The organism is Methanoculleus sp. UBA430 (assembly GCF_002506585.1).
Lineage (GTDB): Archaea > Halobacteriota > Methanomicrobia > Methanomicrobiales > Methanoculleaceae > Methanoculleus.
In genome coordinates this window covers 330,931-438,100 of record NZ_DAXW01000003.1, presented here as the reverse complement: position 1 = coordinate 438,100, position 107,170 = coordinate 330,931, and the positions used below count along the sequence as shown (strand labels likewise).

125 protein-coding genes, 1 tRNA gene, 1 other RNA gene and 2 pseudogenes are annotated in these 107,170 nt (G+C 64.7%); 74 read left to right on the top strand and 55 right to left on the bottom strand.

Annotated features, from left to right (window positions below):
* The first annotated feature begins 212 nt into the window (after positions 1-212).
* The 16 genes and pseudogenes from BRA49_RS04025 to BRA49_RS03955 all read left to right on the top strand — a co-directional run bounded on the left by BRA49_RS04025 (position 213) and on the right by BRA49_RS03955 (position 11,283).
* Positions 213-587, top strand: a complete 375-nt coding sequence (locus BRA49_RS04025; protein WP_292383688.1) for a hypothetical protein — start codon at positions 213-215, stop codon at positions 585-587.
* 202 nt (positions 588-789) lie between these two features.
* Positions 790-951, top strand: a complete 162-nt coding sequence (locus BRA49_RS04020; protein ID WP_292383686.1) for a hypothetical protein — start codon at positions 790-792, stop codon at positions 949-951.
* A gap of 36 nt (positions 952-987) precedes the next feature.
* Positions 988-1,527: a GNAT family N-acetyltransferase gene (locus BRA49_RS04015; protein WP_292383684.1), complete on the top strand. Its 540-nt coding sequence runs from the start codon at positions 988-990 to the stop codon at positions 1,525-1,527.
* Between the two features lie 164 nt (positions 1,528-1,691).
* A complete protein-coding gene (locus tag BRA49_RS04010; protein WP_292383682.1) occupies positions 1,692-1,865 on the top strand; it encodes a type II toxin-antitoxin system Phd/YefM family antitoxin in 174 nt (57 codons plus the stop codon).
* A 236-nt stretch (positions 1,866-2,101) separates the two neighbouring features.
* Positions 2,102-2,221: pseudogene (locus BRA49_RS13595) on the top strand (type II toxin-antitoxin system RelE family toxin); the annotation flags it as partial.
* A 170-nt stretch (positions 2,222-2,391) separates the two neighbouring features.
* On the top strand, positions 2,392-2,625 hold the full coding sequence (locus BRA49_RS04005) for an antitoxin family protein (RefSeq protein WP_292383681.1): 234 nt from the start codon (positions 2,392-2,394) through the stop codon (positions 2,623-2,625).
* A complete protein-coding gene (locus BRA49_RS04000) occupies positions 2,618-3,040 on the top strand; it encodes a type II toxin-antitoxin system VapC family toxin (protein WP_292383679.1) in 423 nt (140 codons plus the stop codon). The genes BRA49_RS04005 and BRA49_RS04000 overlap by 8 nt, the downstream gene beginning before the upstream one ends.
* 171 nt (positions 3,041-3,211) lie before the next feature.
* On the top strand, positions 3,212-3,472 hold the full coding sequence (locus tag BRA49_RS03995) for a hypothetical protein (protein WP_292383677.1): 261 nt from the start codon (positions 3,212-3,214) through the stop codon (positions 3,470-3,472).
* A gap of 381 nt (positions 3,473-3,853) precedes the next feature.
* On the top strand, positions 3,854-5,020 hold the full coding sequence (locus tag BRA49_RS03990; protein WP_292383675.1) for a Fic family protein: 1,167 nt from the start codon (positions 3,854-3,856) through the stop codon (positions 5,018-5,020).
* 361 nt (positions 5,021-5,381) lie between these two features.
* On the top strand, positions 5,382-5,648 hold the full coding sequence (locus tag BRA49_RS03985) for a hypothetical protein (RefSeq protein WP_292383673.1): 267 nt from the start codon (positions 5,382-5,384) through the stop codon (positions 5,646-5,648).
* Positions 5,645-7,222: a hypothetical protein gene (locus BRA49_RS03980; RefSeq protein WP_292383672.1), complete on the top strand. Its 1,578-nt coding sequence runs from the start codon at positions 5,645-5,647 to the stop codon at positions 7,220-7,222. The genes BRA49_RS03985 and BRA49_RS03980 overlap by 4 nt, the downstream gene beginning before the upstream one ends.
* Positions 7,215-8,000: a DUF4350 domain-containing protein gene (locus BRA49_RS03975; protein WP_292383671.1), complete on the top strand. Its 786-nt coding sequence runs from the start codon at positions 7,215-7,217 to the stop codon at positions 7,998-8,000. The genes BRA49_RS03980 and BRA49_RS03975 overlap by 8 nt, the downstream gene beginning before the upstream one ends.
* The gene (locus tag BRA49_RS03970) at positions 7,993-8,964 is read left to right on the top strand and encodes an AAA family ATPase (RefSeq protein ID WP_292383669.1); all 972 of its coding nucleotides are present in this window, start codon (positions 7,993-7,995) and stop codon (positions 8,962-8,964) included. Before BRA49_RS03975 ends, BRA49_RS03970 begins: the two co-directional genes overlap by 8 nt.
* 2 nt (positions 8,965-8,966) lie before the next feature.
* A complete protein-coding gene (locus BRA49_RS03965) occupies positions 8,967-10,211 on the top strand; it encodes a DUF58 domain-containing protein (protein WP_292383667.1) in 1,245 nt (414 codons plus the stop codon).
* Positions 10,211-10,498 carry a hypothetical protein gene (locus tag BRA49_RS03960; RefSeq protein WP_292383665.1) on the top strand — a complete coding sequence of 96 codons (288 nt, stop codon included), beginning with the start codon at positions 10,211-10,213 and terminating at the stop codon, positions 10,496-10,498. The genes BRA49_RS03965 and BRA49_RS03960 overlap by 1 nt, the downstream gene beginning before the upstream one ends.
* Positions 10,495-11,283 carry a hypothetical protein gene (locus BRA49_RS03955; protein ID WP_292383663.1) on the top strand — a complete coding sequence of 263 codons (789 nt, stop codon included), beginning with the start codon at positions 10,495-10,497 and terminating at the stop codon, positions 11,281-11,283. The genes BRA49_RS03960 and BRA49_RS03955 overlap by 4 nt, the downstream gene beginning before the upstream one ends.
* Here BRA49_RS03955 and BRA49_RS03950 read toward each other — a convergent pair.
* The 5 genes from BRA49_RS03950 to BRA49_RS03930 form a co-directional block, all read right to left on the bottom strand.
* A complete protein-coding gene (locus BRA49_RS03950) occupies positions 11,231-12,205 on the bottom strand; it encodes a DUF1616 domain-containing protein (protein ID WP_292383662.1) in 975 nt (324 codons plus the stop codon). The genes BRA49_RS03955 and BRA49_RS03950 overlap by 53 nt on opposite strands.
* A 12-nt stretch (positions 12,206-12,217) precedes the next feature.
* The gene (locus BRA49_RS03945) at positions 12,218-13,363 is read right to left on the bottom strand and encodes a hypothetical protein (RefSeq protein ID WP_292383660.1); all 1,146 of its coding nucleotides are present in this window, start codon (positions 13,361-13,363) and stop codon (positions 12,218-12,220) included.
* 86 nt (positions 13,364-13,449) lie between these two features.
* Positions 13,450-14,385: a prenyltransferase gene (locus tag BRA49_RS03940; protein ID WP_292383658.1), complete on the bottom strand. Its 936-nt coding sequence runs from the start codon at positions 14,383-14,385 to the stop codon at positions 13,450-13,452.
* Positions 14,386-14,411: 26 nt separating this feature from the next.
* Positions 14,412-15,056, bottom strand: a complete 645-nt coding sequence (locus BRA49_RS03935; protein ID WP_292383656.1) for a hypothetical protein — start codon at positions 15,054-15,056, stop codon at positions 14,412-14,414.
* A gap of 54 nt (positions 15,057-15,110) precedes the next feature.
* Positions 15,111-15,392: a DUF1294 domain-containing protein gene (locus tag BRA49_RS03930; protein WP_292383654.1), complete on the bottom strand. Its 282-nt coding sequence runs from the start codon at positions 15,390-15,392 to the stop codon at positions 15,111-15,113.
* A 116-nt stretch (positions 15,393-15,508) separates the two neighbouring features.
* Between BRA49_RS03930 and BRA49_RS03925 the strand changes: the two genes are divergently transcribed.
* Complete coding sequence (locus tag BRA49_RS03925) at positions 15,509-16,450, top strand: UbiA family prenyltransferase (RefSeq protein WP_292383653.1); 942 nt, start codon at positions 15,509-15,511, stop codon at positions 16,448-16,450.
* A 7-nt stretch (positions 16,451-16,457) separates the two neighbouring features.
* Here the strand turns inward: BRA49_RS03925 and BRA49_RS03920 are convergent, their stop codons facing one another.
* Positions 16,458-16,775 (bottom strand): cupredoxin domain-containing protein, encoded by a 318-nt coding sequence (locus tag BRA49_RS03920; RefSeq protein WP_292383650.1) that lies wholly within the window; start codon positions 16,773-16,775, stop codon positions 16,458-16,460.
* A 148-nt stretch (positions 16,776-16,923) separates the two neighbouring features.
* Here BRA49_RS03920 and BRA49_RS03915 point away from each other — a divergent pair, with 148 nt between their 5' ends.
* On the top strand, positions 16,924-17,820 hold the full coding sequence (locus BRA49_RS03915; RefSeq protein ID WP_292383648.1) for a 4Fe-4S binding protein: 897 nt from the start codon (positions 16,924-16,926) through the stop codon (positions 17,818-17,820).
* Here BRA49_RS03915 and BRA49_RS03910 read toward each other — a convergent pair.
* The gene (locus BRA49_RS03910) at positions 17,768-18,001 is read right to left on the bottom strand and encodes a hypothetical protein (protein ID WP_292383647.1); all 234 of its coding nucleotides are present in this window, start codon (positions 17,999-18,001) and stop codon (positions 17,768-17,770) included. The two genes, BRA49_RS03915 and BRA49_RS03910, sit on opposite strands and share 53 nt — an antisense overlap.
* A gap of 134 nt (positions 18,002-18,135) precedes the next feature.
* Here BRA49_RS03910 and BRA49_RS03905 point away from each other — a divergent pair, with 134 nt between their 5' ends.
* The 3 genes and pseudogenes from BRA49_RS03905 to BRA49_RS03900 all read left to right on the top strand — a co-directional run bounded on the left by BRA49_RS03905 (position 18,136) and on the right by BRA49_RS03900 (position 19,227).
* Positions 18,136-18,462, top strand: a complete 327-nt coding sequence (locus BRA49_RS03905; RefSeq protein WP_292383645.1) for a nucleotidyltransferase family protein — start codon at positions 18,136-18,138, stop codon at positions 18,460-18,462.
* Positions 18,401-18,803: pseudogene (locus BRA49_RS13590) on the top strand (DUF86 domain-containing protein). The gene BRA49_RS03905 and the pseudogene BRA49_RS13590 overlap by 62 nt, the downstream one beginning before the upstream one ends.
* A gap of 226 nt (positions 18,804-19,029) precedes the next feature.
* Positions 19,030-19,227, top strand: a complete 198-nt coding sequence (locus BRA49_RS03900) for a CxxC-x17-CxxC domain-containing protein (protein ID WP_292383643.1) — start codon at positions 19,030-19,032, stop codon at positions 19,225-19,227.
* A gap of 145 nt (positions 19,228-19,372) precedes the next feature.
* On the opposite strand, the gene BRA49_RS03895 is transcribed toward BRA49_RS03900, so the two are convergent.
* From BRA49_RS03895 to BRA49_RS03880, 4 genes are all read right to left on the bottom strand, one after another.
* Positions 19,373-20,242: an ATP-binding protein gene (locus tag BRA49_RS03895; protein WP_292383640.1), complete on the bottom strand. Its 870-nt coding sequence runs from the start codon at positions 20,240-20,242 to the stop codon at positions 19,373-19,375.
* Entirely contained in the window at positions 20,239-21,072 is an 834-nt protein-coding gene (locus BRA49_RS03890) for an ATP-binding protein (protein ID WP_292383638.1), read from the bottom strand. Before BRA49_RS03890 ends, BRA49_RS03895 begins: the two co-directional genes overlap by 4 nt.
* Before the next feature lie 13 nt (positions 21,073-21,085).
* The gene (locus BRA49_RS03885; protein ID WP_292383637.1) at positions 21,086-21,427 is read right to left on the bottom strand and encodes a NifB/NifX family molybdenum-iron cluster-binding protein; all 342 of its coding nucleotides are present in this window, start codon (positions 21,425-21,427) and stop codon (positions 21,086-21,088) included.
* A gap of 64 nt (positions 21,428-21,491) precedes the next feature.
* Complete coding sequence (locus tag BRA49_RS03880) at positions 21,492-21,851, bottom strand: NifB/NifX family molybdenum-iron cluster-binding protein (RefSeq protein WP_292383636.1); 360 nt, start codon at positions 21,849-21,851, stop codon at positions 21,492-21,494.
* A 182-nt stretch (positions 21,852-22,033) separates the two neighbouring features.
* Here BRA49_RS03880 and BRA49_RS03875 point away from each other — a divergent pair, with 182 nt between their 5' ends.
* The 6 genes from BRA49_RS03875 (at position 22,034) to BRA49_RS03850 (ending at position 28,559) form a co-directional block, all read left to right on the top strand.
* Positions 22,034-24,430, top strand: coding sequence for a Lon protease family protein (locus BRA49_RS03875; RefSeq protein ID WP_292383634.1), 2,397 nt, complete (start codon positions 22,034-22,036; stop codon positions 24,428-24,430).
* A 5-nt stretch (positions 24,431-24,435) separates the two neighbouring features.
* Positions 24,436-25,608, top strand: a complete 1,173-nt coding sequence (gene nifS, locus BRA49_RS03870) for a cysteine desulfurase NifS (RefSeq protein WP_292383632.1) — start codon at positions 24,436-24,438, stop codon at positions 25,606-25,608.
* Positions 25,609-26,955, top strand: coding sequence for a phosphomannomutase/phosphoglucomutase (locus tag BRA49_RS03865; RefSeq protein ID WP_292383631.1), 1,347 nt, complete (start codon positions 25,609-25,611; stop codon positions 26,953-26,955).
* A 422-nt stretch (positions 26,956-27,377) separates the two neighbouring features.
* Positions 27,378-27,668: an ATP cone domain-containing protein gene (locus BRA49_RS03860; RefSeq protein WP_292383629.1), complete on the top strand. Its 291-nt coding sequence runs from the start codon at positions 27,378-27,380 to the stop codon at positions 27,666-27,668.
* A 238-nt stretch (positions 27,669-27,906) separates the two neighbouring features.
* Positions 27,907-27,981: transfer RNA gene (locus tag BRA49_RS03855), tRNA-Ile, on the top strand.
* 419 nt (positions 27,982-28,400) lie between these two features.
* Positions 28,401-28,559 (top strand): hypothetical protein, encoded by a 159-nt coding sequence (locus tag BRA49_RS03850; protein ID WP_292383627.1) that lies wholly within the window; start codon positions 28,401-28,403, stop codon positions 28,557-28,559.
* Positions 28,560-28,878: 319 nt separating this feature from the next.
* On the opposite strand, the gene BRA49_RS03845 is transcribed toward BRA49_RS03850, so the two are convergent.
* On the bottom strand, positions 28,879-29,109 hold the full coding sequence (locus BRA49_RS03845) for a hypothetical protein (RefSeq protein ID WP_292383625.1): 231 nt from the start codon (positions 29,107-29,109) through the stop codon (positions 28,879-28,881).
* 582 nt (positions 29,110-29,691) lie between these two features.
* Between BRA49_RS03845 and BRA49_RS03840 the strand changes: the two genes are divergently transcribed.
* From BRA49_RS03840 to BRA49_RS03830, 3 genes are all read left to right on the top strand, one after another.
* The gene (locus BRA49_RS03840) at positions 29,692-29,913 is read left to right on the top strand and encodes a nucleotidyltransferase family protein (RefSeq protein WP_349680897.1); all 222 of its coding nucleotides are present in this window, start codon (positions 29,692-29,694) and stop codon (positions 29,911-29,913) included.
* An 88-nt stretch (positions 29,914-30,001) separates the two neighbouring features.
* Positions 30,002-30,232 carry a DUF86 domain-containing protein gene (locus BRA49_RS03835; RefSeq protein WP_292383623.1) on the top strand — a complete coding sequence of 77 codons (231 nt, stop codon included), beginning with the start codon at positions 30,002-30,004 and terminating at the stop codon, positions 30,230-30,232.
* Complete coding sequence (locus tag BRA49_RS03830; RefSeq protein WP_292383621.1) at positions 30,229-30,360, top strand: hypothetical protein; 132 nt, start codon at positions 30,229-30,231, stop codon at positions 30,358-30,360. The genes BRA49_RS03835 and BRA49_RS03830 overlap by 4 nt, the downstream gene beginning before the upstream one ends.
* A gap of 166 nt (positions 30,361-30,526) precedes the next feature.
* Here BRA49_RS03830 and BRA49_RS03825 read toward each other — a convergent pair whose 3' ends face one another.
* The 7 genes from BRA49_RS03825 to BRA49_RS03795 all read right to left on the bottom strand — a co-directional run bounded on the left by BRA49_RS03825 (position 30,527) and on the right by BRA49_RS03795 (position 35,378).
* Positions 30,527-30,895 carry a DUF134 domain-containing protein gene (locus BRA49_RS03825; RefSeq protein ID WP_292383619.1) on the bottom strand — a complete coding sequence of 123 codons (369 nt, stop codon included), beginning with the start codon at positions 30,893-30,895 and terminating at the stop codon, positions 30,527-30,529.
* 65 nt (positions 30,896-30,960) lie between these two features.
* Positions 30,961-31,152 carry a DUF5320 domain-containing protein gene (locus BRA49_RS03820; protein ID WP_292383618.1) on the bottom strand — a complete coding sequence of 64 codons (192 nt, stop codon included), beginning with the start codon at positions 31,150-31,152 and terminating at the stop codon, positions 30,961-30,963.
* 71 nt (positions 31,153-31,223) lie between these two features.
* Positions 31,224-31,367, bottom strand: a complete 144-nt coding sequence (locus tag BRA49_RS03815; RefSeq protein WP_292383616.1) for a hypothetical protein — start codon at positions 31,365-31,367, stop codon at positions 31,224-31,226.
* A 77-nt stretch (positions 31,368-31,444) separates the two neighbouring features.
* Positions 31,445-31,786 (bottom strand): DUF86 domain-containing protein, encoded by a 342-nt coding sequence (locus BRA49_RS03810; protein ID WP_292383614.1) that lies wholly within the window; start codon positions 31,784-31,786, stop codon positions 31,445-31,447.
* Positions 31,779-32,063 (bottom strand): nucleotidyltransferase family protein, encoded by a 285-nt coding sequence (locus BRA49_RS03805; RefSeq protein ID WP_292383612.1) that lies wholly within the window; start codon positions 32,061-32,063, stop codon positions 31,779-31,781. The genes BRA49_RS03810 and BRA49_RS03805 overlap by 8 nt, the downstream gene beginning before the upstream one ends.
* A gap of 79 nt (positions 32,064-32,142) precedes the next feature.
* A complete protein-coding gene (locus BRA49_RS03800) occupies positions 32,143-32,799 on the bottom strand; it encodes a hypothetical protein (protein ID WP_292383611.1) in 657 nt (218 codons plus the stop codon).
* Between the two features lie 5 nt (positions 32,800-32,804).
* A complete protein-coding gene (locus tag BRA49_RS03795) occupies positions 32,805-35,378 on the bottom strand; it encodes a hypothetical protein (RefSeq protein ID WP_292383610.1) in 2,574 nt (857 codons plus the stop codon).
* Positions 35,379-35,813: 435 nt separating this feature from the next.
* Between BRA49_RS03795 and BRA49_RS03790 the strand changes: the two genes are divergently transcribed.
* The 6 genes from BRA49_RS03790 (at position 35,814) to BRA49_RS03765 (ending at position 41,171) form a co-directional block, all read left to right on the top strand.
* On the top strand, positions 35,814-37,439 hold the full coding sequence (locus BRA49_RS03790) for a SulP family inorganic anion transporter (RefSeq protein ID WP_292383608.1): 1,626 nt from the start codon (positions 35,814-35,816) through the stop codon (positions 37,437-37,439).
* A gap of 53 nt (positions 37,440-37,492) precedes the next feature.
* Positions 37,493-38,527 carry an AI-2E family transporter gene (locus BRA49_RS03785; RefSeq protein ID WP_292383607.1) on the top strand — a complete coding sequence of 345 codons (1,035 nt, stop codon included), beginning with the start codon at positions 37,493-37,495 and terminating at the stop codon, positions 38,525-38,527.
* 56 nt (positions 38,528-38,583) lie between these two features.
* Entirely contained in the window at positions 38,584-39,096 is a 513-nt protein-coding gene (locus tag BRA49_RS03780) for a DUF1269 domain-containing protein (protein ID WP_292383605.1), read from the top strand.
* Between the two features lie 74 nt (positions 39,097-39,170).
* Positions 39,171-39,797, top strand: a complete 627-nt coding sequence (locus BRA49_RS03775) for a hypothetical protein (protein ID WP_292383603.1) — start codon at positions 39,171-39,173, stop codon at positions 39,795-39,797.
* Between the two features lie 43 nt (positions 39,798-39,840).
* Complete coding sequence (locus BRA49_RS03770) at positions 39,841-40,242, top strand: STAS/SEC14 domain-containing protein (protein WP_292383602.1); 402 nt, start codon at positions 39,841-39,843, stop codon at positions 40,240-40,242.
* Positions 40,243-40,301: 59 nt separating this feature from the next.
* Positions 40,302-41,171 carry a PHP domain-containing protein gene (locus BRA49_RS03765; protein WP_292383601.1) on the top strand — a complete coding sequence of 290 codons (870 nt, stop codon included), beginning with the start codon at positions 40,302-40,304 and terminating at the stop codon, positions 41,169-41,171.
* Between the two features lie 6 nt (positions 41,172-41,177).
* Here the strand turns inward: BRA49_RS03765 and cls are convergent, their stop codons facing one another.
* On the bottom strand, positions 41,178-42,611 hold the full coding sequence (cls, locus tag BRA49_RS03760) for a cardiolipin synthase (protein ID WP_292383599.1): 1,434 nt from the start codon (positions 42,609-42,611) through the stop codon (positions 41,178-41,180).
* 291 nt (positions 42,612-42,902) lie between these two features.
* Here cls and BRA49_RS03755 point away from each other — a divergent pair, with 291 nt between their 5' ends.
* The 4 genes from BRA49_RS03755 (at position 42,903) to BRA49_RS03740 (ending at position 45,644) form a co-directional block, all read left to right on the top strand.
* Positions 42,903-43,295, top strand: a complete 393-nt coding sequence (locus BRA49_RS03755) for an STAS/SEC14 domain-containing protein (protein ID WP_292383597.1) — start codon at positions 42,903-42,905, stop codon at positions 43,293-43,295.
* A 35-nt stretch (positions 43,296-43,330) separates the two neighbouring features.
* Positions 43,331-44,356, top strand: a complete 1,026-nt coding sequence (locus tag BRA49_RS03750; RefSeq protein ID WP_292383595.1) for a hypothetical protein — start codon at positions 43,331-43,333, stop codon at positions 44,354-44,356.
* 12 nt (positions 44,357-44,368) lie between these two features.
* Positions 44,369-44,679, top strand: an RNA gene (ffs, locus tag BRA49_RS03745) — signal recognition particle sRNA.
* Between the two features lie 11 nt (positions 44,680-44,690).
* Complete coding sequence (locus tag BRA49_RS03740) at positions 44,691-45,644, top strand: malate dehydrogenase (protein WP_292383593.1); 954 nt, start codon at positions 44,691-44,693, stop codon at positions 45,642-45,644.
* Positions 45,645-45,673: 29 nt separating this feature from the next.
* Here the strand turns inward: BRA49_RS03740 and BRA49_RS03735 are convergent, their stop codons facing one another.
* The 3 genes from BRA49_RS03735 to BRA49_RS03725 are packed head-to-tail and all read right to left on the bottom strand — an operon-like array spanning position 45,674 to position 46,743.
* Positions 45,674-45,928 (bottom strand): elongation factor 1-beta, encoded by a 255-nt coding sequence (locus BRA49_RS03735; protein ID WP_292383591.1) that lies wholly within the window; start codon positions 45,926-45,928, stop codon positions 45,674-45,676.
* Positions 45,929-45,930: 2 nt separating this feature from the next.
* On the bottom strand, positions 45,931-46,098 hold the full coding sequence (locus tag BRA49_RS03730; RefSeq protein WP_394339100.1) for a zinc finger domain-containing protein: 168 nt from the start codon (positions 46,096-46,098) through the stop codon (positions 45,931-45,933).
* A 42-nt stretch (positions 46,099-46,140) separates the two neighbouring features.
* Positions 46,141-46,743, bottom strand: coding sequence for a uridylate kinase (locus tag BRA49_RS03725; RefSeq protein WP_292383589.1), 603 nt, complete (start codon positions 46,741-46,743; stop codon positions 46,141-46,143).
* Between the two features lie 40 nt (positions 46,744-46,783).
* Here BRA49_RS03725 and BRA49_RS03720 point away from each other — a divergent pair, with 40 nt between their 5' ends.
* Complete coding sequence (locus BRA49_RS03720) at positions 46,784-48,460, top strand: phospholipase D-like domain-containing protein (RefSeq protein ID WP_292383587.1); 1,677 nt, start codon at positions 46,784-46,786, stop codon at positions 48,458-48,460.
* Positions 48,461-48,466: 6 nt separating this feature from the next.
* Here the strand turns inward: BRA49_RS03720 and BRA49_RS03715 are convergent, their stop codons facing one another.
* Both BRA49_RS03715 and BRA49_RS03710 read right to left on the bottom strand, forming a co-directional pair.
* Positions 48,467-48,784, bottom strand: coding sequence for a transcriptional regulator (locus BRA49_RS03715; RefSeq protein WP_292383585.1), 318 nt, complete (start codon positions 48,782-48,784; stop codon positions 48,467-48,469).
* Complete coding sequence (locus BRA49_RS03710; protein WP_292383583.1) at positions 48,781-49,014, bottom strand: winged helix-turn-helix domain-containing protein; 234 nt, start codon at positions 49,012-49,014, stop codon at positions 48,781-48,783. The genes BRA49_RS03715 and BRA49_RS03710 overlap by 4 nt, the downstream gene beginning before the upstream one ends.
* A 70-nt stretch (positions 49,015-49,084) precedes the next feature.
* Between BRA49_RS03710 and BRA49_RS03705 the strand changes: the two genes are divergently transcribed.
* On the top strand, positions 49,085-49,450 hold the full coding sequence (locus tag BRA49_RS03705; protein WP_292383582.1) for a hypothetical protein: 366 nt from the start codon (positions 49,085-49,087) through the stop codon (positions 49,448-49,450).
* Position 49,451: 1 nt separating this feature from the next.
* Here BRA49_RS03705 and BRA49_RS03700 read toward each other — a convergent pair whose 3' ends face one another.
* Positions 49,452-49,670 (bottom strand): hypothetical protein, encoded by a 219-nt coding sequence (locus BRA49_RS03700; protein WP_292383580.1) that lies wholly within the window; start codon positions 49,668-49,670, stop codon positions 49,452-49,454.
* Between the two features lie 120 nt (positions 49,671-49,790).
* Between BRA49_RS03700 and codB the strand changes: the two genes are divergently transcribed.
* Positions 49,791-51,047, top strand: a complete 1,257-nt coding sequence (codB, locus tag BRA49_RS03695; protein ID WP_292383578.1) for a cytosine permease — start codon at positions 49,791-49,793, stop codon at positions 51,045-51,047.
* Here codB and BRA49_RS03690 read toward each other — a convergent pair.
* The 5 genes from BRA49_RS03690 to BRA49_RS03670 all read right to left on the bottom strand — a co-directional run bounded on the left by BRA49_RS03690 (position 51,040) and on the right by BRA49_RS03670 (position 56,679).
* Entirely contained in the window at positions 51,040-51,552 is a 513-nt protein-coding gene (locus BRA49_RS03690; RefSeq protein ID WP_292383577.1) for a ferredoxin-thioredoxin reductase catalytic domain-containing protein, read from the bottom strand. The two genes, codB and BRA49_RS03690, sit on opposite strands and share 8 nt — an antisense overlap.
* A complete protein-coding gene (locus BRA49_RS03685) occupies positions 51,545-51,829 on the bottom strand; it encodes a glutaredoxin family protein (protein ID WP_348532055.1) in 285 nt (94 codons plus the stop codon). The genes BRA49_RS03690 and BRA49_RS03685 overlap by 8 nt, the downstream gene beginning before the upstream one ends.
* Before the next feature lie 62 nt (positions 51,830-51,891).
* Positions 51,892-53,529 carry an MBL fold metallo-hydrolase gene (locus tag BRA49_RS03680; RefSeq protein WP_292383574.1) on the bottom strand — a complete coding sequence of 546 codons (1,638 nt, stop codon included), beginning with the start codon at positions 53,527-53,529 and terminating at the stop codon, positions 51,892-51,894.
* Positions 53,530-53,773: 244 nt separating this feature from the next.
* Positions 53,774-55,129, bottom strand: coding sequence for a coenzyme F390 synthetase (gene ftsA, locus BRA49_RS03675; RefSeq protein ID WP_292383573.1), 1,356 nt, complete (start codon positions 55,127-55,129; stop codon positions 53,774-53,776).
* 41 nt (positions 55,130-55,170) lie between these two features.
* Positions 55,171-56,679, bottom strand: coding sequence for an SLC13 family permease (locus BRA49_RS03670; RefSeq protein ID WP_292383571.1), 1,509 nt, complete (start codon positions 56,677-56,679; stop codon positions 55,171-55,173).
* A 250-nt stretch (positions 56,680-56,929) separates the two neighbouring features.
* On the opposite strand from BRA49_RS03670, the gene BRA49_RS03665 reads away from it, so the two are divergent.
* Positions 56,930-57,946: a DUF3821 domain-containing protein gene (locus BRA49_RS03665; RefSeq protein ID WP_292383569.1), complete on the top strand. Its 1,017-nt coding sequence runs from the start codon at positions 56,930-56,932 to the stop codon at positions 57,944-57,946.
* A gap of 5 nt (positions 57,947-57,951) precedes the next feature.
* Here BRA49_RS03665 and BRA49_RS03660 read toward each other — a convergent pair whose 3' ends face one another.
* The 6 genes from BRA49_RS03660 to BRA49_RS03635 all read right to left on the bottom strand — a co-directional run bounded on the left by BRA49_RS03660 (position 57,952) and on the right by BRA49_RS03635 (position 64,159).
* Complete coding sequence (locus tag BRA49_RS03660) at positions 57,952-58,254, bottom strand: HEAT repeat domain-containing protein (protein ID WP_292383567.1); 303 nt, start codon at positions 58,252-58,254, stop codon at positions 57,952-57,954.
* The gene (locus BRA49_RS03655; protein ID WP_292383565.1) at positions 58,251-58,613 is read right to left on the bottom strand and encodes an STAS domain-containing protein; all 363 of its coding nucleotides are present in this window, start codon (positions 58,611-58,613) and stop codon (positions 58,251-58,253) included. Before BRA49_RS03655 ends, BRA49_RS03660 begins: the two co-directional genes overlap by 4 nt.
* 70 nt (positions 58,614-58,683) lie before the next feature.
* Entirely contained in the window at positions 58,684-59,859 is a 1,176-nt protein-coding gene (locus BRA49_RS03650) for a DUF333 domain-containing protein (RefSeq protein WP_292383563.1), read from the bottom strand.
* A 154-nt stretch (positions 59,860-60,013) separates the two neighbouring features.
* Positions 60,014-61,831, bottom strand: a complete 1,818-nt coding sequence (locus tag BRA49_RS03645) for a DUF2207 domain-containing protein (protein ID WP_292383561.1) — start codon at positions 61,829-61,831, stop codon at positions 60,014-60,016.
* A gap of 12 nt (positions 61,832-61,843) precedes the next feature.
* Complete coding sequence (locus BRA49_RS03640; protein ID WP_292383560.1) at positions 61,844-62,410, bottom strand: LemA family protein; 567 nt, start codon at positions 62,408-62,410, stop codon at positions 61,844-61,846.
* A gap of 72 nt (positions 62,411-62,482) precedes the next feature.
* A complete protein-coding gene (locus tag BRA49_RS03635; protein ID WP_292383558.1) occupies positions 62,483-64,159 on the bottom strand; it encodes a PAS domain S-box protein in 1,677 nt (558 codons plus the stop codon).
* A 494-nt stretch (positions 64,160-64,653) separates the two neighbouring features.
* On the opposite strand from BRA49_RS03635, the gene BRA49_RS03630 reads away from it, so the two are divergent.
* From BRA49_RS03630 to BRA49_RS03620, 3 genes are read left to right on the top strand one after another with little or no spacing between them, the layout of a single operon-like run.
* On the top strand, positions 64,654-65,010 hold the full coding sequence (locus BRA49_RS03630) for an STAS domain-containing protein (RefSeq protein WP_292383555.1): 357 nt from the start codon (positions 64,654-64,656) through the stop codon (positions 65,008-65,010).
* A 24-nt stretch (positions 65,011-65,034) separates the two neighbouring features.
* Positions 65,035-66,402 carry a PP2C family protein-serine/threonine phosphatase gene (locus BRA49_RS03625; RefSeq protein WP_292383552.1) on the top strand — a complete coding sequence of 456 codons (1,368 nt, stop codon included), beginning with the start codon at positions 65,035-65,037 and terminating at the stop codon, positions 66,400-66,402.
* A complete protein-coding gene (locus BRA49_RS03620; RefSeq protein ID WP_292383550.1) occupies positions 66,402-66,812 on the top strand; it encodes an ATP-binding protein in 411 nt (136 codons plus the stop codon). Before BRA49_RS03625 ends, BRA49_RS03620 begins: the two co-directional genes overlap by 1 nt.
* Here the strand turns inward: BRA49_RS03620 and BRA49_RS03615 are convergent.
* Positions 66,804-67,643 (bottom strand): nucleoside 2-deoxyribosyltransferase, encoded by an 840-nt coding sequence (locus BRA49_RS03615; protein ID WP_292383547.1) that lies wholly within the window; start codon positions 67,641-67,643, stop codon positions 66,804-66,806. The genes BRA49_RS03620 and BRA49_RS03615 overlap by 9 nt on opposite strands.
* A 35-nt stretch (positions 67,644-67,678) precedes the next feature.
* Here BRA49_RS03615 and BRA49_RS03610 point away from each other — a divergent pair, with 35 nt between their 5' ends.
* From BRA49_RS03610 to larC, 3 genes are all read left to right on the top strand, one after another.
* Positions 67,679-68,170 (top strand): DUF367 family protein, encoded by a 492-nt coding sequence (locus BRA49_RS03610; protein ID WP_292383544.1) that lies wholly within the window; start codon positions 67,679-67,681, stop codon positions 68,168-68,170.
* A 151-nt stretch (positions 68,171-68,321) separates the two neighbouring features.
* Positions 68,322-70,163 carry a hypothetical protein gene (locus BRA49_RS03605; RefSeq protein WP_292383541.1) on the top strand — a complete coding sequence of 614 codons (1,842 nt, stop codon included), beginning with the start codon at positions 68,322-68,324 and terminating at the stop codon, positions 70,161-70,163.
* 16 nt (positions 70,164-70,179) lie between these two features.
* Complete coding sequence (larC, locus tag BRA49_RS03600; RefSeq protein ID WP_292383539.1) at positions 70,180-71,469, top strand: nickel pincer cofactor biosynthesis protein LarC; 1,290 nt, start codon at positions 70,180-70,182, stop codon at positions 71,467-71,469.
* Positions 71,470-71,736: 267 nt separating this feature from the next.
* On the opposite strand, the gene BRA49_RS03595 is transcribed toward larC, so the two are convergent.
* Positions 71,737-72,429 carry a DUF72 domain-containing protein gene (locus BRA49_RS03595; protein ID WP_292383535.1) on the bottom strand — a complete coding sequence of 231 codons (693 nt, stop codon included), beginning with the start codon at positions 72,427-72,429 and terminating at the stop codon, positions 71,737-71,739.
* Positions 72,430-72,608: 179 nt separating this feature from the next.
* Here BRA49_RS03595 and BRA49_RS03590 point away from each other — a divergent pair, with 179 nt between their 5' ends.
* Positions 72,609-74,261, top strand: coding sequence for a cache domain-containing protein (locus BRA49_RS03590; RefSeq protein WP_292383532.1), 1,653 nt, complete (start codon positions 72,609-72,611; stop codon positions 74,259-74,261).
* A 14-nt stretch (positions 74,262-74,275) separates the two neighbouring features.
* Here BRA49_RS03590 and BRA49_RS03585 read toward each other — a convergent pair whose 3' ends face one another.
* Positions 74,276-75,013 carry an SAM-dependent methyltransferase gene (locus tag BRA49_RS03585; protein ID WP_292383530.1) on the bottom strand — a complete coding sequence of 246 codons (738 nt, stop codon included), beginning with the start codon at positions 75,011-75,013 and terminating at the stop codon, positions 74,276-74,278.
* Between the two features lie 195 nt (positions 75,014-75,208).
* Between BRA49_RS03585 and BRA49_RS03580 the strand changes: the two genes are divergently transcribed.
* The 3 genes from BRA49_RS03580 (at position 75,209) to BRA49_RS03570 (ending at position 78,625) form a co-directional block, all read left to right on the top strand.
* Positions 75,209-77,092 (top strand): PAS domain-containing protein, encoded by a 1,884-nt coding sequence (locus tag BRA49_RS03580; RefSeq protein ID WP_292383528.1) that lies wholly within the window; start codon positions 75,209-75,211, stop codon positions 77,090-77,092.
* A gap of 304 nt (positions 77,093-77,396) precedes the next feature.
* Positions 77,397-77,897, top strand: a complete 501-nt coding sequence (locus BRA49_RS03575; RefSeq protein WP_292383525.1) for a HEAT repeat domain-containing protein — start codon at positions 77,397-77,399, stop codon at positions 77,895-77,897.
* Between the two features lie 89 nt (positions 77,898-77,986).
* Entirely contained in the window at positions 77,987-78,625 is a 639-nt protein-coding gene (locus tag BRA49_RS03570) for a hypothetical protein (RefSeq protein WP_292383523.1), read from the top strand.
* Here the strand turns inward: BRA49_RS03570 and BRA49_RS03565 are convergent.
* The 5 genes from BRA49_RS03565 to BRA49_RS03545 form a co-directional block, all read right to left on the bottom strand.
* Entirely contained in the window at positions 78,622-79,200 is a 579-nt protein-coding gene (locus BRA49_RS03565) for a hypothetical protein (protein WP_292383522.1), read from the bottom strand. The two genes, BRA49_RS03570 and BRA49_RS03565, sit on opposite strands and share 4 nt — an antisense overlap.
* A gap of 5 nt (positions 79,201-79,205) precedes the next feature.
* Complete coding sequence (locus BRA49_RS03560) at positions 79,206-80,165, bottom strand: hypothetical protein (protein WP_292383520.1); 960 nt, start codon at positions 80,163-80,165, stop codon at positions 79,206-79,208.
* A 115-nt stretch (positions 80,166-80,280) separates the two neighbouring features.
* A complete protein-coding gene (locus BRA49_RS03555; RefSeq protein WP_292383519.1) occupies positions 80,281-80,808 on the bottom strand; it encodes a GNAT family N-acetyltransferase in 528 nt (175 codons plus the stop codon).
* 44 nt (positions 80,809-80,852) lie between these two features.
* A complete protein-coding gene (gene glgP / locus BRA49_RS03550; protein ID WP_292383748.1) occupies positions 80,853-83,045 on the bottom strand; it encodes an alpha-glucan family phosphorylase in 2,193 nt (730 codons plus the stop codon).
* A gap of 54 nt (positions 83,046-83,099) precedes the next feature.
* Complete coding sequence (locus BRA49_RS03545; RefSeq protein WP_292383516.1) at positions 83,100-83,312, bottom strand: 2TM domain-containing protein; 213 nt, start codon at positions 83,310-83,312, stop codon at positions 83,100-83,102.
* A gap of 220 nt (positions 83,313-83,532) precedes the next feature.
* Here BRA49_RS03545 and BRA49_RS03540 point away from each other — a divergent pair, with 220 nt between their 5' ends.
* The 3 genes from BRA49_RS03540 to BRA49_RS03530 all read left to right on the top strand — a co-directional run bounded on the left by BRA49_RS03540 (position 83,533) and on the right by BRA49_RS03530 (position 86,014).
* The gene (locus tag BRA49_RS03540) at positions 83,533-84,249 is read left to right on the top strand and encodes an ABC transporter ATP-binding protein (protein WP_292383746.1); all 717 of its coding nucleotides are present in this window, start codon (positions 83,533-83,535) and stop codon (positions 84,247-84,249) included.
* Positions 84,236-85,642: a hypothetical protein gene (locus tag BRA49_RS03535; RefSeq protein ID WP_292383514.1), complete on the top strand. Its 1,407-nt coding sequence runs from the start codon at positions 84,236-84,238 to the stop codon at positions 85,640-85,642. The genes BRA49_RS03540 and BRA49_RS03535 overlap by 14 nt, the downstream gene beginning before the upstream one ends.
* Positions 85,643-85,786: 144 nt before the next feature.
* Positions 85,787-86,014 carry a hypothetical protein gene (locus tag BRA49_RS03530; RefSeq protein WP_292383512.1) on the top strand — a complete coding sequence of 76 codons (228 nt, stop codon included), beginning with the start codon at positions 85,787-85,789 and terminating at the stop codon, positions 86,012-86,014.
* On the opposite strand, the gene BRA49_RS03525 is transcribed toward BRA49_RS03530, so the two are convergent.
* From BRA49_RS03525 to BRA49_RS03505, 5 genes are all read right to left on the bottom strand, one after another.
* Entirely contained in the window at positions 86,004-86,372 is a 369-nt protein-coding gene (locus BRA49_RS03525) for a YigZ family protein (protein ID WP_292383510.1), read from the bottom strand. The two genes, BRA49_RS03530 and BRA49_RS03525, sit on opposite strands and share 11 nt — an antisense overlap.
* A complete protein-coding gene (locus BRA49_RS03520; RefSeq protein ID WP_292383507.1) occupies positions 86,369-86,878 on the bottom strand; it encodes a dual specificity protein phosphatase family protein in 510 nt (169 codons plus the stop codon). Before BRA49_RS03520 ends, BRA49_RS03525 begins: the two co-directional genes overlap by 4 nt.
* Positions 86,879-86,885: 7 nt before the next feature.
* Positions 86,886-87,812 carry an ROK family protein gene (locus tag BRA49_RS03515; RefSeq protein ID WP_292383504.1) on the bottom strand — a complete coding sequence of 309 codons (927 nt, stop codon included), beginning with the start codon at positions 87,810-87,812 and terminating at the stop codon, positions 86,886-86,888.
* A gap of 122 nt (positions 87,813-87,934) precedes the next feature.
* Entirely contained in the window at positions 87,935-88,174 is a 240-nt protein-coding gene (locus BRA49_RS03510) for a KTSC domain-containing protein (RefSeq protein WP_292383501.1), read from the bottom strand.
* A gap of 65 nt (positions 88,175-88,239) precedes the next feature.
* The gene (locus BRA49_RS03505) at positions 88,240-88,452 is read right to left on the bottom strand and encodes a KTSC domain-containing protein (protein WP_292383498.1); all 213 of its coding nucleotides are present in this window, start codon (positions 88,450-88,452) and stop codon (positions 88,240-88,242) included.
* Positions 88,453-89,034: 582 nt separating this feature from the next.
* On the opposite strand from BRA49_RS03505, the gene BRA49_RS03500 reads away from it, so the two are divergent.
* On the top strand, positions 89,035-89,316 hold the full coding sequence (locus tag BRA49_RS03500) for a DUF5661 family protein (protein ID WP_292383495.1): 282 nt from the start codon (positions 89,035-89,037) through the stop codon (positions 89,314-89,316).
* Positions 89,317-89,398: 82 nt separating this feature from the next.
* On the top strand, positions 89,399-89,608 hold the full coding sequence (locus BRA49_RS03495; RefSeq protein WP_292383492.1) for a hypothetical protein: 210 nt from the start codon (positions 89,399-89,401) through the stop codon (positions 89,606-89,608).
* A 191-nt stretch (positions 89,609-89,799) separates the two neighbouring features.
* Here BRA49_RS03495 and BRA49_RS03490 read toward each other — a convergent pair whose 3' ends face one another.
* Both BRA49_RS03490 and BRA49_RS03485 read right to left on the bottom strand, forming a co-directional pair.
* On the bottom strand, positions 89,800-90,387 hold the full coding sequence (locus BRA49_RS03490) for a GNAT family N-acetyltransferase (protein WP_292383490.1): 588 nt from the start codon (positions 90,385-90,387) through the stop codon (positions 89,800-89,802).
* Positions 90,384-90,953: a GNAT family N-acetyltransferase gene (locus BRA49_RS03485; RefSeq protein WP_292383487.1), complete on the bottom strand. Its 570-nt coding sequence runs from the start codon at positions 90,951-90,953 to the stop codon at positions 90,384-90,386. The genes BRA49_RS03490 and BRA49_RS03485 overlap by 4 nt, the downstream gene beginning before the upstream one ends.
* A 268-nt stretch (positions 90,954-91,221) precedes the next feature.
* Here BRA49_RS03485 and BRA49_RS03480 point away from each other — a divergent pair, with 268 nt between their 5' ends.
* The 6 genes from BRA49_RS03480 to cgi121 all read left to right on the top strand — a co-directional run bounded on the left by BRA49_RS03480 (position 91,222) and on the right by cgi121 (position 97,349).
* Positions 91,222-92,247, top strand: coding sequence for a type II glyceraldehyde-3-phosphate dehydrogenase (locus tag BRA49_RS03480; RefSeq protein ID WP_292383484.1), 1,026 nt, complete (start codon positions 91,222-91,224; stop codon positions 92,245-92,247).
* A 54-nt stretch (positions 92,248-92,301) separates the two neighbouring features.
* The gene (locus BRA49_RS03475; protein ID WP_292383481.1) at positions 92,302-93,249 is read left to right on the top strand and encodes a tyrosine--tRNA ligase; all 948 of its coding nucleotides are present in this window, start codon (positions 92,302-92,304) and stop codon (positions 93,247-93,249) included.
* Between the two features lie 7 nt (positions 93,250-93,256).
* The gene (locus tag BRA49_RS03470; RefSeq protein WP_292383478.1) at positions 93,257-94,033 is read left to right on the top strand and encodes a serine protein kinase RIO; all 777 of its coding nucleotides are present in this window, start codon (positions 93,257-93,259) and stop codon (positions 94,031-94,033) included.
* Between the two features lie 24 nt (positions 94,034-94,057).
* Positions 94,058-94,600, top strand: coding sequence for a KH domain-containing protein (locus BRA49_RS03465; RefSeq protein WP_292383476.1), 543 nt, complete (start codon positions 94,058-94,060; stop codon positions 94,598-94,600).
* A gap of 83 nt (positions 94,601-94,683) precedes the next feature.
* On the top strand, positions 94,684-96,822 hold the full coding sequence (locus BRA49_RS03460) for an ATP-dependent DNA helicase (protein WP_292383473.1): 2,139 nt from the start codon (positions 94,684-94,686) through the stop codon (positions 96,820-96,822).
* Positions 96,823-96,830: 8 nt separating this feature from the next.
* Complete coding sequence (gene cgi121 / locus BRA49_RS03455) at positions 96,831-97,349, top strand: KEOPS complex subunit Cgi121 (RefSeq protein WP_292383471.1); 519 nt, start codon at positions 96,831-96,833, stop codon at positions 97,347-97,349.
* Here the strand turns inward: cgi121 and BRA49_RS03450 are convergent.
* Together BRA49_RS03450 and BRA49_RS03445 are read right to left on the bottom strand one after the other, a co-directional pair.
* On the bottom strand, positions 97,340-97,837 hold the full coding sequence (locus tag BRA49_RS03450) for a MogA/MoaB family molybdenum cofactor biosynthesis protein (protein ID WP_292383469.1): 498 nt from the start codon (positions 97,835-97,837) through the stop codon (positions 97,340-97,342). The two genes, cgi121 and BRA49_RS03450, sit on opposite strands and share 10 nt — an antisense overlap.
* 472 nt (positions 97,838-98,309) lie before the next feature.
* A complete protein-coding gene (locus BRA49_RS03445; protein WP_292383466.1) occupies positions 98,310-98,621 on the bottom strand; it encodes a hypothetical protein in 312 nt (103 codons plus the stop codon).
* Positions 98,622-98,807: 186 nt separating this feature from the next.
* Between BRA49_RS03445 and BRA49_RS03440 the strand changes: the two genes are divergently transcribed.
* The 9 genes from BRA49_RS03440 (at position 98,808) to pdxT (ending at position 106,530) form a co-directional block, all read left to right on the top strand.
* Positions 98,808-100,091, top strand: coding sequence for an ORC1-type DNA replication protein (locus BRA49_RS03440; protein ID WP_292383463.1), 1,284 nt, complete (start codon positions 98,808-98,810; stop codon positions 100,089-100,091).
* Between the two features lie 4 nt (positions 100,092-100,095).
* A complete protein-coding gene (locus BRA49_RS03435; protein ID WP_292383460.1) occupies positions 100,096-100,587 on the top strand; it encodes an Lrp/AsnC family transcriptional regulator in 492 nt (163 codons plus the stop codon).
* A 10-nt stretch (positions 100,588-100,597) separates the two neighbouring features.
* Positions 100,598-101,758 carry an aminotransferase class I/II-fold pyridoxal phosphate-dependent enzyme gene (locus BRA49_RS03430; protein WP_292383459.1) on the top strand — a complete coding sequence of 387 codons (1,161 nt, stop codon included), beginning with the start codon at positions 100,598-100,600 and terminating at the stop codon, positions 101,756-101,758.
* Between the two features lie 674 nt (positions 101,759-102,432).
* Positions 102,433-103,443: an adenylosuccinate synthetase gene (locus BRA49_RS03425; protein WP_292383457.1), complete on the top strand. Its 1,011-nt coding sequence runs from the start codon at positions 102,433-102,435 to the stop codon at positions 103,441-103,443.
* A complete protein-coding gene (locus tag BRA49_RS03420) occupies positions 103,440-103,625 on the top strand; it encodes a methytransferase partner Trm112 (protein WP_292383455.1) in 186 nt (61 codons plus the stop codon). The genes BRA49_RS03425 and BRA49_RS03420 overlap by 4 nt, the downstream gene beginning before the upstream one ends.
* A gap of 8 nt (positions 103,626-103,633) precedes the next feature.
* Positions 103,634-104,161 carry a DUF7524 family protein gene (locus tag BRA49_RS03415; RefSeq protein ID WP_292383453.1) on the top strand — a complete coding sequence of 176 codons (528 nt, stop codon included), beginning with the start codon at positions 103,634-103,636 and terminating at the stop codon, positions 104,159-104,161.
* Positions 104,140-105,060 (top strand): adenosylcobinamide-phosphate synthase CbiB, encoded by a 921-nt coding sequence (gene cbiB, locus BRA49_RS03410; protein WP_292383451.1) that lies wholly within the window; start codon positions 104,140-104,142, stop codon positions 105,058-105,060. The genes BRA49_RS03415 and cbiB overlap by 22 nt, the downstream gene beginning before the upstream one ends.
* A gap of 5 nt (positions 105,061-105,065) precedes the next feature.
* A complete protein-coding gene (gene pdxS, locus BRA49_RS03405) occupies positions 105,066-105,962 on the top strand; it encodes a pyridoxal 5'-phosphate synthase lyase subunit PdxS (protein WP_292383450.1) in 897 nt (298 codons plus the stop codon).
* Positions 105,952-106,530: a pyridoxal 5'-phosphate synthase glutaminase subunit PdxT gene (gene pdxT / locus BRA49_RS03400; RefSeq protein ID WP_292383448.1), complete on the top strand. Its 579-nt coding sequence runs from the start codon at positions 105,952-105,954 to the stop codon at positions 106,528-106,530. The genes pdxS and pdxT overlap by 11 nt, the downstream gene beginning before the upstream one ends.
* 10 nt (positions 106,531-106,540) lie before the next feature.
* On the opposite strand, the gene BRA49_RS03395 is transcribed toward pdxT, so the two are convergent.
* On the bottom strand, positions 106,541-106,936 hold the full coding sequence (locus tag BRA49_RS03395) for an ArsR/SmtB family transcription factor (RefSeq protein WP_292383446.1): 396 nt from the start codon (positions 106,934-106,936) through the stop codon (positions 106,541-106,543).
* Between the last annotated feature and the right edge of the window lie 234 nt (positions 106,937-107,170).

The window sequence follows — 107,170 nt, the reverse complement described above, 5'->3', positions numbered from 1 at the left end:
AGTTACATTTTTTAAACTAACTGCCTTAATGGTTTGTAGGGGACTATGATAGTAACGTATGATACCTCCGGACAATCGCAGTAGAGAGGAGGAATACACTACATTTTTTAAAGACGGTTCAGATTGGTATTTTCGGTTACTTCTCTCAATCCCGCATAGATGACCTGGCGAGAGTCAAAGAATCTTTGACAAAGCGTGGATTGAACGTAAAAATGTCGATAAACCTGCATGAAGCGTTTCCAAGACGACCAGATGAGACCTATGCAGGATACTCCCTTCGGATCAGCGAAACGCTATACAATTCAAGTAAAATATATATTTTCGTTCTTATTCCGCCCGCCGAAAGAGAAACAAGACTGCTCGATTCCGTCGGGATGGAATACGGCTGGTGCTATCGAGATAGAAAACCACATGTTGCGACGTTCATAAGAAAAGGAACCAATCTGGCAACATTACCTCAAGGGGCACTTGATAGTATGAGGCCTACATGGACCGTAGATAGCTACAACAAAATTGACGATATCTTTGCTACTGCAATAGCATACTGCGAATCCGCTATTCGGGAGATGTTCTCCAGAGTCAATTGAGCCTGTTGCTTCGCCGTATGCTCTCCGTGACAACAATGAACCTCTCCGGGCGGTCGCTTTCCGCCTTCCTGGATGAGGAACCCGATCTCTATACCGCGAGAGATGCCAGGGCCGCGTGCCGGCGAACGGGGTACTAAGGTATATCTACACAGAGGGCGAAATTACACCGTAACGCACCAAAGCCTGCGAGGATGGTGATAACATGGCCCAGAAGATTGAATTAGGCCTCTACCTGGAAGGCGACGACGCCCGCCGCTTTGAGGAGTACATGGCGGATCCCGACCGGTACGACACCCCGGAAGGGCGGGAGATGACCCGGTGGGTACGTGCTCACGGAGAGGAACTGGTAAAATCCATCCGCTGACACCTCTCGGCTCCGACCTATTTTTAAGCGATTGAGATGCCCTCCAGAAACCTCCCGGCAACCCCGGACGCCAAACTACCAAAGATACCCCTATCGGACATATCTTTCGAGCACCTCGCCTCAGATCACGACCTCCTGTCTTTTTCCTGCAGGCAACAGGAACTGAACGACTACCTGACCGCCGACGCGCTGAAAAATCAGGATGCTCATGTTGCTGTTACCTATCTCGCCATCTACGACGGAACGTGTGTAGGCTATTTTTCAATCTTAAACGACAGTATCATCAAGAAGGACATCGATCCTGAGGACGATAAAGAGTGGTATACCCACTCTTATTATCCTGCAATCAAGATCGCCCCTACACACCAGGATTACGAAGGAAGAGACATTGGGCGAGCCATGTTAACCGCGATACGGTCGATAGCGACGGAAGTATCGAGACACTCAGGATGTTGCGTTCTCACCGTCGATGCCAAACCCGATGCCGAATCATTTTACGAGAGGTTTGGATTTCACAGAGCTTTGAAAACCAGGAAGAAGAACACCATACCAATGTATCGCTGCAACATATTCTGAGATCCCGGGTAGGATCACGTCATGAGGGTTTCACGGCATAGAGAGGCCTTAGCATCCCCTGTATTGCAGGTAAGTCGTTTCCTCAGGCCCCCTCACCCCGGCGGCGGAGCGGACGAAGATTGATAGTTCCTGCACCCCATACAGAGGTAAGGAGGTCACAGCAGTTGAGTGCAGAGCGCTATGTCGTCGATGAACACGGCAACCGGGTCGCAGTCATTCTCCCCCTGCAGGAGTACGAGCAAATGCAGGAAGACCTTCACGACCTCGCCGTTGTAGCGGAGCGGCGCGACGAGCCGGCCATAGAGTTCAGCGAGTCCAGGAAGCGGTACAAGCGGTAATGGCGGGATGCGCGATCCGCATCAAGGCAAGCGTCAAGAGAGATATCGTGGCATTGCCGCACGATATAGTTGCGATGGACCGCAGCACCGGAGTTCGAGCACAGAAGGTGCGAGCGACGACTGTCGGAACGACAGGAGTTCGAGAAGCCGTCAGGCTTCGAAGCCGCGCATTCTCCAGAGTATAGAGGCTCTCTCCGAGACGCCCCTGCCGTTGTGCGCAAGTTAAGCGGCGGCAAGAGCATCTCTACCGGATCCGCGTGGGGGACTATCGGATCATATACGCCGTACACCACGCGGAGCAGGAGGTTATCATCCTCTACATCCGCCATCGTCGCAGTGCCTACCGTGGATTGTGATCTCAAGAACTCGTGGGCCCGGAGGGGAGACCGGGGCGATGATGAACCTCTCCGGGCGGTCGTTCTCCGCCTTCCTGAACGACGAGCCTCTATACCATAGGGGACATGAGAATCATTAATAGTTCCCAAAGACCATGATCACCAAGAGGGGTACAGGAGGCGGTCTTTGAATGGCAAAAACACTGAAAGTCCTGTTTGACGGCTCGGTCTTCCGGCCGTCCGGTCCCGTCGACCTCGAGGCGGGGAAGAAATACACCATTACGGTACAGCTCGCCCCGGAGGAGCCTGACAAGGATCCCGCTTTCGACATCGCGTCGCTTGCCGTAGATACCCATATCTCCGACCTTGCAGAGGAGCACGACCACTATCTGTACGGATCGCCAAAACGGGTTGCTCATGAGTAATGACAGGTGTTTTGTCGATTCGGCTTGCTGGATCGCTCTCCTGAACAAACACGACAATCTCCATAAAACCGCCGAAACCATTTACAAAGACCGAATGGAGGCAGGATCCGAGTTCGTCACCACGTCCTCCGTACTCGTCGAGACATCCAACGCTCTCTGTCATCCCGCATTCAAACCGTCCGTCATCGCATTTCGCCGCCGCCTTGAATCGTCACCCCGGGTAGAGATTGTCTTTGTCAATCCCGACCTATGGGTGAAAGGATGGAGTATCTACGAGACACGGCTGGATAAAGCCTGGAGTCTTACTGATTGCATCTCCCTTGCAGTCATGAAGGAACAGGGGCTCTCCGATGCCCTGACCGGTGACCGGCATTTTGTCCAGGCCGGCTACCGAGCTCTGTTCGTCGACGACTGAGGATGGCCGGATAGAAGCAGTCGAACGGGGGAGCCGGCGCACGTATACCTTCAGCGACAAAAGGGGCGCGAATATGCAGGAAACGGAGAGAGATCTCGACAGCGCCTATATTACCCGGACAAGCATCGCAGGAAACCTGACGCCGTCCTACGATAAGGAGAATGCCGAGGAGTGCATCGAACACGCGGACTCGATCTGCAGTGCCGCGAGACAAGCGCTCTCTTTGTGATCGAGCAGGTCCGGGACCTTGCCCGGGGCGCGCCGACACGTCTCCGCCGTCATCCTGCAAAGGCTGTTCTCCCCGGCGACTTCCACGAGGGAAGCGATGTCGTCGGGGACGTTCGCAAGCGGTTCCACGAGGCCGGGCGGCTCGATCTCCCGGTCGAACCGATCTGCTGCACCGGGGAAGAGTTCGCCGGTCCGGAGCCCTAACCCGTTCATCCGGGAGGGCGTCCGGGTGTAAGCAGGAACACACAAGCTTCCCGATACGTTGCACTGCTGAGCCTCTCGATTTGCGGTCTCCGCGGTGCACCCCGGTGACCGTGAGAGTGCCTCCGGCGCCAGTCGACGACCGGCTCAGCGTACCACCGTCCCTCGATCGCTTCCCTGACGTTCTCCAGCCTCTCCTTGACCGTCTCGCCCGGGATGCAGCGTCCCGAAAGCGCCGGACCCCACCGTCCCGGGTGTCGCGACGACGAGACCCGGTCAACCTGCACGCCCCGTTCTAAATTAAGCAAACTTAACATAGAAGGCGATCCACCACTCTAAGTAAACAAAAGTTAACTTAGAAAACACTCATCTCACAGGTGCACCATGCAAGAGAGTCGATCCGGGAATTTTGTTCACCAAAAAGGTGGCTACAACGCATTTATACCAAAGAGCCTCCCACCCGACCCGCCGATCGTGTACGATGAAACACTACAGTACCTCCTCTCGGAGGCCGACCGGGCGCTTGCAAGGCTCGACGGCATAGCGGTGACGCTCCCCAACCCCGACCTGTTCATCGCCATGTACATGAAGAAAGAGGCGCTGCTGAGCTCACAGATCGAGGGGACAGAGGCCTCGCTCAAAGGGGTCCTGGAGTTCGAGGCGAACCTCAAACCGACGGAGAACATCAACGATCTCCGTGAGGTCGTCAACTACCTGCGGGCCATGGACAGCGGGCTGGAACAACTCAAAAATGCTCCGATATCCCTGGATCTCATCAGGGACATCCACTGCATCCTGATCAAAGGGACGCGGGGTTCGGATCGGGAGCCGGGCAACTTCCGGACCGTCCAGAATTACATAGCTCGATCGGGGGCAACCTCGATCCGGGAAGCCGTCTTCGTGCCGCCACCCCCAGAACGCATTGAAGCCCTGATGCAGGACCTCGAAGCCTTCATCCTCGAAAAAGGCTCTATACCGCCGCTCATCAAGATCGCTCTCATTCACGCCCAGTTCGAGACCATTCACCCGTTCCTGGACGGAAACGGCCGTATGGGGCGGCTGCTCATAACGTTTTACCTCTGCGGGAAAGGGATCCTTGCAAAACCGCTCCTGTACCTGAGCATTTATCTCAAAAGACACCGGGAGGAGTACTACCGGATCTTGAACGAGATCCGGACAGATGGAGCATGGGAGGCATGGCTCCGGTTTTTCCTGCAGGGAATCATCGAGGTCTCAAACGAGTCGATCGCGTCGGCACGGGAGATCATCCGCCTGAAAGATAGTGTCATCGATACGCTCCTCCAGCACGACATCGGTGGGGCGAACGCCGTAAAACTGGTGTACGCACTCTTCGATGAACCGATCATCACCACGCGGGAAGCAGCGGAGGTGCTCGGGGTGAGCGGGCCTACGGCATACCAGTTGATCGGGAAACTGGAGGAGATCGGCATCTTAAAGGAGATCACCGGGAGGCAGCGGTTCAAAAAGTACATGTTCACGGATTACGTCTCGATCATCGAGCAGGGGACTCGACCGCGCCCTGGAAGTTGAGATCCCACCAGAGTGCCGGATCTTTCGGGAGGGATACGCCTGCCCGATAGCGATGCCGGCCGGATTCCATACTGGTGAGCGCGATGCTGATACGGAGCCGGCAGATAGCCTCCTGCTCCCGGGAATCTTCACGAGTAAGCTCCCACTAAGTAAAGAAAACTTAACGTAGACGGGGGAAGCCCACTCTACGTAAACAAAGCTTAACGTAGAGGAACCCCGGCGGGTGGCCCGGGCATCCCGTGGGGACCCTCCGGATCAAGACCACCGCCCCACGAAACCGCCCGATTCCCCCCACCCCTCCGGAAGGGGAATACCACAGTTTCAATAGAATTATCACCCGTAGAGCCGAAAAATGATCAGGATGGCGGGTGCGAAGAAATACCATGCGGCGGCCGTGCTCGCAGCCTGGCTCATCATCGTCGCCTTCTTCATGGTCCTGAACCGCACGCTCGACCTCGAGGTCTTCTTCGTCCTCGCCCTGATCGGCCTCCTCGTCGTCGCGGTCCTGATCGACGGGGCCTTCTCCCGCCCCCGCTACATGCGGTATGTCGGCTACCTCATCGCGGCCGGAGTCGCCCTCTTCGCCTACATCGTCGCCCAAAAAATCCTGGAGATCCTTGCCGCATGAACGCCCGGGCCTCGCACGCTATCCTCGCGGCGGCAGCCGTCCTGGTCCTCCTCCTCCTCGCCGGGGAAGCAGTCGATCCCGTCCTCTACACGGCCGAGAACACCTCGACCGCCGCCCACGCCGACCCCGCGACCGTCAAAGAACGATCCCCCGGGAACGCCGCGGCGCTCGTTCCCCTGATGGACGACCTCCTGGGCCAGACCGGGACCCTCGCTCTCACGATCAAGCTCAAGGACTACGAGAGCGCCGAGCGCGACCTCGCCCGCTACAGCGACCTCTCGGCGCAATTTGACAAACTCGTCGTCACGCTCGACGTCTCCGGGACCGACGTCGGCGAGTTCCAGCAGAACAACCGGCAGAACCAGGAGGCCCTCGCGACCCTCTTGAACGACACCCGGCGGTTCGAAGACCTCAAGCGCCTTGAGATCGAGGTCCAGGACGGCGAGCAGCGCATGGCGATCGCCTACGAGGGCGAGGCCCTCCGGCAGAAGATGCGGGAGGGCTTCGCTTCCTATGCGAAGCGAGAGACCGCGACGACCCGGATCGCCGAGCACTACGGCGCGAACGCCACCCCCTACCAGGAGAGTGTCGAGGACTTTGCGGAGGTCGCGGATGCCGCGGACGACCGGCCGACCGGCGGCGGCACCGTAAGATCCCCCCTCGGTATCGCGGTCACCCCCGATACGGGGCGCTACGGCGAGACCCTCAGGATCGCCGGCCGCTACGCCGGCGGCACCCCGGGGACCGCCGTCGAGGTCTACGTCGACAGCCGGGTCGCCGCGACCGTCGCCCTCGATGCAGACGGCACCTACGCCTACCCCTACCGGGTCGGCCGGGTCCTCGCCGGACCGCACCTTGCCTACGCCACCGCGGGCGGGGTCTACTCCGGGGTCGCGACCTTCGAGGTCTTCCCCAAAAACACCACCATCACCCTCGCCGCCGCGGAGGTGAACGCGACCGCCGTCGCCTGCACCGGGAACCTCACGGCGGAAGACCGGCCGGTCACGGGTGCCCCGGTCCTGCTCCGGGTCGATGATGGTACCCTCGTCGCCGGAGAGACCGACGGAAACGGCACCTACCGAACCGAGATCGTCCTCCCCGCCGGGGAGCACACCCTCCGGGCGGAGTTCCACGCCGCAGGCTACCCGCTCAACGCCTCCGGGAGCGAGGCAGCGACCGTCTTGATCCGGGGCGAAGGGCTCTCGCCCCTCCCGTTCATCGCGGCAATCGCCGCCGCCCTCGGGACCGGGTGGTACCTCCGGCGGCGCCGGCCGGAGGAGAGCCCTCCCGCGGCCGCAGAACCCCCAGCGGAGCCGGAGATCATCGAGACCGAACCAGAGGTGACCGCCGCGGGCCTTCCCCCGCGGGAGGCGGCGACCGTCCTCTTCCGGGCCCTCCGTGCCCGGCTCGGTCTTCCCGAGACGAAGACCCCGCGGGACTGCGCCCTCCTCGCCCCCGACCATGCCGGGTTCTTCGAGCGCTACGAGCGGATCCGGTACGCCGGCGAGATCCCGACGGAGGAGGAACTCACGAGCATGGAGAAAGTTGCCCTCGGAGGTGATCCGGATGCGTGAGACCTGGACGGTCCTCCTCATCCTCCTCCTCGCCGGTGCTGCCGCCTACGCCCACGCGACGACCACCACCGAGGAGTTCAGCCGCTACAACGTCGGCTGGAACGGCACCTCGGCGCTCACCGTTGACGAGGACCCCGGGGCGACCCTCCTCATCCTCGCGCCCGAGAAACCGTTCACCCCCGAAGAGGTCGGCTACCTGCGGATGTTCCTCGACGACGGCGGCTCACTCCTCGTCGCCGACGAGGAAGGCAACGCCAACCAGCTCCTCGCCGACCTCGGGAGCACGATCCGCGTCCGGCCCGGGAACCTCTCGAGCCTCGACCGCGGCCACACCGACCCCGGGCTCTTCAGGGGCTACGTCGTCGGGAACAGCACCCTCTTTGCCGGCATCGAGACCCTCCTCACGAACCGCCCCGCGGCAATCGAGGGGGGCGAGCCCCTCGTCGAGACCTCGGTCCTCACCTGGGACGACGGCGACGGTGACGGCCGGGTCAGCGGCGACGAGACCTTTGCGAGAAGAGTCGTCTGCGCACGGGAGGGGAACCTCACCGTCCTCGGCGACCCGAGCCTCTTCGTCAACGCCATGCTCGCCGAGAACCCGGCGTTCATCGAGAACCTTCAGCCGGTCCGGATCGACGTCCACAGCAGGACCGGCACTGCTAACCCGATCATCAACACCAGAGTATGGATACAGCAGACGCCGCTCGCCGCGGCTGCCCTGGCCGCCCTGGCCGTCCTGCCGGTGGCCTGGCACTTTGGGAGGAAGAGAGATGACTGACGACCAGACCAGACAGATCAAAGAGATTACAACCGCCTACGAAGAGATCCGGACGACTGCCCAGCAGGTGGTCGTCGGGAACCTCCACCTCATCGAGGGGATCTTCATCACCATGATCAGCGGCGGCCACCTCCTCATCGAGGGGGTGCCGGGAACCGCGAAGACCACGATCTGCAAGATCATCGCACGACTGATAGATTACGAGTTCCGGCGGGTCCAGGGTGCCGTGGACATCCAGCCCGCCGACATCATCGGGGTCCGGATCTACGACCGGAACAGGAACGAGTTCATCCTCCAGAAAGGGCCGATCTTCACCAACTTCCTGATGATCGACGAGATAAACCGCTTAACGCCCAAGACCCAGAGTGCGCTTCTTGAGGCGATGAGCGAGCGACAGGCGACGATCGACGGGACGACCTACCCGCTCCCCGACCCCTACTTCGCCATCGCCACCCAGAACCCCCACGAGGCCGAAGGGACCTTCCCGCTCATCGAGGCGCAGTGCGACCGGTTCATGTTCAGCACCACCCTCAACCATCTCGACAGCGAGAACGAGCTCGAGGTCCTCCGCCGGGAGCGTGCCGGGGAGCTGGACTGGGAGATCTACCAGAACCAGGTCGCCTCCATCCTCAGCCCCGCGGACGTCCAGGCCATGGCCGCGGCCGCCCGGGAGGTCCGGGTCGACGAGACGGTCATGGCCTACATGCGCGACCTCGTCCTCGCCACGCGAAATCACGGCGACGTCCGGCTCGGCGCAAGCTCCCGTGCCTCGATCGCCCTCCTCCGCGGCTCGAGGGTCAAGGCGGCCCTGAACGGCCGTGACTACGTCATCCCCGACGACGTCCGGGCCCTTGCCCTCCCGGCGTTGCGCCACCGCATCCTCCTCACCCGGGAGGCGACGATCACCGGGATCACGGCGGAAGGGGTCATCGCCGAGATCGTCGAGAGCGTCGGGGTGTCCTAGGGATGATCCGGCCGACCCGGACGAGCGGGGGCATCGCCGCTCTCGCCCTCGCCCTCACCGTCACGGCGCTCCTCATTGCAAACCCCGCCGCGGCGCTCGCCGCCGGGACCCTCGCCCTCTTCCTCCTCTGGCGGGGATGGCGGTTCGAGCGCGACCTCGCGGCCGCGGCAGCCTCGCTTGCGGTGACCCGCGAGGTCGACCGGACGATCCTCCGGCAGGGGACGGCAACAGCCGTCCGGGTGAAGGCCGACCTCGCCGTCCCGGCCGGCCTCGCAGTCCGGGTCCGCGACCTCCCGCCGGCCGTCGCGGTCGGCGACGCCCCGCTCTCCCCACCCGGGAAGACCGCGACCTACACCATCCGGCTCATGGCCCCGGGGGAGACCGCGTTTGCCGGCGTCGTCCTCTCGGCAAGCGACGCCTTCTTCTCCCGCGACCTCGTCTGCCGCCGCTCTAACGCCCCGCAGATCCGGGTCTTCCCCGCGGGGACCGCGGAGAACGGGAGGGGAACGGGTGCCACCGGGAGCGACGCCGAGGTCGACCGGCGGGCCGCGCTTGAAGGGCAGGGCATCCGGGGGTTCCGGCCCTACCAGACCGGCGACGACCCCGGCCGGATCGACTGGAAGGTCACGGCCCGGCGCGACGCCTACTACGTCCGGGAGCAGGCCGGGCTCGAGGGGGGCTCGCCCCTCATCGCCGTCGACCTCCCGGCCCGGGCCGGGGACCCGGAGACCAACGCCCGGTTCTCGATGGCCGTCTGCGGCGCCGTCGAAGGGGCGATCAACGCCCGCGACGGCTGTTCGCTCCTCGTCGTCGCCGGCGGCGAGGTCGTCCGGTTCCTCCCCCGGACCATGGACATCCGGGAGGCCGTCGCGGCCCTCGGCGGGCTTGCACCCCTCGAACCCCGGACCCCCCTCTACCGCGCGCCGGGGCCCGCCGTCCTCGCAGGACGGGCCAGGGTGAACGGGCGGGGATCCGGCCCGGAGGAGAAGACCTACCTCACGAGGTTTGCCTCCGTCATCGCCGCGTTTGCGAAACAGAGCCCCGTGCATTTTTCGGCAGCGGTACGGGCGGCGCTCGGCCGGGCGGATGCCTCGGAAGTCCGGATCTACTCCCTTCTTGCACCGGGCGATAGAAGCCACCTCGTCCAGCTCGCCCGCGAGGCGAAGGTCCGGGGGATGCGGATCGTTCTCCGGGCCCCCGCCGGCGCCGGGACCATCCCCGGCATCGACACCGTGGAGGTGCTCTGATGGAGTTCGACCGAACGTTCCTCCTCCTCTGCGGGGCCGAGGTCCTCGTCGTCGCGGTCGGCAACCTCGCGGCGGCCCTCATCCTCCAGGTGATCGTCCTCGGTGCGTTCCTCGACGAGCGGCGGGGCTACCCGGTCTTCGCTGCCGGTGCGGTCCTCTTCGCCGCGGTTCTCCACGTCACCGGGATCACCGTCCTCCTCGGCCTCGCGGTCGCCCTCGGCTGCGGCTACCTCGCCCTCACCGCCTACGACTACCGGCTCACGCTCCGGGCAGGAGAGCGAGCATGACCAACAACCCCTACCGGGGAGCCTTCCTCCTCATCGTCGCCGCGGCAGGCCTCCTCGCCCTCGCGGCCGCGACCGGGAGGGGGGATATCACCACCGCGACCCTCGTCCTCGCGGGCGCCGGGTGCTTCATCGCCGGGGTCTTCCTCCTCGCGCTCCACAAGGGCGAGCCGCTCGATCCCGAGATCGCCGCCCTCCTCCCCGCCCAGGGGACGATCACCATCGCCACCCTCTGCGCCGACCTCGGGGTCCAGGGCGACGCCTGGTTCGTCCCGACCGATGGGACGGTCATCGAGGTCATCCCGGTCGCGGGCACCCTCCCGGCGATCACCGGCGACGACTACTCCTACATCACCGCCGAAGGCGCAGCCGCCGTCAGGATAGCGCCCACCTGCGCCCCGCTCCTCGCACACCTGCGCGCAAAGCACGCCCTCGAGGTCCCCGAAGAGGACGAGGCCCTCCTTGCCTGCATCGTCGAGGTCTGCGACGACCTCCTCGAGGTCGCCGGAAAGACCGGGGCTACGAGAGACGGGGGAAACATCGTCGTCACCCTCGCCGATTACCGGCTCATCCCCGGCTGCCGGGCGGTCCGGGCGGCCTCGCCGAAGTGCTGTACCATGGTCGGCTGCCCGGTCTGCAGCCTGCTTGCCGCGCTCGCGGCGCTCGGGACAGGGGAGCCGGTAACGATCGAGCACGTCGGCGTCGACGAAAAAAGAAAGATCCTCAGGGTAATTCTCAGGCCGGCCGGACCCGCACCCAGAGATGCAGGTCCCGGTAACTCGCGTTGATCCGCTCCTGCCCCTGGACATCCGGGCCGGGAACCGTCTCGTTGAAGAGCAAGAACTCGATCCGGTTGTAGTCCGGCGAGGGGACGGAGAAGTTCCAGGCCATCTCTTCTGTCCCGTTGTGGGGGACCGTCACCATAAACCCGTCGAGCGGCTCGGCGGCATGGATCGTCGACGTATTCGTCGTGGAATCAAAGGTCTGGTTGAGGGCCAGTGCCTCGACCGTGTAAGGGATCTCCCGGTACTCGTGGTTCCCGACGCCGACGATGAGCGACTGCGTCGAGCCGGCCGCAAAATCGATCGGGTAGTCCGCGGCCTTCCCCCCGGGCCCGAGGATGTAGAACTCGGTGAAACGCTCCCCCTCTTTTGGCACCGCGATGACGTAGGCGGTCGTGGAGATGGCCGCGACGATCGAGACCACGAGAAGAGCCGAGAGCCCACGGTCGAGCCGGGAGGCGCCGGGATCATAGAACTCCGTCCACGCTGCACCGAGCATCTCCCGGGCCGGAACGGTGAACCGGTCGCCGGCCGGGAGGAGGAGGCGCCGGTACCAGGCGACCAGGGTCATGGCGAGGGTGAAGAGCGTGAGCGATGCCAGGATCGGGTCGAGCCGGATCCCCCAGGGGGTGTAGTTCAGCGCGAGCCCGATGAGGGGGACGACGGCGATCGAGAGCCCAAACGAGAGGGCGACCCGCTCGATCCCGTCGAGGTCGCCTTTCGCCGGGAAGAGCGCGGCGATCAGGGCGTAGCCAGGGACGAAGAGGACCATCGCCACCCCCAAGAGGATCCGCAGAATGCTCTCGTTCAATACCGGGACGTAGACACAGAGCAAAGTCGCGGCCGTGACGGCGGCGACCGCGACGAGGTCGCCGGGGACGTCCCCGGCAGCCTCGAGGATCAGGGGTTGTTGGTCATCAGTCGTCATGGGTTGATCGTGTCAGCCTCTTCTCTTCCAATCAAGCATCAAGATTGCGAAAGCGATGACCGGAAGGAGGGGGGCGACCGGCGCGGCGGCAGGCGTCGTCGTCACGGAGACGGTCGTGGAAGTCGCGGCAGGCGTGGAGGTCGTCACGGTCGTAGCCGTCGGTTCAGGCGCCGATGCGGCGACGAGGAGGACGTAAGACCCTCCCCGGGCGACCGAGGCCGATATCCGGTCGCCCTCGACCTTCGAGGGGACCGGGGTCCAGGCGCCGTTCTCGTAACGCGCAAGGGTCGCCGTCGTCTCGGCCGACGGGAGGCGGAGCGAGAGGGTCGCCGTTGGGTCGAACGCCCGGTTCGCGGGGGTCACGGCGTAGGCGCGCCCGGCCGTGGCCCAGCCGGTGGGGAGAGTGCCCTGGACTGCACGAATGAGAACCTCAGCACCCGCGACATCGGTCCCGGTGAGGCTGGCTTTCCCGTCGGCCGAGGTCACCGTCGCGCGGGTGGCGGCGGTGGAGGTGGCCGTGGGGCCGGTCGATCCGCCGCCGTTGCCGCCGCCGTTCTGTGTGGTGGTAGCGGTCGGCATCGAGGTTGGAGTGGGAGCCGGTCGCCCATCGACATTGACGACGACCGTTGCGGTACCCTGCGAGGCACCCTCGACGGTAAAGGAGACCGTCCCATCATTGGATCCCTGCTTCGTGCCGAGCACAGTTAAGTCAGCAATAATGCTATCTGCCGCGGCATCTCCACGGAGAGTGACAACATTGATGGTTCCGCTAGGAATGCGATCACGGGGTTGACTGAACAAGATTTCATCGGTCTCACCAGTGGCGTTCTTGCGCGCGATATAGGAGCCCCCATCTGGGAGGGCTACCTCAAGTTCAGTACGATTCGTACCCTTCGTGTAGGCGTTTACCTCAGCGGATGTGAGATTGAAGGGGAGTGAGATCTCCCTCGCCGTAAAGGTAAACACCTCACCCGGTGTTACGCCGAATTCGCCGCGGATTCTGAGCGAGAAGACAGAGCCATCCGGCAGGTCTTTTATGTTCACAGTGACAGTGTCTCCGGACTGGATTGTTTCAGGATTGATGCTGACCGTCGTCGCCGCGGTCGCGGCCGGGATCAGCAGAACAAGCAGGAGTAGTAGTCCACCAAGTCTCTTCACGAATAAAATCTCCTTATCTCTTGAATAGGTTGTACATGACTCTCTAGAAATAAAAACGTTGATGAGAGGTGCCGAAATCAGCGGTATTACAGGCCAGAAAGGAATCCGGCGGCCGCCGCGAGGAGATAGAGGAGGAGGAGCCCCTGGAAAGCGAAGTAGCCCTGGATGTTCGCGACGGCGTGAGGGAGGGCGGATGCCCGGTCGGGAGACCGGTGCAGGAACCCCCGGAGAGCGAGCAGGAGCGGGACGAGCGAGATCAGCGCCACCGGAAAGAAGTTCACGGGGTAGAAGATCTCGGTGAGGGCAAAGACGGCGAGCGCCGCGGTCGCAAGGGCTGCCGCGAGGGTGATGAGCGCAAAGCCGAAGACCCGCCCCCGCCGCACAACGAGGGTCCGTTTCCCCCCCAGGATGTCGCCCTCCATATCCGGGATCTCGACGCTCACGATGAAGACGAGGCCGTAGAGGAAGAGCGGGAGAGCAAACGCAAAGAACGAGAGGTCGAGCATCCCCGCCGCGACGAAGTAGCCCGCGCCCGGCATCAGGAGGCCGAAGGTGATCATGTTCGTGACCTCGCCGAGGTTGCGGTAGGCGAGACGGAGTGGGGGCGCGGTGTAGAACCAGCCGAGCAGGTTCCCCGCGATGCCGAAGGCGAGGAAGACGGCCGGGTAGTCGTAGATGACCACAAAGGCGTAGCCGATCAGGACCGAGACCGCCATCAGGACGACAGCCGCGACGAGCGCGGCGGGTCTGAGGGACGGGTGGGCGCGGAGGACGCCGCTCCCCCCCGAGATCGCCGTCGTCTCGACGAACCGGTCCGCGTCGGCATCGAAGTAGTCGTTGCTGTAGTGGACGGAGAGATGGGCCGCGGCCATCGCCGCGTAGCCGAGGAGGAACTCGCCCGGGGTGAACCGCGCGCCGAGGAGGAAGGCGAGGAGCGCCCCGGCGGTGAACGGGACAAAGCCCGAAAGAAGGAACGGAAACCGGCCGAGCCGGATGAACTCGACGGCAGTGCGCGCATCCATGGCGATGGTCTCGCGGCGCCGGAGTATTATAGTTTTCTGGCCGGCACGAGCAGCGGCGCCACGGCCCGGAGCGCACCGGTGCCGCCGTCGACGTAGAGGAGGCCGAGGACGGCCCGGGCGAGGGTCTCCTTCTCCTGCGCGGGACCGCCGCCGGCCGGAGAGCCGGTCCGGCACGCAGACAGCCCCCACCGGTCCGCGAGCGCGGCAAATTCCGCCGCCGGGGCCTGTTCGCCGGAGAGGACCTTCACCTGCAGCGTGACGTCGCCGACGATCGCCGCGGCATGAGCGCCATCGGGGAAGGCGGCGAGGAGTGTGAGGTCGTCCGCCGGGATCGGGAGCGCCGCATCGGGGAAACCGGCCCGGATCGTGAGAAAGAGCCGCGCCGTGGAGGGGTGGAGCAAGATCCGAACGAGACCGTCCGGGTCGCGGAAGGAGTACCCGGTATCCTGCTCGATGCGGGGGAGGATCTCCCGCACCACGCGGTCGGCCTGCGACGCCAGGCGCCCGATCTCGCGGCTCCATCCTCGTATCCGCCGGAGCCGCCGCGTCGTGAAGGAGGACCGCCGGTGGGCGGGACGGTACTCCGCCCGGTACCCGCGCACGAGGCCGCGATGGAGCGCCGCGAGGGTCTCTCCCACCGGGCGGCGGAGAGGGCCGTAGCCGTATGCCATACGGAGTAGGGTGGGAGAGAAAGATATCTTTACCTTTCGGACAATGTTAACCGGTCATATCATCCCCAGGACGAGCGCGGCAAAGAGGAGGAGGTGCAGGCAGACGAAGACGGGGACGAGCCGGAACTTCCCCTTCTGCGTCTTATGCCGGAAGCGCCGCATCGCGGCCAGCGCCCCGAACGGCCCGATCAGCGCGAAGGCGAGGAGGCTCCGCTCAGGGGTCCGCCATGCCGCCCGTTCCGCGGACTTTTTGTCGTGGCGGTAGGCGGCGAACGCGAAGATGTTCAGCAGGGCATAGATGAGCAGAAGACTGACCGGTATAAGGACATCCGTCATGGCGAACTCCCGCCGCCCCGGTTCCGGGGCGGCAGCCAGGTACTCTACGCTCTCAACCTTTTTATGCGACCTGCAACGCTTTTTGAACCAGGACGTGGTATCCCCTACGTACCATCATGAGAGAGACCCTCACGGCGCTCGCCGACCTGACCCGCATCCACTTCTTCTTTGTCTGGCCGCTGCTCTTCTGTTCGGGCCTCGCGCTGGCGTTTGAGAACTACGGCGGACTATCGTGGGAACTCGTCGGCCGGGCGGCGCTCATCGGGCTCTTTGGGTTCGAGGCCGGGCTCGTCTTAAACGACTACGTCGACCGGGAGTACGACAGAAAGGACGTCGACGAGTCGCTCACCCGCTACTGGCGGCCGTTCAAGGCGCGGCCGATCCCGGCGGGACAGATCTCCCCGCAGGCCGCCTTCGCGATCTTCCTCGTCCTCGCCGGGACTGCGGCAGCGCTCGCCGCGACCCTGCCCGCGCCGCACAACCTCTACGTCCTCGGGATCATGGGCTACTCCTACCTGGTCGAGTACTTCTACCAGAAGAAGAAGCGGCGCCAGACCCTCCCCGTCGCCCAGGTCGTCGGGCGGACGGACTTCGCGCTCTTCCCGGTCGCCGGCTACCTCGTCATCGGCAGCCCTGATCTCACCGCCCTCCTCTACTTCCTCTTCTTCTACCCCTGGACGCTCGCGCACCTCGGGGCGAACGACATCGCCGATATCGAGAACGACCGCGCCCGGGGGATGGCGACGGTCCCGATTCTGACCTTCGGTCTGACCGGGTCGGCTCCGGAGGACCCGACTCCGGTCCTCTACGGGATGAGGGGCGCAGCCCTCTGGGTCCTCGGCTTCTCGGCAGTTCACGCCGTGATGGCGCTCGTCTTCGGCCTCACCCTCGGCCCGGTCGCCCTCGCCGGGTTCGGCGTGGGGCTCCTCCTCCTCGGGGCTGCAAACGCCTTCATCCTCCAAACGAAGAGCCCGGCCGCGGCGATGCGGGCGCTCCCGCTCATCCACGCGACCGTGATCGTCTACGCGGCGGCGATCATCGCGGCCGCCGTGCTCTAGGGGACTCTTACGTTACGACGAACGCCCCGTGCATCGAGGGATGGACGTCGCACCGGAAGAAGTAGTTCCCCGGGGTCTCCGGCGCCGTGAAGGTGTAGGTGATCTCTGCAGGCCCCGTGACAACCTCACCGATGAAGATCGCCTCGCTCGCCGAAGCATCCGTGTAGACCGCGACGTTGTGCGGAGTGCCGTCGTCCCGGTTGTCGAACTCAATCGTCACCTCCGCACCCGCCCTGACCGTGATCGTCTCCGTACTGAAGGAAAAACCCTCGGCCATGACCGCCACGGCCATCTTCTCCGCAGCGCGGGCCGCCTCAGCGGTCACGCCCGCACCCCCATGACTGCACCTGCTCGTATCATGCGCCCAGCCTGTCGGGCAGGAACCATAAAGGTTACCCGGCCCGCGCATACTTGCGCCCACCCCCGGGCAGGGGCGGTTTTACCATGATGCCGGTCATATCCAGATCCAGGATATGGCTGAACAGACAAAGAGACGGCCCGGAGTCATCCGCCTCCGGGAGAAAGGAAAAGTCGCCGTGCGGGGGAAGGTCCCGGCCGGCGTGATGACCGCGGCGCAGATGGCGGCGGTGGCCCGGATCGCGGAGGAGTTCGGGGACGGCACGGTCGGGCTGACCACCCGGCTCAACGTCGAGATCCCCGGCATCGACCGGCGGGGTGCCGGTACGGTCGCGGAAAGGCTCCGGGAGGCCGGGATCGAGGCGGGGAGCACCGGGGCCACCTTGCGATCGGTCGTCGCCTGCAAGGGCACGGTCTGCCGGCACGGGTGCTGCGACACGCAGGGGCTCGCCCGGGCGATCGAGGAGCGCTACGGGGGGCGCGACCTCCCCTGGAAGCTCAAGATCGCCGTTACGGGGTGCGTGAACAACTGCGCGAGAGTCCAGTCAAACGACATCGGGATGATGGGCCGGCGGCTCCCGGCCTACGGCGCCGGCGAGTGCAACGGCTGCGGGGCGTGCGAGACGGTCTGCCGGGAAGGGGCGGTCCGGGTTGTCGACGGCGAGGCCTGCCATGCGGAAGAGAACTGCGTCGGCTGCGGCGACTGCATCACCGTCTGCCCCATGGAGGCGATCGGCGTCGCGGCGGAGGGGGTGCGCCTCTATCTCGGCGGGAGGTCGGGCCGGGTCCTCCGGGTCGGCGTCGAGGCCGACGGGTTGATATCCGAAGAAGAGGTCACCGGCGTCGTCGGGCGGTTGCTCGACTGCTACCGGGAGAACGCGCTGCCGGGCGAGCGGCTCGGCGAGATGATGAACCGGGTGGGGACGGAAGAGGTCTTTGCGGCCGCCGGGCTCCGGCCGCTCACTGTTGCGGCACCTCCGCACGCCTGCCGTCCCAGTCCCCGCACTCCGTGACGATCCGCCACATCTCCCGGACCCCCTCCTCTTCCAGCCGCAGGATCCGGGCCGTCCCGCCGAGGCTCTCCTCGACCTCGAAGAACTCCCGTGCCTTCTGCTCGTTGAACGGGCCGTAGCGCTCGATGCCGTCGTGGTCGCCGAGGACCTCGACCCGGTACTTCAGACGGGATACGTTCATCATCATTCACCGGATGTGAAATCGCCTGCAGATCTATAAACCTTGGGGGCACCCTGGCGGGAGGAGTCGGGTCCGGGCGGAGCAAAGATTGAACGCCCCCTTAACCTTATTACCTCTCAAAGAAGGTTATAACAATGCCACAGAGGCCGGAGGACATCCCCCCGCACTGGACCGTGCGGTCGATCATCGATACGCTCAAAAGAGCGAAGCCGTACCTTCGGGAACGGTATCGCGTCCGCGAGATCGGGGTCTTCGGCTCGTATGTGCAGAGCAAGCAGGGCATGGGGAGCGACCTCGACATTCTGGTCGAGCTCGATGAGCCGCTCGGCTGGGACGTCGTAGACCTCAAAGAGGATCTGGAGAGGATCCTCGGTCTCCCTGTAGATCTCGTGGTGAAAGGTGGGATTGCCCGGCGGCCGCGGCTCATGCAGGCCGTCGACGCGGAAGCGGTATACGTCTAAACGCGACGAATCTCTGTTGATTGGAGATATCCTGGAGGCTATCGGGCGCATCGAGGAGTATACTGCAGGATACTCAAAGGAGGGCTTCTTCCGGGACAGAAAGACCATCGATGCTGTGATCCGTAACCTCGAGATCATCGGAGAGGCGTGCGGACAGGTTCCCGAACCGGTTCGGGCGGAGTATCCCCTGATCCCTTGGAAGAGGATTGTAGAGAAATATCGTCATCCATCATTATTTCGGCGTCGATCTCGAGACCGTCTGGTTCATCATTACGCAACAACTCCCGGAACTTCACTCGCTCCTTGCGGCAACGCCCGACCGAAAACGCCTCGAAGATTAACCGCGCATACCCCTTTCCGGCTCCCACACCACCCGGAAGCGCCCGTAGGGATAGGGAGCAATCCAGCAACCCTTCCGGACCTTCTCCGGTCCCGAACTCTGCCTCATGCGGGCAAGCCGGGAGGTCGCCCCGGATAGGATCCCGATCACCCTCACTCTCCTTCCGGGCCGGTGAAGTACATTATATACTATACACCCGTATCTCTACAGGCAGTGTTCTTATCTGCATGAGCAATCCAATGGATTATAACAGAGGCAACAGAAATTTCGGTGGTCCTTCGAGGAGCTTCGGCGGTCCCCGTGAAATGACGAAGACCGTTTGTTCAGACTGTGGGAAGGAGTGCGAAGTCCCCTTCAAGCCGACCGAGGGTAGACCCGTCTACTGCCGGGACTGTCTCCCCAAGCACAGAAAACCCCGGTTCTAAACCAATATATTCTTCTTTTTCAGGAAACGTTTGAGCGTGGATCTTCGGTCTCGACCGAAGAGTCACGAGACCTTTGCCGGATCTCCGGCAACACCCTGCCCGGAGCGGAGCGGCCCGGGGCATCGCAACACCCCGGGCGGCGGGCTCACGGAAGCCCGAGTTCAGAGAAGAGGTTGTCGCGGAGTGCCCGGAGCGCCCCGGCCGCCGGCGACTCGGTCCGGGTCACGGGCCGGCCGCTCCGCACCGCCCCGACGACCGCCGGGTCGAAGGGGATCTTCCCGGCCACCGTGATGCCTTCCCGATCGCAGTAGTCCTCGATCCGCCGGCAGATATCCTCCGCGAGGTCGAACCGGTTGATGGCGACAACGATCCGGACCTCAAACCGCCGGCAGACCGTCACGAGCCGTTCGAGGTCGTGGAGCGCCGAGACTCCCGGCTCCGTGACGACCAGAACCGCGTCCATGCCGCCGACCGTCGCGATCAGCGGGCACCCGATCCCCGGCGGGCCGTCGGCGAGGAGGAGGTCCTTGCCGGCCGACCGGGCGAGCGCCCGTTTCTTCACCTCGTTGACGAGCAGCCCCGAGTTCCCGGAGCCGGGGAAGAGCCGGGCGTGGGCGAGGTCCCCGAGCGCCGTCGCGGAGACGTAGATCTCCCCGCAGAGGCGCGGCTCCATCGAGACCGCCCCCATCGGGCAGACGTAGGTGCAGACGCCGCAGCCCTCGCAGTGCAGGGCCTCCACCGTCCAGGCATCGTCCCGGCGGACGATCGCCCCGAACCGGCAGCGGTCGGCGCAGATCCCGCAGTCGCGGCAGCGTGCGAGATCGATCCGGGCCGCTGCAAGCCCCCGGAACTCCTCCGTGCTGACCCGGCGGGGGTCGAGGAGGAGGGAGAGGTTTGCGGCGTCCACGTCGCAGTCGGCGAGGACCTGCGGCACACCGCTCACGTCCGCGAGCGCCGCCGCCACCATCGTCTTCCCGGTGCCGCCCTTGCCGCTGACGACGGCGAGCCGGATCACGGGCTCACCTTCCTAACGAGCCCGGCGAACCGCTCCTCCCAGCCGGGAAGGTCGCGGCAGATGAGCCCGCCCCGGTTCTGGACGGCCGCGATCTCCCGCGAGAACGGGATGGTCATCAGGACGGGCAGATCGTGCTCCCGGCAGAATGCCACGGTCGGAGCGTCCTCACCGTCGCTCCGGTTGATCACGACGCCGGCGGGAATGCCGAGTTTCTCCACCACCTCCGCCGCGAGCGAGAGGTCGTGCAGCCCGAACGGGGTCGACTCCGTCACCAGGACGCAGGCGTCGCTCCCCTCGAGGGTCTCGATCACCGGGCAGGCGATCCCCGGCGCGGCGTCGTAGACGGCAAGCGGGTGTCCTTCGCCGAGCATCTTTGCCGCCCGGATGACCGCCGGGGCCTGGACCTCCCCCTCGTTCAAGACCCCGCTCACCAGCGTGAGGCGGGGGAGGGGGCGGGAGCAGGCGACCCGGCCGACGGTGCGCGGGACCTCCCGGACCGCACCCTGTGGGCAGACGAGGACGCAGCCCCCGCAGGAATGGCAGAGTTCCGGGAAGACGAGGACGCTGTCTTTCAGGACCGAGAGCGCCCCGAACCGGCAGAACTTCCCGCACTCGCCGCAGAAGGTGCAGCGGGCGGGGTCGATCGCCGGAACCGGTGTCGTCACCGGCACGTCCACGGCCGCGGCCGGGAAGAAGAGGTGGAGGTTCGGCTCCTCGACATCGCAGTCGACGAGCACGACATCGCGGGAGCGGGAGAGCACGTAAGCGAGGTTTGCCGCCACGGTGCTCTTCCCGGTCCCCCCTTTGCCGCTTGCAATCGCTATCTTCATGCCAGGTCCCGCTTCAGGAGAGGGAGAGCGGCGTTAAGGTCCCGGCGGTGTACCCGGCGAGGGCGTCGGCCACGCTGCCGCTCCCGCGGTAGGCGTATGCCTTGATCCCGCCCGCTTCGAGGGCTTTTCCGGCGTTCCCGCCGACCTGGCCGGTGACGAGGACCGTCGCGCCGTGCTCCGAGAGCATCTGGACCGCCCGCGGCCCGACCCCGCCTGCGGCGTCGACGAGGGGGTTCTGGACCGATTCCGATGCTCCCGTCTCCGTGTCGACGAAGACGAAGTAGGGCGCCCGGCCGAACCGCTCTTCAACCGGGGCATCCGTGCCCGCGGCGCGGGCTGTGATGCAGACAATCATATTCTTTCACTCCGCTCTGAAATATTACTCATATGTGCATAATCCTTTGGATGGTGTACCCACCTTAGTGGTGCCCGCTGCACTCCCCGCCGTCCTCATGGTGGCAGGAGCTCTCCCCCGGCGAGAGGCGGCCGGCGATATAGTCTTGCGCGACGTAATCGACGTTTCCGCTGATGCCGAGGAGCACCTCGATACCGTTCTGGTGGAAGATCTCGACGGCCCGCGGCCCCATCCCGCCGGCGATGATCAGGTCGACCCCGTGCTCCGCGAGGAAGACCGGGAGCCTTCCGGGTTCGTGGCCGGGGCTCGGGAGGTCGTCTCTCCGGTAGATGATTGAATCCTCCACGTCAAATATCGCATACTCCCCGCAGTGCCCGAAGTGTTCGGATACCTTGTTTCCGTCCTGTGCAATTGCAATTCTCATGATCTCACCCGTCCCCGCGGCCCCGTGCAAGTAGTGAGCCGCATATAAACATACTACACATAAGCGCGAAAGTAAGTAAAACCACCTATCGTACCATCCGGTAGCGGGAGTGAAATTCCGGGAACCTTTTTTAAGGCATGCGACATCCAGCGGTGTAAGTTTGTAGAAACTTGGTGAGATTGATGATGCAACCTCTGGATATTGAAGACTACCGGCACGTTTACGAGCCGGGAAACGTGGAATGCACCAGCACCGAGGAGATGCGGCCGCTCGAAGAGATCATCGGCCAGGAGCGGGCGCTCCGGGCGCTCCGGTTCGGCCTGGAGATCCGGGAGCCCGGGTTCAACGTCTACACCGCCGGAGCGCAAGGGACCGGACGGATGCGGGCCGTCCGGAGCTTCCTCGACGAGCTCGCGAAGGCCAAACCCCGGGCGAGCGACTGGGCCTACGTCCATAACTTCCAGAACCAGTACGAGCCCAACGCCATCGCCCTCCCGGCAGGACGGGGGCCCCGGTTCAGGGAGGATATGAAGCGGTTCGTCGAGGAGGCCCGCCGGGCGCTCCCACGAGCGTTTGAGAGCGAAGAGTATGCCAAACGCCGGGACGAGACCCTCCAGTCGCTCCAGGGCAACAGGACCGACCTCATCGCCCGGATCAACCAGAAAGCCCAGGAGGCGGGGTTCGTCATCCAGATGAGCCCCATCGGTCTGCTGACCATCCCGGTCATCAACGGCCAGCCGGTGCCCGAGGAGGAGTTCATCAACCTCCCCGACGAACTGCGGGCGGAGGTCCAGCGGCGGCGGGAGGCCCTGAACGCCGAACTCCGGAGCACGCTCCGGCAGGTGCAGGATATCGAGCGCCAGGGGGCCGAGGCGGTCAAGGACGTGAACCACGACATCGCCCTCTACGCGATCGGCAACCTCGTCGCCGAACTCAAGGAGAAGTATGCCGACGTCGCGGAAGTGCCCGAATACATCGACGCCGTCCAGAACGACATCCTCGAGAACCTCCAGGCCTTCCTCGGCGTCCCCGAACAGCCGGGCGCCCCGCCCCAGTTCCAGGCCTTCATCCGGGAGATGCCGTTTAGGAAGTACGAGGTGAACGTCGTCGTCGACAATGCCGGGACCGAAGGCGCGCCGGTGATCTTCGAGCAGAACCCGACGTTCCAGAACCTCCTCGGCAAGATAGAGAAAGAGGTCCAGTTCGGGATCTTCACGACCGACTTCACGATGATCCGGCCGGGCTCGCTGCACGCAGCCAACGGCGGCTACCTTGTCATGAACGTCGAAGACCTCCTGCGCGCTCCGCTCTCCTGGGACGGGCTCAAAACAGCCTTAAAGACCGGGGAGGCCGTCATCGAGGAGCCGGGAGAGCGGATGGGGTTCATCACGGCAAAGACGATCAAGCCCGAACCCATCCCCCTCGACATCAAGGTGGCCCTCGTCGGGACCCCGATGATCTACCAGGCCCTCTACCAGATGGACCCCGACTTCAAGGAGCTCTTCAAGGTCAAGGCCGATTTCGATATCGTGATGGACCGGAGCGACGAGAACGCCGGGAAGTATGCCGACTTCATGTGCAACCTCGTCCGGGAGGAGAACCTCCGGCACCTGGACCGGGAGGCGATCGCCCGGGTGATCGAGTACGGCTCGCGCCTCGCCGAAGACAAGGAGAAGCTCTCGACCCGGTTCTCCGTGGTCGCGGACCTGATCCGGGAGGCGAACTTCTATGCCGCGAGCGAGGGGACCGAGGAGATCGGCAAGCGACACATCACGAAGGCGATCGAGGAGAAGGTCTACCGTTCGAACCTGGTCCAGAAGAAGATCGAGGAGTACATCCGGCGGGGGATCTTCCTCATCGATACCGAGGGGGAGAAGGTCGGCCAGGTGAACGGCCTCTCGGTCATCGGGCTCGGCGACTTCATGTTCGGCCGGCCGTCGAAGGTGACCGCGAGCATCGGGGTCGGCCGCGAGGGGATCATGGATATCGAGCGGGAAGCGGCACTCGGCGGACCGATCCACACGAAAGGCGTCCTGATCTTGAGCGGCTACCTCAACAACAACTACGCGCGGGACAAGCCCCTCTCCCTCTCGGCCCGGCTCGTCTTCGAGCAGAGTTACGAGGGGATCGAGGGCGACTCCGCGTCGAGCACCGAGCTCTACGCCCTCCTCTCGGCGCTCTCGGGGCTGCCCTTAAAACAGTACCTCGCCGTCACAGGCTCGGTGAACCAGAACGGCGAGGTCCAGGCGATCGGCGGGGTGAACGAGAAACTGGAAGGGTTCTACGAGGTCTGTAAGGCGAAAGGCCTCAACGGCAACCAGGGAGTCCTTATCCCGGCAAGCAACGTCCAGAACCTGATGCTCAAAGAGGAGGTCGTCGAGGCGGCGAAAGCCGGGAAGTTCCGGATCTATCCGGTGCGGACGATCGACGAGGGGATCGAGGTCCTCACAGGCGTCCCGGCGGGCACGCGCCGGGAGGACGGGACGTATGAAGAGGGGACGGTGAACCACCTCGTGGACCGGCGGCTCCGGGAGATGGCGGAGGCGATGCGCGGGTTCCAGCCGATGGCGGCGAAGTGACGGAGATGGAGCGGAAACGGACAGTCTACATGGACCATGCGGCGACGACGCCGACGCGGCCGGAGGTCGCCCGCGCGATGCTCCCCTACTTCTCGGAACGGTTCGGGAACCCTTCCTCGCTCTACGCCCTCGCCCGCGAGGCGAAGGAGGCGGTGGAGGAGGCGCGGGGCAAGGTGGCGGCGGCGATCGGCGCAACCCCCGAGGAGGTCTTCTTCACCGCAGGCGGGACGGAGGCCGACAACTGGGCGATCAAAGGGGTGGCGGCGGCGAACAAAAAGAAGGGCGACCATATCGTCACCTCGTCGATCGAGCACCACGCGGTCCTCCACCCCTGCCGGGCCCTCGAGAAGCAGGGCTACCGGGTCACCTACCTCCCGGTCGACGAGTTCGGGCGGGTTGAGCCGGCATCGGTCGAGGAGGCGATCACGGATAAGACCATCCTCGTCTCGGTGATGGCTGCAAACAACGAGATCGGGACGGTCCAGCCCGTGGCGGCGATCAGCCGGATCGCCCGCGACCACGGCGTTCCCTTCCATACCGACGCCGTCCAGGCGATCGGGGCCTTTCCGGTCGACGTCAACAGCATGGGGGCCGACCTCCTCGCCATATCCGCCCACAAGTTCGGCGGGCCGAAGGGGACGGGAGCGCTGTATATCCGACGGAAAACCCGGATCGGGACGTTCATGGACGGCGGGGCGCAGGAGCGCGGCCGCCGGGCCGGGACCGAGAACGTCCCCGGGATCGTGGGGATGGGGCGCGCGATCGAGCTTGCGGTCGGCGAGATGCCGCAGAAAGCCCCCCGGCTCGCCGCGATGCGGGACCGGCTGATCCGGGGGATCCTCGACGCTGTCCCGGATACCCGGCTGAACGGCCACCCGGTCGAGCGGCTCGCAAACAACGTCAACGTCGCGTTCCGCTACGTCGAGGGGGAGTCGATCCTGCTCATGCTCGATGCGCTCGGGATTGCCGCCTCGACCGGGAGCGCCTGCACCTCGGCGTCGCTTGAGCCCTCGCACGTCCTCACGGCCTGCGGTCTCCCGCCCGAACACGCCCACGGCTCGCTCCGGCTCACCCTCGGCCACCGGAACACGGAGGAGGACGTCGACTACGTCCTCGAAGTGCTGCCCGGCATCATCGGGCGGCTGCGGGAGATCTCGCCGCTCCGGGGGGAGGCGTGAATGGCCGGGATCTTCAAGGCTTATGACATCCGGGGGCGCTACCCGGACGCCCTCGACGAGGCGACGGCGGAGCGGATCGGGAACGCTTTTGTCGGGCTCCTCGCGGCGGAGCGGATCGTCGTCGGGAGGGACATGCGGCTCTCGTCGGCGTCGCTTTCCCGGGCATTCACTCGCGGGGCGGTCGCGGCCGGGGCGGAGGTCGCCGATGCCGGCGAGGTGAGCACGCCGCTCCTCAACTACGCCGTTGCGGCCGGGGGATTCGACGGCGGGGCGATGGTGACGGCCTCCCACCTCCCGGGGGATATGAACGGGCTCAAGCTGGACCGGGAGAACGCCATCCCCCTCTCCGGTGACCGGGACCTCCCTTTGCTTGAAGCACGGGTCGAGGAGGAGCCGGTCGCCCGGGCCGGCGGGTCCTGCCGCCGGATCGCTATGCTCGACTCCTACATCGGGAAGGTGGCCGGGTTCGTCCGGAACCCGCGGCCGCTCACGATCGTCGTGGATGCGGGCAACGGCATGGCCGGGCCGGAGGTGCCCCGGCTCTTTGAGCGGGTCCCGGCGTGGCAGCTGGTACCGATGTATCTCGAGCCCGACGGGCGGTTCCCCCACCACCACGCAAACCCGCTCGACCCCGAGACCACCCGCGAGCTCCAGGACCGGGTCGTGGCCGAGGGCGCGGACTTCGGGATCGCGTTCGACGGCGACGCCGACCGGTGCGGGTTCATCGATGAGCGGGGCGAGCGCGTCCGGGAGGACCTGGTGACCGGCCTCGTCGCGGCATACCTGCTCGAAGAGAACCCGGGGGCGGCGATCCTCTACGACCTCCGGTCGAGCCGGGCGGTCGTCGAGGCGATCGAGCAGGCCGGAGGGAGGGCGGTCCGGTCAAGGGTGGGCCACGCCTTCATCAAGGCCCGGATGCGCGAGGAGGACGCCCTCTTTGCCGGGGAGCTCTCCGGGCACTACTACTACCGGGAGATGGGCTTCACCGACAACGGGCTCGTGACGATGGTCCTCGTCGCAAACATCATCGCCGCGAGCGGCAAGACACTCTCGGAACTCATCCGGCCGCTCGACCGCTACCCTTCGACCGGGGAGATCAACCTCCGGGTGAGCGATCCGGCGGCGGTCTTTGCGGTGCTTGAGGCGCACTACCGGGACGCGGACCAGGACCACCTCGACGGGCTGACGGTGGGCTACCCGGACTGGTGGTTCAACATCCGCCGGTCCCACACCGAGCCGGTGGTGCGGCTGAACCTGGAGGCGGAGACGAAGGCCCTGATGGATGAGAAGGTGCAGGAGGTGCTCTCGGCCATCAAGAGGGCCGACCCGGGCGTTCAGGTGGTGTAGAGAGGACCGCTTTTGAGAACGGCAGCGGTTCCATAGACCGGGACGCCTGTTTCCGGGCCCGTAACTTCGTCCGGTCAGAGCGCCCGGCACATAACCGGGCGGTCCTGGGTTAACCGTCGCCGACACTCTCCTCTGCATCGGCGCCGCCGGGTAGTATCGACCACGCAGGAGAGTCGTTCAGAACTTTGTCGCACAAGAAGGCGCCGTTCATCCATTGCTCCGGTGGGAAGAACGTGATGGCCGGCAGCCGCAACTTATAAGTATCCGATATCCCACTGTTGCCCGGCAGGCTGCAGCTTGCAACCGGAGCGGGGCCGGATGAATCTTCCGGAGATCGTTATCCGGGGGAAGAGAACCGGGATACAACGGGCACCCGGACCCCGCGCCGGGAAGGCAGAACGGATATTGATGTGGTGATGAGAATGGCAGAACAGCAGCAGATGGAGTCCCGGTCCTGGCAGGAGACCATGGTCCGGAAGAGCAACAACCAGGAGGAGCAGTTCAACCCTGACAAGATCAGGAGGTCGATCCAGAACGCCGGGGCAGACCAGCAACTGGCGGACGAGATCACCCAGCAGATCCAGGGGAGCACGCACAGCGGAATGACGACCTCTGAGATCGACAACAGCGTCCAGGATATCCTCAAGCAGAGGGATTCAAACGCCTACAACAACTGGATGCAGTGGAAACAGCAGCACCAGAAGATGCAGTAAGGAGTTTCCCGGAGCGTTTCGCAGGCAGCCCCATAGACAGGCGCCGGAGGCCGCCCCCAGGTTTAGACGGCGGAGTTCCGGACGTTACGCCTGTCGGGCATGTGGATGCCCTGCAGAACGCGCACAATGTTTTTATGATCAAAGAACAATATTTATATGCAGTCAGAGTCCGGGATTTCCCGATCATTCGAACTAAACGCGCCATTTCCAGATTCAGGCCGGCTGCATCACAATTCTCGGGCCCGTAGCTTAGTCCGGTCAGAGCGCCCGGCTCATAACCGGGCGGTCGTGGGTTCGAATCCCTCCGGGCCCACCTTTAATCGGGGTAATCGTAACAATCGTTGCTTGGATTTTGTTTTCAGCACTAACTATTAGTTGTTCTATGAAACGGGACGTATTCGTAACCCGGTTTTTCAGAAAATCATGCGCCTGATCCGAGATCGTAATGTTCAATCTTCTCCTCTTTCGCTCGTATTCCTTTTCTTTTGCCATTTTCTCTTTTCTCCTGTTTCTTTTCTACTGTCCGCACAGTGCTGTATCTGTCCGCACAGTTTCGGGTATCCTAACTCTCTGTGGGATGGGTCTTAAAGAGGTGGTAACCAAAAACGGGGGCGTTTAAGGGGGACGCCGTGAAGTTTTGGACGGCCGAAAGTGTGGCCATAGTTTCGGGTTGCCGAAACCGCTGTTTTTGTCACCACCTCTTTAAGTGACCAGAATTGCCACCTACAGGCCATGAAACACATCAACGCAAAGGGGGAGGTCTTTCAGCAAACCTCGGTTCGGATACACGAGAATATCTATCTTCTCGCGAAGGAGGCGAGCATCCCGATATCTGAGGCTGCAGAACGGGATGTGATTGCTGCGCTGCGTGCGCGGGGCGTCGAGATCTGAGGGAGGCGCATGACGAAATACGAGATCATAATCACAGAGACAGCAGAGAAACATCTTCAGGCAATCAGGCGTGGAGATAACGAGTATGTCAAAAAAAATCATCGATAAAATAAAATTCTGCCTGGGTGAGCACCTGTTCACTTCGATCAAACAATGCAATAAGAAGAAACTGAAAGGGAAGGAGAACACTCACCGGCTACATATTCAGAGGAAATACACGGTGTTTTATAAGGTGGTTAAAACAGAGCAAAAAACATTTGTGGAAATCCGTGAGGTTATGGGTTTCGAGGCGGCGCACAAGAAGTACTCACACGTCGATTTATAACCCCAGCCTTTTTTCTACCTCGGCCAGGGTATATTTCCGACCCTTTCCCCATCTCTCCATGTCTGCATCCAGTCTATCGATACTGGCCTGGATTTCAGCCTGAGTAGGGGTTCTTTTAGGCGTGGTCTTCGGGGTTGCCTTCTCCCGCTCGACTACCGTCTTCGTCGGCATGCATGATGATGTCTGTATCAGGAAAGATATAGTTTTGGGGAGGATCTCTTTCACGCCGGGACCGCGGCCATACTTGAGGGATACCCGGCAACATCCTCTGTGGACTCAGCATAGATGTGCTTCTCGAATCTGAAGGATACATCAGCCCACACACGGCAGTGCGATGAGACCCGGACCGGCAGCAACATTAGTCAACCCACCCCTCTTCGACTTTGACCCACTTCTCCGGATTTTTACGCTCTTTCCCTTCGGCCTCAAGGAATTCCACATACATCGACAGGATGGGATCAACCATGTTCGAGCGGTCCCTACGCTCGATCTCCGCGAGGTGGCCGATCTTCCAGGAGAGAGACCGGCACCCTCACCCCAATTTGCTTCGTTCCCTTAACCATCTCTCCGCTCCCCACCAATGCTATGACGATTGTAGGTTTGTTCGTACACTTATGGGACCCAGAAAGCACCGATACTTCCTCCGTCTTCTGGAGCGCCAAGACCGATCTGGCCTCGGTCCGGCGTGGAGGGGCCCCGGGAAACCGTGCATCACCTACTACTGGCAGAAGGTATTTGTCAATGGAGAAGGAATGAACAATCAACGACGTAAGATGCGAGCAGGCCATACAAGCGTGAGACGCTACCATGACCACGATCCCGGAATCAACAAAGAAGACGCCATCCGTCGTCAGGCTTGAGGAAGTGCTGCCGGTACTCCGGGAGCGGTTCGGCGTGGTAAAGATCGGGGTCTTCGGGTCCACCGCCCGCGGCGAGGAGCGATTTGACAGCGACGTGGACATTCTCGTTGAACTTTCGCCGGGCCGCCTCACGTTCCGGAACTTCATGGCGCTCGCCGATTTCCTGTAAGAGTTTTACGAGCGGAAGGTCGATCTCGTCACCGTCGGAGGACTGGATCCGCTCATCCGGCAGGACGCGGAGAGCGAGGTGGCCTGGTGTGAAGCGTGATTCCGTCTATCTCGCCCACATCCTGCAGGAGATGGATTTTATCGAGGCCAATTTCCCCTATCGAGCCACTGAGGAGAATGTCGGGGACGATATGATGCAGCGATCGCTTGTCCGGAGCCTTGAGGTCATTGGGGAAGCGTCGAAGAATATCTCAACCGAAGTCAGGGAGCGATATCCTGGCGTCCCTGGGGCGGTATGGCCAGGATGCGCGACCGGTTGATCCACGGATACTTCAGTGTCAGGTGGGAACTTGTTGAGGACGTGGTGCAGAACGAGATCCCGGCAGCCAAACCAGAGATACAGGCGATCTATGCAGCGCTGCTTCGTGAAGAGGCGAGCAGCCGGTGAAGGCGGCCGTCGAACCCGGACTTAAGATTGCAAAGGGTGAGAGCCGAGAATGTCCGCGAGACGTTCATGTATTCTGGTTATTGTGGTAACTACCGATCTTCAGAGGATTCAAATCCCTCCGGGACCACTCGGTTTTGAAAAACGTGTAGAGCGGATGCCCTGCGAATCACAGGCCGGCGTGGGTCTCCCCGTCCTCGGGACACCCCTCTTCCTGCCGGCGGCCGCACCCGGCGATCCGGATCGTCTTGCCGTTCACCAGGGCGTCGGCGACCTTTGCCCGCGCCTCGTGGAGGTCGCGCCAGAGGGTCTTCCGGGAGACGCCGATGGCATGGGCGGCTTCTTCCTGCTCGAGCCCCTGGAGGTCGACGAGGCGGAGGGCCTCCACCTCCTCGGGGAGGATGACAACGACCTCGTCGGGCCTCCCGCAGAGAGGGCCGAAGCAGCGGAAAGCCCCCGGATCCCCGATCCTCCGGCGGGCCCGGGGCCGGCCCCGCCCACGGCGGCAGCGCCCCTCGCCATGCTCGCTCTCGTTCACAGTATCATCTCTGGAGAAGATCTCCGTCCCGCGTGCAGATAGTGCCTTCGCTCCGGCACCGGGGGTTACCGACGACCGCGTGCTCGGCCGCCGCAGTGACCGCGGCCGCATCCGCACGGGATGCCGCCCCGGCCGAGACCGCGGAGGACCGGTGCGGCGGACTCGCCTTCCGGCGCCTCTGTCGCGGAGCACCGGCCCCGGCGACCGCCCGTCATCGGGCCGGCCCCGGCAGGTCCGGTTCCATCAAATCCTGGCATGGTGTATCACCTCAATTATTACACATATGTGTAAAAATAAATTAAAGTATCGTATGCGGCAGAGTATTATGTTATTCTTCGTTCATCTGCGCATAGTATTGCCGCGCCTCATTGAGCGAGAGGGTCTCCTCTATCTCGACTTCTTCCATGTACTGCGCAAGTCCGCAGTTTTCGAGGAGTACCTCAATTCTCTCGAAAGTCTCTATGTCAAGCACGACCCCAATCTTTCTGCCGCTGCCGGTTATGATATACTGTCATTTGATATCGATCGCCGTGAACTACCCCGACCTGCTCATTCCACTTCCCGGATCATCGTTTTGACCGTATCTTCAAGGGGTCCGAGCCCCGTCTGGATAATATCCCAGAGGATTGTCGGTTTCACCGAATAATAAGAGTGGACACTGATATCCCGAAGCCCCGCGATCTTTCGCCATGCAATCTCCGGATGGCATGCGGTGATGTTGTCGGGGATCTGCTTCACTGCTTCTCCGATGGTGATGAACCTGAGCACGACAGCATCGAGGCACATGGAATCGCCCGCAAACTCCTCAAACGTCCGGTCTCCCACGTAGGAGTGGATGGAGACGATAGCCTCCCGTATGTCCTCCAGATAGAGCAGAAGATCTCTAGGCATAGGCGACCTCACCCAGGACGGCTTCCCGGATTCGGGGTTTTAACGTGTCGATGATGACGAGATCTGCCTTTCGTCCCAGGAGGTCCTCAAGATAGAACTTGAGGTCCATGAAATGATCGAAGGTCTCCTCCCCTTCTCTGAACTCCACCAGGATATCGATATCGCTTGCTGCGGTGGCTTCGTTCCGCGCCACAGATCCAAAGACACCGATACGGGCTACACCGTAGCGTTCCCGGATGGTGCAAAGGTTTTGCCGGATCTGGGTAAGTGGGTGCATCGTTACTCTGTGATGTTGCGCCCATCCACTTATATCCTCCGGCATCCGGTGTTCCCGTTACCCGGGGCGGGAGAGGGGGTCATCTCTTCCGCTCACGGACGAGAAGGGCCACCCCGGCCAGAGCCGCAAGACCGGTGAGCCAGGAGAACGGCAGCCCTGCCTGCTGCACGGCGGTCGCCGACGCGACGGGGCCGAACGTCAGGGTGGGGTCGGTGAGGGGGGCCGTGGTCTCCTGCGTCGCGGCGGCCGCTTCACCGGCGCCGGGGGGGCCGCTCACCGCAGGCTCCGTCGGCGTCACCGTCGGCGTGGGGGTGGGGGTGGCGGATGGACCGCTGCCCGAACCACTGCCGCTGCCTGACGATAATCCGGAAGAGCCGCCGGGCGCCGTGCTCCCCGTCACCGCAAGATCAAGGCTGGAAGAGGTGCCGGGGGTGTAGACCGCGGTCCCGGCGGCAGCACCGTCGACGAGGAAGGTGATCGTCTCTCCGGCATCGGTCTCCTCCCCTTTGACGACCAGGCGCTCATCATAGAGCCCCTCACCGCCGAAGGCCCCGGCGACGGCGAGGGTAAGCGACCCGCAGTCGCGATCGCCGATCCGGGCGGTGATGACGGTCCCGGCCGGCGCCGGGCTCCCGTCGATCGTGGCCGTGCCCGAGAACTCCGCAGGGAGGGTGGGGATGGCGGAGGCAGGCGCCGCGAGGGCGAAGAGGAGGAGCAGAACGAGGATTCGCCTCACCGGTATCACGCTCCTATGGCATAGAGGGTGCCCGGCCCCGTCATAGAGAGCCAGTAGCCCCGGCCGGGGTAGACCGGCCGGGTGTCGGCGTTCGCGCCGGTCCCGCTGTTGACGATCCCGGTCTCGAAGGCCTGGGTCTGGGCATTAAACCCGATCAGGGTCGTCCACTGCTCCTTGACCGAGTAGAAGGCGTCCCGTGCCGTGGCCGGAGTGTTGCCGGTGATTCCGACGGCGTTCCAGCCGGTCGAAAGGGTGCGTTCCGGTGGTGAGACGAGGGGGTCGATCGAGAAATTCAGGGGGATTGTCGCCGGCCCGGTTGAGTAGATCCAGTATCCTTCGAGGGGGGCGAGGCGGTCGGTCTTTGTGAGGTTCATCCAGGTCCCGCTGGCGGTGTCGTAGCGGAAGGCCGAGTGCCTGTCGTTCTCGACGCCGGCAAAGATCGCCGCGGTGTCGTTGCCCGCAGCAAGCGGCCGGGGGATTGAGATGAAGTTCCAGCCCGGGGCGAGGGTGAGGTTGTCGGTGATGGCCGGGGCCGGGTCATCGGTGAGGGGGATCGAGAGAAGGTGCTCGCTGTTCGGGACGACCCTCCCGTCAGGGTCACGCTCGAGGATCCTGAGGAGAGCTGGGTTCTCTGTTCCTTGCGGCACCGCGCCGGAGAGGGAGAGGAGGATGCGAACACCGCCTTGATAGTCAAGATCCCAGCCCGATAGCGTGAATGACCTGGCGTTCACGGCCAGGGGCGCGGTATAGAGCAAGTTACCGTCCACCTTGAGGTTATAGGACCATGCAGGGCTCTGGAGATCAGTGGAGAACTCAAGGATCCGAGAGGCACGCGGGGATTGGTAGGGGTAGCCGAAGGTGCCATCAAGTCTGATGATTCCGTCAAGTGCAACTCCCTCGCCGGAGGAGAGGCTATCAAGGGAGGGGGTTGTGCCCATTCTCTCCACCCGGTAGGACCCCCCTCCCGGTGGGAGCGGATGGGTGACGTCATCGTAGACGTCGAAGATCGCCGATGCCGACGCCTGGCCGTCCGGGGCTGTGATTCGAAGGATAAACCCACCCGACCCGATCGCGGTCGTGTCCAGGTCAATACTCCAGTCCCCGCCATCGGCCACAACAGCCTCACCCGAGAGGACGAACGTGTTATCATCCTCGGTAGCGATCCAGAAATCCAGCACCGTATCTGCCGGGTAACCAGTCCTACCGGTGACCGTGAAGGTCTCCCCGTAGGTCTGGTCGCTGACCCCATCGATCCAGATCCACGAGGCGTCTCCTACCGTAAAAGAGAACTTGATATAGATGTCATCGACATTCGGGGACTCAAGGGCGCTGATCAGCGCGCTCGCGGCTTCGGCCGGCTGGAGATTCGTGAGCCGTGCTACGAACACGTTGAAGTTACCTCCACTATCACGTCTGTAAATGCTGTCGCCGATTGCTCCAACTTCGAACTCAGAGCCCGCCGGGTGCTGGACAACGACGTAGTACCGGCCGTCCTGAAGAGCGCCGGTCTCAGCGCCTGTAAGGATGCACTCAAAGGTGCCGTCCGACTCGACAGCGACGGAGCGTACTGCCAGCGCTCCATTAGCGCCGCCATAATAATTCTTGCCAAAGATCCAGACGTTCACGCTGGACGGGTTGCCCGTCGCTATCCCGCCGATCCGGTACTCGTCGCCCTTCGCGAGGGTGGTGCCGGAGGCCTGAACACTGAGGGAGCCGGGCCGGAGCTGGATGGTCTGGGTGTCGTACTTAGTACCAGTGAGGTTGTTCTTGCCCTGGGGCTCTGCGACCGCATAGATCGTGTAGCCGCCGGAGTCAAGGCGCCTGGTAATGCTGCTGGTGTCCCACTTGTAGGACCAGGTGTCGTCGGCCTCGACAGATGTCGAGGTAAAGGAGGTTGCATTGTTGTTCTCCACCGGCGACATACCGCCGTCCAGCCTGACGCCGTTGACAGGGAGGTTCGGGCCGGTCAGGAAGAGGTAGGTTGTATAACTGTCGGAGTTCGTCCCGGAGAGGGTGATCTCCTCGCCTAAGTAGTAGGTGCCGGTGCCGGAGGCGGTGACGGTGACGGCGCCCCGCTTAACCTCCACCTCGATGTCATCATACGCAGTCGGGTCTACCGGGTCCTCGACGCAGATGGTGAAGGTCTGGGCGTCGATGCTCCGGTTGGTATTGAACTGGATTGTCCGGGTGCCGGCGGCGGTGGTCAGAATGGTTACGTTGGCGGGGCTATAGGTGCTTACAACCCCGACCTGGCCGGGTGTGATCACCGGGTACTCTCCAGGGCCGTCGACCTCCCTGATAAAGAGATGATACTCCTTGCTCGGCTCACCGGTGACGGTCACAAGGAGGTTGTTCCCGCGGATGACGCTGCCCTTATTGACAGTAATGCCGGGTGTTCCGGTGCTCATGGTTCCCATCATCCCTGCTGTCTCAGTGCCGGGTCCCGCTGCGGGGGTCTGAATGAAGGCAGTATCGTTGGCTGCACCGGGGCTTTCAAGTGCCGCGGCCGGTGCAACGACCAGCGCAGCAAGGAGGGCCACAGCGACAGCCATCCAGATTGATATTCGTTTTAGACTCATCGTAATCCCGTTCTCGATGGCACGTAGCCGGGGGCTTGTATTACACAGAATGTTGACTGCGGAGGTTAGAGCACGAACAGACACCGCTCGATCATCTTGGCCCTCTTCTCGTGCGCAGGTTTTTATCTCGTTTAAGGCAGAATAAAGGTGCCGTTATTGTCCAAATCTGTAAATTGGGGGCGGATGTAATCAAGCACCGTAGAGAAGCCCGGCTCTCCTGCACTGCGATGACCGGGGTTCCACCCGCTGCCTGGGCCCCGGGCAGTCTAGCGGTACACCGTTGCCCCGAATAGGCGACGTCACAACCAGTTAGACTACAATCCCCGGAGACGTTCAACCGCTGAACTACTCGGAATCCCCGAACAGTTGCCCGGCAGGGCAACCTATATCCCGGCGCCCGCCCCCTCCCGGAGCATGCCCGCCGGTGGACCGCAGGTGAAAAGCCTCCCCGCCGACCTCGCCGCCGGCGCGACGACTGCCCTCGTCGGCATCCCGCAGGCAATGGGATTCGCCCTCGTCGCCGGAATCAACCCCCTCTACGGCCTCTACACCGCCGCGTTCTCGACGGCGATCGCCGCGTTCCTCACCGGCTCCTCCTACCTCAAGGTGATGCTCTCAAACGTCCTCGCGGTCTCGATCTACTCCGTCCTCGCCCCGGTGCCGGAGGCCGACGTCCCGGCCACCCTCTTTGTCCTGACCCTCCTCGTCGGGATCTTCCAGCTCGGCTTCGGACTCATCCGGGCCGGCAGCCTGACCCGGTTCATCTCCAACGCCGTCCTCACCGGGTTCGTCACCGGGGCTGCGCTCCTCATCGTCCTCGGGCAGCTCGGGAACCTCACCGGCTACGAACTCCCGAGGGACGCAATCCAGGTTCTCGCCATGCTCGACCTCATCCTTCATGCGGGCGAGATCCGGCCAGATGCACTCGCGGTCGGTCTCCTCACGATCGCGCTCGTCATCGTCATCCGCCGCGTACCGCACCTCAGCTCCGTCGCCCTCCTCCTTCCGCTCATCGTCGCCACCCTCCTCGTCCGGGCCGCGTTCCCGGGCGTCGCGCTCGTCGGCGACATCGCCGCCATCCCCGCCGGCCTCCCGGCCCTCATCCTCCCCGACATCGCCCTCGCCCCCGACCTGCTCATCCCGTCGCTCGCGCTTGCCATCATCGGGCTCGTCATGGCCGTCGGGGTCACGGAAGCGATCCCGGAACGCGACGGGACCATCGCCGACGTGAACCGGGACTTTACCGGACAGGGAGTCACGAACATCGTCTGCAGTTTCCTCCAGTGCGCACCCTCGGCCGGCTCGCTCTCCGCGACAGCATTGAACGTCAGCGCGGGGGCAGAGACCCGGACGGCGAACCTCATCTCGGGCGTCATCGTCGGGGTCGTCATCATCGTTGCAGGACCGCTCGCAGAACAGATCCCGCTCCCGGCGCTTGCCGGCATCCTGATCCTCATCGGGGCCGAACTCCTCTACCGGCCCCACGAGATCGCCTGCATCTGCAGGTACTCCCGCTCCGGGCGCTGGGCGATGGCCGCCACCTTCATCTCCACCCAGGTCCTCCCGCTCCAGTACAGCATCTACATCGGCGTCCTCCTCTCGCTCGCCCTCTACCTGCTCACCTCCACCCGCGAGGCCTCCGTCATCCGCCTCGTCCCGGTGGACGGCGGGATGTTCCGCGAAGAGCCCCCGCCCGTCCGGCTCCCCGCGGGCCGGATCACCATTCTCACCGTCTCCGGCAGCGTCTACTTCGCCACCCTTCGGGCTATCGAACGGTCGCTCCCCTCCCCGGAAGGGGCAGAAGGCGCCGTCGTGGTCCTGGCCCTCCGGGGGAGGGTCGAGGCCGGGACCGGGCTCTTCCGGATGCTGGAACGCTACGCCCGGCGGCTCCGCGCCCACAACAACCGGCTCGTCCTCGCCGAGGTCGACCCCCGGCTCCTCGGGGGTCTGGAGGAGACCGGGGCGAGCGCCGCCATCGGCCGCGGGAACATATTCGTCGCAACCCCGGTCATCGGGGAGGCGCTCCGGGAGGCGATCCGGGCGGCGGAAGCCGGGGAGTGAGACCCGGCCGGAAAAACTCTATCTCGTCGGGCGCCCAACCCCTCCCGATGGATATGACCGGCGAGCGCCTCTCCCCCCCTGCCCGTATCGCGATAGTCGGGGCTGCGGTCGTCATCGTCCTCGCAGGGCTCCAGGCGGCCACATCGATCATCGGCCCGCTCCTCGTCGCCGTCTTCTTCGCCATGATCACCGCGCCCATCATGACGTGGCTGACCCGCCGGGGAGTGCCCCCGGTCCTCGCCGCCGGGATGGTGGTCGTGGGGCTCATCGGGGTCCTCACCGGGGTGATCGCCTTCCTCGGTGCGGCCCTCACCGGGTTCGTCCGCTCGCTGCCGCAGTACCAGGCGAGCCTCGACGAACAGATCGCCGTCTTCCAGTCCCTCCTCTCCGAATACGGCATCACCCCCGGCGGCACCCAGATCGGAGACTACATCGACCAGGGGTTCGTCTTCCAGCAGGTCGCCGGGATCGCCCGGCAGGTCGGGTCCATCACCGTCGACGCCTTCATCGTCTTCGTCGGGATAGGGTTCCTCCTCCTCGAAGCGCCCCGGATCGCGGCCGTCATCAGGCAGCGCCTGGGGGCGGAGAGCTCCCCCTACCGGCACCTTGCGCAGTCCGGCCGGCTCCTCATCGACTACGTCGTCGTCAGGACGAAGGTGAACCTGATCACCGGTGTCGGGACCGGGCTCTTCCTCGCCGTCCTCGGGGTCGACTTCGCGCTGCTCTGGGGCTTTATCGCCTTCGTCCTGAGTTACGTCCCCTACATCGGGCTCGTCGTCGCCGCGATCCCGCCCACGCTCCTCGCCCTCATCGAGTTCGGGCCGGCCGGGGCCGTGGCCGTCATCGCCGCCGTCGCCCTCATCGATGCCGCCGCGGAAAACCTCGTCCTCCCCAGAATGGCCGGGCGGGACCTCAACCTCTCGCCGTTCGTCGTCCTCTTCTCCGTCGTCTTCTGGGGCCTCATCTTCGGGGCGGTCGGGGTCTTCCTCGCCATCCCCCTGACGATCGCGGTGAAGCTCTTCCTCGAGAGCTGGGACGAGACCCGGTGGATCGGGGAACTGCTGGGAGCCGGGGAGCAGCGGAGGTAGGGTTTATATACGCCGGGGTGATACCCCCGGCGCATGTCACCTGAAAGGAGAGAGCCATGAGCGACCTGGTCGCCATCGCCTACGACGGCGAAGAGACCGCGTTCCGTGTCAGGGACCGGCTCGTTCAACTGACAAAGGAGCACATCATCGAACTGGAGGACCTGGTGGTCGTCGTCCACCGGCGGGACGGCAAGACCGAGATCAAGCAGGCGACCAACCTCGCCGGCATGGGAGCACTCTCCGGCGCCTTCTGGGGACTCCTGATCGGCCTGATCTTCTTCGCCCCCATCTTCGGGCTCGCCATCGGCGCGATCACCGGGGCGCTCGCCGGGCGCTTCTCCGATTACGGGATCGACGACAACTTCATCAAAGAGGTCGCGGAGAACGTCGGGCCGGGCAACTCCGCGGTCTTCCTGCTTATCAAGAAGATGACGCCGGATAAGGTGGTCGGCGCCATCAAGGACTACGGCGGCCGCGTCATCCGGACGTCGCTCTCGGAGACGGAAGAGACAAATCTCCGCGACGCCTTCGGCGCCGGAAAGGCCGAAATTCCGCCGCCCGCCGTGTAAGCGGTGTGGCAGCCTTCACTCTTTTCCGGCACCCCGCCATAAGGTGTTTACCGGCCGCCGCCCAACACGATCTCATGCAGAGACCCGCCGGGCTCTACCTCGCCTGCCTCTTCCAGGTCCTCATCGCCGCAAACATCCTCATAGCGTTCTCGCTCGGCGAATACTCGCAGGTCTTCGGCGGCGTTGTCGGGCTTTGCCTGACGCTGGTCCCCGCCGTCGTCACCCGCCGGTGGAGCATCACCCTCCCCTGGCAGATCAACCTTCTCATCGCCTTCCTGCTCTACCTCCATGTCGCCGGCGAGATCCAGGGATTCTACCTGATGTACTACCCCTACTACGACAAGATCGCCCACCTCATCGCGGGGATAACCGTCTCGATCCTCGCCTTCGTCATCGTCCTCCTGCTCGACCGGTTCAGCCGACTGAATCTCTCCCGGTGGATGATCGTCGGGTTCATCGTCATCGCTGCAATGGCGATGGAGGGGTTCTGGGAGATCTACGAGTGGCTCTTCGACACCTTCCTCGGGACCAACCTCCAGCATGGTCTTGACGATACCATGCTCGATATGATCTTCGTCCTCATCGGGTCGGTCGCCGTCGCACTCGCCGGGAACCGCTACCTCGCGGAGTACTCGAAGGAGGAGATCGCCGGGAGGCTGGTGGCCCCGGAACCCGGCCGCGAAGAGCCCCCGACCGGGTGATGACCGGAACCTTTTTCCCGTCCTCCCCGGAGAGGGGGGCGCCATGCTTGAACGGATGGAGACGGGTGCGGAGAACGTCGTCGGATTCCGGTTCGACGGCGAGCTGACGGAGAAGGACTACACCGGGACGCTACTCCCGGCGCTTGAAGGGGCGGGAACAACCCACCCGGTCCTCCGGATGCTCTTTCATATCGTGAACTTCCACGGCTGGAAGGCGCACGGGCACTGGGAGTCCCTCAAGACCTCGCCGTGGATCGGGAAGGTCGACCGGATCGCGGTCGTCGGCGGCGAGAAGTGGGAAGAGTGGATGAGCCACCTGCCGGGGCTCTTCGTGGGATTCGTCGGGATCGACGCGCGCTACTTCACCGAAGGCCACCTGGACGCCGCGATCGACTGGCTGCGGGAGCCGCTCGCCGTCGAGGAGACCGCACCGGGGGTGGGATAGGGGGGGCGGGCAACCCTTTTTCATCCCGGGCAACCTACCGGTGATCAGACAGACAGCACATGCACTATTATAAAGATATCATATTCGAAAAACCCCTGCCGAAAGAGATCCGGCGGCTCGGGCTCCTCCCGGCAGACCTCCACGTTCACACACGCCACTCCGACTCGGCCACCCGGGTGCGGGACGTGCTGAAACTCGCCGCGCGACAGGGGATCGGGCTTGCGATCACCGACCACAACCAGGTGAGCGGCGTAGCCGAGGCGAAGGGGCAGAAGATCCGCGTCACCCTCGTCCCCGGTATCGAGGTCAGCGCCAACGACGGCCCGCACCTCCTCCTCTACTTCTACTCGGTCTCCGACCTCCAGGACTTCTACCGGCGCCATATCGAGAAGAACCGGAGGAACGGCCCGTTCACCGCGATACGCCTCGACACTCCGGAGATCCTCGACCGCCGGGAGGACTACTCCTGCATCGCCGTCGAGGCCCACCCCTGCGGCTACGCCTTCCTGAACCGGGGCGTCGAGCGTTGCGTCGCAGGCGCATGTATCGGCAAAGAGGTCTTCTCCCGCCTCGACGCCCTCGAGGTGATCTGCGGCGGGATGGCCCGGTCCCACAACATGAAGGCCGCCGGGCTCGCCGCGGCCCACGATCTGGGCCGGACCGGGGGGACCGACGGCCACCTCCTCCACGAACTCGGGGGGGTCGTCACCTGCGCCGAGGCCGATACCGTCGACGAGTTCCTGGACGCCGTCCGGGCGAGAAAAACCGTCATCATCGGCCGCGAGCGGCCGTTCGTCGAGAAGGCGGTGATGGGCACCGCGGTCCTCCCGCACCACCTCCCCTATGCCGTCTCCATCCTCCAGGCCCGCTGGGAGCAGAGCCTCCCCCGGATCAGGAAATTCGTCGAGAGCCGGCTGAACAACCGGTGAGAAACCTCACCCGAGCGGCGAGAAGAGCCGGGAGACCGACTCCTTCACCCGGACCCGGAAGGGTCGCGCCCGGTAGCCCTCCGGCGTGATCTCGGTGGAGACGGCGAGGTCCTCCTCGAACGTCCGCGCAAGCTCCGCCCCGACGGTCGCGTCGTAGAAGAAGGCGTTCGCCTCGAAGTTCAGCCGGAAACTCCGGACGTCCCAGTTCGCGCTCCCGACCGACCCCGCCTTGCGGTCGACGACGATCGTCTTTGCGTGGAGGAACCCATCGTCGTAGGTGTAGGCCCGCACCCCGGCATCGAGCACGTCGCCAATGAACGAGAGCGTCGCCCAGTAGACGAACGGGTGGTCGGGCTTGCAGGGGATCATGATCCGGACGTCGACCCCGGAGAGCGCCGCGATTCGCAGGGCGTCGGTGACGCTCTCGTCGGGTATGAAGTAGGGCGTCTGGATGTAGACCGACTCCCGGGCGGAGGTGATCAGCTTGATGTAGCCCTCCTTGATCGGGTTCCACCGGGTATCCGGGCCGCCGGAGACGATCTGGACGGGCGTCGTCCCGGGGCCGCCTGTGTCGGGGAAGTAGGGGGCCTCGAGAGACAGGTGCTCGCCGGTCGTATAGTTCCAGTCGAGGAAGAACCGGAACTGGAGCAGCCTGACGGCATCACCCGTGATCCGGACGGCGGTGTCGCGCCAGGGGCCGAGCGGCCCTTCCCCCAGGTAACTGTCCCCGATGTTGAACCCGCCGATGAACCCCACGACCCCGTCGATGACGGCGATCTTTCGGTGATTGCGGTAGTTGACCCGGTAGAACGAGGGGAAGAAGACCCCGATCTTCCCGCCGGCATCCTCCAGTTCCGAGAACGCCGCCCGCGACCCGCCCCCGGACATGGCCCCTATCGCGTCGAAGAGAAAGCGGACCTCGACACCCTCCCGCGCCTTCTTTGCGAGGGCGTGGACGACCGCCTGCCCGAGGTCGTCGTTGTTGACGACGAAGTATTCCAGGTGGATGTGGTGGCGGGCGCCCCGGATCGCCGCAAAAAGCGCGTCGAACTTCTCCTCTCCCCGGGTGTAGATATCGACCCGGTTCTTCTCGGTCAGGTAGGCCCTGTTGTTCTGGAGGAGGAGGAAGATCATGTCGTGGAACTCCTCCGCCGCCGGGGTGGCGAACCGGTGGAGGCGACCGGCGAGCACACGGCGCTGTTTCTCGAAGAGGTCTTCGAGGTAGCACCGGTCCTCCCGCTCCTTGACGACGAACATCCTCTGCCGGGTGTAGTTCTGCCCGAAGAAGAGGTAGAGCACAAACCCGGCCAGGGGCAGGAAGAAGAGGACCATCAGCCAGGCCGACGTCGCCGTCGGGTTCCTCCGCTCGAAGAAGACGATGGTGATGCCGGAGATGATGTTGATGAGTATGATGATGGAGAAGACTACCGGGAGATCCATTCTGCCGCCTCCTCGCCGGAACCGGGCATACCTCTTCTTCTCTACACGGGAGTATATTCGTGTATCTATCGTCGGAACGTTTCGTTGCGGCCGGTCGGATCGGTCCGGCGAAGAGGAGGAAGACCGTGACGCCGATCCGCCCGGCGGCCCCCGGCCCGGGGACGGGTCGAAACGGCCTGTCGCCCCCGCGAAGGGAGGGCAATCGCACAGGTGGTACCGGCGGCGGACCGGAACCGCAGACCCGGCCGGACGGCCGCAGCTTTTTTCCCTTCAGCAGCCCAAGGGGCACCCATGCTTGACCGGATGAAGGAGAGTTCGGGGCGTGTGGTCGGGTATCGGTTCGACGGGAAACTGAGCGAGAGTGAGTTTGCCACCGTCCTGATCCCGGAGCTCGAACGGGCTATGAACGGCGGCCAGAGCGTCCGGATCCTCTTCAAGATCGAGGGCTTCCGGAGCTGGAGGCCGGGGGAGGGATGGGATGCCCTCAGGCAGTGGCATGGGTTGGAGCGGGTTGACCGGATCGCCATCGTCGGCGGCGAGCGGTGGCGCGAGTGGATGAACCGCCTGCCGGGGCTCTTCGTCGGCTTTGCCGGGGTCGACGTCCGCTACTTCCCCGAGAACCGCCTCAGGGACGCATGGGGCTGGCTTCGCGAAGGGCTCCTGGTCCCGCCGCAGGCGGCGTGAAATACGTATATATTCCAGCCCCCAACCCTTCAGGCATGCACTGTCCCGTCTGCGGGCACGACTGCGTCACCGACGCCCCGGCACTCCTCGCGGAGCTTCCCGGGCGCTTTGCCCCCTGCCCCGACTGCATGGGGCTCGTCTACGACAAACGGAGCCCGCCGCCCGATATCGATACCGCAGAGCCCTGCCCCTCCTGCGGGAAGCGGTTCATCGACGAGGTCTTCGCCGCGATCTACCGGATCATGGCCGAGGAAGGCGACCTCGCCGGGACCGAACCCCTCGCCGCCGCCGCAACACCGCTCGTCCACCCCGGAACCGCGCTGCGGAGAGCACCTTACCTCCCGCCGCGGTCGCTCGTCCTCCTTTCGCGGTCGGTCGGGGAGCGGGCGGCCGCCCGGCTGGTCGGCGAGGTCCCGGAGGTCCGGGGCGTCGTCCGGACGGATGCCGGGACGCCGGGAGTCCGCGACACGGATGCGGCGCCGAAGGAGTACACCCTGCTTGCCGGCTGCGACGTCCGGGCCGACGTCTTTGCCACCCGCAGAGGCCCGATCGTCGTCTACAAGCAGCAGTCGGTCCTGCATGTCGAGTTCCCCCGGGGCCGGAACGAGAAGATCCTCTCTCTTGAGCGGGAGATCGCCCGGCACCGGCCGCAGACCTTCGTCGACGCCTGCTCCGGCGCCGGCACCCTCGGGCTTGCCGCCGCCCGGGCGGGTGTCCCGCGCGTGATTGCAAACGACGCCTGGTTTGCCGCGGCCTGCTGGACCGCCTGCAACCTCCGGGTGAACCGGGAGTTCCTCGGGATCGAGGAGGTGACGATGCACCGGGCTTATGACGACCTCCGGCGCCGACCGGTTGCCCGGGACCCGATCCTCGTCGCGACTGCCGCAGGTCCGCAGGAGATCGAGGTCTACCAGGGCGATCTGCGGCTGCTCCCCGGCGTCCTCCCGCCCGGAATCGACCTCACCGCCCTCGACCTCTTCGAGAAGGAGGACGCCGGGAAGGCCGACCGGATCACCCGGGCCTGGCTGACACGGGTGGGCGGAGCTATTTTTATCCCATAGACTCCAGTATATATGGGGACTAGCCTGGGTGGCTCGGCGTCACCTGTTACCCGAAACCGCCGTTACGCGGGAGGCGAAGTCCGGAGAAGGCCGCAGCGGCTTGCAGAATCCGTTCTATCCCGACGGAGAAGCCTCGTCCCATGAGGTCGGCGGAGAGGTATCAAAGCCCCGGAGGGGGCGGCGACCTTTTACCGCGGGTACCGGTTCAGGCCCGGAAGGGAGCAGACTTACCGTGGACGTTCGGCGCCCATGGGGTTGCGGGGTGGAGGAGGGATGCAGCGGTGAATGCTTGTGCGTACGGTCGACCGAGGACGCGTCCCCAACGGCGATCTCCATGGCAAAAGTAACGATTCTTGGGGCTACAGGGAACGTCGGCATGTTTGCGGCCCACACCATATCCGAGATACCCTACGTCAGCGATATGCTGCTCGTCGGGCGACCCGGACGCGAAGATTTTCTCGCGGGCTGCTGCCGTGACCTATCCGATTCATTTGCTGCACGGGGCACCGACGTCCGGATCTCGCACAGCACCAATCTCCGCGACGCCGAAGGCTCGGACATCGTCATCTGCACGGCAGGCGTACCCCGCCGGCCGGGACAGGACCGAAACGATCTCGCCTTCGAGAACGCAAAGATCACCGCCGAGACCGCCGAGACCATCAGCCAGTCTTCGCCCGACACCATCTTCTTTCTCGTGACAAACCCCGTCGACGTCATGACCGCCGTCGCCCTGAAGTATTCGGGGTTCAAGCCGCGGCAGGTCTTCGGCCTCGGGACGCATCTTGACTCGATGCGCTTAAAGTCCCTGATCGCCCGGTACTTCCGGGTCCACGTCAGCGAGGTGCATACCCGTATCATCGGCGAGCACGGCGAGAGCATGGTCCCGCTCTGGTCGGCGACGACGATCGGCGGCATCCGGATCAGCAACCTGCCCACGTTCTCGGGGCTGCCCGTACAGGAGATCATCGATACGGTCCGCACGAGCGGCGAGGCGATCATCAGGGATAAAGGCTCTACCGTCTACGGGCCGGGGGAGGCTATTGCAACCCTCGTTCAGACGATCCTCGGGAACGAAAACCGGATCCTCACCGTCTCAAGTCACATCGCGGGTGAGGTCCACGGGATCGGCGACGTCTGCATCGGCGTGCCTGCCCGGATCAATCGTGACGGTGTCTTCCCGGTTCCGCTCAATCTCGAAGTGGACGAGGTCGCCGGGTTTGCGGAGTCGGTCAAAAAGATCCGCAAGGTCACCGCCGAAGTGCTGGAACGGCTCGAAGAGGCCCGTTAAGCGGGGAAAAGTGGGTATCGGGAATCCACTCAGACAAGTGTGGATTCTATGATCTCGGCGCTTCCGACACCTTCAAGGCCCTGGAGCGCTTTTTCGACCTCATCGGGAGCCCCGGCTTTGTCGGCGACGACGATGGCGGCTTTCAGCGCCACGAGACCGAAGCCGATCGGCTCTTCCCTGATATCATCGACCGGGACGGCCGCCCTGACCGCCGCCTTGAGCGCTTCGCGGTCGACGTCGGGGGACTCGGGCATGATCTTCACGATTAAGGCTACGTTGCCCATGATTATGGCCCCTGGAACCCGCACTTCGAACACGTATAGGCTATGCTCTGCTCCCTGCACCGGTAGCACCTGTTGATCCTCTGGCCGCAGACCGGGCACGAGAACCCGGTAGAGCCTTCTTCGGCCAGCGTGGCATTGCAGGAGGTACATCGCTCGCTTGCTATCATCATCGTTTCCTCGAAAGTTAACCTATCATATTTCCCCCGGAGCAGTTAAAATCTCGGATCGAGAAGAGTCCCGATGACGGTCTCGTCGCGGAGGGCCTGGCGGAGACGGTCGGAGTGCCTGCCGTTGACCACCCGTGCCACGAGACCGTGCTCGAAGACGAATCGGATGAACGTAGGATCGACCTCGTCGGAGATGATGCCCGGGTCCTCGACCCGCGAGAGGAGTCTCCGGCGGTGGTGAATGCCGTCGACCGACTTGAGGAGGAGGAGGTCGGCCGAGAGTTCCTTCGCGACCCAGGCGGCGATGGTGTCGGAGGTGACGTTCCAGGAATGGGGGAGGGGGTCGGCCTCGCGGAGAGCGCAGTAGGGGAGGAGGACCGTCGTCTCCGCCGGAAGCGCGAGGATGGGTGTCGCCGGGACGCCGTGCGAGGCGATGTACCACCCGAACTGCTCCATGCCGGCGATCGCCATCCAGTGGGCGGGGGTCTCCGGGACGGCGAGACGCCGGACGAGTTCGACGAATTTTCCGCCGCCGGGCACAATCAGCACCGGGCGCCCGACCTCATGGAAGACCTCGATCAGGGAGGCGACCCGGTCAAAGAGGCTTCCGCCCACCTTGACGACCAGGGGGGGTGCAGGCGTACTCATATCGCCCTGTTATTTAACCGGGGGCTACATAACCCTGTGTATGCGCCGGATCGCCGCCGCCGTCCTGCTCCTCTGCCTCTTCGCCGGCACCGCCGGCGGCGTTGCGATCGTCGAGTTCTGCCCGGACCCCTATCTTGCCGGCGACCTCGACGAGTACCTGGTTCTCGAGGGGGAGGGGGTGCTCGACGGCTACGTTCTCTCGGACGGCGAGGGCGGCTACCGGTTCCCGCCGGGGACCCGGATCGACGGGCGGCTGGTGGTCGCGCGAAGCGGCCCCGCATTCGAAGAGACCCACGGTTACCCGCCCGACTTCGAGATGGAGGGGCGGACGGAACGCATACCGGACGTGATCCCGAACGGGAACCTCCTGATGGCGAACGCAGCCGACGAGCTCCTCCTCTACCGGGGAACCACCCTCGTCCAGAAAGTCGCCTGGCCCGCCGACGTCCACCCCCGGCAGGGACAGGTCCACTACCTCGAGGGAGAGGTCTGGGACCCGCGCCCGCTCAGCCTTGGCCAGTCCCGCCTCGCGTCTGAAACGTTCGAGGAGGTCGCGGTGACCGCGTTCGTCGCCCCGGACTCTTCGTATGAGGTCTTCTCGGCGGTCGTCGCGGGAGCGGAGCGCGAGATCCTGGCAAACGTCTACGAGTTCACCGACGAAAAGATGGCCGAAGACCTCATCCTCGCTCGCGGACGGGGCGTGGCCGTGACCGTCCTTCTCGAGGGCGGGCCGGTGGGCGGCGTCTCCTCCGAAGGGAGGGCGGTCGCAGGCGCCCTCAACCGGAGCGGCATCCCGGTCCTCTCGATGGGGACGACCGATGCCGGCCACGCGAAGTACCGCTACGACCATGCGAAGTACCTCGTCGTCGATGCCGGGACGGTCCTCGTCGGGAGCGAGAACTTCAAGCCCGGCGGTTACCCGGCGCCGGGGCTGCAGGGCAACCGCGGGTGGGGGGTCACGCTTGAGGACCCGGGGCTCGCCGCCTACTTCCGGGAGGTCTTTCTCTTCGACGCGGCGGGCGGGGATATCGTCCCGCTCGAGGGGACGGCGGCGGAACTCCGCACGCCCTGGGCACCCCCCTACACGGTGGAGTTCGGCGTCTGCCGCGCGGAGGGGGCGCGGGTGACCCCGGTCCTCTCCCCCGACACGAGCGCCCTCATCCTCGACCTGATCGCGGGGGCACAGGAGAGCATCGCGATCGAGCAGGCCTACATCACGAACGAGACCGCACTGGAACTCAACCCCTACCTCGCGGCCGCGATCGACGCCTCCCGGCGGGGGGTTACGGTCCGGGTGCTCCTTGACTCCGTCTGGTTCAACACCGAGGGCCGTGCGGACAACGACGAGATGGTCGGGGTCATCAACCGGATCGCCGCGGCCGAAGGGCTCCCGCTCGAAGCCCGGCTCGCGGATCTGGAGGCGAACAACCTGGCAAAGATCCACAACAAGGGGGTCGTCGTCGACGGCCGGGCGGTCCTGGTCAGCAGCATCAACTGGAACGCCAACTCGCCGGCGTTCAACCGGGAGGCAGGGGTGATCATCGAGCACCCGGGAGTTGCGGCATATTACGCCCGGGTCTTCGACGACGACTGGAACGCCGCCGGGGTGGGCGATCCGGGCGGCGCATCCGGTCCGGATCGGCTCAAAATAGTGGCGGCGGTGTGCATCCTCGCCGGGCTTACGGGGCTCTACCTCTACCGGCGGCGGCGCACGTAAGCGGCCTCACCGTCTTCCGGTAAGGTCGGCGGAGCGGCAGACGTCGCAGATGGTGATCGCCCCTTCGCCCGAGGCGACGGCGGAGACCCACCGCTCGATGACCATCTCGAGGGCACCGGGGAAGTCGTTCCGGGAAAAACCGCGCTTCCGGTTCATGTACTGGGAGATCGCGGCCCTGCTGATCCCGAGGCGCTTGGAAGCCTCGCTCTGGCTCAGCCCGCGCTCGTTCACCAGGCGGTAGACCATCTCGGCACGCATCTGTGGGAGGAGCATCCGGGCGAGGGTGTCGCAGCGCATGATGTCGCAGGAAGGCGGCTCGGTCATTGCGCGGACACCGCCTGGGACTCTTTGTATTCGTAGAGGATCTGCCGGGCGTCGCGGAAGTTGAACTTCTCCACGATCATATCGTTATCTTTGAGCCTCTTTAAGGCGTAGCGGACGGTGCGGGGTGCGAGGCTGCTGAGACGGACGAGCTCCTTGTGGGTCAGGGCACCCCCGTCCTCGAGCAGCAGGAGGATCTTCCGGGAAGACGGGGGCAGGTTCACATCATCCATGGGGAATAGTTAACGCTGTTAACATATCAAACTGACGGATGTTATAACCCGGCGAACCCATACGATATCTATGCTCGAACAGCAGGAGAAAACAGCCCTCGTCGTGCTGGTATGCGTCGTCGGGATCGTGCTTGCGGCGCACCTCCTCTTTGACGCCGTCGGCCGGCCGATGGTGGCGGCTCCCTACTCCGAGGAGGTCCCGGACGGGGCGCTGGTCCTCCTCGAAGGAAGGGTCGAGGAGGTCAGGAGAACCTCGACCGGCGGACACCTGGTCCTCACCGTCAACGGCACCTCCGTCTTTCTCCCGCAGGACGTGGCCGTAGCGCTCGAACTCGGTGAGGACGAGAACGTAACCCTCTACGGGATCGCCCAGACCTACCGCGGGAAGCGGGAGGTCGTGGTCTCCTCCGCCGCGGATGTCAGGATCGTGAAATGACCTACTTCGTCCCGGTATAGAAGATATCGGCTCCCCCGTCGTCGCCCCCGATCCGGGGCCGTACGTGCCGGGATCTCCCGGAACTCTGCTCCTCCCGTTCGGTCGCCGGTTCAGGCTTCTCCCGGGCGGGCGCCGGGGTCTCGTCGGGCCTCTTCTTCCTCGCCCCCTCCACGCCGCTCCCGGCGGGGAGGTCTCCGTCGTTGATCCGCACGTTCGGCATACAGGAGGATCGTCGGGCCCGGTATATGACACCTTGGATCCACCGCCGGCCTGCAGAAGAGAGAAAATCCGGAAAGCATTTCATCCTGGAACGAAAAATGGGATCATCGACAGAGCGGCAATGATCCGGGAAAAGATGGCCGTTGCGGCGATGGACCAGAGTGGCGCGGAGGACTACCCGCTCTCCGCCGTCCCGGACGGGGCCCGGCAGGGGTTCTGGCCGATCACCCTGGTGCTGCTCGGGTTCACCTTCTTCTCCGCCACGATGTGGGGCGGCGCAAGCCTCGGGGTTGCGTTCCGGTTCTGGCCCGATCTTGCGGCGATCATCCTCTGCGGGAATGCAATCCTCGCCGTCTACGTCGCCGGCCTCAGCTATGTCGGCTTCAGGAGCGGCCTCTCCACCGTCCTCACCGCCCGGTTCGCCTTCGGGAACGCAGGCAGCCGGTGGTGCGACGCCCTCCTCGGCCTCACCCAGATCGGCTGGTACGCCTGGGGGACCGCGACGATCGCGATCGTCCTCGTCCGCCTCCTCGGCCTCGACCCGGGACTGCAGGCGCCCCTGATGATCGTCTTCGGGCTCGGTTTCTGCCTGACGGCGTATATCGGTTGCCGGGGGCTTGCCGCCCTCTCGCGGGTCGCGGTCCCGGCGATGCTCCTCCTCATCGCCGCAAGCGTCACGATCGCCCTCCGGGACGCCGGAGACGCCGCCGGCCCCCTCATGACAGGCAGCCTCACGGTCGCCGAAGGCCTCACCATCGTCGTCGGCACCTTCGTCTCCGGGGGGACCCAGGTCGCCAACTGGACGCGCTTTGCCGGGTCGGCCCGGACCGCGGTCGGCTCATCGATCCTTGCATTCTTCTTCGGGAACGGGCTGATGATCGCTGTCGGCGCCGTCGGCGCAGTCGTCTACGGCCTCGACGACATCGTCGAGGTGCTGGCGGTCCAGGGCATTCTCTCCGCCGGAATTCTCCTCCTCTTCTTAAACATCTGGACGACCCAGGACAACACCATCTACAACGTTTCCGTCGCCGGATGCCACTTCTTCCGGACCGAACGGCGACGGCTGATCACCTTCGCCGGCGCCGGCGCCGGGACCCTGCTCGCGCTCTTCGGGATGTACGACTTACTGATCCCGTATATGGTCATGATGGGAGTGCTCATCCCCCCGCTCGGCGGGGTGATCATGGCCGACTTCTTCGTCCGCCACCGGGGCCGCTACCCCGTGCTCAACGAAACGGCCGCCCTCCGGTTCAACCGGCAGGGGCTCGCCGCCTACGCCGCAGGCTCTCTCGCCGCCCTCGTGATCCCGGGAATCCCTCCGGTGAACGGGATCGTCGCCGCATTCCTTCTCTACGCCTGCCTGGTCCGGTTCACATGAACCGTTCGAACCGGTCGCGGGAAACCCGGCAGATCGGGCAGGTCTCGGGCGGCTCGTTCCTCGCACAGAGGTAGCCGCAGACCCGGCACCGCCAGACCGGGTAGTTCAGGCCTCCGGGGGCCGGGCCGGCCGTGGCGCGCTCTTCCTTTGCTCGCCGTCGTTCCGCCGGCGGCGGGCGCCGTTCCGGGACGGGGGCGGCGGCGGAGAGGCCGGCCTCCACCTCGGCGTTGACGTAGAGAGCGCAGTAGCAGGCCGCGTACTCGGCGATATCGGGGTCCCGGTAATCGCAGGGGCAGATGATGTCGAGGTCGTCCTCCCGGTTCCCGGAGGCGAGCCGGCAGGGGCAGGATATGTAGCCGTACCGCCCCCGGTTGGCGAGCAGGCCCCGGACAAGGCCCCGGGTGAACTCCTCATCAGGGTTGATGTGGTAACCGCCGGCCTCCGCCTCCTCGACAAGGCCCTGTATGAAGCGGTCGACCTCCTCGTCGCTCGCCGCGTCAGGCACCGACCGCCTCCCGGATCTCCTGCTCCTGGAACCCCACGATCGCCTTCGCGTCGTTGACGACGAGCGTCGGGAACGAGAGCCGCGGGTTCCAGCGTTCGACCTCACGGACCACGCGGTCCCGCTCCGCCCCCGTGAGCAGGTCCACGTAGACGTACGAGAACTCGACGCGGAGGCCGGTGAGGAACTTCTTCGTGTCGGCGCACCACCCACAGGTGCTCAGGGCGTAGAGAATCACCTTGCCGCGATCCTCTCCGGGCACATGCTGCATACCGGTCATGATCACTCCCGTTTCGAGGGCCGATGGTAAGTAGTTTGTCCCCGCTCCGGGGAGGGCGGGGACTACCCTCCCTCAAAGAGAAGAAAGAGGCCGGCACCGTCGCCGCCGGCCGCGAGCGTGACTCCGGCGAGGCCGAACTTGCGCCGGTAGAACCGGAGCCTCCGCTCGGAGAGCGCCTCGCAACCCGGGATCCGGAGCCCGACTGCATCCCCCTCGCGCCGGAGGGAGAGCCGGATCTCGCGAGACCCGGCAGCCACCATATCCTCGAGGACACCGACGACCTCGTCGCAGAACCGCTCCCGGTCGATCGACACCGGCGGAAGGGGGTCCTCGGTCTCGACGGAGAGGCAGATGCCCTCAAAGAGCGGGAGGTAGGCGAGCCGGCAGACCAGCTCCGCCCGGTAGGCTGCCGGGTCGTCGGCCGCCTCGATGAACGCTTCGTCCGAGAACGGGCACGACGAGACCCCGGCAACGAGATTCCGGAGCAGCGGCGGGAGGTCGACGACGGAGAGGCTGACGGTGTCCTGGTAGCCCATGATCATGCTCATGAAGTCGGTGAGGAGGCGGTCGGCCCGGCGGAGGAGCGATGCCTCGACGACGTGGTTGAGCCGGTCGCCCGCGAAATGAGCCTCGATCCGCTGGATCACCTGGACGGCCTTGAGGACGAGCTGGACCTCGAGCTTCTCCCCCGCCCGGAACTCGTCGGCGAACCGCGAGAACTCCGCCAGGAACTCGTCGATCCGGTCGGATTCGAGCAGTTCCTGGTAGCGCCGGGCCTCTTCGGCCTCGCCGAGGTCGTCCAGGCGGTAGACGAGGGCGTAGAGGCGGCCCGCGATCACGGCAAAGAGCCGATTGGCCTCCTGGAGCAGGTCGACGGCGTGCTCCAGGGAGTCGTCGAGCCGATGCCGGTCGAAGGTCCCGATGCCGGAGAGTCTCTCCGCCTCTCCCTTGAGCCGGTCGAGGAGCCCCGGCATCGCTGCGGCCGGGATGCTCCTCCCGTGGCCGGGGCAGCAGAGGCTCACCGGTTCGCGGGAGAGGATCCACCGGACCCGTTCGATCGAGGCAAGCAGCGCCGGGTGATCCCACCCGGCAAGCCCGGCGACACCGGGGCTCGCCGCAAAGAGGAGATCGCCGATGAAGAGGAGGCCGCCGAAGCGGATGCAGATGCTGTCGGGCGAATGGCCCGGGGTATGGTAGACCACAAGGGCATCCCCGGAGGGAAGGGGGACCTGCTGCCGGTAAAGGACGATCCCGCCGTTCGTCTCCAGGGTCTCGCGGTCGCGCCCGGCAAGAAGCGGGAGGCCGACCGGGAGCGGCTCGATCTCCCACCCCATGATCTCCGCAACCGTCCGGGCCGGATCGCCGGACTCGAGCGCCCTGGCACCCTCCTCCGCCGCAGCGATGGTGAGGTCCGGGAGGGAGCGGAACCGCCGGTCCCGGGTGGCCTGGTAACAGTGGTCGGCGTGGCAGTGGGTGATGAGGAGGAAGACCGACCGTGGGGTCTCCCCGAGGCTCTCCTCCACGAGCGCGAGGATCCGGTCCATCTGCGCGGCGTCCGCCCCCGTGTCGACGATCAGGATCTCGCCGGGTGTCCGGATGAAGTAGGCGTTCGAGCAGGTAACGTCCGGTTTCCGGAGAAAAGGGTAGATCTCGGCGCCGATGGTCCCCGGCACCGGCTGCCATCGCTGGTCTTCGAGCATTCCGCAACACCCTGGCTGATGGAGGAGTATTGGAACGGAAAGGAGAAAAACCAGCCGGATATCGCCCACGGTGCCGTGCCTGGATAACGCTTATCCCGCCGTGCGGAAAGAGGAGGGGGTGTGAAGAGAGGAGATGATCGTCGGAAGATATGCACGGATCCTGGCCGCGCTCGTGCTCGCCGCGTGGATCTGCGGCACCGCCGCGGCGCAGCAGGATCCGTGGTGCCGGTGGCGGTAGGCACCGTCACCGCCGGTCCACGATCCGCTTCGGCCGGCCGGGCGCCCGGTGGAGTTCGAGTCCTCCCGGCGGCGTGACGGCGCAGACGATCTGCAGGGATCCGTCCTCGTAGGCCTCTACAAGGGCCGGGACCGACCGGAAGAGGGTGGAACGAAAGGTCTCCTCGACCTCCCCGGGGTCGGCGCCGGCCGGGTCGTGAGACTCCATGCTCACCCGGAGGACGGTCTCCCCCGCCTCGTCGCCGCCGTAGATGAACGCCTCGTACTCCCCGTTCAGCGATGCCATATGCTCGGGCGCAAAGACCGCCGCCTCCACGTCCACCCGGTTGAGCGGGACCCCGGCGACCAGGACCGTCTCCGCCTCGCGCCGGGGATTCTCGATCCGCATATGCGTCCGCCCGCACCCGCACCGCTCCCGGGAGACGACCGAGCAGGTATCCTCCGTGTCGTAGTTGATGAGGAGCGTCCCCGCCCTCCTGCCGGGTTCAAGGAGCGTCGTATAGACCAGCCGGCCGGTCTCGCCGTCCCGGACGAACCGCTCCATCCGGGGATCGTAGAGGTCGAAGTGAACCAGATCCTCGGGAACGTGGAGCCCGGCCTGGCGGGTGCACTCGCCGCACATCGTCCCCTCGGTGCTCCCGTAGGTGTTGTAGACCGGGCAGCCCCAGACCTCCTCCAGGTAGCGCCTCGATGCCGGGGCGAAGCTCTCGCCCCCGACGATGAGGCGCTTGATGCCCGCCTCCTCGGGCGGGTGCCCTTCCGCCTCCATCCGGCGGGCGAGCCGGAGGAGTTTGAAGACGCTCCCGATCACCGCCGTCGGGCGGTAGTGCGCCATCACCCGGACCGGGAAGGTACATTTCCCCTCCGGGATGACCGTCACCCCGAGGTCCCGGGCGGCGAGCGTCATGGTGTTCGCCCCGACGTTCATCCCGTAGGAGGCGCAGACGATCACCCGGTCGCCGGCGAGAAAGCCCTGCGAGACGAAGAGCCGGGCGTACTTCCCGGCATACCGCTCCCAGTCCTCCCAGGTGAGGAAGAAACTCTTCGGGACCCCGCTCGTCCCGGAGGTCTCGTTGACCGTGAAGACCGCATCCCAGGGGACGCTCTTAAAGCAGAACTCAGTGGTGTTCGGAGGCTGGTAGCGCCGGATCGTCGCTCCCGAGATGATGGGGAGGTCGCGGAGGCCCTCGTGATCCCGGATCGTCTCCGGGCGGATCTTATGCCGTTCGAACCACCGGCGGTAGAAGGGGGAATGCTCCGCCGCGTACCGGACGGTGGCGTGGATCCTCTCGTCGACGAGCGCGTCAAGGTCTGCTCGTGCGAGCGTCTCCACCGCCGGGTTGTAGTACCGATCGCCTGTCATCCGGGCGGGATAGACGCCCGGGATAAAATAGGTGCCGGGGGTCAGAGTGCCCAGGCAGGAATATCAAGGGGGACCCCGAGCGCCCAGAGGACGATCGTGTAGAGGCAGACCATCCAGAGCACGACCCCGACGATGTCAAGCGCCCAGCCGGACCGGAGGAGGTCTTTTGCCGAGATGTAGCCGCTCCCGAAGGCGACGGCGTTCGGGGGCGTGGCGACCGGGAGCATGAACCCGATCGAGGCGCAGACCGCGGCGGTCATCATCAGGACGATCGGGTTGACCCCCATACTGATGGCCGCGATCGCCATGATCGGCATCAGAATGGCGGCGATAGCAGTGTTCGAGGCGATCTCGCCCGAAAAAACGACTCCCAGCGCCACAATCAGGATCAGGAGGACGATCGGGAGCCCGTTGATGAGGGTGAGCGACTCGACGATCGTCGTGGCAAGCCCGCTCTCCAGGAACCCGTTCGAGAGGGCGATACCCCCGCCGAAGAGGAGCAGGATGCCCCAGGGGATCTTCACGGCCCACACCCAGTTCATCGTGAAGACGCCCTTCTTCGCGTCGACCGGGAGGACGAAGAGGAGAAGCGCCCCGAAGATCGCAATCGTGGAGTCCTTGATCCCGGGGAAGATCATATCAAGGCCCGGGATGATGATCCCATCGATCTCTTTTGTCTGCTCGAAGATCCAGGCAAGGGCGGTTAGAAGAAAGACGAACAGCGTCCACCGCTCCCCCTTAGAGATCGGGCCGAGTTTCCCGAGCTCCTCGCGGATGATTCCCCCGGCGCCCGGCAGGGTCGACCTCATCTCACGGTACGGCCCCTCGACGAGCCAGAGCCAGGCGAGGAAGAGGAAGATCGCTGCAAACGGAACACCGAACTTCATCCAGGAGAAGAAATCGATGGGGGGCGCGTCGGGAAAGATCGTCGCGAGCTGGGCGATGAAGATCCCGTTCGGGGGTGTGCCGATGATCGTCGCAATTCCCCCGATGCTCGCGGCGTAGGGGATGCCGATGATCAAGCATTTTGCAAGCGCCTGTTCTCCCCTGTCGAAACCTTCAAGCGATTTATCGGCGCCGGGGAGGATCGTCAGGATGATCGCGACCGCGATCGGGATCATCATCATGGCCGTTGCCGTGTTCGAGATCCACATCGAAAGGAACCCGGTGGCGACCATGAACCCGAGCACCAGGCGGCGCGGGCTCGTCCCCACGACCCGGATGATCTGGAGAGCGATCCGCCGGTGCAGGCCCCACCGCTGCATCGACATCGCGATGATGAACCCGCCGAGGAAGAGGAAGATCACTTCGTTGCCGTAGGATTCCGCCACCTTCACCGGGGAGAGAACCCCGAGCGCCGGGAAGAGGACCAGCGGGAACAGGGCGGTCGCCTCCAGGGGGACGACGCCGGTAACCCAGAAGAGGACCATAAGGATGGTGACTGCCGCAACCGCCTGCGCCTCGGGCGCAAGGACGGCGGGATCGATGGGGATCGCCAGGATCACGAAGAAGATGAGGAACGATGCGATGATGAAAGCGACCCTTCTCATTCTCAAACGTGGGAGAAGAAATTATTTAAGTGTAAGGAATTGGAAGTCAACCGGGTTTGGAGGAGAATAATCGAAAAAGGCACTTTCAAGCCGCCCGTCTCCCGACGGCGATCCCTGCCGCACCCGTCGGGGGACGGGAACCAACGACCGGCGATACCGAGAGGGCCGCAGTGACGGTGCGTCGATGTACCCGGGCGGACCGGACCCCCAGCACACAACCTATATCAGCAGAATCAGCACACGGGATAGCATGACACCAGAGTGGATCCGCAGGCGAGGCTTCATCGTCCTCCTCGCCGTCTGCCTTCTTGCCCTCTGTGCCGGAGAGGCCGGGGCCCGCGGGCCGGGGATCAACGACATCCAGCCCTACGATACGATCTTCGTCTACGAAGAGGGGCTCGATCTCACGCAGCTCCGGAACGCGACCACGAACAACCCCATCACGGCGCTCCAGAAGTACCAGGACAACGACCCCGACCGGGGGGTCACGAAGAGTATCCCGGTCGCTGACGACACCGACTTCGAGGTCCAGGATATCCTCCTCACCGGCGGGGAGTACGGTCCCTACTACGCGTTCAACCCCACCGACGGGAGGACGGCGCTCGTCTTCATCCGCGAGCCGACGATCTACCTCGACGTGGTGCTCGCGAACCCCTACCACAACGAGCCCCTGACCGGACTCACCGTCTCGTCGAACACCAGGATAGCGTTCCGCATAGCCTCCCCCGACGTCGGTTCCTTCTACCGGGCCGGCGGCGTCTACCCGGCGATGGTCGACATCGTGCTCACCCACCCGGGCGGTGCGGAGACCACCGCCATCGGCGGGATCAGCCTTGCCGGGTTAAACATCAGTTCGACGCGGTTCTACACCGACGACCCCGGCATGCCCGGTGCGATCCCGCTCTCCGGCCTCCGTGAGCAGGGGACGTACACTGCCCGGGCCGTATGGAGAACGCCGGCAGCCTTCGACGCCTACGCCGCCGACACCGAACCCGTGACGTTCACCGTCGGCAACCGCGTCGGGATCGATACCGGGACGCTGACACCCACGCCGACGGTGACCGCGACGACGGTCCCGGCAACCCCCACGCCGACAACCGCAGCCCCGACGACCTCGCCCACGACCGCACCGACGGAGACGGCGACAACGGCACCGACCGGGACCGCGACGACGGCTCCGGCAACCCCCACGCCGACCACGGCCCCGCTCCCGGCAGCGCTGGCCGTCGCGGCCCTCGCCGTCGCTCTCATCGGCAGGCGCAGGTAAGAGAATCAGCAGAACCGGCAGCCGCAGCCGCCGGCCGCGTCCCGGATCCGGCGGAGGGCGGCGGCCGCCCACCTCCCGACACCCGGGTCGGGGTCTTCGAGAGCCCGGATGAGCGCCGGGGCCGGCCGTCCGTCCCCGATCATCCCGAGGGTGTAGGCCGCCCACATCCGGAGGCGGGGGTCGGGGTCTTCGAGCGCGGCAAGGAGCCCCGGAAGGGCGGCCGGCCCGAGGGCAGAAAGGGCCCTTGCCGCCTCCATCCGGTCGGCGGTCGCACCGTCGCGAAGGATGCGGATCAGGCTTTCCGTCACGGCGACTCGTTCCCTTTCGTCTCCCGCTCCTCTTCGGCGAAGATCTCGTCCAGGCCCACGTAGATCGGGAAGACCTCGTGGACCCCCGCGAGGAGGAAGACCCGGTAGACGTCGGGCTGGACCGAGCAGAGCGCCATCTCCCCGTCCACCACACGCAGGTCGCGGAGCTTCTTCAGAAGCACCCGGAGACCGCTGCTGCTCATGTAGGCCGCCTTCTCCAGGTTCAAGAGTATCCGCTTCCCGCCGCGCGCCAGCACCCCGGAGAGCGCCGAATCCAGGTTTTCTGCCGATTCCGCATCGATTCTGCCGTCGACCGATACGATCGCCGTATCGTCCCGCTCGCTGACCGAAACGTCCATGGCTCTTCTCTTGGCGCGTGAGGGAAAAAGCAGCTCGTTTTGCACCGGGCCCGCGCCCGTCAAAAATTGGTTAGTGGGTCTGCCGGTAGTAGTCCCACGCATCGACTACAGTACCGTTGGCAAAGATACAGACGCCGTACTCGCTGCCGTCGGGGTTCTGCCGGGTCTCGTAGGCATGGCCCTGCTCTATGCACCAGACCGCGGCCGGGTCCGCCATGCCGGCCATTCCGCCGCACGAGGAGCAGGCCCACGGGACGGCGATGATCTCGACCGGCGTCCCCCACTGCTGGATGGTCATGACGCCCTCCTTCACCTCCCCGACAAAGGTGATCCGCATCCCGTCGACGCGGTAGCGCTCTTCAAGCCCAAACGGGAGGTAGTGCTCGCCGCCATCGGCGACGATCCCGTAGAACCCACCCTCAAGGTCGACGTAGGTGACCGTCCCGGTCGTTGCGACGAAGGTCGCGTTCCCCGCCGTATCGATGGCGAGGACCTTGACCGGCGTCCCCCACTGCTGGATGGTCGCGACGTCCTCCTGCACCTCCAGAACAAAGGTCACGTTCAGGCCGTCGATCAGCCGGGCCTCATCGAGACCGAGCGGGAGGTAGTGCCGGCCGTCATCGGCGACGATCCCGTAGAACCCGCCCTCGAGGTCGATGTAGGTGACCGTGCCGTTCCCGGAGACGAGCATGACGCCGTCGATCCGCTCGATGGAGCGCAGCTCTACCGCCGTTCCCCACATCTGGATCCCCGCGCCGCCGTCCAGGACGTCGGCGCTGAAGGCCACCCGGAGACCGTCGGTCCGGTACTCCTCCGGGAGGTTCTCTGGCAGGAAACGCCGGCCGTCATCGGTGATAAGCCCATAGAACCCGCCCTCGAGATCGATATACGTGACCGTGGCGTTCGCTGCAACCGTCCGGCGGGTATCGGCCGCCTCGATCTCGACAATCTCGACCGGTGTCCCCCACTGCTGGAGGGTCACGGTATCCTTGAGGACGTCGGCGACGAACCTGACCCGGAGGCCGTCCTGCTGGTACTCCGCCGGGAGGTTTACGGGGAGGTAGCGTCCGCCGCCGGCGGTGATCCCGTAGAACCCGCCCTCGAGGTCGACGTAGGTGACCGTGCCGTTCCCGGAGACACGGTCGGCCGGCCCGTCCTCTCCCCCGGCGGCCATGCACCCGCAGGCGATGACGGCCCCGATCAGCGTGAGGAAGACGACCATGTAGTTTGGATATGAACCCGTCATAGGCATCAACACCGATACGTTCTCCCCCCGGAGGTAAGTAGATTGCCTTAACTACGAAGGGATTCGGACTTATCTGCAGGAAGAGGCCGTATGCCGGGTCGAAAAAAAAGGGGATGCGAGTCCCGGTCAAGAGACCGGAACAACCCGGAGAGCGTCAGCGTCCCCCGACGCCGCCGCCGCCAAACCCGCCGCCGCCACCGAAGGACCCGCCGCCCCCGAACCCTCCGGAACCACCGCTCGACGGCGGGGAGTAGAGGACGATGGGAGCAAAGATCACCGGCATGTTCGAGTAGAGCGGCACCCCGACATCCGGGAGGCTGATATTCAGGTTCTTCATCGCCTGCTCGACCTTATCGCCGAGGCCGAGCGCCGTCCCGTAGACCAGCCACTCGCCCCACATCGAGAGGTCCGCAGGGGAATACTGCTGGATCAACGCGAGATCCGAGAGGAAGTAGGCGAACGCATCCCATTCGAGTTTCTCCTTGTAGTGGTCGCCCTTCCAGAAGCCGAAGAGGGTCGAGGGGAAGAGGGCCGCGATCCCGACCTGGACCGCGACGATGAAGAAGAGGATGCCGGCCGGGATGAGGAGGTAGGCCGCGCCCGGTGCGAGGATGAACGTCAGGATCGCAAGCCCGCAGGGGATGGCACCGAGGAAGATGAGCGGGAGGATCGTCGTCCGGCCATCCCTGATGTACTGCCGGGAGAGCGTGGTATCCACGTCCCGGGAGAGGGCGGCAAGCGACTGCTGGTACTGCAGGATCCGGTGCTGGTAGCCGGGACTCCGCCGGGCGGTCTCGGCGAACCTGGCCAGTTCGTCGGTATCCACGACGTGGTCGTCGGCGACGTTGGCGAGGAAGTTGAGCACCCGCTGCTCGTAGGGGTCGGTCGACTCCCCCGAGACGATCCGGACCGTGACCCCTCCGCCCTCCGGCTTCTCGGCGACCACAATCTTCCCCTGCCGGTGGAGGTCGAGGACCGTCGCGTAGAATCCGTTGTCGTCGAACTCGAGGGGGTCGCCCTTGAAGAGGAGGTTCACCTGCCAGGGCTTGAGCGCGGTATTCGGCGTGAAACTCAAGTACTCCGGCACCGTGAACGGTTTCTCCCTTCCAAAGCGGAAATAAACGCCGAGGAGGACGAACGGCATGAGAAGGACGAGAAGGATCGCAAGACCGTAAAGGACGCCTGCCGCCCCGTAGAGGATCGGGGGCCAGCGGTTGGCATCCGCCGCCTGCTGCCGCACGTCCGGGACATACGCCGGGAAGCCGCCGACCTTCCCCGTAAAGGCCGGATCGAGGACCATCTCGACGTTCAGCGCGTCGTTCTGGGATGCGCTCCCCGTGATGATGACGGCCTCCGCCGTCCGCTCGATAGTGAGGGTCGGGGGATGAGTGTAGACCTCCTCGATATCGCCGGCGAACGGGAGCGTGATCCGGAGGTCCCGGAAGGGGACGTGCTCGTCGACGAGCTTCAGGTTCAGGTGCGCCCACTCCTCGTCGTACTCGATTGGCGGCCGGACCCGGTAGCGGTACTCCACCGTGTAGGTGCCGGGGTCGAAGTAGCCGGGGTCAAAGAGGCCCACCTCGTTAGCGAACGCAAGGTTCCGGATGACCGCAACATCCGAAGGGGTCGGGTTCCCGGCGGCCGTCCGGACCTCGTCTTCGGCGTTCTTGATGTAGCCGACGGTTCCGGGCGGGGCGGTCATCCCGATGAACTCGATGTGCGGCCGGTCGACGGCCGTAAAGGTGAGCGGTGCTTCCCAGTAGCGAAAGAGCATCCGGTACTCCCCCGCCGAACGGACGTCGTAGGTATAGCGCTCGATGAAGGTCCCATTCTCGAAGAAGACGGCGTCATACGCCTGGACCTCGAGATCGCCCCGGAAAAGGTCGGGGAGCGCTGCTGCTCCCGCGACCGCCAACACCCCGGCAAGAAGGGTGACGGCAACAAGGACGGCGATCTGCTGTCGTTCAGTCATGCCCACCGCCTATCAGAACGCTATCGTCGGGACGCGCTCGATCTCCTCGCCGAACTCCAGGTACTCAAGTTTCGAAAAGCCCATGACCCCGGCGACCAGGTTCGAGGGAACCGTGTCGGTCATGGTGTTGTATTGCTGGGCGATGTTGTTGTAGGTGTAGCGGTGCCGGGCGATCTCGTCCTCGACCCCTCTCACCGCGCCCATCAGTTCCTGGACCGTCTGCGAAGTCTTGAGGTCGGGATAGTTCTCGGCGACGGCGAGCAGCCGCCCGAGGACCGACCGGGACTCGCGTTCGAGTTCATTCAGGTCTCCCGGGCCGGCGCTGCCGATGCGGGCCCGCATCGCGGTCACGCCGGTCAGGGTCTCCTTCTCGAATGTCGCGTAGCTCTTCACCGCGCCGAGGAGCTGCTCGATCATATCCAGCCGCTTCTTCATCGCGACCTTCACCTGTCCGACCGTTGCTTCGGCGGAGTTTTTGAGGGAGAAGAACCGGTTATATATGCCAACTAAGGCCGCCGCGATGCCGATGACGACCAGCACCACGACGACGATAAGGACAAGGGAGATGATGTCCACCAAGGTCTGTCACCAGTATTGTATCTGCCCTGCGGTGTATTTAAGGAGTGACGTATCGCCGGGGTTCCGCCCCGGCTACTCCCCGACCACCTCGCCGGAACTCACCATCGCCACGACCTTCCCGTCGGTATCCCGGAGGAGGGCGTTGTGCCAGAGGATTGAACGCTCTCGACCTTCCCGGGTGACGACCGGGCTCTCCTCGAAGGCAGGAGGCTCGATCTCCCCGGCCGCGAGGCGGACGAAGTTCCGGGTGAGCCGGTCCCGCAGGCGCTCCGGGACGACCGTCGCAAACCAGTTCTTTCCGGCCAGATCTTCTCCAGCATACCCCAGGATCTCGCTTCCCTTCCGGTTGACAAGGTCGATGGAGCCGTCCGCCCCGATCACCGCGATCATCACGCCGGCCGCGTCGAGGTAACCCTGTGCCCGGTCGCGCTCGGCGACCAGGAGGTCCTCGGCGGCCGCACGGTCGGTGATATCCTCGGCGATCCCGAGCATGTACCTGAGCATGCCCCGGGAGTTGAAGACCGGGATCTTCTTCATGGAGATGCTCGCCCCCGTCGGGAGGTGGACCTTCCGCTCAAGCGCGGCCGACCGTTCCAGCATCTCCCGGTCGCCGTCGGCGAAGAAACCTGCCATCTCCGGCGGGAAGAGGTCGGCGGCCCGTTTTCCCGTCATCTCCTCCTGGGTCATACCAAGGAAGATCTCGGCGGCACGGTTCGCGAAGACAAATGTGTTCCCCTCCACCTCCCGGACGAAGACCATGCTCGGGACGTTGTTGACCACCGAGTAGAGGAACGACTTCCACTGGGCCACCCGCTTTGTGGCGCGCACCCGTTCGGTGACGTCGCGGCAGACCACCCGGTAGCCGGTGAAGTCGCCTATCATGTCGTAGACCGGCGTCCCGCTCACGTCAAAGACGACATGGCTCCCGTCCCGGTGGTGCATCGTCCACTCGAAGGCGACTTTCGGCTCCGGGTCGGCGAAGAGCGCGGCAAACCGGGCCCGGACCGATTCGGCCTTCTCCGGATTCATGAAGTCGCAGGGTGTCTTTCCAAGCATCTCCTCGGGGGCGTAGCCGAGGATATCCCGGCTTTTTGGGCTGACGTAGGTGAACGTGCAGGTCTCGTCGACGTTCAGGATCAGGTCGTTGATGTTCTCGACGAGGCTCCGGAAGAGCATCTCGCTCTCGCGCAGGGCCTCTTCCGCACGGCGGCCCTCGGTGATATCCTCGAGGATGATGGTGACGCCCGGCGCGCCGTCGTTAAAGACGGTCGGCAGGAACTTGATCCGGAAGAAGAGCTCGGCGTCGTGCCGCAGAAACCGGAGTTCTTCTGTGACCTCGCGGCCGTTCAAGGCGTCGGTGATCCGACTCCGTATCAGCGGGTGGTCGAACGCGGCGAGCGGCGACTCTTCGATGCTGTTCCCGAGGACGGCGTCGCGCTCTCTCCCCGCGAACGCGCAGACGGCATCGTTTGCCTGGACGATCCGGCGCTCACGGTCGAGCACCAGCACGAGATCCGAGGAGAAATTGAGCATGGCGGCGATCGGGACCCTTTGCGAGAGGTAGAAGACCTTGGCCTTTCCGTAGGTCTCCATCTCCACCCGGCCCGAGACGAGGAGGATGTCGAGGTACCGGGAGACGGTATTCCGGTTGATACCGACCGCGGCAGCTAGATCGGAGACCGACATGCCCCGCGGATGCTCTTTTAGCGTGCTGAGCAGGAGAGAGAGTGCATCGGTAGTGCGATCCATGTGCGAATAGAGTTCGGCACCGGGGGATATAGTGTTTTGCAGTGTCGTGTGCTATGATGCCGCACGCAATGCCGCACCTCAATGCCAGGCATTAAGAATAAACTATAAATAGAAGATAATTCAACGTATGATCCCCCAGAGTCGGAGAACCTCTCCGGCAACCCGGACCACACAGGCACAGGTGGCTCGGACCGGCACAAGATCGGCTGGGATGGGTGAACGGAACATTCACCACGCTGGTTGCATCAACGTCAAGGCTAACGTCCTCGCCGGGGAGTACTGCCCCGGGATAAACCAGAACACACCTCTCTAACCTCATACCGGCACGGTAGATGAGGGGGCCGGGCGGGTGGCACAACCGCCCCGGGTTCTCCCGCAGACACCGCATGGTTATCACACACCCGACAATATACCCTCTTTTTTTGCTGATCCGGCGGAGAAGTCCCCGGGCTGGAAAGCAACATCTATCTCGCATTAGATCGTAACTTCACGCAATGAGCGATCGTGTTGAGATCCTCGAGAGAAGAGCGGGCGGCGTCGATATCATCACGGTGAAGGGAAGGCTCGACGCAGGTTCTTCGGAGAGGGTGGAAGAACGTATAAACCATCTGCTGGACGCCGGGGGAAGAAGCCTCCTCGTCAGCCTCTGCGACCTCGACTATATCAGCAGCTCCGGCCTCCGGGTGCTGCTCGCCACGCTGAAGCGGTTGAAGCGAGACGGCGGAGCGCTCAGGATAGCCTGTGCGCAGCCGCAGATCCTCGAGGTCTTCACCATGGCAGGGTTTCACCGGATCTTCTCCATCTTCCCCGACGAAGCGGCGGCGCTCGATGAGTTCGCGGCGGGACCCTGAGCGGCACCCCGGGCGGTAACCAGCATGGCGCTCTCCGGCTTCAATGATATGTTCTTCGTGCTCCTGCAGATGATCTGTGTCATCGTGGTAGCCGCCTACCTGATCTCCCGGACGGCATCGTTCACCGAGGTCCTCGAGAGACGCGTCACCTGGAAAGGTCAGGCAATCCTCGTCCTCCTCTTCGGGGCGCTCTCCATCTACGGTACCGAGAGCGGCATCACCATCCTCGGCGCCACGGCAAACGTCCGCGACCTCGGTCCCATGGTCGGCGGGCTCGCGTGCGGCCCGGTGGTGGGGCTCGGCGCCGGCCTGATCGGCGCCGCGTACCGCTTCTCCCTCGGCGGGTTCACCGCCCTCCCGTGCGCGGCCGCGACCATCCTCGCGGGGCTCTTCGGGGGGCTGATCTTCCTTCTCGTCGGAAAGAAGTTCATCGGGATGCACGGTGCAGTCCTCTTCGCTATCGGGACGGAGGCGTTCCACATGGGGCTCACCCTCGCCATCTGCCGGCCCCTCGAGCAGGCGCTCACCGTCGTCGAGGGGGTGGCTCTTCCGATGATCATCGCGAACGCCACCGGAGTCTTCATCTTCGCGTTCATCATCGCAAACCTGATTACCGAGCGGCAGACGAAGGCGGAGCGGGACTCCTTCCTCTCGGAACTCGAGCGGAAGAAGGCCGAACTCCGGATCGCGCACGATATCCAGATGAGTTTCCTCCCCGAACGGCTGCCGGAGGTTCCGGGCGTCGACCTCGCCGCCCTTGCCCTCCCGGCAAAGGAGGTCGGCGGCGATTTCTACGACGCGATCCCCCTCCCGGGGAACCGGACCGCCCTGGTTATCGCCGACGTCTCCGGGAAAGGCGTCCCTGCAGCGCTCTTCATGGCGCTCTCGCGGACGGTGATGCGGGCGAACACCCTGGTGCCGCGGAGCGCCCGCGAGGCCGTCAGCGAGGCCAACGCCCTCATCGCCGCGGATGCAAAGTCCGGGATGTTCGTCACCCTCTTCTACGGGGTCGTCGACCCGGGCGTAAAGACACTCACTTACGTCAACGCGGGGCATAACCCGCCCTTCCTCTTCCGGGCAGGCGGCGGCCGGCCCGTGGAGCTGAAGGGGACCGGGATCATCCTCGGGGTCATGCCGGAGGCCGAGTACGGCGAGGAGACCGTCACCCTTGCGAGCGGCGACCTCCTCGTCTGCTATACCGACGGCGTCACCGAGGCGATCAATCCAAACGAAGAGCAGTTCGGGGAAAGAAGGTTGATCGAGACGATCATGGGCTGCCGCGACCTCCCCGCCGGGGAGGTCATCGACCGGATCCTTGAAGCGGTCACGCAGTTCTCGGGCGATGAGCCGCAGTTCGACGACCAGACGCTCATCGTCATGCGGGTGGCGTGATGGCGGAACTGACCGTGCGGGCCAAACTCCCGGCGCTCGCGGCGATCGCCGACTTCCTCGAGGAGACCCTTGCTGAGAGCGGCGACGAGATGGTCTTCGCGGTCCAGCTCGCCGTGGACGAGGCCTGCAGCAACACCATCCTCTACGGGTATCCCGACGGGGAGGCCGGGACGATCACGGTCACCTGCACCGTGGACGACGACGTCGTCTCGGTGATCATCACTGATGACGGCGTCGCGTTCGACCCCCTCTCCGCCCCGCCGCCACTCCTCGACATCCCCGCCGAAGAACGGCCGATCGGGGGGCTCGGGGTCCACTTCATCCGGACGGTGATGGACAGTGTCTCGTATGCCAGGACCGGCGACAGAAACGTCCTCTCGATGGAAAAGCGGCGGGCCGGATCATCCTGACGCCGGGAGGAGCGAGCCGAGCGCCCGGGGGAGATCCTCTTTTGCCGTGACGACCGCGGCCGACTCCTCGAGCATCAGGTTGACCAGTTCGTGGTGCCCGGCGATCCGGAAGTCGGTCCTGAGGGCGACGACCTTTTTTCCGAGGGCGTAGGCATACCCCATCTCCCACGATGTCCCGGAATCCGCGTCCGCGCCGTCGATGACCGCGACGACGATATCGGTCTCCTCGAGCGCCCGGAGGTGCCGCGCAAAGATGGTCCCGTTCTCCTCCCGGCACCGGGTGTGGCTCGTATCCCCCACCTCCTGGGGGAGGTAGACGTCGAAGAGGTGCGCTTCGAGGAGGTCGCGGAGGACGAGGTTGTAGGCCTGCTCCGCTTCCGTAAAGAGCGGGCCTGCGAGGTAGACCCGGTAGCGGGAGAACTCCTTCACGTCGACCGCCGGGATATCCGGGAACCGGGCGAGGAACGCTCCCCGGCCCGGCTGTTTTTCGGACGAGCGGTAGGTCGCCGTCACCCCGCAGGCCGGGGAGGAGTCCACCCCGACGATGGCGATGGGCGGCTCGCCGCGCTCCCTTATCGCGGCGCGGACCTCCGCTTCGAGCCGGTCGAGCAGTGCGGCGAACTCCGGGGTCGCGAGCCGGTTGAGGAATGAGCCCGGTTCCCGGTCGGCGCCGAGGTAGATCGTCTCCGGGCAGGGGAGCGGGACCATCTCGATCGAGAAGCGCCGGCAGCGTTCTACGGCCCGGGAAAAGCAGTCCAGGTCCTCATCGGTCGTTATTCCGCGGGCACGGCACGCGGGGTTCTGGATACAGGGCGCGACGAGCACGTACATTGATAGTACCTGGGCGGCGTACCATAACAAGACAGATGATACCGCTCTACGCCTATCGGGACAATACCTGCGACCCCCGGAAGTGCACGATGAAGAAACTCGCACAGCGCGGGATGGTGAGGATCGTCACCGCCGTCGCGAAGATTCCCCGCTCGACCCTCCTCCTCGACCCGACCGCCGAGCAAGCGGTCTCCCCCGCCGACCGGCACCTCCCCTCGATAACGGCGCTCGATTGCTCCTGGGAGGTCCTCGACACCGGGGCCGTTGCCTCCTGGCGCAACCGGCGGGCGCTTCCGTACCTTGTCGCCGCAAACCCCGTGAACTTCGGCCGGCCCCTCAGGCTGACCTCGGTGGAGGCGATGGCCGCGACGCTCTACATCCTCGGTGAGAAGGAGCAGGCACGGGAGATCCTTGCTCCGTTCGGGTGGGGGCTGCGGTTCCTCGAGGTGAACGCCGATCCGCTCGAGGACTACGCGGGGGCAAAGGACAGCGCCGAGGTCGTCGCCCTCCAGGCGCTGTATATGTGATACGCCCCTCCGGATCCGCCGGCCGGGATCCGCCGGCACGCTCTCCTTCTTCGTGTAATGCGACGGCCGGGGATGCAATCCGTCCGCATGGGCGGCACGTTTTTATGCTGATAGCTGTCTGTTGACAGCCAGGGAAGGAGGTTACCGGATCATGGACACCGAACGGGAGAGGGCGCTTCTCGCCGCGGCCCACGCCGCGACGTTCAAGCCCGATTACATGACGAACGACAAGCTGGAGGCGGCGACCCGCGGCCACGGGGCGCTCGTGATCCCGGCGTTCGCCGCGGCGAACTCGCTTGCTGAGGATATCTTCTGCACCATCGGCGCACCGGAGATGCACCTGATGAACATGACGGTGGTCGATGCTTCGGCCCCCCACCTGCCACTCGATACGGTCATCGGGAAGGCGGTGGGCGAGGCCCGACAGGGCGGGGCGGAACCGGCGAATGCGGCGCTGATCGTCGCGACGCTCGCCTACTTCTCCGGGAGCTGCGCCCGCGCCGGCGTGCCGCTCGGGAACCGGAAACTCGGGGCCATCGCCCGGATGCACGCCGGTGGCGACCGGACAAGCGCCATCGCCCTGACGACAAACAAGTTCACCCACCGGGTCCCGGCATTCCCCGCGTACCTCGCGATCTACGAGGCCCTGATGGATAAGAAACTGACCCGCCTCGATGGGGCGGTCCTGCCGCCCTTCGTCGCCGGTGGGGGCGTCATGGGCCACGCCGCCCTCGGCGAGGATTACAACATCCCCGAACTTGCCCGGAACGCCGCGAAGGTCGGGACCGAAGCGATGATGCGGAGCATGGAGGGTGCCGGGACGACCCCCTACCCCCTCTGGCCGGCCCTGATCGCCTCGGCGGTGACGATGGAGCTCGTCCACCCCGACGCCCTGCTCGGTGAGGAGTTCGGGAAGTTCGGTGAGATCGACTCGGCCTACCTCGCCGGGAAAGGGGCCGTCGAGGCGGCGAACCTCCCGGAGAAGATCCACATGCGGGGGACCGGAGAGGAGTTCGACACCGCCCGGATTGTCGGCGACTTCGGGCTGATCTTAAAGGACGTCGGCGGGCCGTCGGTGATCGGGTCGATGGTCACAAACGAGCTCTTCGCCGGGTTCCAGGAATCCGCCGTCATCGGGGCCGGGTTCTCCGGCGGGCCGGTGAACGTCCCCCTCGGCCACCTCGCCGGCGACATCCTGCCGGCGCTCCGGCTGCTGCTCGCGAACGGCGGCGACGTGGAGCGAACCGCGGCGGCGATCCGGGACTACAAGATGCAGTCCTTCATCGACCCGGAGCTCGCCCTCTGCGCCTTAAACACCATCGTCAGGAAGGCAGAAGTCGTGAACCGCGGTTCGGTCTCGGAAGCATGCATCCGGGCGAGCGAGGCGGTGCGGGACCGGGCGATCTACCGGCGGGCGGTGAAGGTCTACGAGATGCTCAAAGCGGGCAGATCCCTGGAAGATGCCGCAGGGGCCCTCGACGACGAGCGGAGAGCCCTCGTCGAGCGCCGGGGGTCGGCGGCCCTCTCCGGGTTCACCGGGAAGACGATCGAGTTCCGGTTTACGGAGATCGCACCCCAGGCTCGGAGGACCGATCCCTTCACCGCGAAGTACTGGGGGTTCGACGCGAAGGTCTCCTTCGATATCGCCATCGACGGGAAGGACTACCATATCGAGAACCTCACCGCCCGCGTGGTCCCCGGCTACGCCCTCGAGGGGAAGGGCCGGGACGACCCCAACATGGGCACCGCGATCTTCGTCGGGGCCGTCCTCGCGCAGGAGATGCAGTACATCGGGCACACTATCATCAACATGACCGTGCCCGCTGCCGTTGCGGCCGCGCTCGGCACCGACCCGGCCGAGGCGGCGAAGAAGGCCGCGAAGGGGGCATACCTGACGAACGCCATCCCCGGCGGCCGCGAGACGGCGGCACGGGTGGCGGCACTGGCGGGAGCGATCTCTGCGAGCCTCGGTACGCCGGAAGAGGGGGCGTAAGGATCCTCCCGGAAGTATGAAGATCCTCGTCATCGACCCGAAGTGCGCCGGGATAGCAGGGGATATGCTCCTTGCCTCCCTCATCGACCTCACCGGGGGGCGAGAGGCGCTTGACCCTCTCGCGGAAGCCATCCGGAGTCTCGATACCTGCCGGGAGTTCCGCTACCGGGTGGAGAAGGTGGATGCCGGCGGGCTCGCGGCGACCCGCCTCGCGATCGAGGTCGAGGAGACGGGCGCAAAGGACGGCGGCCATCTGCGGGAAGCTGCCGCTCTAGCCGCCGATGCGGCAGGCCTCTCCGCAGGAGCGCGTTCCCGGGCGCTTGAGGTCCTCGACGATCTCGCAGCCGTCGAGGCGCACCTTCACCAATCGGGTTTTTGCCGCCACGCGATCGCCTCGGTAGACACGATCTTTTTCGTCGTCGGGGCGATGATGCTCCTCGACCGGGCGGGATTCCTCGAGGGAACGATCGTCGCCACACCCCCGGTGCTCGGCGGCGGAACCATCCATACGGAGCACGGTGATATCCCCGTGCCCGCGCCGGCAACGCTCGAGATCCTCGCCCGGCACCGGTTTCCTTTCGCCTCTGCGCCCGTCGACGTGGAGCTGACCACGCCGACCGGGGCGGCCCTGCTCGCCCACCTTGCAGAGCACGCCGTGAACCCCTACCCGGCCATGACCCCCATCCGGGTCGGCTACGGCACCGGCACCCGGACCGTTCCGGGACGGCCCGACCTGCTCCGGGTGGTGGAGGGAGAGACCCTCCCCGGAGGGGAGGACCGGATGGTCATGCTCGAGACGAACCTCGACGATGTCTCAGGCGAGGCGATCGGCTACGCGGTCGAACGTCTCTTTGCGGAGGGGGCGGTGGACGTCTTCGTCACCCCCGCGTTCGGGAAGAAGAACCGGCCGGTCAGTGTCGTCTCGGTGATGGCGGCGGCAGCGGTGGAGGACCGCCTGGTACGGGTCCTGATGGAGGAGACCGGGACGCTCGGTGTCCGGGTGCACGAGTTCCGGAAAGTGGTCGCGGACCGGCACAGGGAGGAACTTCTGGTCAGCCTTGGCGGCAGGGAGTACCCTATCCGGGTGAAGACCTCGACCGTGAACGGCAGCCTGATCGCGGAGAAACCCGAGTACGAAGATCTCGCGGCGATTGCACGGGATCAGGCCCTCCCCCTCCGCTTCGTGAACGACGAGGTCAGGCTGTACCTGTCTCGAAGAAGAGAGCGCACCGCGCCAGAAGGTGGTGCGGGGGGTGAATACCCACCCGACCGCCGAAACGTGCTGAACGCCGCACGCGACGAGTGAGTGCAGACACCTTCCTACAGGAAGTGTCCCACTCGCGTTTACAGTTCTCTCATGTCACCGGGGTAATAGTTCCCCAAGCTATTAGATGACGCACTCGATATTTATACGATTCTATTTCGTATCGCCCGCAAACCTCTTTTTTGCCGTAATTATCCGAAAGCCTTTAGAATGGCCCTGCGTTTTCGGAACAGTTCTTGCATCAGTTCCGGGGATGGTGAAATAAACCATAAATTTGCAGAATATCATAGAAATAATCGTTCTTTGCCGTCAGCCGCCGGGCTTACGCTCGAAGAAGCGCGCCATCTGCCTCGCATCATCGAGCATGGTATGATCGTTGTTGAAGAAGACATACGCCCGTTTCGGACCGATGGCAACGATCCTATCCCGGATTGCGGCGAGTTCGCCGCCCGTATAGTCGTGCCGGTACCAGCCCTCCCGCCCGTGCATCCGGAGGTAGACGGCATCAGCGGGGAATATACGCTCCCTGAAGTCCGGGGAGTCGACCGAGACCAGGACCGCCGCTTCCTGCAGTCGCCGGCACGCCTCGTCGTCACCGAGCACCGTGGGGTTCCGGACCTCCACGGCACACCGCGCTCCGAGATCGACCGCCCTGATAAACGTGATGAGGCGGTCGAGGTCCGCGAACGCCGGCGGGGCCTGAAACAGGTAGAAATCGATGAGGTCGTCGAGGGGATGGAATCTCTCGCGGAACCGCTCCCAGACAGGGATCGCTTTCTCGTTGAACCGGTGCCGGTGGGTGACCGACCGGTTCACCTTGACGCTCCACCGCAGCCCCGATCCCGCACGGGCCCACGCGAAGACGGTCTTCTCCGACGGGAACCCATAGAAACTCGCGTTCAGCTCGACAGCGTCGAGACCCGACTGCTCCACGAACCACGCGAGGCTGCCGCCCCGGTTCCACGCGTACGCCCATCCGCTCGTGCCGACATGGACCTCCATGCGGTGAGTGCCGGCGGGCAAGCCCGATAATGTTTGGGATCGCCGGGCTGCAGGCGGGTTTACGCCCGAGATCACGCACACTGCCCGATGGCGTCATCCGGTCGTCGTCACGCCTCGTTCTGTCGAACTACCCGTTAGCAATGTATACCATTTAATAATACGGCCTGATAATTTCGATTATGCGCGTAACTCCACTAATCGTCATCCTTCTCATCGCCGTCACGGTGCTCGGAGCAGGCTGTATGGAAGGGGGTCAACCTCCTCTGCAGGCGACAGAGGAGGCTGTCCTCCAGGATGCCGTCTCGGGAATAAACCACGAACTTGAAACGGTCAGGGCCTCAATCGCCGAGAGCGCCCGGGTCCTCGGCGAGACCGGGCTCGCGAGCACCGCCGGGAAAGAGGCGGTGCGGCAGACAATGCTGGACCACCCCTGGACGGAGTCGACCCTGGTGATAACAAAAGACGGTATCGTGGCTATGGCCGTGCCCGACAACTATGCGGGACTTGTGAACGTGAGCCTCACGGCTCATCCCGTGACGCAGAAGACGATCCGGGAGCAGGTGCCGAGCGTCAGCGAGGTCTTCCCCCTGGAGGAAGGGTTCTCCGGGGTCGCCCAGAGCTACCCGGTCTTCGGGCCGGAATACCTGGGCTCCGTGAGCATCGCATACCGGCCCGACGCCCTCATCGGGCGGGTGGTCGAGCCCCTGACGAACGGCACCCCGTACGATGTCTGGGTGACGCAGACCGACGGTACGGTGATCTATGACACGACCCCCGAGGAGATCGGGCGCAACCTCTTCTCGGACCCGGGCTACCAGTCTCCGGGGCTCCAGGAGGCGTTTTCCCGGATCGTTGCCGAACCATCCGGATCTCTTGAGTACTCGTTCCGGGATCGGAACTGGGAGCGGAACGTGACCAAAGAGACGATCTGGGGTACCGCCGGGATCGACGGGGCCGAATGGCGGGTCGTCGTCACGAGGAATCTCGACGCAGGGGAGCGGCAGGTCGCACCGGCAGGCGGTCGGCCGCCGGCGGCCGACGCGGCCGATGAGATGAAGGCCTTCGTCGCCGGGGCTGCGGCATATGCACGGGAGCACGGCCGCACTGACGCGCTCGCCGCGTTCAACGACCCGGACGGCGAGTTCGTCCGGGATGAACTCTACATCTTCGCCTACGACGTGAACGGCACCGTCCTTGCCCTTCCCTTCCAGCAGGGGTTCGTCGGCACGGACCGGAGCGGCGTGCACGACTCGGGCGGCGTGGCCTACATCGCCGGCATGAGCCGGCTTGCGGCGGAAGGCGGCGGCAGCATCTACTATCTCTACCCGAACCCGGCGAGGGGGTATGCCGAAGAACTCAAACTCGGCTACGTCCTCCCCGTGGACGAGACCTGGTTCGTCGGATCGGGCATCTACATCCCGGATGCCGGGACCACGTTCAACACGAGCGTCAGGGAGACGCTCGTGCAGCGGGTGAAGGCCGCAAGGGACTATGCGCAGGAACAGGGAAGGGAGGCGGCATGCGCCGCGTTCAACGACCTATCCGGGGAGTTTGCCGACGGCGGGGCGTATATCTTCGCCTACGGGACGGATGGGACGACGCTCGCCCTCCCCTACCAGCCCGAATTTCTCGGGAAGAACCGCCTCGACTTCGAGGACCGGTACGGCGTCCGGGTGATCCTGCTTGAGAGCGCCGCCGCAGAGGCCGGGGGCGGGTTCGTCTACGTGACCTACTACAACCCGGATACCGGGGTCGACGGGCTCAAACTCTGCTACGTCGCTCCGGTGGACACCGAGTGGTTCGTCGGCTCCGGCGTATACGCCGGGGCATAACCCCTTTTTTTGGCTCACCAGAAGCCGGGCACCATGACGTACATCGCCCAGTCCATGTACTCCCGGCCGTAGCCGAAGTATTCATCCTGGATGCGGTGGAGGTAGTCGGTCATGAAGTCGCGGTCGGGATGGTCGGGATTGTCGCCGAGCCAGGCGAGGACCGCCTGCCAGATCGACGACTCGTAACGGTCCCAGTCTTCGGGACCCGACCGGATGACGGCGGCGAGATCGAGCCCTGCCTCGCGGGCGGTGCCGAGGATCTCGTAGCCGGTCAGGACGTCGGGCCACTCGCGGGCGAACTCCGGCGGAACATGGTCCGACCGCCAGCAGCGGTCGCCGATGACGATCGTCCCCTCCTCGTGGACGAGACCGAGGAGAGCGTCGAGCGTCGCCGCAAACCCTCCCCGGATGTGGGACGCCCCGATCGAGGCGGCGCAGTCGAACGGTTCGTCGGGGACGTAGTCACAGGCGTCCATGCACCGGACGCTGAGGTGGTCGCCAATCCCCGCCGCCCGAAGCGTCTCTTCCGCCCGTCTACAGGCGTCCTGGCGGGACTCGATGCCGAGGCCGGATATCCCGTACTCGCGTCCCCAGAGGGCGAGGATCGTCCCGTTGCCACACCCGGTCTCGACGACACAGGCCCCTTTACGGAGCCCTGCCGCCCGTCCCGCGGCGAGCACCTTCTCGGGGGTGGTGGGGTTCATGATCGCGAGCGCTCCCTGCGATATGCTGACGAGTTCGTTGATCTCCATCTCGGTGGTCCTCCGGGCCTCTCGTACAGGATACGCCTCCCCCTCATAAAGCCCTGCGCACCGCTCCGGCCTTTCGGCAGGCCAACGGCCACCCCGTTCATCGCCGGAGGGGCGCCCGGTCCACCGGGGGCGCAATCCCGGCACAATGAGAAAGACATATATACTAAATTATGGTGGTTAACTATCGGGGGTTATATGCAGCCAGAGCAGGATATCGCGAGAAGAGCCCTGCGGACCCTCAAGTTCCGGCCGAAGGGCATGACCATCACCGAGATCGCAAGGGCCCTCGGTGTAAACCGGAACTCGGTCTCAAAGCACCTCGAGGTGATGCAGGCGGAAGGCCATGTCGAGGCCCGGCTCGTCGGCAACGCCAAGGTCTATGCCGTCGCACAACGCGTACCCCTATCGGCGTTTCTCTGTTTTACGAAGAACCTGATCCTGGTCCTCGATGCCGACCTCACGATCGTCCAGGCAAACGACCAGTGCCTCAGGCGGTTTGGACGTACAAAAGACGAGATCATCGGGCAAAACATCCACGAGACGGCGCTACCCGTCGTCTCCACCCCCGAAGTCCTCACCGTCGTCGAGAACGTCGACCGTGAGCAGGTGATCACCGATATCTGCCACCGGCGGGACGACGGCAGCAAGGCCTTCTACCAGATGCAGGCGATCCCGACGACGTTCGAGAGCGGGGAGAAAGGGTGCACGATCGTGCTTGAGGATATCACCGAGCGGAAACGGTATACCCGGAACATGGCGTTCCTCGCCCGGACGGCGATCGACCTCGTCGATCTCCAGCCGGTCGAGGACATCTACGGCTATACCGTCGGCCGGATGCTGGAACTCGTTCCAGGAGCATATGCCTACATCTTCTCCTACAACGAGGCCGAACATCGGTTCGCCATCCGGGCTGTCACAGGTGAGGGGTTCCGTGAGGGGGTCACGGAACTCCTCGGACGGGATCCCACCGGCCTGGTTCTCCCGGTCGTCCGGATCTTCGAGGCCCCCTATCACCAGACGCCCCTCTCGATGCGCGGCCTCCAGGAGTTCATCCTCCGTCCCGAGCCATCTTCATGGTCGTTCTACGACCTCTGCTTTCGGGCGATCCCGGAAGAGATCTGCGAGGCGATCCTCGAACGGTTCGATATCGAGAGGCTCTGCTGTACGGGGCTGGTCTGGCGGGACCATCTCTACGGGATTGCAGGCTTCCTCCTTCCTCCCGGGAGGGAGGTTGAGAGCCGTGAGACGGTCGAGTCATTCCTCCGGCAGGTCTCGATCGCCATCGCACGGCGCGAGACCGCCGAGCATCTCCGGCTGAGCGAGGCGCGGTTCCGGGGCATGCTCGATTCGTCACCCTTCGGGGTCGCGCTCATCGATCATGACAGGCGGTTCGTCTACATCAACCGCAGGTTCGTCGAGATCTTCGGTTCCGAGCCGGAGATTACGACCACAGCCGCCGAATGGGTCCGGCAGATCTTTCCCGACGATGCTTACCGCCAGGAAGCCATCGATGCCTGGCACACGGACCTTGAACGGTCGGTCCCGGGCCAGGTCAGGCCCCGGACGTTCACCATCCGGGACCGGAACGGGGCGAAGAAGACGGTCCTCTCCCGCGCCGTAACGCTCTGTGACGGGACAGAGTACGTCACCTGCGAGGATATCACCGAAGAGGCGCGGGCCTACCGCCTCCTCGTCGCGGATATCGCCGACCTGCGGCGGCGCGAGCAGCAGATGCTCCTCAAAGACCGGGCGATCGCCTGCACCCGCCGTGCGGTCGCGCTCCTCGACCCGGACGGGGTGGTGACCTACGCGAACGCCGCATACCTCGCCCTCTGGGGTTACCCAACCGCAGAGGGGGTGCAGGGCTCCGACTTCTCCCGGTTCTGGGAGAAACCGGAGGAGATCCGGAAGATCATCCGGACAGTTATCGAGGGCGGGAGCTGGCATGGTGAGGAGATCGGCGTCCGGAACAACGGTGAGAAGTTCCAGGTGGACCTTCTCGGGACACCGATCGTCAGCGAAAACGGCAGGGTGCTCGGCATGATGGCGGCGGCGACTGCCCGAAGGGCAGGAGCCTGAGCACCGGAGGTGCGAGCGGCGACGGCTCGTTAGAGCCGGAGCTCGAGGAAACGCGAAGTGTTTCTGAGCGGCGACTGCCCGCAGGGTGCGACGGACAACGTCCGGAGCATGAGAAGCCGTTAGGCTTCGAGCAGGAGCCTGAGAAAACGCGAAGCGTTTCTGAGCGGCGACGCACCGACCACCCAAAAGAGGTATAAAAACGTATGCCCGGCACTGCCGTTCCGCAGTACTGCACGGCAGATCTGGTTCGTAAAGGCTTATTGTAGTCCCGTGACACCCCGCACCTGTCAGAGGAGGTAAGGAGATGCAGAAGACCATCGAGAGGAGAGAGGCAACGGAGGAGAGCACGGCGGAGGTCCGGGAGCTGATGCATGTGATGCTCAACGCCGACACCTACACCAGCCTGCAGGCCGTCAGCGCCCTCGGGGCCGTCGGGGCGTCGGCGGTCGGGCCGCTGGTGCAGGCCCTGCTCGCCACCGACAGCGACGCACGCTGGACCGTGGCGATGGCGCTCGCCCGCACCGGGGCCGAAGCGGTCGAGCCGCTCATCGGGGTCGTGCTCGTCGCGGACGACGAGATCAAGAACCCGGCAGTCTGGGCGCTCGCCGAGATCGGTGACGCCCGGGCGGTCGATCCGCTCGTCGGCATCCTCCGGACCAGCCGGTCCGAGTGCTGCCGGGCCCTGACCGCCGCAGCCCTGCTGAAACTGGGCGACCCGGCGGGGATCGCCGAGGTCGAAAAGGCGTTCAGCCAGTCGGACGAGGGGTTCCCGGGCCTTGTGATGGAAGCCTTCGAGGGAACGTGAACCGTCCCCTCCCGAAACAACTCTTTTCCTGTCGGCCGGAATGTGACGGATGAGAAACTACTAATAGCGCCATATCCGAAGAGATCAGTATGCAAAGGCGCCTTATCCTGCTCTTCGTCCTCCTCGCGGCTGCCGCCGTCGCCGGCGGGTGCACGGCGCCTGAGGATACCCCGGGTGCCCCGACGCCGCCCCCCGCACCGGCACCCGCAGAGGCCCAGATCGTGGGGGCAGGCCTCCCGGCCCCCACACCGGCCGCGCCCGCCCGGGCGGACACGGTGCCCCGGAGCGTCGGGTTCGTCGACCCGCGGACCTACCATATCCCGGCCCCGACACCCGCGATCACGATGGTGGGGCAGCCGGACGACCTCCGGGTCTCAGAGAGGCTGGTCGGCTACGCGACCGCATCGAGCGACCGCCCTCCCGGCGTCCTCGCCACCGAGACCTATCACATCCCCTTCCCCTACTGGGCCGTCAACGTGACCGCGGTCCCGATGAACGAGCATGCCTGGCTCGCGATCGAGATCTACGAGAAGGGCGACCCCAACCGGGTCGTCCACGCCGTCCGATACTCCCGGCAGGATTTCCCGTACTCGGAGGGAAAGTTCGGCGAGAAGAAGGAGGGGTTCACGATCCTCGAAGGCTACAGGGACTACTATTTCATCACCCGTTCAGGGGCCTTGAAGTCGCTTGAGATCTCCGTCCTGGTCCCGGAGAAGTACCTGGTCTAGGCGGGAGGAACCGTCTCCCCTTCCTCTGCGGCACGGAGCTCGCGCTCGTAGTCCGCCATCGCGGCGGCGTACTCCCCCCATGCCTCATCAGCTCTCGCGAGGTTCTCTTTTGCCGCGGAGTAGGCTTTCGCGTCGTAGGCGCCGGCGGCCGACGACCAGAGGGAGAATGCGCGGACCAGGCTGTCGAGACCCCGGACGTAGGCCGACTGCGCGCCCGCATACGCGATCGGGACCGCATCAGCAGCGACGGCCTGCCGGTGATAGGCCGAGACCCCCTTCCCGTACTCCGCGACGGCCACAAACTCCCGCGTGCGGCCGTCGATCTCACCGAGCGGGAGATGATCCGGGGAGGCGCGCATATACGCCGATATCTTCTCCGAGACCAGGAAGAGATCAGCCTCCGAGGCCGCGACGCGGGCGCCGAAGACCGCAACCTGGCGCTCGTCGGTGTAACCGAGGAAGAGCATCCACCCGATGAATGCAAGGGCTATCACGGCGGCCGCAACCCCGGCGGCGACGAGCGCCCGTCGCCGGTCGATGGCGATCTTCGGGAGACCGGGAAGGGTCAGGTCCATGCCCCTCACACCCCTCCCGCCGGCAGCCGGACCGGGCGGATATGGTACCCGGCAGGCTCGATGATGTAGCGGAGCGGGATGATCTCCGGCGTCCTCGACCTCACGCTCTGGAGCGGCCCGTCCTGGGTATCCCCGATGGGGAACGGCTTTCCCCTGAGGGCCGGAGAGCCGGGCGTGACGTTCTCCGCGACAAAACCCGTCCCTTCGAGATAATAGTAGTGCTTCCCCTCATGCACGAAGTAGCGCGGCGTGTACTTCGCGTAATAGGGGTTGAACCCCTCCATCCGGATCCCGATCGCCATATGGTCCGGGTACCTGAGCAGCACCGCATCATAGTCGAGGACGTCGAGGAGCCCCGCCATGAGGATAGCTGCATCCTCGCAGTCCCCCTTGCCGTCGACGAGCGTCTCGACGGGGTATCTGGGGTACTCGACGCCGCCTTTCACATGCCGGGCATGTCGGGGAAGGACGCCTTCGGTATAGGAGGCCGTGCTGTTGTCGGGCGCATACGGGATCTGCTGGACAAAGAAGACGAGGTTCATCAGCCGGTAGTACTCCTCTTCCGGGTTGGCGGTCGGCGGCGCGATCCGCCCCGCAAGGTCCGCGAGGAACGGCCGGTCGGCATCCGCGAGGGCGTAACGCCCCCAGGCAAGCGCGTCTGCAAAGCGCGGGGTCGCCCGGTGCTCGAGGAAGAGTGCCTCCGGGACCCGGACCTGCGTCGTATGGACACCGCCGTCGATGGCCGTCCAGCGGAACGTCCGGGTATAGACCTCGCCCTCCTCCGGGAAGGGCGTCGCCGTCGGCGCCGGCGTGGGAGGGACGTAGGCGGGTGGTGCCGGGGTCGGCACCGGTCCGGGGGAGACAGAACCTATCGGCTCCCCGAGAAGGGCGGGTTTCACTACGAGGGCGACGACCAGGATCACAAGTCCGCCCGCGAGAACCGGGATAACGTCCTTCCAATCCATCTCCGGGGTCCCGCCGCGTATCGGCAATAGATTATGAGCGGCCGCCCGCTAAAAAGATTGACTCACGATCACTGCCGGTTCTCAAGGCCCGCTTCCCGGACGAGACAGTCACCCTTCATGCCCCCGGATCCTCGTCGCAGACCTCAAACGCCGGAGGGTAGACGACGGTCCCCCCCGGGGTGCCGGGCCGGAGCTCGAGCGCCATGAACGCCTCGTCCGGGACGGGGAACGGCGCCGCAAAACCCTTCTCGTGCGCCGGGGAGAACCCGAACCGGGGGTAGTAATCGGGATGCCCGAGGACGATGACGGCGCCGTAGCCGAGCCGCCGGGACTCGGCGAGCCCGGCGAGGACGAGCGCGGACCCGACCCCCTGCCGCTGGAAGGCGGGGTCCACCGCCACCGGGGCGAGCGCAAGGACCGTGCCGCCGCCGGTCGTCTCCGTGGGAGTGAAGAGGATGTGGCCGACGACCCGGCCGGCCGTCTCCGCGACCAGGGAGAGCGCCGGGACGAACTCCGGCGACTCCCGGAGCACATCGACCAGCCGGGCCTCGTTCTCACGTCCGAACGCACGCCGGACCACGTTGTGGATTGCCGGGTAGTCGTCGCTCGTCTCAGGCCGGATGATCGGCGGAAGGGATGCCATATGCCCGTGTGTACCCCGCTGCCCTATCAACCTGCGTAAATCGGTCAGCGGGGGGCGCAGGGCTCCTCGAGGCCTGCCATCTGCCGTGCCGGCCCGGCCGCATACGTGCAGACCGAGGGGTAGTAGTGCGTGACGTAGTCCTTGAGCATCCGGATGGAGGAGTACTGCGGGGCGATGCTCTTGATCGACTCCTTCATCATCCGGACCCACTTATGCGGGACGTCGTCCATCGTCCGCGAGTAGTAGAGCGGCGCGACCTCGTTCTCGATGAGGTCGTAAAGGATCTCCGCATCCGCCCGGTTGTTCCCGGGACCGCCGTGACCCTCAAACCCCCAGCCGTTTCTCCCGTTGTAACCCTCGACCCACCAGCCGTCGAGGACCGAGAGGTTCAGCACGCCGTTCATCCCCGCCTTCATGCCGCTCGTGCCGCTCGCCTCCATGAGCGGGATGGGGGTGTTCATCCAGACGTCGACGCCGTGGACCATGTAGCGCGCAAGCTGCTCCCCGTAATCCTCGACGAACGCAATCCGGCCCCCGAACCGGGGATCCTGGGAGTACTGATAGATCTTCTGCAGGATACGCTTGCCCCGCTCATCTCCCGGGTGGGCCTTCCCGGCGAAGATGAACTGCACCGGCCTCCAGCGATTGTTCACGATCCTATCAAGCCGGTCCAGGTCCTCGAAGATGAGGTCCGCCCGTTTGTACTCGGCGAACCGGCGGGCAAACCCGATCGTCAGCGCCGAGGTGTCGAGCATGAGCCCTTCGGCGGCAAGGTTCGCCGGCTCCTCCCGGTGACCGGACCACTTGAGGCGCTTCCGCTCCCGGATCCGGGCAAAGAGTTTCATCTTCAACCACTGGTGCTCGCGCCAGAGCTCTGCGTCCGTGACCTCGTCGACGACCTCCCAGATGGCCGGGTTGTCGTAATCCTCCCGCCAGTTCGGGTAGACCGAGTCCATGTACCGGTCAAAGAGTGCCTCGATCCGGTGGTTCAGCCACGAAGGCACGTGGACGCCGTTCGTGATGGCGTCGATCGGGATCTCCTCGAGGGGCAGATCGGGCCAGAGAGGCTGCCACATCTCCCGGGCGACCTCGCTGTGTTTCTGCGAGACGCCGTTATGGAACCGGCTCATCCGGAGGGCGAAGGCGGTCATGTTGAACCCGGCACCGGGGTTGTGCGGGTCCTCGCCGAGCGCCATGAACTCGTCCCAGGAGAGATTGAGCGACGGGCAGTAACCACGGAAGTACTTCGCCATCATCTCCTCGGGAAAGACGTCGTGAGCCGCCGGAACCGGGGTATGGGTGGTGAAGACCGAGGTGCCCCGGACCTGGTCGAGCGCATCTTCGGGCGGCATACCGGCAACAAGCCGTTCCCGGAGCCGCTCGAGGATGGCGAACGCCGAGTGGCCCTCGTTTAAGTGCACCGCCGAGTAGTTGATGCCGAGGGTCTGGAGGACCTTCCTCCCGCCGATACCGAGCACCACCTCCTGCCGGAGCCGGCACTCGAGTTCCTTCAAGTAGAGGCGGTGGGAGATGCTCCGGTTCTCGGGGAGGTTCTCATCGATATGGGTATCGAGGAGGTAGAGCGGGACGCGCCCCACCTGCACCTTCCAGACCGCGACATAGATGGCGGGCTCGATCAGGGGGACCTGCACCACAAGGTGCCGGCCGTTCTTGTCGAGCACCCGGAGGACCGGTGCGGCGTCGCGGTCGAGGATCTCAGCGACGTTCTTCTGCCACCCGTTCCCCTCGATGTGCTGGTGAAGGTAGCCCTCGGCGTACATGAACCCGACGGCGACCGTCGGGACGCCGAGGTCGCTCGACGCCTTGACGTGGTCGCCGGCAAGGATGCCGAGCCCCCCCGCGTAGAAGGGAAGCGAGTGATGGAGCCCGAACTCGCTTGAGAAGTAGGCGATCGTCAGCGGGATCCGGCCGGGGTAGTGCTGGGCAAACCAGCTCGTCATCGGCTCCATGTACTGCCGGAATCGGCGCATGATGATGTCGTAGCGGCGGAGATATTCCGGGTTTGCTGCCGCCCGCTCGAAGAACCGCGGCGGGGTGTCGAGAAGCATCCGGACCGGGTTGTGGCGGCTCATCTTCCACTCCGCCCGGTTCAGCAGTTTGAAGAGCACACTCGCCGAGGAGTGCCAGCTCCACCAGAGGTTGTAAGCGAGGTCGACCAGCCCGGAGATCCGCTCCGGGACATGAGCGAACCGGTCATAGGGTATCTCCGTCTTCATTGTGGCGAGCATTACCAGTCACACCAGATAAGTGCTTCTGTCGTGGGGTCAGATCTATCGCCGCTCTTCACGTTCCATGATCTCCCGGATCTTTCTCTCCTCCCACGCCCTGCCGAATATCCGGCCTTCAACGTAGACGCCGAATCCATGAAGCACCACGCCGATCCCCCAGAAAAATGTCACCCAGTAGAGTGCAAGATGTTCGTAGAATCCCCGGATCTCCTCAACCCTCCTCCTCGCACGGGCATACCGTTCCTGCTCGTCCATGGGTTCCGGTTGAGATCCCGGACTCTTAGACCTGCCTATGCAACGCGCCCGGAACCTTTTCGGTGCATGGGCTCCAGTCTGGGGAGCGGCGGCGAGTTCACGAGCTGTTTCGAAGGATGCTCTCACACATCGGCCGAGGAGAAAGAGAAGGTATTATACAAACCTGCTGCCGATCTTCCTTGACCAGAAACCCGGAGGAGCGTGGATTCGAGTGCGGCAGATGATCGAGGCCGACGGCCTCACGAAGAACTACGGCAGCGTCACCGCGGTGAACGGAGTATCGTTCACCGTCGCGGAAGGCGAACTCTTCGGCCTGCTCGGCCCGAACGGGTCGGGGAAGACGACGATGATCCGGATGCTGACCGGACAGATCCCGCCGACGTCCGGGTCGGCCCGGGTGATGGGGCTCGACCCGGCAGGCGACCCGATCGGGGTCCGGAGACTCGTCGGGATCATCCCCGAACAGGAGACGCCGCCGAGTTTCCTGACCGCGGAGGAGTACCTCCACTTCGTGGCCCGGATCCGGAACCTCGACCGGATCGAGGAGCGGTGCGACCGCTGGTTCGACCTGCTGGAGTTCCGCGAGAAACAGGACGTCCTCTGCAAGGACCTCTCGCGGGGCACCCGGCAGAAGCTGATGTTTGCACAGGCGTTCCTCCACGAGCCGCGGCTCGCCCTCATCGACGAGCCGCTGATCAACCTGGACCCCATCATGCAGCGGACGGTCAAGGACTTCCTTCAGGAGTATGTCCGTGACGGCGGGACCGTCTTCATCTCCACCCACATTCTCGAGATCGCCGCCGAGATCTGCGACCGGGTCGCGGTCCTGCACGATGGGAGACTCCTCTACTGCGGCCGGACCGGGGACCTTGCCGGGTCCGGCGAGAGCCTCGAGCGCTCCTTCCTCGACCTGGTGCGGGGCGATGCCGGTGCCTGACCTCTTCCTCGCGATGATGAAGGAGGAGTGGCGGATCCACTCGACGATCTTCGGGAGCGCCGGCTTTGCCTTCTTCCCGGTGGTGGTCGGATTCTTCGCCTTCGCGGGCTCGCTCGCGCTCCCGATCTTTTCGGATACGCTTCCCTATACCGCGATGGCCATCCTCGCGCTCGCCCTCTTCCTGCTCGCGGGCGTGATGGTGGGATCGTTCGGGACGATGGGGCGGGAGTTCATGAACCGCCGGTTCGGGCAGGCAAGCCTCGTCGCCTACGCCTCCCGGAGCCTCCCGGTCTCGGAACGCCGGATCTTCGCGACGTTCCTCGTCAAGGACACCGTCTACTACATCCTGCTCTACGTCCTCCCCTTCGCGGCGGGGTTCACGGCAGCGACCCCCTTCATCGCCCTCGACCCGGCTCTCGGCCTCCTTCTCTTCGTCTCCCTCGCGCTCGCCTTCCTCACCGGGCTCGCGATCATCTGCCTCCTCTCGACGCTCTACGCCCGCTCCGTCCGCCTCCTCGCGGGGGCGATCGCGGCCCTCGCGATAGCCGGGCTTGCGATCGTTATGGCCGGGACCGTCCCCGTCTTCCCCCCGTATGCCTTCCTCCTCGACCCGGGACCGGGCCCGCTCGCCGTCTCGCTCATCCTCATCCTGGTCCCGGCCGCCGCCTCGGTCCTCCTGGTCACCGTCGACTACCCGGACCGGACGAGACGGTTCAAAAACAGCCTCGACCCCCTCGCTGAGAGGCTCCGCGCCGTCGGGAGCGCCCACTTCATCGCGAAAGACGCCCTCGACCTCCTGCGGAGCGAGGGCGGGGCCGGGAAGGTGATCTTCTCGTTCCTCCTCCCCCTCGGCCTCGTCTGGGTCTGCCTCCGGATCCTGATCCGGTTCATCCCGGGCATCGACCCGCTCGTCGTCTTTGCGGTCCTGCTCGGTGTGCTCTCGGCCACCATCTACAACTGGACGACCGAGTTCGACTCCTTTACGGCTTACGCGGTCCTGCCGGTGGAGGTCTCGGAGGTGATCGACGGGAAACTCAAGAGCTACGCCCTCGCAAACTTCCTCCCGGCCGCGGTGCTCGTGCTTGCGGCGGCGACCACAGGGGGCGGCGCAGGGACCTTCCTCCCGGCCTTCGCCGCGTTCCTCTCGGTCTCCGCCTACACCCTCGCGGTGACGGTCTTCCTCTGCGGCCTCTCCCCGAACGTCATGCTCTATTCCGCCGGGGTCTTCCTCCGCTATATTCTCGCGATAAGCCCGGTGCTCCTCTGCCTGATCTTCGCGTCGCTGCTCGACCCCGCGTACGCCTTCGGGAGCCTCCTCCTTCTCCTGCCGGCAGCGCTCCTCATCACCCGCGGGCGGAGGAAGTGGCAGGCGTGGGAGATGCCGGGGTACTGACACGTTCACCCCTGCACGACGCGGCTTTTAGACCCCTGCGGGAGACCCGGGGGTGTATGCTGCGAAGGGCGGGCTACATCCAGAGGTGCAGGTGCGCCACGGTCGATGAGAGGGGAAGATCCTCTCCGATCGTCGAGGTTACGCTTGATAACCGGCGGTTCGGGGTCAGGGTATGGGAACTCCGGCAGGCGCTCGACGGCCTGCGCCCTGCCCGGGTGGAATCGCTTCGCCAGGACCGGGGTCCGGTCCTCGGCGGCGCTCACGGTTACGCTCTTAACCGGGGAACGCTACGCGGTGCCGACGACGGCGACCCGGGCGGTCCTTCCCGCCGGCGGCCCCACTACCCGGCAGCGGGCCTCCGTCACCGGGTGAGCCCCGCCTCACGGATCGCCGCCTCCCCGGCATCGCGAAACGCCCGTCCGACGTTTCCCGGACCGAGGAGCACCCCGCCGAAGATCCTCGATACGACCAGCAGATGGCTCTCAAGACCGTATCTTCCGAGCAGGTCGAGGAGCACCCTTCCCGGCCGGCCGACCTCGCCGTCGTTCTTGAACTCCGTCACGGAGCCGCACCGGAGGGCGGCGCAGTGGTGAGCGGCCTTCCGGTAGGCCTCACGGTGCCCGGCAAGGACCGGCGCGAGATCCTCCGGCCCCGCGATCCGGTAGAGGTGGGCGTGGAACCGGGACCGCCGGACCTCGAGCGTTGCCGCGCCGAGCGGCTCTGCGGTCACGCGGCCACCCGCTTCATCGTGTACTCGTCCCAGTGCGCCGCAAGAAACCCCCGCATTCCCCGGCCGGGCTGATACGGCGGGTATATCCGGCGGTAGACCGCCTCAGCGGCGGCGAGGCTCTCCGTCGGCAGGGCGTCGGTGTAGGCCGCGAGGTAGAGGAGCCCGATCGACGCCGACCGGGAGACCCCGAAACCGCAGTGGACCAGCACCGGCCGGCCGGCCGCAAGACATCGGTCGATGAAGGAGAGGGCAGCGTCGATCGCCTCCTTCGGGACGTCGGCGGGGTCCCTCGCGTCGACCAGGTTCAGCATCAGCCGGTTCCCCCGCCGGGCGACCAGGTGTTCGGGGTGGTCCGGCGGGACCGTGCCGAGGGGCGAGTAGGTGACAGCCAGGCAGTGGTAGGGGCTCTGACAGGCATGCACCACGCACCAGGTCTCGTGGGTCTCCACCGCGACCTCGTAGTCCTCCTGCGTCCCGATATAGAGGTTTTGGTAGATCTCGATCATGCTTCCCTCACCGCACCTCCAGCGCGTACGCCCCAGCCCCGAGGAGCGGCGCCTGTCCGGCGAGATTGGAGACGACGATCCGGGGGAGGGCGAGGTAGCGGTCGATATAGGGTTCCATATACCGGATCACGATATCCCCGTAGTAGCGGGCGAGCGGCCCGTCGAGCACGACGACCTCGGGATTGTAGGCGACGATGACCGTCGAGACTCCCCGGGCGTTCATCTCCCCGAGCGCCTCCATGAAGGCGAGGGCGACCGGGTCCTCCTCCCGCGCCGCCGCAAAGATCGCCCGGGTCGAGGAGGCGTCGAAGGCGACGTCCCGGACGTCCGCCTCCGCCCGCCAGGCCGCAAAGAACGCAGGGATGTTCTTTGCCGAGGCGCAGGCCTCCCAGTGACCCTTATAGCCGCACCCGCAGGTGAGATTGTAGCGGGCATCGACGGGAATGTGCCCGATCTCCCCGGCGTTCCCGTCCATCCCGAGGAGGAGACGACCGTTCACCACCGCACCGCCGCCGATGCCGGTGGAGAGGGTGATGTAGACGACGTTATCGGAGCCGCGGGCGGCGCCCGCCCACCGCTCGCCGAGGACGCCGGCCCGGGCGTCGTTGATCAGGGCGACCGGGAGATCGAACCGCTCGGCAAGCGGGCCGGTGATCTCCACGACCGGGAAGACGATGTTCGGGGAGTTCGTGACCCATCCGCGGCCGAGGTCCAGGGGGCCGGCCGCCGCGACGCCGATCGCCGTGACTTCCCTCCCCTCCGGCAAGGCGAGGAGGGCCTCTATCCGGGCGACGATCGCGGCGGTGATCACCTCCCCGGAGGACCCCGCGGTCGGCGTTGGAACGGTGGAATGGGACAGTACGGTCGCGTCGGAGCCTACCAGGGCCGCGCGGAGGTTGGTCGCGCCGAGGTCAACGGCAATCACGGTCGTCATCAGGTCGCACCTCTTGCTCTCCTCGAATTACGCGGACTGCGGGCATAAATCTACGCCTGCCGGTTCGAGCGTCAGGCGAGTCCCGGGACAGACGGGAGGTTCTTGCATGAGCGCATTCCCGGCTAGACGTCCTCCCCCACCGCCATGCAGGGATACTTCTCCCGCGGGTACCTGCCCTGGATCGACTCGCGGAGGAACTGCTCGCGGGACGGGGCCGCAAGAAGGCCTTCGTGAACCTCTTTTGAGATCCCGGCGTAGCGGTAGGCGTTCCCGCTCTCGCAGATGACGAGGAGCGCCTTTGTGGTCGGGTCGTAGCCGACGGATCTGATGCCGCCGGCACCCCCGGTTGAGTTCTGAGACATGCGGCCGGGTGTGGCGGGCAGGGATGATAGCGGTTGCGGCGGGGTGCCGCCGGGGGCCGGACCGATCACCGGACCTTCTCGTAGGGGTAGCGCAGCCTGATGAAGTCCCCGAAGTACCGGCCCTTCGACCGGGCGGTGAGCAGTCCCTCGTAGACGGAGGCCGGCACCCCGACGTAGTGGTAGACGCCACCGCTGTGAAACTCGACCTCCAGGATCTCGTCTTCTTCGTCGTAGCCGATGGACTTGATATTGGTGGACTCAACGGCCTGGCGTTGCATGGGCGGGGGTAGGGAAGTCGTGGGGGATAAGAGTTGTGGGCGATGATCGTCCGCGATCACGGGGGAACCCGTTGTCCGGAGGTCTTGCACAGACCCCAGAAGACGGGCACCAGGTCGGCCAAGCGGAGACTGCGGCCGAGAGCGCCGGTTTAAGACCGATACCAACCACGTCGTCAGCAAGAGAATCGTTTACGCGGCAGAAGGCACGAAGCGAGGGATTGCTCTCAAAGACCTCACGGGCATCCTCCTGCGGACCACGGTTAGACATGGCCAGCCCGAACGACATCACAGGTGGGCGTTCCACCAGCTGTATACGAGCCAGCAGTGCAGTGCCTGCGGGTTCCCCCGGCAACCGCCCGGGTCAGGCAGCGTTCTGCTGCCTCGCGTGCGGGCATACCGAGAACGCCGCTCTGAATGCAGCCGGGAATATTGCTGCCGGGGCCGCTGTCAACCGGCCTATTGCGGTCGCTATCTCCTCTCAGCGTACTCCCCCTGCCAGAAGAAGGACGTTTCGACCTGCCCGCACCGGAACGTCGACAGGCTCATAACCTCTAAACACCACCCCTCCTTCGAGGATACGGTATGGCACGCAAAGAAGTGACCCGGGACGAAGCAAAAGCGATGGGCGATCACCTCGGCATCACCTGGAAAGAGTTCGACGTCGAACAGTTCCGGCGCGGCATGGTCGTGGAGCTCGAGCACGGTCTCCGCGACCCGGTGACGAACGTCACCGACGACGACCTCTTCACGACGGCAAAGATTGCGCTTGCGCACCTGAACGAGTTCCCGGACTACTACGACCGACTCGAGGCGATGGAGGAAGAGGCCGAGGCCTACTGGGCGGAACAACAGGCGCAGGGCTGAGGCGGCTACCGTCGCCACGGGCCCGGCGGGACCGGGAGGGAGGCGCGGCAACTATTTTGCCCGACCATTGCAACCATAAGGTATGGAACGGCGCTCGCAGACAGAGTGGATCAAGGTACGGCAGCGGCGGGTCGTCGACGAGGTGGAATACTACGCCGATCGGCTCTACGAGAGCCAGCACGCCGCGAGTTCCTACGCCCGGCAGTTGCAGCACCGGGGAAATGACGTCCTCGTCCTTCCGACCGCCCACGAGGGCGGGCACCGGGGCTACGCCGTCTTCGTCAGGAAGTAGGTTCCTGGCGCCGCACGGGTAGCCGCCCGGCTCGCTGTCCGGTGGAGGTCAAATGAAGCACGGGCGGACGCCTTCGGCGGGGGCGATAACAGAGTGGGGGGAAAACCCCATCCACACTCCCCGTTACTCCGTCGGTCGGAGGTGTGATAAATTCCCGGTACGATTGGGGTTGAAGGGTTGAACCGGCCGGTTCAACCCACCCGGCACTCCCGGATCGCCGGGGCCGTGCATCGCTCCCGCCATTCGTCGTGGAGGATCCCCCTGACGTCGAGGTCCTCGAAGATGCCCCACTTCCGGCCATGCTCCCGGAGGTGCGCCTCATACACCATCCCGCACTTCTCCATCACCCGGCCTGAGGCCGGGTTGCGGGAGAGGTGCAGGGCATAGACCCGGTGCAGCTCGAGGACGGAGAACCCATACTCGATCACCGCCCGGGCCGCCTCGGTGGCATACCCCCGGCCCTGGTATGGCCTTCCCACCCAGTAGCCGAGTTCGGCCCGCCCGTGGCGGCGATCGATCTCCACGAGGCCGGCCGCGCCCACGAGAGTCCCGTCATCGGGGCGGGTGACGGCGTAGACGACGTGCATCCCCTTCTCAAACCCGGGCCGGTGAGTGGCAATCCACGCCTCCGCCGCTCCGTCAGGGTAGGGGTAAGGGATACTGAGAGTGGAGGACGCGATCGCGTAGTCGCCGGCGAGCCGCTGCACCTCCGCGGCGTCGGCGAGGGTGAACGGCCGCAGGAGCAGGCGGCCGGTTGCGAGGACGGGTTGTCCGATCATGCGGACGGTCCCGGCGGCGACAGGGGGCGGAAGGCGGGCTCCCGGAGGATTCCCCAGAGATCGACATCCTCGTAAATACCCCATTTTCGGACGTGTCCCCGGAAACGACCTTCGTGAAGCATCCCGCACTTCTCCATCACCCGGCCTGAGGCCGGGTTGCGGGAGAAGTGGATGGCGTGGATCCGGTGCAGCCCGAGGGCGGAGAACCCGTACGCGATCACCGCCCGGACCGCCTCGGTGGCGTACCCCCGGCCCCAGCAGGATCGCGCGACCCAGAACCCGAGCTCCCCACGGGCGTGCTCCGTCTCGATCCGGAGGCGGACGCCGCCGATGAGGCTGCCTTCCCCCGCGAGCGTGACGGCGAAGGCCGCGGCGTCGCCGCGCTCGATACCCTCGCGGAGGGAGGCGATCCAGATCTCGGCGAGGCCGTCCGGGTACGGGTAGGGAAGGAGGGTTGCCGCGGCCACAGCATAATCTCCGCAGAGCCGCTGCACCGTATGAGCGTCTGCAAGGTCGAACGGCCGCAGGAGCAGGCGGCCGGTTGCGAGGATTGGCTGTCGTTCCATGAATATGCTCAATAGCACCACCGGATATAAATTCTCTCGCGCTGTCCGGCCTCGCAGGAGAGAGCGGGAGGAAGGCCCCGGGAAAAGCCGCCCCCTCCCTGTACGAAACCGTTCCGGCTTATACCTTGAGATCCGATCTGACAGGTTTTTAGGGTCCATTCGCAATTACACGCAATTAGAATAGCCACTTTATGATAAGGGTGCGTGATATCAGTTATATTCGCAAACCAGCAACCTTTATTAATTTTTGTTCTGTATTCCATCATACATGATCAAAGTCGCGATCAACGGGTACGGCACCATCGGCAAACGAGTCGCCGATGCGGTCGCCGCACAGCCCGACATGGAAGTCGTAGGGGTCTCAAAAACGAGCGTCTCGGCAGAGGCGTACATCGCGAAAGAGCGCGGATACCCCCTCTACATCGCGGACCTCGCAAAGAAGTCTGCATTTGAGAAAGCCGGGCTTGAGGTCGCCGGCGACGTCGAGGCAATGCTCAAGGCCGCCGACATCGTCGTGGACGCCACCCCCGGCGGCGTCGGGGAGAAGAACAAACCGCTCTATGAGCGCCTCGGCAAAAAGGCAATCTGGCAGGGCGGCGAGGGGCACGAAGTCGCCGGGTTCTCCTTCAACGCCCACGCGAACTACAACGAGGCCGCAGGAAAGCAGTTTGCCCGGGTCGTCTCGTGCAACAGCACCGGGCTCGTCCGGATCATCCACGCCCTGGACCAGGCCTTCGGCGTCGAGCGGGTCCGGGCGGTGATGGTCCGGCGCGGAGCAGACCCGAGCGACGTGAAGCGGGGACCGATCGACGCCATCGTCCTCAACCCGGTCACGATCCCGAGCCACCACGGCCCCGACGTCAAGACCGTCCTCCCGCACATCAACATCGTCACCCTCGCGATGATCGTCCCGACGACCTTCATGCACATGCACTCGATCCAGATGGAGTTAAAGAAGGAGACCACCCGCGACGCGGTCCTGAAGGTCTTTGAGGGGCACAACCGCATCGGCCTCGTTCGCAAGGCCACCGGGATCAAGAGCAACGCCGAGCTCCGGGAGTATACCCAGGACCTCGGCCGGCCGAGGACGGATCTCTGGGAGAACGGTGTCTTTGAGGATTCGGTCTCGATCCTCGACGGGAAGGAGTTCTACTGCTTCCAGGCCATCCACCAGGAGGCCGACGTCATCCCCGAGAACATCGACTGCATCCGCGCCCTGATGGGGACGGTGAAGGACCCTGAGGAATCCATCCGGATGACCAACGAAGCGCTCGGTCTCGTCGCCATCGGGTGAACGGAGAGCGGGGGAGGAAGAAGCATTAACTCCCCGGCAAACCCACTCTTTTCAATGGATCCGTACGAACTGGTGACGCGAAATACCGTAGAGGTCGTCACCGACGAGGAACTGCGTGCGCTCATCGACCGTCCGGTCAGGCGGGTCTACACCGGCTACGAGCCGAGCGGGGAGATCCACCTCGGCCACATGGTGACGGTGAACAAGCTGATGGACCTGCAGCAGGCGGGGTTTGAGGTGACCGTGCTCATCGCGGACCTCCATGCGTTCTTAAACCGCAAAGGCACGATGGAAGAGATCCGGGAGACTGCCGAGTACAACCAGCGCTGCTTCGAGGGGCTCGGCCTGGTCGGCGCAAACTACGTCCTCGGCTCGGATGTGCAGCTCACGCCGGAGTACGAGCTCGCCGTCCTCACACTCTCCCAGGCGATCACCCTCAACCGGGCGAAGAGGAGCATGGACGAGGTCGGGCGGCAGATGGACAACCCGACGGTCTCGCAGATGGTCTATCCGATCATGCAGATGGTCGATATCATGACCCTCAACGTGGACGCCGCCGTCGGCGGGATCGATCAGCGAAAGATTCACATGCTCGCGCGGGAACACCTCCCCGCAATCGGGTATCCGGCGCCGGTCTGCATCCACACGCCGATCATCAACGGCCTCGACGGGAAGAAGATGTCGTCATCGGCAGGCAACGTCATATCGGTCGCCGACTCCGAAGAGGATATCAACCAGAAGATGAAGAAGGCTTTCTGCCCGCCCGAGGTCGAGAATAACCCGGTGCTCCAGATCCTGCAGTACCACGTCTTCCCCCGGGCCGGGACGGTCGTCATCCGGCGACCCGCGAAGTTCGGCGGGGACCGGGAGTTCGCCGCCTACGAGGACCTCGAGCGGGCCTACGCCGCGGGCGAGATCCATCCCCTGGACCTGAAGAACGCGGCCGCCGCCCACCTCATCGATATCCTCGCCCCCGTACACGACTACGTCTGCAGCAGGTGATCCGGCCGTGGGCCGCGAAGAAGAGTATAAACAGTTCGATCGCGAGATCGAGGCGATGGGCGTCAGGCTCAAGGACGCCAATACGGTGAAGGTACGGGACGATGTCTTTGACGAGGTCACCCTCATGGCCCTCTACAAGCTCGTCCACAAGAAGCTGCTCACGGCGATCGGCGGCCCGATCAGCACCGGGAAAGAGGCGAACGTCTTCTACGGCGAGCGCGACGGTCAGGGGCTCGCCATCAAGATCTACCGGATCCAGACGGCGAACTTCAAGGCGATGAACGAGTACCTGGCAGGGGACCGCCGGTTCTCGAGCGTCCGGGGGACACGCAAGGCCCTCATCTTCGCCTGGACGAAGAAGGAGTACAGCAACCTCGCCCGGGCGCACGAGGCGCAGATCCCGGTCCCCGAACCGCTCGCGTTCGACCGGAACATCCTCCTGATGGGGTTCCTGGGCCAGGACGAGGTACCCTACCCGCAGCTCCGGAACGCCGCGGTCGAGGATTACGGGGCGGTATACCGCGATATTCTCGATTACATCAAGCGGCTCTACCAGGAAGCGCGCCTGGTCCATGCCGATCTCTCCGAATACAATATCCTCTACCACGAGAAACCATACCTGATCGATATGGGACAGGCGGTCACCCTGGATCACCCGCGGGCATCCGCGTTCCTGGTCCGGGACATAAAGAACCTCAACAGATATTTCTCCCACCACTGTGATGTGCCCGAGGAGCAGGAGATCGTCAGAGCGATCGTCGGGACCGGACGCCGGGAGATCTGAAGACCGGGGAGAAGGAATGTAATCATGACCACACAGGAGATGAAAGTTTCAACAGCCAGGATCGGTGTACTCATCGGCAAGAGCGGTTCCACAAAGCGAGATATCGAGGAGAAGACCGGGATAACGCTCCTGATCGACAGCGAGGAGGGACTGGTGACGATCGAGGGGGAGGACCCCGTCGCCGTCATCACGGCGCAGAACGTTGTCCAGGCGATCAACCGCGGGTTCTCGCCGGAACGTGCGTTCCGGCTCCTCGATGACGAGGACATGATGCTTGATATCATCAACCTCTCCGACCTCGCAGATACGACCCGGCAGCTCGAGCGGCTCCGGGGCCGGATCATCGGGAAGGCAGGGACATCACGCGGCCAGATCGAGGATCTGACCAGCACGGAGATATCGGTCCACGGGAAGACCGTCGCGATCATCGGCCTCCCGGACCAGGTCGATACCGCGAGGAAAGCGGTGGAGATGCTGGTCCAGGGCGTGCCCCACGAACACGTCTACGGGTTCCTCGACCGGAAGAAGAAGGAAGCCAAGCAGTCAATGCTGGAGTACTACTCGTGATCCGGCGGGGGCACACCGCCCCCCGTCCACGACTATGACGATACACATACAATGCGGTTTGCAGTGGAAATGAAGGGGTGTACATGGAGATAGCCGGTCTGCCGATCCCGCCGGATCTCGCGGCCGGCTACGCCCGGTCCGGGATCACGGAGCTCTACCCGCCGCAGGCGGCCTGCGTCGAAGCAGGGCTTTTCGCGGGGAAGAATCTTCTCATCGCCATCCCGACCGCGAGCGGCAAGACCCTGGTCGCCGAGATGGCGATGCACCACCAGGTGAAGCGGGGGGGTAAGTGCCTCTACATCGTCCCCCTGCGGGCGCTCGCGAGCGAGAAGTTCGAGGAGTTCTCGGGGAAGGGGCTCCGCGTCGGTATCGCCACCGGCGACTTCGACCGGCGGGACGACTACCTGGGGAGGAACGATATCATCGTCGCGACGAGCGAGAAGGTCGACTCGCTCCTCCGGAACCGGACGCCGTGGCTTTCGGAGATCAGCCTCCTCGTCCTCGACGAGGTTCACCTGATCGACGACCCCTCGAGGGGGGCGACGCTCGAGATGGTGATCGCGAAGCTCCGCCACAAGAACCCGGAGATCCAGATCATCGCCCTCTCGGCGACCATTGGGAACCCACGGGACCTCGCCGGGTGGCTCGACGCCGAACTCGTCGAGAGCGACTGGCGGCCGGTCGACCTCCGGGAGGGCGTCTTTTTCCAGGACGGCATCCGGTTTGCCGACCGCGACCGCGAGGTCGAGCGCCGGAGCAAGTACGAGGATCTGGACCTCGTCCTCGACACGGTCGCGGAAGGGGGACAGTGCCTGGTCTTTGTCAGCTCACGGAAGAACGCCGAGGCGTTCGCAAAACGCGCGGCATCCGGGCTGAAGATCGCAAACCCGGTCCTCGCCGGCTACGCCGATAAGCTCCGGTCGAACGCCGCGACCGGCATGGGCAGGACCCTTGCCGCCTGCGTCGCGCAGGGCGCGGCGTTCCACCACGCGGGGCTCGCGCGGGAGGAGCGGCGGATCGTCGAAGCGGGGTTCCGCGAAGGGCACATCAAGGCGATCGCCTCGACCCCGACCCTCGCGGCGGGCTTGAACCTCCCCGCCCGGCGGGTGATCGTCCGCGACTACCTCCGGTTCAGCGCCGGTGAGGGGATGCTCCCGATCCCGGTCAGGGAGTACCGGCAGATGGCCGGGCGGGCCGGGCGGCCGCATCTCGACCCTTACGGCGAGGCGGTCCTGATCGCGAAGTCCGAGGAGATGGTCGACGAGCTCTTCGCCTGCTACATCGAGGCGGCGGCAGAAGATGTCCGGAGTCGGTGCGCGGACGAGGCGGTCCTCTGCACCCACATCCTCTCCCTCATCGCGACGGGGTTCGCCCGCGAGACGGGCGAGGTGCTCGGGTTCATGGACGGGACGTTCTATGCCCACCAGGGCGAGAGCCCGTTCGCGCTCAAGCGCGCGGTCCAGCGGGCGCTTGAGTTCCTCCGCGAAGCCGAGATGATCACCGAGGTGGGGGAGTGGCTTGAGCCCACCGAGTACGGGTCACTCGTCTCGCGGCTCTACATCGATCCCCGGAGCGCCGAGGTGATCGTGAAGGCGATGATCGGCCAGAAAGAGTATACGGACATCGGGCTCCTCCACCTCCTCTGCTCGACGCCCGATATGCCGACACTCTTCGTGCGGCGGGACGACATGTACCTCCTCGACCGGTTCCTCGCCGACCACCGAAACGACCTCTGGATGGAGATCCCCTGGGACGCCGGCGAGGGGTTCGACCGGAGCCTCAAGACCGCGCTCCTCCTCGCCGACTGGGCCGATGAGCTCGGGGAGGACGTTATCTGCGAGCGCTACAACGTCGGGCCGGGGGACGTCTACGGTATGGTGGAGAGCGTCGCCTGGCTGGTCCACGCGAGCCGGCACCTCGCCGGTCTCTTCGCGCCGCACCTCGCGGGCCCTATCGAGGAGATGGAGCTCCGGGCCAAGCACGGCATCAAGAAGGAACTCCTGCCCCTCATCAGGCTCCGCGGGATCGGCCGGGTCCGGGCGCGCCGGCTCTTCGACAACAACCTCGGGTCGATCGAGGCGCTCCTCGCGGCCGGGCCGGAGAAGGTCGGAAAGATCCTCGGGCAGGGGATCGCCGCACAGATATTCGAGCAGCTCGAGGGGAAGCGGGACGAGATCGGGGAGGTCAGCCAGGAGCAGTCGACCCTCTCCCGGTTCGGGTGAACGGTACAATGAGAGAAGCAGCGTGCGATATCTACCAGGCGGTCTTCGCAGTCGATGAGAATGTCGATTTCCTGAAAAAGGTCCGCAAGATCGCCGATGAGTGCAGGACCCACATCATCCTCTTTGACGCCGACCGCCTTGCAGGGCGCGCCCATGTTGAGGCGGCGCTCCGGCACGCCCGACGGTCATGGGCCGGCGGCGAGGCGATCGCAAACTCGATCGAGATGGAGGCGCTCCTCTACGCCGCGGGGACCCGGCAGTGCCAGGTGGCCGCGTCCTTCGGGATCCATCCGGGAGAGAATCGTTCATATATCGCCGTCTGTCCCCCGGTGCCGGGCGTCCGGGACCGGCTTGCCGGTCTCGTGGCGTTCGTCGACGGGGATTGGGGGGAGGCGATCGATCCTGCGAAGCGGGCGCGCCTCGCGGACCTCTTCGAGATCACGCCCGAAGAGATTGCAGTCGTCGGCGAGGACCGATTCCGCGACCTGGTCCTCGAGCGGGTGGCGCTCCTCGACGTCTACCGCTGACCCGCCCCGGCGTGGGTCAGGATGTGCCGGATCTCGGGGATGATAATCTCCCGTGCGGCAAGCGTGACTGCCTTTGTGGAGCCGGGGATGCAGAAGACCGCCCGGCCGGCGATGACGCCGGCGATCGCCCGCGAAAGGATAGCGGAGGTCCCGATCTCCTCGTAACTTTTGAGGCGGAAGAGCTCCCCGAACCCGTCGATCGTCTTCTCCAGCAGCGGCGCGACCGCCTCGATCGTCACGTCGTCGGGGGTGAGCCCGGTGCCCCCGGTGACGATGACGCAGGTTGCACGCGAAACAGCTGTATGGACCTCGGACCGGATCCGCTCGAGATCATCGGGGATGACGGCATAGTGGGTCACCTCGATACCGGCGGCTGAGAGGAGGTCGATGAGTGTCTTCCCACTGGTATCGGTCCCGGGTCTCCGGCTCGAGGAGACGGTGATGACGGCACCGGTCACAACGAGGGGTTTAAAATGGTTGCTCTCCATAAAATCTGCCAGTACCCTTGTACCGTGCATTCGACTTCTTTGTATCCCCACGTTGCAAATTCGATCCCCGACCCCTTTGTTTCGACTGGAACTATGAGGGGGCAGGGGAGAGAACAGCAGAAGAGGAAGGGAACAGGAAGGAGAACGACCCGGACCCCGGCCGATCGAACCAGGTTCATTGGAAATGATTGACAGGGATCCGGAGCGATGACAGGCTTTGTTCTTTCCGGCTGCCCGACGGGGATCGGGGTGCGAGACCGGGGTCCCCCAGGATCACTGATCGTAAACCGGGAAGGTGATGACCCTGATTTCTTCCTGGTTCGGTGCACCTGTCCCGGTTCCTCCTTTCTTCTCCGGGTTTCTTCCTGGTTCGGTGCACCTGTCCCGGTTCCTCCTTTCTTCTCCGGGTTTCTTCCGGGTTCATCGCGTTTCTTTTGTTTCCGCTCTCCTTCTCGGTTTTACTATTTTCCTCTTAGTCTCCCCTTGTTTTCCTGTATCCATCCTTTTTCCTCTCTCTGTCTCCTTGTTTCTCTTCGGTTTTTGTTTTTCTCTCTTTCTTCTCTCGTTCCGCTCTTTCTTCCCTTGTTCCTCTCTTGTTACGATAAAACTTTATATCTTGAGTTGCAGAGGTACACATGACTATCATCATCACTTTGATGAAATGATACCACCGTATCATCATCACGTTCCAGTCGAAATAAAGGGGTGGGGGTGATCCCCTCTTCCCTCTGCGCACATTCACCAGAAGGTTCTTCCCGATCCCATCTCCATCCCCCAGGTTCACCCGGAGGGTTCATTCTCCTCCCGTTCTCTCCTCCTCCCAGTCGACCAGATCCCTCTCGTACCCCACCAGGCGACAACCATATCTTCGTTCCACTGGAAACGAAGGGGTTATCTGTCTCGAAAGCGATCAGTTTAAGGGTCCTTGGCACGAAAATTTTCTGTCCGGGCAACCCCCTCCGGTGACATCATGTCGGACGATAAAACCAATCCAATGGGACTATTCAAGAAATACCTTACCAATAGGCGTATATTCAAGAACAGGGAAGTGCTGCGCCACAGCTATCGTCCCCAGATTCTTCCTCACCGGAAACCGCAGATCGACGAACTCGCTTCCATCCTTGCGCCCGCCCTCACGAACGAGACCCCGTCAAACATTCTCATCTACGGCAAGACCGGGACCGGGAAGACAGCCTCGGTTCGGTATGTTGGAACGGAACTTGAGAACGCAAGCGCCCTTGCCGGGACAAAGTGCAGGATCGTCCACCTCAACTGCGAGGTGATCGATACCCAGTACCGGGTCCTCGCCCAGATCGCGAACTGCCTCGACGACGCCGACCAGCACCCGAGCGACAGCACGAGGAACCACATCCCGATGACCGGGTGGCCGACCGACCAGGTCTACATGGAGCTCAAGAACCAGCTCGAGAGCAGCGGCGGGGTCATGGTCATCATCCTCGACGAGATCGATAAACTCGTCAAGAAGAGCGGCGACGACACCCTCTACAACCTCACCCGGATCAACTCCGACCTGAAGTTCGCCAAGGTCAGCATCATCGGGATCTCAAACGACCTCCGGTTCACCGACTTCCTGGACCCCCGGGTCCTCTCCTCGCTCTCCGAAGAGGAGATCGTCTTCCCCCCCTACAACGCCCCGCAGCTCTGCGATATCCTCCAGCAGAGGGCCGAGATGGCGTTTGTCGAAGGGGCACTCACCGAGACGGTCATCCCGCTATGTGCGGCGCTTGCGGCACAGGAGCACGGCGATGCCCGGCGAGCGCTCGACCTCCTCCGGGTCTCGGGCGAACTCGCGGACCGTGAGAACGCTACGGGCGTGGGCGAGAAGCATGTCCGGATGGCCCAGGAGAAGATCGAGACCGACAGCATGGTGGAGTGCATCTCCACTCTCCCGACGCAGAGCAAGGCGGTCCTCTACGCGATGCTGATCCTCGAGCAGATGGGCAAACGGATCTTCACGAGCGGGGAGGTCACGGTGGTCTACCGGGAGATTGCCCGGATCATCGACCTCGACGTCCTGACGCACCGCCGGATCACGGACCTCATCTCCGAACTCAACATGCTCGGCGTCATCAACACCCGGGTCGTCTCGCGGGGCCGCTACGGCCGGACGAAGGAGATGTGGTTCGACGCGACGACGAGCAAGATCGAGGAGGTCGTGACGCGCGACCCGAGGCTCGACGATGAGAGGCTGAAGCAACTCGACACCAATCGCTTAAAAGCAATGTTCAGGTGAAACTATGGACGAGAAGGACCGTATCCTCCTCCATCTCCTGGAGGAGAACTGCCGCACCCCGGAAAAAGAACTCGCGGTGCTGGCCGAGATGAGCGAGCAGGATGTACACAACCGGATAGGCCGGCTGGAAGCGACCGGCGCCATCCGCCGCTACGGGGCGGTCGTCGACTGGGAGCAGGCCGGCAACGGCAACGTCGCTGCGGTGATCGAGCTCAAAGTCTCGCCCGAGCGGGACTTCGGCTATGACCGGATAGCAGAGCGGATCGCCCGGTTCCCGCAGGTCCGGTCGCTCCGGCTGATGACCGGGGCCTACGACCTCCAGCTCCTGGTGGCCGGGCCGAGCATGCACGAGATCGCCCGGTTCGTCTCCGAGCAGATCGCTCCGATGGACCGGATACGGGAGACGGCGACGCATATCATCATGAAGACCTACAAGGAGAACGGCACCACCTTCGCCGAGCGCGAGGGTGTCGAGCGTCTCCCCTACTCGTTCTGAGGTGAGGAGCGTGAGAGATTTCGTCTCGGCACGGGCCCGTGCCATACCCCCTTCGGGTATCCGGAAGTTCTTCGATATCGCCCAGACCATGGAGGACGTCATATCCCTGGGTGTCGGCGAACCGGATTTCGTGACCCCCTGGTGCGTCTGCGAAGCGTCTATCTACTCCATCGAGCAGGGATCGACCGCCTACACCTCGAACAAGGGGACGCCCCAGCTCCGGGGCGCCATCAGCCGCTACCTCGATACCCGGTTTCGCACCCGCTACGATGCCGAAGACGAGATCATCGTCACCTGCGGCGTCTCGGAAGCCGCCGATATCGCCATCCGGGCCGTCACGGACCCGGGCGACGAGGTGCTGGTCGCCGAGCCCTGCTACGTCTCCTACACGCCCTGCGTCTCGCTTGCCGGCGGCGTCCCGGTCCCCGTCCGCTGCCGCGCGGATGACGAGTTCCGGCTGACGGCCGATGCGCTCGCGGAGTCCATCACCCGAAAGACAAAGGCCCTGATTGCAAACTTCCCGAACAACCCCACCGGCGGGGTGATGCAGGAGGCGGACTGGCGCGCTATCGCCGATCTCCTGGTCGACCACGACCTCCTCCTCATCAGCGACGAGGTCTACGGCGAGCTCACCTACGACGGCGACCACTTCTCGCCGGCGAGGCTCCCGGAGCTCCGCGAGCGGACGATCACCCTCAATGGGTTCTCCAAGGCCTTCGCCATGACCGGGTGGCGGATCGGCTACCTCTGCGCACCGCCCGAGATCACCGCGGCGGCCTTGAAGATCCACCAGTACGTCGCGCTCTGCGCCCCGGTCATGGGGCAGATCGCGGCCTACGAGGCGCTCCGGATCGGGGAAGCCGAGAAGGACGCCATGGTCCGGGAGTACCGGCTCCGGCGGAACCTCTTCGTCGACGGATTGAACAAACTCGGTCTTGCCTGCCACCTCCCGAAGGGCGCGTTCTACGCCTTCCCGTCGGTGGAGAGCACCGGCATGACCGATACCGAGTTTGCAGAGTCCCTCCTCCGCGAGCAGCACGTGGCGGTCGTCCCCGGGAGCGTCCTCGGGCCGTCCGGTGCGGGGCACGTGCGGTGCGCCTACGCGGTTTCGCGGGACGATCTCAAGGAGGCGATCTCCCGTATAGGGGCCTTCCTGGACTCGGTCAAATAAAAGAATCTCTCCAGACATCCCCGAAAATCAGATCAAAACTTTTTTTAACCGGTTCTTCTGCATAAGCGGTCTACAGTTCTGTGTCCGACGGGAGAATGACGGACGGAGAACCCCTTTATTTCCACTGGAGATGTGGATTTATTCAGGGTTTCCGGGTGCCCCGGGATCCGATCACACCCCTACCGGCATACGCATCCCGTCCCCTGAACCCCGGGCAGATCCGCGGGTTCGCATCCGCGCTCCGGGGAAAAGATCCGGCTACAGATCAGTACGTCGTATCCGGGGAAAACTCGATGCAATGGCCGGGAATGTACAGGAGATGAAGTTTCCAGTGGAAATGAAGGGGTTCGGATCCCGACGGTAACCGGACCGGGGACGATCTGCGGCCACGAAAATTAATATACAATGGCTTCTCACTTCCGGGCACCCGGGATATGCGCGTTTCGCGACGCAACGCCGGAGACGCCTCTCCAGCACCCGCGCATGCCGGGATCCCGTCCGGCCGCAGAAGGTGCTTTTCATTGCCCCGTATCGTGATCCCGTCTTCCTGAGTTCCCCTGCGGTCAGTCCGGAACCCCATGGAGCCCGATTGCCGGGAGAGGGGTTGCCTCCCCTCCCGGTATCACATTGTAACGTTTATCATCAAGTATCGCTCCATCCTACATGATAGAACAATGAGTTGTACTATTATCGTCGGCGGATTCTTTGGTGACGAAGGGAAGGGAAAGATCGTGGCCCACATCGCTCACCAGGACAGACCATCCATCATCTCCCGGGGCGGCGTTGGTCCGAACGCGGGACACACCGTCTGTATCGGGGAGAAAGAGTATGGTGTCAGGATGGTCCCCTCGGGATTCGTCTACCCGGAGTCGGCCCTCATGATCGGGAGCGGCGTGCTCGTCGATCCCCGGGTCTTCCTGCACGAGGTCGACCTGCTCGGTGTCCGGGACAGGACCTTTGTCGATGGGCGGTGCGGTGTCATCGAAGAAGAGCATATCGCCCGGGACAGGGCAAGCCGGCACCTCAGGGAGAAGATCGGGAGCACCGGGACCGGGTGCGGTCCGGCAAATTCAGACCGCGTCCTCCGGACGTCCCGGCAGGCAAAAGACGTCCCGGAACTTGCGGACTTCATCACCGATGTAGCACAGGACGTCAACAGCGCCCTGGATAAGGGTGAGACGGTCCTCCTCGAGGGGACCCAGGGTTTCGGGATCTCGCTCTACTTCGGGACCTATCCGTTCGTGACCAGCAAGGATACCTCCGCCTCGCAGATCGCCGCGGACAACGGCGTCGGCCCGACCCGGATTGACGATGTCATCGTCGTCTTCAAGGCCTACCCGACCCGGGTCGGGGAAGGCCCGTTCTCCACCGAGATGACGATGGAGCGGTCGCACGAGCTCGGTATCGAGGAGTTCGGCACCGTCACCCACCGCCAGCGCCGTATCGGCACCTGGGACGGGAAGATGGCCCGCTATTCGGCGATGATCAACGGCTGCACCCAGGCGGCGATCACCGGGATTGACCGGATCGACCCGGCCTGCTTCGGCGCGACGGACTACGGCCAGTTGAGCAAGAAGGCGAAGGACTTCATCGCGCAGGCCGAGAAGGATATCGGCAAACCCGTCACCCTGATCTCGACCGGTCCCGAGATGTCCCAGATCATCGATCTCCGGGGGGATTTATGAGAAAAAGCCTCATGGAGATCCTCTGCTGCCCCGTCTGCAAGGGCGACCTCGTCCTCACGGTGACGGAGGAGAGCGACGATGAGGTGTTGGAGGGTACTCTCCGGTGCGCGGCATGCTGCGTCGACTACCCCATCAGCGAAGGCATCCCGAACCTCCTCCCGCGGACCGCCTGCGAGGACTGACCCGGCCGATGTCGGAGATTCATCTCAACCGCCGGGGGATCAACGCCATCGAGGTCCCGCAAGAGGTTGAGGCGGCGGCAGGGAGCGATCTTGTTCTCAGGATCGTCAACCATGGCTCGCCGCTCCATATCACCCTCGCCTCCTCCAACTCCTCGCCCTTCACCGGCTTCTTCCACGAGAACCTCTACGTGGGCGAGAGCGAGGAGTTCCGCATCCCGATCCGGGAGGACGCCTACCCGGGGATCTTCACCGTGGAGGTCATTGCGGGATACGGCGCGAGAAAAGCGCAGTTCCGGGTCGTCGTCAGGGAGCGCAAAGCCCCGGAGCCCGGACCGGCGGAACCGGCCTCCGCCGGCATGGCGGTCCCGGCACTACCGCTCCCGCCGCTGCCCCCCGTCGCCGTCCTCGCCCCCGTCGCCGCTGCCCTGGTCCTCTACGCGCTCTGGCTCGTATTCCGGGTCGATCTCGTAAACGCCGCTGCGTTTGCGGCGCTGCTCATCGGGGTTCTCCTTGCATGGTTGCGGCAGCGGTCGTAGTCGCCGCGTCGCTGCTGGTGGATCGCCTGGTCGGGGACCCGCACTCCCGGTATCACCCGGTGGCGGTCCTCGGCCGGTTCATCGGGTGGTGGGGGGTCCCGTCCCGCTACCCGGCCGGCATCCAGCGGTCGATCGGGGTCGTGGGAACCCTCGCGACCGTGGCCCTCTTTGCCGCTCCTTTTGCGCTCGCAGAGTTCGCGGCCCCCTGGTACCTCTACCTCCTCCTCGCGCCCTTCCTCCTCAAGGCCTGCCTGGCCTGGCGGGCGCTCGAGGAACATGCCGCCGCCGTGGTCCGGGCGCTTGAGACCGGCAGCATCGACGCGGGCCGCTCGACGGTCGGGATGATGGTGAGCCGGGATACCGCGCATCTCGAGGGCGAGCACGTCCTCTCGGCCGCCTACGAGTCGATGACTGAGAACCTGGTGGACAGCATCATATCGCCGCTCTTCTACTTCGGGCTCTTCGGCCTCGCCGGGGCCGCCGTCTTCCGGGCGGTCAACACGATGGACGCGATGCTCGGCTACCGGGACGAACGGCTCCGGATCGGGTGGTTCCCGGCACGCGTCGACGACGTCCTGAACTTTATTCCGGCCCGGATCACCGGTCTTATCCTCCTCACCTACTTTGCGGCGAAGGGCCGGTTCGCCCCGGCCTACGCCGCGCTTCGCCGGGATAGCAGGAAGCGCCCCGGGTTCAACGGCGGGATCCCGATGGCCGTCATCGCCGGCGGCGTCGGGGTGCGTCTCGAGAAGCCCGGCGTCTACACTATCGGGGCCCCGGGGCGGACGCTTGCGGAGGGGGGCGCCGATATCGTCGCTGCAGTCCGGGCGGCGACGGTCATCTTCGCCCTCGCCGAGATCGCCGCACTATTTTTATTGGGGTCCATGAACTATACATAGAAGTAATGAAACTCGAGGAACTGAGATTTGGCACCGAGCTGATCAAGCGCGGCTTTGCGTCGATGCAGAAGGGCGGCGTCATCATGGACGTGGTCAACGCAGAGCAGGCCGAGCTCGCCGAAGAGGCCGGTGCCGTCGCTGTCATGGCGCTTGAGAGAGTCCCTGCCGATATCAGAGCGGCCGGGGGCGTGGCCCGCATGGCCGACCCGCAGAAGATCGTCGAGATCATCGACGCGGTCTCCATCCCGGTGATGGGGAAGGCCCGGATCGGCCACTTCGTCGAGGCGCAGATCCTGGAAGCCCTCGGCGTGGATATGGTCGACGAGAGCGAGGTGCTGACCCCGGCCGACGAGCAGTTCCATATCGATAAGACCCGGTTTTCCGTCCCGTTCGTCTGCGGCGCCCGGAACCTCGGCGAGGCGCTGCGCCGTATCGACGAGGGCGCGGCGATGATCCGGACGAAGGGCGAGGCCGGGACCGGCAACGTCGTGGAGGCGGTCCGTCACATGCGGGCGATCATGGGCGGGATCCGGGCTCTCTCGGGGATGGACAACCAGGAGCTCGTCGACCGGGCGCGCGATATCGAGGCGCCGGCAGCACTCGTCATCGAGTGCGCACAGCGTGGCCGCCTCCCGGTGGTGAACTTCTCCGCCGGCGGGATCGCGACGCCCGCCGACGCGGCCCTGATGATGCAGCTCGGGGCCGACGGCGTCTTTGTCGGGTCGGGGATCTTCAAGTCATCGAACCCCGAGGCGACCGCCCGGGCGATCGTGGAGGCAGTAAACCACTACGATGACCCGAAGATCGTCGCCGAGGTGAGCAAGGGTCTCGGCGAGGCGATGAAGGGCCTGGATGTCCACATGCTCCGGGAAGACGAGGTGTTGCAGACCCGTGGGCGTTAAGATCGGCGTTCTCGCGCTCCAGGGCGACGTCGCCGAGCATATTACGGCGTTCCGTGAGGCGCTCGCAGACCGGCCGGGTTCAACGGTCGTCCCCGTCCGGCACGCGGCGGACCTCGGGGACCTCGACGCCCTCGCGATACCGGGCGGCGAGTCCACCACCATCTCCCGGCTGATCGGGAAAAACGGGCTTTATGAGCCGCTTGCCGGGTTCGAGGGCGGGATATTTGCGACCTGCGCCGGGATGGTCCTCGTGGCTGACCGGGTGGACGATCCACGGGTGCGGACCCTGGGTCTCATCCCGATGCATGTAGCGAGGAACGCCTTCGGGCGGCAGGTCGACTCCCGTGAAACGTCTCTCAACATCGCGGGCCTTGCCGACCCTTTCCGCGCGGTCTTCATCCGGGCCCCGGTGGCGACGGAGATCGGGAGCGGCGTCGAGGTGCTCGCCCGCATACCGGAGGGGATCGTCGTCGTCCGGCACGGCCGGCACATGGCGTTCGCCTTCCACCCGGAGCTTGGCGGAGATCTCCGCCTGCACCGGACCTTCTTAGAGGGTCTCGGCATATAGGATCCGGGATTCACCTGTTTTTTCGACTCCCGGCGTCGCCTATCACCTGTCTTGTCCAGGCGGTGCCATCGGCGGTCAGCCGGTAGATGATCCAGTTTCCCTGCGCCTCGCCGGCGATCAGTCCCATCTTCTTCAGGACGGAGAGGTGGTAGGAGAGCTTCGAGTCCGCTATCCCGAGCACCGCCTTGATGACACAGACACAGAGCGGCTGCACCGCGAGCATGGCGAGGATCTTGAGGCGGAGGGGGTCGGCGAGTGCGCGAAAAAGAGCACTCTCTCTTTTCAGGAGATCGTCTCCCGGCAACTGCCCCGTCAGCCCTGCGATGCCCCCGCACCGGCAGAGCGACTCCTCGACGTCAGGAGGGAGGGGCAGGGATGCATCCTGGTATTTTTTGTCTTCTGCCATCGGGACATCACACTCGATATTTCAAAAGAATCTGAAATGAAAACATCTATAACCTTTCGCTGCTCTCACACGGCGTACGAACTAACCGTTCAACAGCAGAGGAGAAAAAAGCATGGGCACTATGAGCATCGGTTCCATCGGCGGCAGCAGGGTCGTACGGAGCATCCTGACCGTGGGGGAGAAGGCCGGAGCGGGTCATCATCAGCGATGCGCACCCGTTGGCGCTCGCCGGGG

Bases quoted from the DNA above. Each gene is read 5' to 3' on its own strand.
- BRA49_RS03670 (WP_292383571.1), bottom strand. From the start codon at position 56,679: ATGAGAAGGGTCGCTTTCATCATCGCATCGTTCCTCATCTTCTTCGTG.
- BRA49_RS03980 (WP_292383672.1), top strand. From the start codon at position 5,645: ATGAACGCCCGGGCCTCGCACGCTATCCTCGCGGCGGCAGCCGTCCTG.
- BRA49_RS03925 (WP_292383653.1), top strand. From the start codon at position 15,509: ATGAGAGAGACCCTCACGGCGCTCGCCGACCTGACCCGCATCCACTTC.
- BRA49_RS03955 (WP_292383663.1), top strand. From the start codon at position 10,495: ATGACCAACAACCCCTACCGGGGAGCCTTCCTCCTCATCGTCGCCGCG.
- BRA49_RS03680 (WP_292383574.1), bottom strand. From the start codon at position 53,529: ATGCTCGAAGACCAGCGATGGCAGCCGGTGCCGGGGACCATCGGCGCC.
- BRA49_RS03540 (WP_292383746.1), top strand. From the start codon at position 83,533: ATGATCGAGGCCGACGGCCTCACGAAGAACTACGGCAGCGTCACCGCG.
- BRA49_RS03565 (WP_292383522.1), bottom strand. From the start codon at position 79,200: ATGGACCTGACCCTTCCCGGTCTCCCGAAGATCGCCATCGACCGGCGA.
- BRA49_RS03970 (WP_292383669.1), top strand. From the start codon at position 7,993: ATGACTGACGACCAGACCAGACAGATCAAAGAGATTACAACCGCCTAC.
- cgi121 (WP_292383471.1), top strand. From the start codon at position 96,831: ATGAGAGAAGCAGCGTGCGATATCTACCAGGCGGTCTTCGCAGTCGAT.
- BRA49_RS03560 (WP_292383520.1), bottom strand. From the start codon at position 80,165: ATGGATTGGAAGGACGTTATCCCGGTTCTCGCGGGCGGACTTGTGATC.
- BRA49_RS03735 (WP_292383591.1), bottom strand. From the start codon at position 45,928: ATGGGCAACGTAGCCTTAATCGTGAAGATCATGCCCGAGTCCCCCGAC.
- BRA49_RS03965 (WP_292383667.1), top strand. From the start codon at position 8,967: ATGATCCGGCCGACCCGGACGAGCGGGGGCATCGCCGCTCTCGCCCTC.
- BRA49_RS04015 (WP_292383684.1), top strand. From the start codon at position 988: ATGCCCTCCAGAAACCTCCCGGCAACCCCGGACGCCAAACTACCAAAG.
- BRA49_RS03555 (WP_292383519.1), bottom strand. From the start codon at position 80,808: ATGGCATCCCTTCCGCCGATCATCCGGCCTGAGACGAGCGACGACTAC.
- BRA49_RS03635 (WP_292383558.1), bottom strand. From the start codon at position 64,159: ATGGATCGCACTACCGATGCACTCTCTCTCCTGCTCAGCACGCTAAAA.
- BRA49_RS03595 (WP_292383535.1), bottom strand. From the start codon at position 72,429: ATGGAGGTCCATGTCGGCACGAGCGGATGGGCGTACGCGTGGAACCGG.
- BRA49_RS03880 (WP_292383636.1), bottom strand. From the start codon at position 21,851: ATGAGAATTGCAATTGCACAGGACGGAAACAAGGTATCCGAACACTTC.
- BRA49_RS03425 (WP_292383457.1), top strand. From the start codon at position 102,433: ATGAGTTGTACTATTATCGTCGGCGGATTCTTTGGTGACGAAGGGAAG.
- glgP (WP_292383748.1), bottom strand. From the start codon at position 83,045: ATGAAGACGGAGATACCCTATGACCGGTTCGCTCATGTCCCGGAGCGG.
- BRA49_RS03475 (WP_292383481.1), top strand. From the start codon at position 92,302: ATGGATCCGTACGAACTGGTGACGCGAAATACCGTAGAGGTCGTCACC.
- BRA49_RS03490 (WP_292383490.1), bottom strand. From the start codon at position 90,387: ATGATCGGACAACCCGTCCTCGCAACCGGCCGCCTGCTCCTGCGGCCG.
- BRA49_RS03685 (WP_348532055.1), bottom strand. From the start codon at position 51,829: ATGACCGGTATGCAGCATGTGCCCGGAGAGGATCGCGGCAAGGTGATT.
- BRA49_RS03645 (WP_292383561.1), bottom strand. From the start codon at position 61,831: ATGACTGAACGACAGCAGATCGCCGTCCTTGTTGCCGTCACCCTTCTT.
- BRA49_RS03740 (WP_292383593.1), top strand. From the start codon at position 44,691: ATGGCAAAAGTAACGATTCTTGGGGCTACAGGGAACGTCGGCATGTTT.
- BRA49_RS04000 (WP_292383679.1), top strand. From the start codon at position 2,618: ATGAGTAATGACAGGTGTTTTGTCGATTCGGCTTGCTGGATCGCTCTC.
- BRA49_RS03605 (WP_292383541.1), top strand. From the start codon at position 68,322: ATGGACACCGAACGGGAGAGGGCGCTTCTCGCCGCGGCCCACGCCGCG.
- BRA49_RS03930 (WP_292383654.1), bottom strand. From the start codon at position 15,392: ATGACGGATGTCCTTATACCGGTCAGTCTTCTGCTCATCTATGCCCTG.
- BRA49_RS03785 (WP_292383607.1), top strand. From the start codon at position 37,493: ATGACCGGCGAGCGCCTCTCCCCCCCTGCCCGTATCGCGATAGTCGGG.
- BRA49_RS03500 (WP_292383495.1), top strand. From the start codon at position 89,035: ATGGCACGCAAAGAAGTGACCCGGGACGAAGCAAAAGCGATGGGCGAT.
- BRA49_RS03485 (WP_292383487.1), bottom strand. From the start codon at position 90,953: ATGGAACGACAGCCAATCCTCGCAACCGGCCGCCTGCTCCTGCGGCCG.
- BRA49_RS03720 (WP_292383587.1), top strand. From the start codon at position 46,784: ATGCGCCGGATCGCCGCCGCCGTCCTGCTCCTCTGCCTCTTCGCCGGC.
- BRA49_RS03620 (WP_292383550.1), top strand. From the start codon at position 66,402: ATGGCGGAACTGACCGTGCGGGCCAAACTCCCGGCGCTCGCGGCGATC.
- BRA49_RS03510 (WP_292383501.1), bottom strand. From the start codon at position 88,174: ATGTCTCAGAACTCAACCGGGGGTGCCGGCGGCATCAGATCCGTCGGC.
- BRA49_RS03415 (WP_292383453.1), top strand. From the start codon at position 103,634: ATGTCGGAGATTCATCTCAACCGCCGGGGGATCAACGCCATCGAGGTC.
- BRA49_RS03940 (WP_292383658.1), bottom strand. From the start codon at position 14,385: ATGGATGCGCGCACTGCCGTCGAGTTCATCCGGCTCGGCCGGTTTCCG.
- BRA49_RS03750 (WP_292383595.1), top strand. From the start codon at position 43,331: ATGCACTGTCCCGTCTGCGGGCACGACTGCGTCACCGACGCCCCGGCA.
- BRA49_RS03700 (WP_292383580.1), bottom strand. From the start codon at position 49,670: ATGCCGAACGTGCGGATCAACGACGGAGACCTCCCCGCCGGGAGCGGC.
- BRA49_RS03910 (WP_292383647.1), bottom strand. From the start codon at position 18,001: ATGAACGTATCCCGTCTGAAGTACCGGGTCGAGGTCCTCGGCGACCAC.
- BRA49_RS03765 (WP_292383601.1), top strand. From the start codon at position 40,302: ATGCACTATTATAAAGATATCATATTCGAAAAACCCCTGCCGAAAGAG.
- BRA49_RS03665 (WP_292383569.1), top strand. From the start codon at position 56,930: ATGACACCAGAGTGGATCCGCAGGCGAGGCTTCATCGTCCTCCTCGCC.
- BRA49_RS03630 (WP_292383555.1), top strand. From the start codon at position 64,654: ATGAGCGATCGTGTTGAGATCCTCGAGAGAAGAGCGGGCGGCGTCGAT.
- BRA49_RS03435 (WP_292383460.1), top strand. From the start codon at position 100,096: ATGGACGAGAAGGACCGTATCCTCCTCCATCTCCTGGAGGAGAACTGC.
- BRA49_RS04025 (WP_292383688.1), top strand. From the start codon at position 213: ATGTCGATAAACCTGCATGAAGCGTTTCCAAGACGACCAGATGAGACC.
- BRA49_RS03810 (WP_292383614.1), bottom strand. From the start codon at position 31,786: ATGCCTAGAGATCTTCTGCTCTATCTGGAGGACATACGGGAGGCTATC.
- nifS (WP_292383632.1), top strand. From the start codon at position 24,436: ATGGAGCGGAAACGGACAGTCTACATGGACCATGCGGCGACGACGCCG.
- BRA49_RS04020 (WP_292383686.1), top strand. From the start codon at position 790: ATGGCCCAGAAGATTGAATTAGGCCTCTACCTGGAAGGCGACGACGCC.
- BRA49_RS03770 (WP_292383602.1), top strand. From the start codon at position 39,841: ATGCTTGAACGGATGGAGACGGGTGCGGAGAACGTCGTCGGATTCCGG.
- cls (WP_292383599.1), bottom strand. From the start codon at position 42,611: ATGGATCTCCCGGTAGTCTTCTCCATCATCATACTCATCAACATCATC.
- BRA49_RS03655 (WP_292383565.1), bottom strand. From the start codon at position 58,613: ATGGACGTTTCGGTCAGCGAGCGGGACGATACGGCGATCGTATCGGTC.
- BRA49_RS03840 (WP_349680897.1), top strand. From the start codon at position 29,692: ATGACCACGATCCCGGAATCAACAAAGAAGACGCCATCCGTCGTCAGG.
- BRA49_RS03610 (WP_292383544.1), top strand. From the start codon at position 67,679: ATGATACCGCTCTACGCCTATCGGGACAATACCTGCGACCCCCGGAAG.
- BRA49_RS03985 (WP_292383673.1), top strand. From the start codon at position 5,382: ATGGCGGGTGCGAAGAAATACCATGCGGCGGCCGTGCTCGCAGCCTGG.
- BRA49_RS03860 (WP_292383629.1), top strand. From the start codon at position 27,378: ATGGCAGAACAGCAGCAGATGGAGTCCCGGTCCTGGCAGGAGACCATG.
- BRA49_RS03535 (WP_292383514.1), top strand. From the start codon at position 84,236: ATGCCGGTGCCTGACCTCTTCCTCGCGATGATGAAGGAGGAGTGGCGG.
- BRA49_RS03715 (WP_292383585.1), bottom strand. From the start codon at position 48,784: ATGACCGAGCCGCCTTCCTGCGACATCATGCGCTGCGACACCCTCGCC.
- BRA49_RS03505 (WP_292383498.1), bottom strand. From the start codon at position 88,452: ATGCAACGCCAGGCCGTTGAGTCCACCAATATCAAGTCCATCGGCTAC.
- BRA49_RS03975 (WP_292383671.1), top strand. From the start codon at position 7,215: ATGCGTGAGACCTGGACGGTCCTCCTCATCCTCCTCCTCGCCGGTGCT.
- BRA49_RS03480 (WP_292383484.1), top strand. From the start codon at position 91,222: ATGATCAAAGTCGCGATCAACGGGTACGGCACCATCGGCAAACGAGTC.
- BRA49_RS03520 (WP_292383507.1), bottom strand. From the start codon at position 86,878: ATGATCGAGATCTACCAAAACCTCTATATCGGGACGCAGGAGGACTAC.
- BRA49_RS03460 (WP_292383473.1), top strand. From the start codon at position 94,684: ATGGAGATAGCCGGTCTGCCGATCCCGCCGGATCTCGCGGCCGGCTAC.
- BRA49_RS04005 (WP_292383681.1), top strand. From the start codon at position 2,392: ATGGCAAAAACACTGAAAGTCCTGTTTGACGGCTCGGTCTTCCGGCCG.
- pdxS (WP_292383450.1), top strand. From the start codon at position 105,066: ATGAAACTCGAGGAACTGAGATTTGGCACCGAGCTGATCAAGCGCGGC.
- BRA49_RS03900 (WP_292383643.1), top strand. From the start codon at position 19,030: ATGAGCAATCCAATGGATTATAACAGAGGCAACAGAAATTTCGGTGGT.
- BRA49_RS03935 (WP_292383656.1), bottom strand. From the start codon at position 15,056: ATGGCATACGGCTACGGCCCTCTCCGCCGCCCGGTGGGAGAGACCCTC.
- BRA49_RS03625 (WP_292383552.1), top strand. From the start codon at position 65,035: ATGGCGCTCTCCGGCTTCAATGATATGTTCTTCGTGCTCCTGCAGATG.
- BRA49_RS03710 (WP_292383583.1), bottom strand. From the start codon at position 49,014: ATGGATGATGTGAACCTGCCCCCGTCTTCCCGGAAGATCCTCCTGCTG.
- BRA49_RS03905 (WP_292383645.1), top strand. From the start codon at position 18,136: ATGCCACAGAGGCCGGAGGACATCCCCCCGCACTGGACCGTGCGGTCG.
- BRA49_RS03730 (WP_394339100.1), bottom strand. From the start codon at position 46,098: ATGATGATAGCAAGCGAGCGATGTACCTCCTGCAATGCCACGCTGGCC.
- BRA49_RS03780 (WP_292383605.1), top strand. From the start codon at position 38,584: ATGAGCGACCTGGTCGCCATCGCCTACGACGGCGAAGAGACCGCGTTC.
- BRA49_RS03450 (WP_292383469.1), bottom strand. From the start codon at position 97,837: ATGGAGAGCAACCATTTTAAACCCCTCGTTGTGACCGGTGCCGTCATC.
- BRA49_RS03440 (WP_292383463.1), top strand. From the start codon at position 98,808: ATGTCGGACGATAAAACCAATCCAATGGGACTATTCAAGAAATACCTT.
- BRA49_RS03465 (WP_292383476.1), top strand. From the start codon at position 94,058: ATGACCACACAGGAGATGAAAGTTTCAACAGCCAGGATCGGTGTACTC.
- BRA49_RS03775 (WP_292383603.1), top strand. From the start codon at position 39,171: ATGCAGAGACCCGCCGGGCTCTACCTCGCCTGCCTCTTCCAGGTCCTC.
- BRA49_RS03795 (WP_292383610.1), bottom strand. From the start codon at position 35,378: ATGAGTCTAAAACGAATATCAATCTGGATGGCTGTCGCTGTGGCCCTC.
- BRA49_RS03960 (WP_292383665.1), top strand. From the start codon at position 10,211: ATGGAGTTCGACCGAACGTTCCTCCTCCTCTGCGGGGCCGAGGTCCTC.
- BRA49_RS03950 (WP_292383662.1), bottom strand. From the start codon at position 12,205: ATGACGACTGATGACCAACAACCCCTGATCCTCGAGGCTGCCGGGGAC.
- BRA49_RS03515 (WP_292383504.1), bottom strand. From the start codon at position 87,812: ATGACGACCGTGATTGCCGTTGACCTCGGCGCGACCAACCTCCGCGCG.
- BRA49_RS03570 (WP_292383523.1), top strand. From the start codon at position 77,987: ATGCAAAGGCGCCTTATCCTGCTCTTCGTCCTCCTCGCGGCTGCCGCC.
- BRA49_RS03495 (WP_292383492.1), top strand. From the start codon at position 89,399: ATGGAACGGCGCTCGCAGACAGAGTGGATCAAGGTACGGCAGCGGCGG.
- BRA49_RS03865 (WP_292383631.1), top strand. From the start codon at position 25,609: ATGGCCGGGATCTTCAAGGCTTATGACATCCGGGGGCGCTACCCGGAC.
- BRA49_RS03580 (WP_292383528.1), top strand. From the start codon at position 75,209: ATGCAGCCAGAGCAGGATATCGCGAGAAGAGCCCTGCGGACCCTCAAG.
- BRA49_RS03990 (WP_292383675.1), top strand. From the start codon at position 3,854: ATGCAAGAGAGTCGATCCGGGAATTTTGTTCACCAAAAAGGTGGCTAC.
- BRA49_RS03820 (WP_292383618.1), bottom strand. From the start codon at position 31,152: ATGCCAGGATTTGATGGAACCGGACCTGCCGGGGCCGGCCCGATGACG.
- larC (WP_292383539.1), top strand. From the start codon at position 70,180: ATGAAGATCCTCGTCATCGACCCGAAGTGCGCCGGGATAGCAGGGGAT.
- BRA49_RS03850 (WP_292383627.1), top strand. From the start codon at position 28,401: ATGAAACACATCAACGCAAAGGGGGAGGTCTTTCAGCAAACCTCGGTT.
- BRA49_RS03885 (WP_292383637.1), bottom strand. From the start codon at position 21,427: ATGATTGTCTGCATCACAGCCCGCGCCGCGGGCACGGATGCCCCGGTT.
- BRA49_RS03755 (WP_292383597.1), top strand. From the start codon at position 42,903: ATGCTTGACCGGATGAAGGAGAGTTCGGGGCGTGTGGTCGGGTATCGG.
- codB (WP_292383578.1), top strand. From the start codon at position 49,791: ATGATCCGGGAAAAGATGGCCGTTGCGGCGATGGACCAGAGTGGCGCG.
- BRA49_RS03395 (WP_292383446.1), bottom strand. From the start codon at position 106,936: ATGGCAGAAGACAAAAAATACCAGGATGCATCCCTGCCCCTCCCTCCT.
- cbiB (WP_292383451.1), top strand. From the start codon at position 104,140: ATGGTTGCGGCAGCGGTCGTAGTCGCCGCGTCGCTGCTGGTGGATCGC.
- BRA49_RS03915 (WP_292383648.1), top strand. From the start codon at position 16,924: ATGGCTGAACAGACAAAGAGACGGCCCGGAGTCATCCGCCTCCGGGAG.
- BRA49_RS03615 (WP_292383547.1), bottom strand. From the start codon at position 67,643: ATGTACGTGCTCGTCGCGCCCTGTATCCAGAACCCCGCGTGCCGTGCC.
- BRA49_RS03650 (WP_292383563.1), bottom strand. From the start codon at position 59,859: ATGACGGGTTCATATCCAAACTACATGGTCGTCTTCCTCACGCTGATC.
- BRA49_RS03585 (WP_292383530.1), bottom strand. From the start codon at position 75,013: ATGGAGATCAACGAACTCGTCAGCATATCGCAGGGAGCGCTCGCGATC.
- BRA49_RS03805 (WP_292383612.1), bottom strand. From the start codon at position 32,063: ATGCACCCACTTACCCAGATCCGGCAAAACCTTTGCACCATCCGGGAA.
- BRA49_RS03725 (WP_292383589.1), bottom strand. From the start codon at position 46,743: ATGAGTACGCCTGCACCCCCCCTGGTCGTCAAGGTGGGCGGAAGCCTC.
- BRA49_RS03890 (WP_292383638.1), bottom strand. From the start codon at position 21,072: ATGAAGATAGCGATTGCAAGCGGCAAAGGGGGGACCGGGAAGAGCACC.
- BRA49_RS03575 (WP_292383525.1), top strand. From the start codon at position 77,397: ATGCAGAAGACCATCGAGAGGAGAGAGGCAACGGAGGAGAGCACGGCG.
- BRA49_RS03705 (WP_292383582.1), top strand. From the start codon at position 49,085: ATGCTCGAACAGCAGGAGAAAACAGCCCTCGTCGTGCTGGTATGCGTC.
- BRA49_RS03420 (WP_292383455.1), top strand. From the start codon at position 103,440: ATGAGAAAAAGCCTCATGGAGATCCTCTGCTGCCCCGTCTGCAAGGGC.
- BRA49_RS03545 (WP_292383516.1), bottom strand. From the start codon at position 83,312: ATGGACGAGCAGGAACGGTATGCCCGTGCGAGGAGGAGGGTTGAGGAG.
- BRA49_RS03590 (WP_292383532.1), top strand. From the start codon at position 72,609: ATGCGCGTAACTCCACTAATCGTCATCCTTCTCATCGCCGTCACGGTG.
- ftsA (WP_292383573.1), bottom strand. From the start codon at position 55,129: ATGACAGGCGATCGGTACTACAACCCGGCGGTGGAGACGCTCGCACGA.
- BRA49_RS03875 (WP_292383634.1), top strand. From the start codon at position 22,034: ATGATGCAACCTCTGGATATTGAAGACTACCGGCACGTTTACGAGCCG.